General features: G+C 61.8%; 111 protein-coding genes, 1 tRNA gene and 1 pseudogene (2 of these 113 cut by a window edge). 59 read left to right on the plus strand and 54 right to left on the minus strand.

Annotated features, from left to right (window positions below):
• Positions 1-503, plus strand: partial view of a TonB-dependent siderophore receptor gene (locus ASC85_RS25135; protein ID WP_057451816.1) — the final stretch only. It extends 1,603 nt beyond the left edge of the window; 503 of the gene's 2,106 nt are visible here — the last part of the coding sequence; its start codon lies beyond the left edge, outside the window; it ends in the stop codon at positions 501-503.
• A 13-nt stretch (positions 504-516) separates the two neighbouring features.
• Positions 517-1,236 carry a DUF4198 domain-containing protein gene (locus ASC85_RS25140; RefSeq protein WP_057451817.1) on the plus strand — a complete coding sequence of 240 codons (720 nt, stop codon included), beginning with the start codon at positions 517-519 and terminating at the stop codon, positions 1,234-1,236.
• A gap of 63 nt (positions 1,237-1,299) precedes the next feature.
• Here the strand turns inward: ASC85_RS25140 and ASC85_RS25145 are convergent, their stop codons facing one another.
• From ASC85_RS25145 to ASC85_RS25155, 3 genes are read right to left on the minus strand one after another with little or no spacing between them, the layout of a single operon-like run.
• Complete coding sequence (locus ASC85_RS25145) at positions 1,300-1,923, minus strand: SOS response-associated peptidase (protein WP_046063546.1); 624 nt, start codon at positions 1,921-1,923, stop codon at positions 1,300-1,302.
• Positions 1,924-1,962: 39 nt separating this feature from the next.
• On the minus strand, positions 1,963-2,223 hold the full coding sequence (locus ASC85_RS25150) for a putative signal transducing protein (protein WP_057451818.1): 261 nt from the start codon (positions 2,221-2,223) through the stop codon (positions 1,963-1,965).
• 14 nt (positions 2,224-2,237) lie between these two features.
• Positions 2,238-2,420 carry a CPXCG motif-containing cysteine-rich protein gene (locus ASC85_RS25155; protein ID WP_003205483.1) on the minus strand — a complete coding sequence of 61 codons (183 nt, stop codon included), beginning with the start codon at positions 2,418-2,420 and terminating at the stop codon, positions 2,238-2,240.
• Positions 2,421-2,559: 139 nt separating this feature from the next.
• On the opposite strand from ASC85_RS25155, the gene ASC85_RS25160 reads away from it, so the two are divergent.
• Positions 2,560-3,726, plus strand: coding sequence for a 1-acyl-sn-glycerol-3-phosphate acyltransferase (locus tag ASC85_RS25160; RefSeq protein WP_057451819.1), 1,167 nt, complete (start codon positions 2,560-2,562; stop codon positions 3,724-3,726).
• Between the two features lie 217 nt (positions 3,727-3,943).
• Here ASC85_RS25160 and ASC85_RS25165 read toward each other — a convergent pair whose 3' ends face one another.
• A complete protein-coding gene (locus ASC85_RS25165) occupies positions 3,944-4,225 on the minus strand; it encodes a hypothetical protein (protein WP_057451820.1) in 282 nt (93 codons plus the stop codon).
• A 231-nt stretch (positions 4,226-4,456) separates the two neighbouring features.
• On the opposite strand from ASC85_RS25165, the gene ASC85_RS25170 reads away from it, so the two are divergent.
• The gene (locus tag ASC85_RS25170; RefSeq protein ID WP_003185312.1) at positions 4,457-4,663 is read left to right on the plus strand and encodes a hypothetical protein; all 207 of its coding nucleotides are present in this window, start codon (positions 4,457-4,459) and stop codon (positions 4,661-4,663) included.
• Positions 4,664-4,727: 64 nt separating this feature from the next.
• Here the strand turns inward: ASC85_RS25170 and ASC85_RS25175 are convergent, their stop codons facing one another.
• Complete coding sequence (locus tag ASC85_RS25175; RefSeq protein WP_003205489.1) at positions 4,728-5,312, minus strand: YajG family lipoprotein; 585 nt, start codon at positions 5,310-5,312, stop codon at positions 4,728-4,730.
• A 205-nt stretch (positions 5,313-5,517) separates the two neighbouring features.
• Here ASC85_RS25175 and ASC85_RS25180 point away from each other — a divergent pair, with 205 nt between their 5' ends.
• Both ASC85_RS25180 and mqo read left to right on the plus strand, forming a co-directional pair.
• Positions 5,518-5,751 (plus strand): hypothetical protein, encoded by a 234-nt coding sequence (locus ASC85_RS25180; RefSeq protein ID WP_003205490.1) that lies wholly within the window; start codon positions 5,518-5,520, stop codon positions 5,749-5,751.
• A gap of 737 nt (positions 5,752-6,488) precedes the next feature.
• Positions 6,489-7,997 carry a malate dehydrogenase (quinone) gene (gene mqo / locus ASC85_RS25185; RefSeq protein WP_014340172.1) on the plus strand — a complete coding sequence of 503 codons (1,509 nt, stop codon included), beginning with the start codon at positions 6,489-6,491 and terminating at the stop codon, positions 7,995-7,997.
• A 113-nt stretch (positions 7,998-8,110) separates the two neighbouring features.
• On the opposite strand, the gene ASC85_RS25190 is transcribed toward mqo, so the two are convergent.
• Both ASC85_RS25190 and ASC85_RS25195 read right to left on the minus strand, forming a co-directional pair.
• The gene (locus ASC85_RS25190; protein ID WP_057451821.1) at positions 8,111-8,398 is read right to left on the minus strand and encodes a PA4642 family protein; all 288 of its coding nucleotides are present in this window, start codon (positions 8,396-8,398) and stop codon (positions 8,111-8,113) included.
• Positions 8,399-8,459: 61 nt separating this feature from the next.
• On the minus strand, positions 8,460-8,942 hold the full coding sequence (locus ASC85_RS25195; RefSeq protein ID WP_057451822.1) for a hypothetical protein: 483 nt from the start codon (positions 8,940-8,942) through the stop codon (positions 8,460-8,462).
• A gap of 275 nt (positions 8,943-9,217) precedes the next feature.
• Between ASC85_RS25195 and dauA the strand changes: the two genes are divergently transcribed.
• Positions 9,218-10,960 (plus strand): C4-dicarboxylic acid transporter DauA, encoded by a 1,743-nt coding sequence (gene dauA, locus ASC85_RS25200; protein WP_057451823.1) that lies wholly within the window; start codon positions 9,218-9,220, stop codon positions 10,958-10,960.
• Between the two features lie 164 nt (positions 10,961-11,124).
• Here the strand turns inward: dauA and ASC85_RS25205 are convergent, their stop codons facing one another.
• Complete coding sequence (locus ASC85_RS25205) at positions 11,125-11,598, minus strand: WbuC family cupin fold metalloprotein (RefSeq protein ID WP_057451824.1); 474 nt, start codon at positions 11,596-11,598, stop codon at positions 11,125-11,127.
• A gap of 3 nt (positions 11,599-11,601) precedes the next feature.
• The gene (locus ASC85_RS25210; protein WP_057451825.1) at positions 11,602-12,159 is read right to left on the minus strand and encodes a hypoxanthine-guanine phosphoribosyltransferase; all 558 of its coding nucleotides are present in this window, start codon (positions 12,157-12,159) and stop codon (positions 11,602-11,604) included.
• Between the two features lie 162 nt (positions 12,160-12,321).
• On the opposite strand from ASC85_RS25210, the gene upp reads away from it, so the two are divergent.
• Complete coding sequence (gene upp, locus ASC85_RS25215) at positions 12,322-12,960, plus strand: uracil phosphoribosyltransferase (RefSeq protein WP_003185330.1); 639 nt, start codon at positions 12,322-12,324, stop codon at positions 12,958-12,960.
• 2 nt (positions 12,961-12,962) lie between these two features.
• Entirely contained in the window at positions 12,963-14,237 is a 1,275-nt protein-coding gene (locus tag ASC85_RS25220; RefSeq protein ID WP_057451826.1) for a uracil-xanthine permease family protein, read from the plus strand.
• A gap of 124 nt (positions 14,238-14,361) precedes the next feature.
• On the opposite strand, the gene hemH is transcribed toward ASC85_RS25220, so the two are convergent.
• Entirely contained in the window at positions 14,362-15,387 is a 1,026-nt protein-coding gene (gene hemH / locus ASC85_RS25225) for a ferrochelatase (protein WP_057451827.1), read from the minus strand.
• 13 nt (positions 15,388-15,400) lie between these two features.
• Positions 15,401-16,300, minus strand: coding sequence for a TIGR01777 family oxidoreductase (locus tag ASC85_RS25230; protein ID WP_057451828.1), 900 nt, complete (start codon positions 16,298-16,300; stop codon positions 15,401-15,403).
• Between the two features lie 196 nt (positions 16,301-16,496).
• Here ASC85_RS25230 and ASC85_RS25235 point away from each other — a divergent pair, with 196 nt between their 5' ends.
• The 6 genes from ASC85_RS25235 to ASC85_RS25260 all read left to right on the plus strand — a co-directional run bounded on the left by ASC85_RS25235 (position 16,497) and on the right by ASC85_RS25260 (position 22,261).
• Positions 16,497-17,483, plus strand: a complete 987-nt coding sequence (locus ASC85_RS25235; protein ID WP_013694206.1) for an NAD(P)/FAD-dependent oxidoreductase — start codon at positions 16,497-16,499, stop codon at positions 17,481-17,483.
• Between the two features lie 174 nt (positions 17,484-17,657).
• A complete protein-coding gene (locus ASC85_RS25240; protein ID WP_057451829.1) occupies positions 17,658-18,620 on the plus strand; it encodes a YbgA family protein in 963 nt (320 codons plus the stop codon).
• Complete coding sequence (locus ASC85_RS25245) at positions 18,620-19,567, plus strand: MerR family transcriptional regulator (RefSeq protein WP_057451830.1); 948 nt, start codon at positions 18,620-18,622, stop codon at positions 19,565-19,567. The genes ASC85_RS25240 and ASC85_RS25245 overlap by 1 nt, the downstream gene beginning before the upstream one ends.
• A 12-nt stretch (positions 19,568-19,579) precedes the next feature.
• Positions 19,580-21,031 (plus strand): deoxyribodipyrimidine photo-lyase, encoded by a 1,452-nt coding sequence (gene phrB / locus ASC85_RS25250; RefSeq protein ID WP_057451891.1) that lies wholly within the window; start codon positions 19,580-19,582, stop codon positions 21,029-21,031.
• A 123-nt stretch (positions 21,032-21,154) separates the two neighbouring features.
• Positions 21,155-21,928, plus strand: coding sequence for an SDR family NAD(P)-dependent oxidoreductase (locus ASC85_RS25255; protein WP_057451831.1), 774 nt, complete (start codon positions 21,155-21,157; stop codon positions 21,926-21,928).
• 27 nt (positions 21,929-21,955) lie between these two features.
• Complete coding sequence (locus ASC85_RS25260) at positions 21,956-22,261, plus strand: YkgJ family cysteine cluster protein (RefSeq protein WP_003205513.1); 306 nt, start codon at positions 21,956-21,958, stop codon at positions 22,259-22,261.
• 124 nt (positions 22,262-22,385) lie between these two features.
• Here ASC85_RS25260 and ASC85_RS25265 read toward each other — a convergent pair whose 3' ends face one another.
• The 6 genes from ASC85_RS25265 to hemA all read right to left on the minus strand — a co-directional run bounded on the left by ASC85_RS25265 (position 22,386) and on the right by hemA (position 27,764).
• Entirely contained in the window at positions 22,386-22,904 is a 519-nt protein-coding gene (locus ASC85_RS25265) for an acyloxyacyl hydrolase (protein ID WP_003205514.1), read from the minus strand.
• Between the two features lie 113 nt (positions 22,905-23,017).
• Positions 23,018-23,809, minus strand: coding sequence for a glutamate racemase (gene murI, locus ASC85_RS25270; RefSeq protein WP_057451832.1), 792 nt, complete (start codon positions 23,807-23,809; stop codon positions 23,018-23,020).
• Positions 23,802-24,557 (minus strand): molybdopterin-synthase adenylyltransferase MoeB, encoded by a 756-nt coding sequence (locus ASC85_RS25275; protein WP_003205517.1) that lies wholly within the window; start codon positions 24,555-24,557, stop codon positions 23,802-23,804. The genes murI and ASC85_RS25275 overlap by 8 nt, the downstream gene beginning before the upstream one ends.
• Positions 24,551-25,381, minus strand: a complete 831-nt coding sequence (gene prmC / locus ASC85_RS25280; protein ID WP_057451833.1) for a peptide chain release factor N(5)-glutamine methyltransferase — start codon at positions 25,379-25,381, stop codon at positions 24,551-24,553. The genes ASC85_RS25275 and prmC overlap by 7 nt, the downstream gene beginning before the upstream one ends.
• A 14-nt stretch (positions 25,382-25,395) precedes the next feature.
• Positions 25,396-26,478: a peptide chain release factor 1 gene (gene prfA, locus ASC85_RS25285; protein WP_003205519.1), complete on the minus strand. Its 1,083-nt coding sequence runs from the start codon at positions 26,476-26,478 to the stop codon at positions 25,396-25,398.
• Entirely contained in the window at positions 26,475-27,764 is a 1,290-nt protein-coding gene (hemA, locus tag ASC85_RS25290) for a glutamyl-tRNA reductase (RefSeq protein ID WP_057451834.1), read from the minus strand. Before hemA ends, prfA begins: the two co-directional genes overlap by 4 nt.
• 172 nt (positions 27,765-27,936) lie before the next feature.
• Here hemA and ASC85_RS25295 point away from each other — a divergent pair, with 172 nt between their 5' ends.
• The 9 genes from ASC85_RS25295 to ASC85_RS25335 all read left to right on the plus strand — a co-directional run bounded on the left by ASC85_RS25295 (position 27,937) and on the right by ASC85_RS25335 (position 36,728).
• Positions 27,937-29,661: a tetratricopeptide repeat protein gene (locus ASC85_RS25295; protein ID WP_057451835.1), complete on the plus strand. Its 1,725-nt coding sequence runs from the start codon at positions 27,937-27,939 to the stop codon at positions 29,659-29,661.
• 4 nt (positions 29,662-29,665) lie between these two features.
• Entirely contained in the window at positions 29,666-30,283 is a 618-nt protein-coding gene (lolB, locus tag ASC85_RS25300) for a lipoprotein insertase outer membrane protein LolB (protein ID WP_003205525.1), read from the plus strand.
• Between the two features lies 1 nt (position 30,284).
• Positions 30,285-31,136, plus strand: a complete 852-nt coding sequence (gene ispE / locus ASC85_RS25305) for a 4-(cytidine 5'-diphospho)-2-C-methyl-D-erythritol kinase (protein WP_057451836.1) — start codon at positions 30,285-30,287, stop codon at positions 31,134-31,136.
• Between the two features lie 36 nt (positions 31,137-31,172).
• A tRNA-Gln gene (locus ASC85_RS25310) sits at positions 31,173-31,247 on the plus strand.
• 47 nt (positions 31,248-31,294) lie between these two features.
• The gene (locus tag ASC85_RS25315) at positions 31,295-32,236 is read left to right on the plus strand and encodes a ribose-phosphate pyrophosphokinase (protein ID WP_003205529.1); all 942 of its coding nucleotides are present in this window, start codon (positions 31,295-31,297) and stop codon (positions 32,234-32,236) included.
• 143 nt (positions 32,237-32,379) lie between these two features.
• Positions 32,380-32,982: a 50S ribosomal protein L25/general stress protein Ctc gene (locus tag ASC85_RS25320; RefSeq protein ID WP_003205531.1), complete on the plus strand. Its 603-nt coding sequence runs from the start codon at positions 32,380-32,382 to the stop codon at positions 32,980-32,982.
• Between the two features lie 166 nt (positions 32,983-33,148).
• Positions 33,149-33,733 carry an aminoacyl-tRNA hydrolase gene (pth, locus tag ASC85_RS25325; RefSeq protein WP_003185374.1) on the plus strand — a complete coding sequence of 195 codons (585 nt, stop codon included), beginning with the start codon at positions 33,149-33,151 and terminating at the stop codon, positions 33,731-33,733.
• Positions 33,734-33,755: 22 nt separating this feature from the next.
• Positions 33,756-34,856: a redox-regulated ATPase YchF gene (ychF, locus tag ASC85_RS25330; RefSeq protein WP_003205534.1), complete on the plus strand. Its 1,101-nt coding sequence runs from the start codon at positions 33,756-33,758 to the stop codon at positions 34,854-34,856.
• Between the two features lie 939 nt (positions 34,857-35,795).
• Positions 35,796-36,728 carry a S66 peptidase family protein gene (locus ASC85_RS25335; RefSeq protein WP_057451837.1) on the plus strand — a complete coding sequence of 311 codons (933 nt, stop codon included), beginning with the start codon at positions 35,796-35,798 and terminating at the stop codon, positions 36,726-36,728.
• A gap of 130 nt (positions 36,729-36,858) precedes the next feature.
• Here the strand turns inward: ASC85_RS25335 and ASC85_RS25340 are convergent, their stop codons facing one another.
• The 5 genes from ASC85_RS25340 to leuS all read right to left on the minus strand — a co-directional run bounded on the left by ASC85_RS25340 (position 36,859) and on the right by leuS (position 42,976).
• The gene (locus ASC85_RS25340) at positions 36,859-38,181 is read right to left on the minus strand and encodes a lytic murein transglycosylase (RefSeq protein ID WP_057451838.1); all 1,323 of its coding nucleotides are present in this window, start codon (positions 38,179-38,181) and stop codon (positions 36,859-36,861) included.
• Between the two features lie 72 nt (positions 38,182-38,253).
• On the minus strand, positions 38,254-38,418 hold the full coding sequence (arfA, locus tag ASC85_RS25345) for an alternative ribosome rescue factor ArfA (protein WP_003205882.1): 165 nt from the start codon (positions 38,416-38,418) through the stop codon (positions 38,254-38,256).
• 178 nt (positions 38,419-38,596) lie between these two features.
• A complete protein-coding gene (gene holA / locus ASC85_RS25350) occupies positions 38,597-39,634 on the minus strand; it encodes a DNA polymerase III subunit delta (protein ID WP_046065214.1) in 1,038 nt (345 codons plus the stop codon).
• A gap of 39 nt (positions 39,635-39,673) precedes the next feature.
• Entirely contained in the window at positions 39,674-40,279 is a 606-nt protein-coding gene (locus tag ASC85_RS25355) for an LPS-assembly lipoprotein LptE (RefSeq protein ID WP_057451839.1), read from the minus strand.
• A 90-nt stretch (positions 40,280-40,369) separates the two neighbouring features.
• Positions 40,370-42,976 carry a leucine--tRNA ligase gene (gene leuS, locus ASC85_RS25360; protein WP_057451840.1) on the minus strand — a complete coding sequence of 869 codons (2,607 nt, stop codon included), beginning with the start codon at positions 42,974-42,976 and terminating at the stop codon, positions 40,370-40,372.
• A gap of 303 nt (positions 42,977-43,279) precedes the next feature.
• Between leuS and ASC85_RS25365 the strand changes: the two genes are divergently transcribed.
• Both ASC85_RS25365 and ASC85_RS25370 read left to right on the plus strand, forming a co-directional pair.
• Positions 43,280-43,600, plus strand: coding sequence for a hypothetical protein (locus ASC85_RS25365; protein WP_057451841.1), 321 nt, complete (start codon positions 43,280-43,282; stop codon positions 43,598-43,600).
• A 103-nt stretch (positions 43,601-43,703) separates the two neighbouring features.
• Positions 43,704-44,465: a YdcF family protein gene (locus tag ASC85_RS25370; protein ID WP_057451842.1), complete on the plus strand. Its 762-nt coding sequence runs from the start codon at positions 43,704-43,706 to the stop codon at positions 44,463-44,465.
• Between the two features lie 150 nt (positions 44,466-44,615).
• Here the strand turns inward: ASC85_RS25370 and lnt are convergent, their stop codons facing one another.
• The 5 genes from lnt to miaB all read right to left on the minus strand — a co-directional run bounded on the left by lnt (position 44,616) and on the right by miaB (position 50,075).
• On the minus strand, positions 44,616-46,139 hold the full coding sequence (lnt, locus tag ASC85_RS25375) for an apolipoprotein N-acyltransferase (RefSeq protein WP_057451843.1): 1,524 nt from the start codon (positions 46,137-46,139) through the stop codon (positions 44,616-44,618).
• Positions 46,140-46,166: 27 nt separating this feature from the next.
• A complete protein-coding gene (locus ASC85_RS25380; protein ID WP_003205870.1) occupies positions 46,167-47,006 on the minus strand; it encodes an HlyC/CorC family transporter in 840 nt (279 codons plus the stop codon).
• Between the two features lie 40 nt (positions 47,007-47,046).
• The gene (gene ybeY, locus ASC85_RS25385) at positions 47,047-47,505 is read right to left on the minus strand and encodes an rRNA maturation RNase YbeY (protein WP_053125636.1); all 459 of its coding nucleotides are present in this window, start codon (positions 47,503-47,505) and stop codon (positions 47,047-47,049) included.
• Positions 47,498-48,508 (minus strand): PhoH family protein, encoded by a 1,011-nt coding sequence (locus tag ASC85_RS25390; RefSeq protein WP_003205867.1) that lies wholly within the window; start codon positions 48,506-48,508, stop codon positions 47,498-47,500. Before ASC85_RS25390 ends, ybeY begins: the two co-directional genes overlap by 8 nt.
• A 238-nt stretch (positions 48,509-48,746) precedes the next feature.
• Positions 48,747-50,075 (minus strand): tRNA (N6-isopentenyl adenosine(37)-C2)-methylthiotransferase MiaB, encoded by a 1,329-nt coding sequence (miaB, locus tag ASC85_RS25395; RefSeq protein ID WP_003205865.1) that lies wholly within the window; start codon positions 50,073-50,075, stop codon positions 48,747-48,749.
• A 133-nt stretch (positions 50,076-50,208) separates the two neighbouring features.
• On the opposite strand from miaB, the gene ASC85_RS25400 reads away from it, so the two are divergent.
• Complete coding sequence (locus ASC85_RS25400; RefSeq protein ID WP_003185742.1) at positions 50,209-50,538, plus strand: DUF1820 family protein; 330 nt, start codon at positions 50,209-50,211, stop codon at positions 50,536-50,538.
• A gap of 185 nt (positions 50,539-50,723) precedes the next feature.
• Here the strand turns inward: ASC85_RS25400 and ASC85_RS25405 are convergent, their stop codons facing one another.
• The 4 genes from ASC85_RS25405 to ASC85_RS25420 form a co-directional block, all read right to left on the minus strand.
• Entirely contained in the window at positions 50,724-51,278 is a 555-nt protein-coding gene (locus ASC85_RS25405) for a tetratricopeptide repeat protein (protein WP_003205863.1), read from the minus strand.
• Positions 51,279-51,495: 217 nt separating this feature from the next.
• Positions 51,496-52,779, minus strand: a complete 1,284-nt coding sequence (gene hemL, locus ASC85_RS25410) for a glutamate-1-semialdehyde 2,1-aminomutase (protein ID WP_057451845.1) — start codon at positions 52,777-52,779, stop codon at positions 51,496-51,498.
• Positions 52,780-52,808: 29 nt separating this feature from the next.
• Complete coding sequence (thiE, locus tag ASC85_RS25415) at positions 52,809-53,435, minus strand: thiamine phosphate synthase (protein ID WP_057451846.1); 627 nt, start codon at positions 53,433-53,435, stop codon at positions 52,809-52,811.
• Between the two features lie 17 nt (positions 53,436-53,452).
• Positions 53,453-54,250 (minus strand): hydroxymethylpyrimidine/phosphomethylpyrimidine kinase, encoded by a 798-nt coding sequence (locus ASC85_RS25420; protein ID WP_024616125.1) that lies wholly within the window; start codon positions 54,248-54,250, stop codon positions 53,453-53,455.
• Between the two features lie 313 nt (positions 54,251-54,563).
• On the opposite strand from ASC85_RS25420, the gene ASC85_RS25425 reads away from it, so the two are divergent.
• From ASC85_RS25425 to ASC85_RS25440, 4 genes are all read left to right on the plus strand, one after another.
• Positions 54,564-56,948 carry a hybrid sensor histidine kinase/response regulator gene (locus ASC85_RS25425; protein ID WP_057451847.1) on the plus strand — a complete coding sequence of 795 codons (2,385 nt, stop codon included), beginning with the start codon at positions 54,564-54,566 and terminating at the stop codon, positions 56,946-56,948.
• 71 nt (positions 56,949-57,019) lie between these two features.
• On the plus strand, positions 57,020-58,669 hold the full coding sequence (locus ASC85_RS25430; RefSeq protein WP_057451848.1) for an acyl-CoA dehydrogenase family protein: 1,650 nt from the start codon (positions 57,020-57,022) through the stop codon (positions 58,667-58,669).
• A gap of 297 nt (positions 58,670-58,966) precedes the next feature.
• Positions 58,967-60,466, plus strand: a complete 1,500-nt coding sequence (gene amn / locus ASC85_RS25435; protein ID WP_162254893.1) for an AMP nucleosidase — start codon at positions 58,967-58,969, stop codon at positions 60,464-60,466.
• A 151-nt stretch (positions 60,467-60,617) separates the two neighbouring features.
• Entirely contained in the window at positions 60,618-61,184 is a 567-nt protein-coding gene (locus ASC85_RS25440; protein WP_014340352.1) for a pseudouridine synthase, read from the plus strand.
• On the opposite strand, the gene ASC85_RS25445 is transcribed toward ASC85_RS25440, so the two are convergent.
• Both ASC85_RS25445 and ASC85_RS25450 read right to left on the minus strand, forming a co-directional pair.
• Complete coding sequence (locus ASC85_RS25445) at positions 61,179-61,388, minus strand: DUF2788 domain-containing protein (RefSeq protein ID WP_007937369.1); 210 nt, start codon at positions 61,386-61,388, stop codon at positions 61,179-61,181. The genes ASC85_RS25440 and ASC85_RS25445 overlap by 6 nt on opposite strands.
• Before the next feature lie 246 nt (positions 61,389-61,634).
• A complete protein-coding gene (locus ASC85_RS25450; protein ID WP_057451850.1) occupies positions 61,635-62,114 on the minus strand; it encodes an Lrp/AsnC family transcriptional regulator in 480 nt (159 codons plus the stop codon).
• 414 nt (positions 62,115-62,528) lie between these two features.
• On the opposite strand from ASC85_RS25450, the gene ASC85_RS25455 reads away from it, so the two are divergent.
• Positions 62,529-63,539 carry a DUF6515 family protein gene (locus ASC85_RS25455; RefSeq protein ID WP_057451851.1) on the plus strand — a complete coding sequence of 337 codons (1,011 nt, stop codon included), beginning with the start codon at positions 62,529-62,531 and terminating at the stop codon, positions 63,537-63,539.
• Positions 63,540-63,768: 229 nt separating this feature from the next.
• Here ASC85_RS25455 and ASC85_RS25460 read toward each other — a convergent pair whose 3' ends face one another.
• Together ASC85_RS25460 and ASC85_RS25465 are read right to left on the minus strand one after the other, a co-directional pair.
• Positions 63,769-64,662, minus strand: coding sequence for a cation diffusion facilitator family transporter (locus ASC85_RS25460; protein ID WP_057451852.1), 894 nt, complete (start codon positions 64,660-64,662; stop codon positions 63,769-63,771).
• A gap of 28 nt (positions 64,663-64,690) precedes the next feature.
• Positions 64,691-65,110, minus strand: coding sequence for a hypothetical protein (locus ASC85_RS25465; protein WP_057451853.1), 420 nt, complete (start codon positions 65,108-65,110; stop codon positions 64,691-64,693).
• Positions 65,111-65,205: 95 nt separating this feature from the next.
• Between ASC85_RS25465 and hrpB the strand changes: the two genes are divergently transcribed.
• Positions 65,206-67,722, plus strand: a complete 2,517-nt coding sequence (gene hrpB / locus ASC85_RS25470) for an ATP-dependent helicase HrpB (RefSeq protein WP_057451854.1) — start codon at positions 65,206-65,208, stop codon at positions 67,720-67,722.
• A gap of 130 nt (positions 67,723-67,852) precedes the next feature.
• On the opposite strand, the gene ASC85_RS25475 is transcribed toward hrpB, so the two are convergent.
• Positions 67,853-68,932: an endonuclease/exonuclease/phosphatase family protein gene (locus ASC85_RS25475; protein ID WP_057451855.1), complete on the minus strand. Its 1,080-nt coding sequence runs from the start codon at positions 68,930-68,932 to the stop codon at positions 67,853-67,855.
• Positions 68,929-69,588, minus strand: a complete 660-nt coding sequence (locus tag ASC85_RS25480; protein ID WP_057451893.1) for a hypothetical protein — start codon at positions 69,586-69,588, stop codon at positions 68,929-68,931. Before ASC85_RS25480 ends, ASC85_RS25475 begins: the two co-directional genes overlap by 4 nt.
• 175 nt (positions 69,589-69,763) lie before the next feature.
• Between ASC85_RS25480 and ASC85_RS25485 the strand changes: the two genes are divergently transcribed.
• The 3 genes from ASC85_RS25485 (at position 69,764) to ASC85_RS25495 (ending at position 71,769) form a co-directional block, all read left to right on the plus strand.
• A complete protein-coding gene (locus ASC85_RS25485; RefSeq protein WP_057451856.1) occupies positions 69,764-70,528 on the plus strand; it encodes a DUF2076 domain-containing protein in 765 nt (254 codons plus the stop codon).
• Between the two features lie 128 nt (positions 70,529-70,656).
• A complete protein-coding gene (locus ASC85_RS25490) occupies positions 70,657-71,136 on the plus strand; it encodes a LabA-like NYN domain-containing protein (protein WP_053182045.1) in 480 nt (159 codons plus the stop codon).
• Positions 71,137-71,157: 21 nt separating this feature from the next.
• Positions 71,158-71,769: a 3'-5' exonuclease gene (locus ASC85_RS25495; protein WP_057451857.1), complete on the plus strand. Its 612-nt coding sequence runs from the start codon at positions 71,158-71,160 to the stop codon at positions 71,767-71,769.
• 185 nt (positions 71,770-71,954) lie between these two features.
• Here ASC85_RS25495 and ASC85_RS25500 read toward each other — a convergent pair whose 3' ends face one another.
• On the minus strand, positions 71,955-72,407 hold the full coding sequence (locus ASC85_RS25500) for an Lrp/AsnC family transcriptional regulator (RefSeq protein WP_003205835.1): 453 nt from the start codon (positions 72,405-72,407) through the stop codon (positions 71,955-71,957).
• Between the two features lie 161 nt (positions 72,408-72,568).
• Between ASC85_RS25500 and yedA the strand changes: the two genes are divergently transcribed.
• Together yedA and ASC85_RS25510 are read left to right on the plus strand one after the other, a co-directional pair.
• A complete protein-coding gene (gene yedA, locus ASC85_RS25505; RefSeq protein WP_057451858.1) occupies positions 72,569-73,471 on the plus strand; it encodes a drug/metabolite exporter YedA in 903 nt (300 codons plus the stop codon).
• 58 nt (positions 73,472-73,529) lie between these two features.
• On the plus strand, positions 73,530-74,867 hold the full coding sequence (locus tag ASC85_RS25510; RefSeq protein WP_057451859.1) for a DEAD/DEAH box helicase: 1,338 nt from the start codon (positions 73,530-73,532) through the stop codon (positions 74,865-74,867).
• A 121-nt stretch (positions 74,868-74,988) separates the two neighbouring features.
• Here ASC85_RS25510 and ASC85_RS25515 read toward each other — a convergent pair whose 3' ends face one another.
• Positions 74,989-76,224 (minus strand): TIGR03862 family flavoprotein, encoded by a 1,236-nt coding sequence (locus ASC85_RS25515; RefSeq protein WP_057451894.1) that lies wholly within the window; start codon positions 76,222-76,224, stop codon positions 74,989-74,991.
• A gap of 223 nt (positions 76,225-76,447) precedes the next feature.
• Complete coding sequence (locus ASC85_RS25520) at positions 76,448-77,368, minus strand: histone deacetylase family protein (RefSeq protein WP_057451860.1); 921 nt, start codon at positions 77,366-77,368, stop codon at positions 76,448-76,450.
• 73 nt (positions 77,369-77,441) lie between these two features.
• Between ASC85_RS25520 and ASC85_RS25525 the strand changes: the two genes are divergently transcribed.
• The 3 genes from ASC85_RS25525 to ASC85_RS25535 all read left to right on the plus strand — a co-directional run bounded on the left by ASC85_RS25525 (position 77,442) and on the right by ASC85_RS25535 (position 79,575).
• The gene (locus tag ASC85_RS25525) at positions 77,442-78,011 is read left to right on the plus strand and encodes a GNAT family N-acetyltransferase (protein WP_003205825.1); all 570 of its coding nucleotides are present in this window, start codon (positions 77,442-77,444) and stop codon (positions 78,009-78,011) included.
• 104 nt (positions 78,012-78,115) lie between these two features.
• Positions 78,116-78,985, plus strand: a complete 870-nt coding sequence (tesB, locus tag ASC85_RS25530; protein WP_057451861.1) for an acyl-CoA thioesterase II — start codon at positions 78,116-78,118, stop codon at positions 78,983-78,985.
• Positions 78,982-79,575 (plus strand): HAD family hydrolase, encoded by a 594-nt coding sequence (locus tag ASC85_RS25535; protein WP_057451862.1) that lies wholly within the window; start codon positions 78,982-78,984, stop codon positions 79,573-79,575. The genes tesB and ASC85_RS25535 overlap by 4 nt, the downstream gene beginning before the upstream one ends.
• A 143-nt stretch (positions 79,576-79,718) precedes the next feature.
• Here the strand turns inward: ASC85_RS25535 and ASC85_RS25540 are convergent, their stop codons facing one another.
• Positions 79,719-80,666 (minus strand): alpha/beta hydrolase, encoded by a 948-nt coding sequence (locus ASC85_RS25540; protein ID WP_057451863.1) that lies wholly within the window; start codon positions 80,664-80,666, stop codon positions 79,719-79,721.
• Positions 80,667-81,551 (minus strand): KPN_02809 family neutral zinc metallopeptidase, encoded by an 885-nt coding sequence (gene ypfJ, locus ASC85_RS25545; RefSeq protein ID WP_057451864.1) that lies wholly within the window; start codon positions 81,549-81,551, stop codon positions 80,667-80,669.
• A 211-nt stretch (positions 81,552-81,762) separates the two neighbouring features.
• On the opposite strand from ypfJ, the gene ASC85_RS25550 reads away from it, so the two are divergent.
• Positions 81,763-82,539, plus strand: coding sequence for an IclR family transcriptional regulator (locus tag ASC85_RS25550; protein ID WP_057451865.1), 777 nt, complete (start codon positions 81,763-81,765; stop codon positions 82,537-82,539).
• 62 nt (positions 82,540-82,601) lie between these two features.
• Positions 82,602-83,480 (plus strand): DMT family transporter, encoded by an 879-nt coding sequence (locus ASC85_RS25555; RefSeq protein WP_003205814.1) that lies wholly within the window; start codon positions 82,602-82,604, stop codon positions 83,478-83,480.
• A 139-nt stretch (positions 83,481-83,619) separates the two neighbouring features.
• On the opposite strand, the gene ASC85_RS25560 is transcribed toward ASC85_RS25555, so the two are convergent.
• Entirely contained in the window at positions 83,620-84,957 is a 1,338-nt protein-coding gene (locus tag ASC85_RS25560) for an MFS transporter (RefSeq protein ID WP_057451866.1), read from the minus strand.
• Between the two features lie 267 nt (positions 84,958-85,224).
• On the opposite strand from ASC85_RS25560, the gene quiC reads away from it, so the two are divergent.
• Both quiC and ASC85_RS25570 read left to right on the plus strand, forming a co-directional pair.
• Complete coding sequence (gene quiC / locus ASC85_RS25565) at positions 85,225-87,126, plus strand: 3-dehydroshikimate dehydratase QuiC (RefSeq protein ID WP_057451867.1); 1,902 nt, start codon at positions 85,225-85,227, stop codon at positions 87,124-87,126.
• Between the two features lie 103 nt (positions 87,127-87,229).
• Positions 87,230-87,907 (plus strand): TetR/AcrR family transcriptional regulator, encoded by a 678-nt coding sequence (locus tag ASC85_RS25570; protein ID WP_014340322.1) that lies wholly within the window; start codon positions 87,230-87,232, stop codon positions 87,905-87,907.
• A 123-nt stretch (positions 87,908-88,030) separates the two neighbouring features.
• On the opposite strand, the gene ASC85_RS25575 is transcribed toward ASC85_RS25570, so the two are convergent.
• The 4 genes from ASC85_RS25575 to ASC85_RS25590 all read right to left on the minus strand — a co-directional run bounded on the left by ASC85_RS25575 (position 88,031) and on the right by ASC85_RS25590 (position 92,003).
• Positions 88,031-88,882 (minus strand): shikimate dehydrogenase, encoded by an 852-nt coding sequence (locus ASC85_RS25575; protein WP_013694252.1) that lies wholly within the window; start codon positions 88,880-88,882, stop codon positions 88,031-88,033.
• A gap of 5 nt (positions 88,883-88,887) precedes the next feature.
• Entirely contained in the window at positions 88,888-89,328 is a 441-nt protein-coding gene (aroQ, locus tag ASC85_RS25580; protein WP_057451868.1) for a type II 3-dehydroquinate dehydratase, read from the minus strand.
• Positions 89,329-89,631: 303 nt separating this feature from the next.
• Complete coding sequence (gene trmA, locus ASC85_RS25585) at positions 89,632-90,711, minus strand: tRNA (uridine(54)-C5)-methyltransferase TrmA (protein WP_057451869.1); 1,080 nt, start codon at positions 90,709-90,711, stop codon at positions 89,632-89,634.
• Positions 90,708-92,003: an NCS2 family permease gene (locus tag ASC85_RS25590; protein WP_025215596.1), complete on the minus strand. Its 1,296-nt coding sequence runs from the start codon at positions 92,001-92,003 to the stop codon at positions 90,708-90,710. The genes trmA and ASC85_RS25590 overlap by 4 nt, the downstream gene beginning before the upstream one ends.
• Positions 92,004-92,216: 213 nt before the next feature.
• Between ASC85_RS25590 and ASC85_RS25595 the strand changes: the two genes are divergently transcribed.
• Both ASC85_RS25595 and ASC85_RS25600 read left to right on the plus strand, forming a co-directional pair.
• Positions 92,217-92,663 carry a DUF4879 domain-containing protein gene (locus ASC85_RS25595; RefSeq protein ID WP_430458887.1) on the plus strand — a complete coding sequence of 149 codons (447 nt, stop codon included), beginning with the start codon at positions 92,217-92,219 and terminating at the stop codon, positions 92,661-92,663.
• A gap of 159 nt (positions 92,664-92,822) precedes the next feature.
• Positions 92,823-93,389 (plus strand): DJ-1 family glyoxalase III, encoded by a 567-nt coding sequence (locus ASC85_RS25600; RefSeq protein ID WP_057451871.1) that lies wholly within the window; start codon positions 92,823-92,825, stop codon positions 93,387-93,389.
• A gap of 6 nt (positions 93,390-93,395) precedes the next feature.
• Here the strand turns inward: ASC85_RS25600 and ASC85_RS25605 are convergent, their stop codons facing one another.
• Both ASC85_RS25605 and ASC85_RS25610 read right to left on the minus strand, forming a co-directional pair.
• Positions 93,396-93,683, minus strand: coding sequence for a HigA family addiction module antitoxin (locus ASC85_RS25605; protein WP_057451872.1), 288 nt, complete (start codon positions 93,681-93,683; stop codon positions 93,396-93,398).
• Between the two features lie 15 nt (positions 93,684-93,698).
• On the minus strand, positions 93,699-93,977 hold the full coding sequence (locus ASC85_RS25610) for a type II toxin-antitoxin system RelE/ParE family toxin (RefSeq protein WP_057451873.1): 279 nt from the start codon (positions 93,975-93,977) through the stop codon (positions 93,699-93,701).
• Positions 93,978-94,169: 192 nt separating this feature from the next.
• Here ASC85_RS25610 and ASC85_RS25615 point away from each other — a divergent pair, with 192 nt between their 5' ends.
• The 3 genes from ASC85_RS25615 to ASC85_RS25625 are packed head-to-tail and all read left to right on the plus strand — an operon-like array spanning position 94,170 to position 97,893.
• Complete coding sequence (locus tag ASC85_RS25615; RefSeq protein WP_057451874.1) at positions 94,170-94,694, plus strand: (2Fe-2S)-binding protein; 525 nt, start codon at positions 94,170-94,172, stop codon at positions 94,692-94,694.
• A complete protein-coding gene (locus ASC85_RS25620; RefSeq protein ID WP_057451875.1) occupies positions 94,691-95,692 on the plus strand; it encodes an FAD binding domain-containing protein in 1,002 nt (333 codons plus the stop codon). The genes ASC85_RS25615 and ASC85_RS25620 overlap by 4 nt, the downstream gene beginning before the upstream one ends.
• Complete coding sequence (locus ASC85_RS25625) at positions 95,692-97,893, plus strand: xanthine dehydrogenase family protein molybdopterin-binding subunit (RefSeq protein WP_057451876.1); 2,202 nt, start codon at positions 95,692-95,694, stop codon at positions 97,891-97,893. The genes ASC85_RS25620 and ASC85_RS25625 overlap by 1 nt, the downstream gene beginning before the upstream one ends.
• On the opposite strand, the gene ASC85_RS25630 is transcribed toward ASC85_RS25625, so the two are convergent.
• Positions 97,890-99,128, minus strand: coding sequence for an MFS transporter (locus ASC85_RS25630; RefSeq protein WP_057451877.1), 1,239 nt, complete (start codon positions 99,126-99,128; stop codon positions 97,890-97,892). The two genes, ASC85_RS25625 and ASC85_RS25630, sit on opposite strands and share 4 nt — an antisense overlap.
• A gap of 484 nt (positions 99,129-99,612) precedes the next feature.
• On the opposite strand from ASC85_RS25630, the gene ASC85_RS25635 reads away from it, so the two are divergent.
• From ASC85_RS25635 to ASC85_RS31685, 3 genes are read left to right on the plus strand one after another with little or no spacing between them, the layout of a single operon-like run.
• Positions 99,613-101,049, plus strand: coding sequence for a cytochrome ubiquinol oxidase subunit I (locus tag ASC85_RS25635; RefSeq protein WP_057451878.1), 1,437 nt, complete (start codon positions 99,613-99,615; stop codon positions 101,047-101,049).
• Between the two features lie 3 nt (positions 101,050-101,052).
• The gene (gene cydB / locus ASC85_RS25640) at positions 101,053-102,060 is read left to right on the plus strand and encodes a cytochrome d ubiquinol oxidase subunit II (RefSeq protein ID WP_003205787.1); all 1,008 of its coding nucleotides are present in this window, start codon (positions 101,053-101,055) and stop codon (positions 102,058-102,060) included.
• Between the two features lie 11 nt (positions 102,061-102,071).
• On the plus strand, positions 102,072-102,236 hold the full coding sequence (locus ASC85_RS31685; protein WP_082534488.1) for a DUF2474 domain-containing protein: 165 nt from the start codon (positions 102,072-102,074) through the stop codon (positions 102,234-102,236).
• 40 nt (positions 102,237-102,276) lie between these two features.
• Here the strand turns inward: ASC85_RS31685 and ASC85_RS25645 are convergent, their stop codons facing one another.
• Together ASC85_RS25645 and ASC85_RS25650 are read right to left on the minus strand one after the other, a co-directional pair.
• The gene (locus ASC85_RS25645; protein WP_057451879.1) at positions 102,277-103,416 is read right to left on the minus strand and encodes a methyltransferase; all 1,140 of its coding nucleotides are present in this window, start codon (positions 103,414-103,416) and stop codon (positions 102,277-102,279) included.
• Between the two features lie 182 nt (positions 103,417-103,598).
• Positions 103,599-104,312, minus strand: coding sequence for an autoinducer binding domain-containing protein (locus tag ASC85_RS25650; protein ID WP_057451880.1), 714 nt, complete (start codon positions 104,310-104,312; stop codon positions 103,599-103,601).
• Between the two features lie 293 nt (positions 104,313-104,605).
• On the opposite strand from ASC85_RS25650, the gene ASC85_RS25655 reads away from it, so the two are divergent.
• A complete protein-coding gene (locus ASC85_RS25655) occupies positions 104,606-105,382 on the plus strand; it encodes a ferredoxin--NADP reductase (protein ID WP_057451881.1) in 777 nt (258 codons plus the stop codon).
• A 192-nt stretch (positions 105,383-105,574) separates the two neighbouring features.
• On the opposite strand, the gene mscL is transcribed toward ASC85_RS25655, so the two are convergent.
• Positions 105,575-105,988, minus strand: coding sequence for a large-conductance mechanosensitive channel protein MscL (gene mscL, locus ASC85_RS25660; RefSeq protein ID WP_057451882.1), 414 nt, complete (start codon positions 105,986-105,988; stop codon positions 105,575-105,577).
• Between the two features lie 282 nt (positions 105,989-106,270).
• Between mscL and katB the strand changes: the two genes are divergently transcribed.
• From katB to radA, 3 genes are all read left to right on the plus strand, one after another.
• Complete coding sequence (gene katB, locus ASC85_RS25665) at positions 106,271-107,812, plus strand: catalase KatB (protein ID WP_057451883.1); 1,542 nt, start codon at positions 106,271-106,273, stop codon at positions 107,810-107,812.
• 152 nt (positions 107,813-107,964) lie between these two features.
• A complete protein-coding gene (locus ASC85_RS25670) occupies positions 107,965-108,513 on the plus strand; it encodes an ankyrin repeat domain-containing protein (protein ID WP_057451895.1) in 549 nt (182 codons plus the stop codon).
• Positions 108,514-108,709: 196 nt separating this feature from the next.
• The gene (gene radA / locus ASC85_RS25675; RefSeq protein WP_003185644.1) at positions 108,710-110,077 is read left to right on the plus strand and encodes a DNA repair protein RadA; all 1,368 of its coding nucleotides are present in this window, start codon (positions 108,710-108,712) and stop codon (positions 110,075-110,077) included.
• A gap of 143 nt (positions 110,078-110,220) precedes the next feature.
• Here the strand turns inward: radA and ASC85_RS25680 are convergent, their stop codons facing one another.
• Entirely contained in the window at positions 110,221-110,577 is a 357-nt protein-coding gene (locus tag ASC85_RS25680) for a PilZ domain-containing protein (RefSeq protein WP_024616903.1), read from the minus strand.
• Between the two features lie 158 nt (positions 110,578-110,735).
• On the opposite strand from ASC85_RS25680, the pseudogene ASC85_RS25685 reads away from it, so the two are divergent.
• Positions 110,736-111,080, plus strand: a pseudogene (locus ASC85_RS25685) (carbon starvation CstA family protein); the annotation flags it as partial.
• A 5-nt stretch (positions 111,081-111,085) separates the two neighbouring features.
• On the plus strand, positions 111,086-111,857 hold the start of the coding sequence (locus ASC85_RS25690; protein WP_057451896.1) for a carbon starvation CstA family protein. The gene runs 1,178 nt beyond the window's last position; the window shows 772 of its 1,950 coding nt (coding positions 1-772); the start codon lies at positions 111,086-111,088; its stop codon lies beyond the right edge, outside the window.

The raw sequence follows: 111,857 nt of genomic DNA on the forward strand, positions 1-111,857 counted from the left end.
AGGAAAACGTCCTGAGCCCGGTCGCCGGGACCGACTTCAGCCGCGCCGTGGGCAAGGCCCGCAGCCAGGGCATCGACCTGCAAGTCACTGGGCAGGTAACCGACGCCGTGCGGGTGATTGGCGCCTTCGCCTACATCGATGCCGAAGTGACCCAGGGTGATGAGCAAATCCCCACGGGCAGCCGGATCCTTGGCGTTGCCAAACACAGCGGCAGCCTGCTGGGCGTCTACGAATTCCAGGACGGGCACCTGCGCGGTTCGGATGTTGGCGCGGCGTTCACGTACGTCGGCGATCGCTCGGGCGAAGCGGGCAAGGATTTCGAACTGCCGGCCTACCACACCGTGGATCTGCTGGCCCATTACAAGGCCAGCGATGACGTCACCGTGGGGCTGAACCTGAACAACGTCTTCGATGAAAAGTACTACGAGCGCTCCTACAGCAACTACTGGGTCGCCCCCGGCGAGCCGCGCAACTTCACCGTCAGTCTCACCCTCGCTCTGTAAAAGGAAAATCCGCATGAAATACCCCAAGACCTTCGCCCTGCTCGGCCTGCTCCTGGCCACACAGGCCTCGGCCCATGGCCTGTGGACCGAACAGCGTCGCGGCAACATCGAAGTGATCTACGGCCACGGTGCCGAAGACAATGCCTTCAAGGCGCAGAAAATCAGCGGCGCCTGGGCCTATGACCTGGGCGGCAAGATGATCCCCGTCACCGTCGAGCGCCTGCCGGACCACGCCCGCCTGCAACCGCTCAAGCCGCCGGCGGTGCTGGCCGTGGCGCTGGACAACGGCATGTGGTCCCAGACGGCGGACAAGAAGTGGATCAACGAAGGCCGCAGCAAAGTGCCCGGGGCGATCGAATCGACCCACACGTTCAAATACAGCCTGGCGATCTATGAGCCGGGGGCGAAACTGCCGACACTGGCACCGATCAAGTTCGTGATCCTGCCGGAAGTCGACCCACTGACCGTAGGGCCAGGCCAGTCATTGCCGGTACGGGTGCTGCTGGACGGCAAACCGGCAGCGGGTGTGAAACTGGTGGGTGACTACCGCAGCGCGCCGAACACAGTATCGACTGAAACCGACGCAGAAGGTCGGGCCAAGGTGCTGGTGCGCAACGAAGGCTTGAATGTGATCGCGGCGCAGATGGAGATTGCACTCAAGGACAACAAGGACGTGGCCACCCGTGGCGTGTTCACCTCGTTGACCTTCCTGGGTGAACCGCATCACGAGTAACGCCCAAAATCTATTGTGGGAGCGAGCCTGCTCGCGATGAGGCTGGTACAAGCGCCGCAAAGCTCAAGCCGGGGTCAAGCACTCCGGCCCATTGAGCTTCGGATCATTGACCATGTTGGCCAGCACTCGCTCGCGCAGTGGCGCCGGCTCGCTTGCCAGCAGCCCTTGCAAGGCATGCAGCGGTGTCTCGGGGTCGAGCCACAGGCGCTGGCCTTCTTCGTCCAGGATCAACGGCCGGCGCTGACCCGCCGCCGGTTGGGTGATGACCGCCGTGCTCAGCCACACCTGTTCCTGCACTGGATACGCTTCCCAGATCGCGGCAAAAAACAGTGACGAACCCTCCCCCGGCGTCAACCAGTACGGACGCTTGCGCGTACCGCCGCGCCACTCGTAGAAACCATTGGCCGGCAGCAGGCAACGGCGCAGGCGCAAGGCCTCGCGGAACATCGGCTGCTCGGCCACGGTTTCGGCCCGGGCATGGGCCGGGGTGCGGGACAGGTCGGTCAGCCACGGCGGCGTCAGGCCCCAGCGTGCCCGGGCCAATTCGCGCTGGCCCTCGGCGCCGGCCCGCAGGATCAGCACCGAATCGTTGGGCGAAATATTCCATTGGGCCTTCTGATCGGCGGGAAAACCGGGCAGGGCCGCGAAGGTGGGGTTCCAGCGAAACAGGGCATAACGTCCACACATGGGGCAACACGACTCTTGATCGAACAAACGGCCGCCAGCCTAACAGACCAGCGTGCCGGGATAGCTGTCCGGTTCATCGCCGGGCAACGGCAGTGCGGCATTGTACGCGGCGATCAACTCCCGGGCGTATTGCGCCTGCTCGTCCTCCACCGCCAGCCCGAGTAATCCATACATCGGCAATTCCCCCGCGCCACCGACCAGATCGCGCCCCACCAAGTGCGCCGTGATTCCTTCGCTGGCAAGCATCCCTTGCAACAACTCGCCCTCCATCAGGTTTTCCAACTCGTAGATTCGCCGCATCGGTGTTGCCCCCGTCAGTCGTCTTCTCTGAAGACCTCGAGATGCCATTCCTCACCATGGACCTGCAACACAAAGGTGATTGGCCGGCAACACACCTGACAATCCTCGATGTAGGTCTGATCGCCGCCGGACAAGTCCAGGGATGTCTCAACGTCCTCCCCACAATAGGGACATTCATAATGAGCGCTTTCCAGCATCGCGGTCTCCCAGGTGACTTGTGCGTATAATCGCCGGTCTATTTGCAGGGCTATTTTTGTCTGGCTTATCTTCCAGACCGTGCCCTGTCGTTTTTTCGTTCGAACCTTTACTTACCCTAGCCGTTTCCAACAAGAGAGCATGATGGGCGAATTCGATGCCATCCGACCTTACGACGATAGCGAAGTCCCAGCGGTGCTGGCACGACTGCTTGGCGACAAGGCGTTTCTAGATATCCTCACCCACTTCCGCTTCCCACGCCTGGCCGGCGCCTTCGGCTGGATGCTCAAACCTCTTATAGCGCAAAGATTGCGCCGTGAGTTCGCCGGTGTGACATCGGTCGCCACGTTGCAGGACAAGGTGGAGTTCTACGTCGACCACACCATCGAGCGCGCCACCGATGGCGTGACCTATACCGGGGTGGAGCAATTCAAGTCCGGCAGTGCGTACCTGTTCATCGCCAACCACCGCGATATCGTGATGGACCCAGCCTTCGTCAACTATGCCGTGTACCACGCCGGCCTGCCGACCCCGCGCATCGCCATTGGCGACAACCTGCTGCAAAAGCCCTTTGTCAGCGACCTGATGCGCCTGAACAAGAGTTTCATCGTGCACCGCTCCATCACCGGGCGGCGGGAAAAAATGGCGGCGTACCAGTTGTTGTCGGCGTACATCAACCATTCGATCCGCAACGACTGCGCCTCGATCTGGATCGCCCAGGCCGAAGGACGGGCCAAGGACGGTGACGACCGAACCGAATCTGCGATCCTCAAGATGTTCCACATGAGCCGCAAGGACGAGCCGTTTGGCGAGGTGATCCAGTCACTGAACCTTACGCCGGTGTCGATCAGCTACGAATATGACCCGTGCGACCAGGCCAAGGCCCGCGAGCTGTACATCCGCGCCACCACCGGCACCTACACCAAGGCCCCGGGCGAGGACGACGTGAGCATCGCCAAGGGCATCACCGGCTACAAGGGTCGGGTCCACGTGAACTTCGCCGCGCCCATCACCGAGCTGTTCGAGGACACCAAGCAATTGGCCCAGGAGATGGACCGGCAGATTCTCGGCGGCTACCGGCTGTTCCCGGTGCACTACCTGGCTTACGCCCAATGGGCCGACGCCGACCCGCAGTTGCAGGTGCCTACGGCGGCCAAGATGTTCGGTGCCGAAGAGCTGGCCAAGGCCGAGCAGGAATGGCAGCGCCGGCTGGACGCTTGCCCGCCGGAACACCGGCCGTTCCTGGTGCTGCAATACGCAACGCCGGTGCGCAATCAGTATCGGGTCAAGGCTGGGTTGGCGCTTTAAAGCCACGACGAGGGAGCTTGCTCCCGCTGGGTTTGTGTAGGAGCTGCCGAAGGCTGCGATCTTTTGATCTTTTGATCTTTTGATCTTTCGCTTGAGATTCAAGTGTCTGGGAAGAGATCGCAGCCTCGTTGCACTCGACAGCTCCTACACAGCTCCTACGGCGCAGCCCAGCGGGAGCTGCCCAGCGGGAGCAAACGCCCTTTCCACGGCTACTGCGTTAGAACTGCGTACTGATCCACGACACCAGCAACGCCAGCGCCAGGCAACCAAAGCCAAACCGGTAGAAAAACCGGTTCATGCGCTGAGTGGCCAGGTCCAGCAGCGCTTCGAAGCGTTCGTTGCCATCGCGACTGCGCGCTTCAAGGCAGGCCCGCGCCCGTTGTTCACGGCGGCGCGTGGCATGCAGCACCCAGCCGCCCGGGCAGGCAAACAGCAACGCGAGCAGGTTGATCAGTTTGGCGGGGTGGGCGGCGAACAACGAAAACAGATGCGACGACATCACGAACCTCAAGCGAAAAAACGGACAGGGCACGTCCGTGACCTACAAACAGGGCGCGGATTCTACCGAAAGCCTGCCCCCCTGCGCCGCTTTTTCCGACCAGTAACGATCCCTTCGCAACGCTGGGTTCTTTTGTGGCGAGGGAGCAAGCCCAGGGTTAATTTCACCCGTCACGGTTTCGTCATCTGATTAGGCCACTCTGTCGCCCTTCAAACCTGCACGGAACCCGTCATGCTGCACGCCGAAAACCAGGACCGCCTCTATCTCATCAGCCCAAGCGACGAACAGCAGAACCTCGTCGACAGCCTGTCCTTCAACGTGCAGGACCGACATTGGCTGGTGTATTGCGCCCTGGGCGGCCATCAACATGCCGATCTTCCAGAGACAGACCTGCTGACCGGGATCAGTGTGCTGGAGTTCTATTCCCAGGCAGCCTGAGAATCTCGCCCATAAAAAAAACCTGTGGGAGCAAGCTCCCACAGGGTTTATGAGGCCTTGTTACTTACTCAGCCAGCACCTGGCCAATGGTCGGGTCCTTGAACAGCCGGGTCAGGGCATCGCTCAACACATCGCTGACCAGCTTGGTGTTGGTGTCCTGGTTAGGTGCCATGCCGAAGCGCTGGTCCAGGGACGCACCGTAACGGCCGCTGTAGCGACGGTTGGCGTTCTGCACGTCGGAGCGGAAGGTCGCGCCGATGGTCGCTTCGGTCACGTACATGCCTTCCTTGGGCGACTGGTACTTGAGCTCGGCCAGGGTCACCGTCAGTTGCGGTGCATTCAACGCATTGGCGGTCGGCGTGAAGCCCAGCAAACGCACGGCGGCTTCAGCCTGGGCCTGCAGCTTGGGCAGGATCTGCGCGCCCTGCACCGTGATCACACTGGTTTCCGGATACAGCCCGCCACGGGTGCCGAGCGTCGGCGACGGACGACCGTCCACCACCCGCACCACCACCGGCTGGCCACGACCCACAGGCGCCAGCTGGGCGTTGAGCTTGGGCTCCGGGTTAAGTTGTTGCGGGCTGTGGGCGCAGCCGACGAGGGTCAGACTGGTCACAGCGATCAAACCGAACAACAGGCGTTGCAACATGCTCTTCTCTCCAGAATCGGGCACAAACAGGCCGGCAGTATAGCGGTGCGCCATCGCCGTGAACTAGCGTCGCACGATGAATACTGAAATGTCTGACACGGGCCGTGATTGCCGGTTCCTGTCACCCCATTGTCACGGTCCTTACACCGGCATGTCATAGCCCGCTGTCAGGCTTATCCCAAGCTCTCTGACCCGGTATCCGATCATGCGCTTCCTTATTTCCCTGTTCACCCCTCGTCCTCATCACCGCAGCTTCGCCTTGCTCGATCGCGACGGCCGTTGCCAGGCGTTCAAGCAGTGCAGCCTGCAACCCATGGGCGAAGGCTGGGTGGAAATCGAAGAGATCCGTCTCAACTGGCTGCACCAGCCACTGCCCGCCAGCGCCCGCGTGCAAGCGCTTCCTGCTCGCGCACGTAACCGGCAGCTGTTGACCATCTGACCGGACGGCTAATAAAAGTCATTAAACACGACCATTTCCCTGCGTTTCTTCGATACAATCTCCCCCCGATTATAAGGACGTCTCCTGATCGGGCCTCGCAACACCGCTGATGCGCTGGTATTGGCACCCCGCAACGCCCACAGAGAGCCGCCCACACAGATCGAGTGAAGCTGGCGTGCTTGCTGTTCCTCCAGGCAAATCACCACTTTTCGCGAATCTGCAGAGCTGTCATTACGCTCGGTCACTGAGCTGTCTGCCTGTTTTGCCTGTCATGTATTACATGAGGCAACCAAACCAGGCGCAGTGCCAGGCTGGGACAGCCCTTTTTTGAGGTTCACGTCTTCAAAAGAGCGTGAAAAAACGGGTTTTCACAACTTCACGAGAGTGTGGCGAGCAAATGAATAGTTTTGCGTCTGAACAAGCACCATTAGCGTCTGAAACAGCCCAACGACACAGGACCGGATATCGCTCAAGAACCGGCGCCTGAAGCCTGTCCGCTACGGATTTGGTTGCACGAACGGATGTCTCGGCCATAAGTCGAATTGCCTGCCCGGCGCTTAAATGAGTTCATATGACTCTTGAGGCCAGGCTGCATGCATCCGCAGTAGGTGCGAAAAATTGCGAAGATTCGGACATGGCGATCCTGGCCATGGATAACTGGGGCGCAACTGACCTGCCCCGCCACTCCTGGCCGCTATGCCGACAATTTGGTGCTGCAGATTTTGGAGACGCGTTAAATGGCGCATAACGAAGCAGTCGATGTAGTTCTGGTAGGGGCCGGCATCATGAGTGCCACCCTGGCCGTACTGCTCAAGGAGCTCGACCCCGCGATCTCGCTGGAAGTCGTCGAGCTGATGGACTCCGGTGCCGCGGAGAGTTCCAACCCGTGGAACAACGCCGGTACCGGCCATGCCGGGCTGTGTGAGCTCAACTACACGCCCCAGGCGGCCGACGGCAATGTCGACATCAAGAAAGCCGTGCATATCAACACCCAGTTCGAGGTGTCGAAGCAGTTCTGGACGTACCTGACCAAAAAAGGCACGTTCGGCTCCTCCAAGTCCTTCATCGCCCCGGTGCCACACCTGAGCTTCGTGCAAGGCGAGAAAGGCGTGTCGTTCCTGAAGAAGCGCTTCGAACTGATGCACCAGCATCACGCCTTCGCCGACATGGAATACACCGAGGACAAGGCGCGGATGGCCGAGTGGATGCCGCTGATGATGCCTGGCCGGCCGGCCGATGAGGTCATCGCCGCCACCCGCGTCATGAACGGTACCGACGTCAACTTCGGCGCCCTGACCAACCAGTTGCTCAAGCACCTGACCAGCGCCCCGGACACTCAGGTCAAATACTGCAAGCGCGTTACCGGCCTCAAGCGCAACGGCAGTGGCTGGACCGTGAGCATCAAGGACGTCAATTCCGGCAGCAGCCGCGATGTCGACGCCAAGTTCGTGTTCCTGGGTGCCGGCGGTGCGGCGTTGCCGTTGCTGCAAGCCTCGGGCATCGAGGAAAGCAAGGGCTTCGGCGGCTTCCCGGTCAGTGGTCAGTGGCTGCGTTGCGACAACCCGGAAGTGGTCAAGCACCACCAGGCCAAGGTCTACAGCCAGGCCGCCGTGGGCTCGCCGCCGATGTCGGTGCCGCACCTGGACACCCGTGTGGTCGATGGCAAGAAATCCCTGCTGTTCGGGCCGTACGCCGGTTTCACCACCAAGTTCCTCAAACATGGCTCGATCATGGACCTGCCGCTGTCGGTACGTGCCGGCAACATCGGCCCGATGCTGGCCGTGGCCCGGGACAACATGGACCTGACCAAGTACCTGATCAGCGAAGTGATGCAGTCCATGGAGCAGCGCCTGGAATCCCTGCGTCGCTTCTACCCCGAGGCGAAAGCCGAGGACTGGCGCCTGGAAGTGGCCGGCCAGCGGGTGCAGATCATCAAGAAAGACCCGAAGAAAGGTGGCGTCCTGCAGTTCGGCACCGAACTGGTGGCGGCCAAGGACGGCAGCCTCGCCGCCCTGCTCGGCGCATCGCCGGGTGCTTCGGTGACCGTGTCGATCATGCTGGAACTGATCGAGCGCTGCTTCCCGGACAAAGCCAAGGGCGAGTGGGCTACCAAGCTCGCAGAGATCTTCCCGGCCCGGGAAAAAGTGCTGGAAACCGACGCGGCGCTGTATCGCAAGATCAATGCGCAGAACAACATCGCGCTGGAGCTGGTTGAAGAAAGCAGCGAGACCCAAAGCTACGCTTGATTTGATCGCATAAAAAAACGCCCCGTTCTCCATGAGAGCGGGGCGTTTTTGTTTAAAGGATCGCAGGCTTCGCGATCTCCTGCAGGAGCTGGCGAAGCCTGCGATCTTTTGATCTAACCGCGAGCCTTGTTGACCAGCTCGATGTAATCCTCGGCATTACGCTGGTCGCGAACCAGCGCGACGAAATCGTTGCCGTGCTCATCCTTGCCATTGAGGTCATGGCCGGCCTCGACGAAGAACGTCAGGAAACGCTCGAAATCGTCGACCCGCAGGCCACGGTAGGCCTTGATCAATTTGTGCAGCGACGGCGACGTGGCATCGACCGGTTCGAAATTGAGGAACAGCTTGATCTGTTCATCGCCAATCTCGTCGCCAATCACTTGTTTCTTGTCTTTACGCATTGCCGGCTCCAGCTCGCACAGTTCACGGGGCGGGCAGTTTACCCCCGGCAGGCCCCGGGGCTCAACGCAGGCGTTCGGCAGCGGTGTGCAGGTCGGCCCAGATATGGCCGTTGGCGTAAGTGAGAAACTGAACATAGACCGTGTTGTTGCGCAGCAGATCGATGACCACCCGGTACTGGGCCTGTGGATAAGACAGCGTCAAGGTCTTGCTTGCCTCGTCGAAGACCGGTTTCTTCAGGCTTTTGCTTTCGCCGTCGAAGTTAAGGATCACCTGGCTGAGGGTCGCACCCTTGTTCATCGGCTTGCCCTTGAGGCGGACCAGCAGCGGCGAAGTGACCGGAATCGGTTGCTGGTTGGACTGACGCTGGTTACCCAGCACCACCGAATACTCGGTCACTTGCAGCAACTGCTGCTGTTCAGGCTGCTCCTGGTGCGCCACCAGGTCATCAGGCGGCAGGAACTGGCTGTGCATCGGCGCAGCCAAGGCCGCCAAGGACAGGCTGGAGATCAACAGCAAAGTGGCGCAGCGGATCAATACACGCATGACAAGCTCCAGGGTCTTGGCCGGGCACTCTAGCATGAGCCCAAGCGGTAAAAATAACGATCCAGATCAATACATCCGCGCAACGAGCACGGCATACTCAAAGAGCCATCAGCCCCGGTCTACCGACGCATGATCGTTCCCACGCTCCTGCGTGGGAATGCATCCAGTGACGCTCCGCGTCACATGGGACGCGAAGCGTCCAGGGCGGCATTCCCACGCGGAGCGTGGGAACGATCTGTACAGGGCCAGTGCAGCCCCCCTTGCGAGGAGTATTCATGTCATTCTCCGCCCCACCGTTGTTTGCCGCCTGGCGTCAGGCCTGGCGCGCCGGTTACACCCTTGAACGCCTGCGTGGCGACCTGGTGGCCGGGCTGACCGTCGGCATCATCGCCATCCCACTGGCCATGGCCTTGGCGATTGCCGTTGGCGTGCCACCGCAACATGGCTTGTACACGGTGCTGGTGGCCGCCCCCTTGATCGCCCTCACCGGCGGCTCGCGCTTCAACGTCAGCGGGCCGACCGCGGCGTTCGTGGTGATCCTGCTGCCCATCACCCAACAGTACGGCCTGGGCGGCCTGTTGTTGTGCACCATGCTCGCTGGTCTGATCTTGATCACCCTGGGCCTGATGCGCGCCGGACGGCTGATCCAATACATCCCCTACCCGGTGATCCTCGGCTTTACCGCCGGGATCGGCGTGGTCATCGCCACCTTGCAACTCAAGGATCTGCTGGGGCTGACCACCATCGGGCAAGCCAAGCACTACATCGAACAGTTGGGCGAACTGATCGTGGCACTGCCCAGTGCCCGACTCGGCGATGGCATCATCGGCGTCACGTGCCTGGCGGTGTTGATTGCCTGGCCACGCTGGGTACCGCGGGTTCCCGGACATTTGGTTGCCTTGCTGGTCGGGGCGCTATTGGGACTGGCGCTGGAGCGCGGCGGTTGGCCGGTGGCGACATTGGGTGAGCGTTTCAGCTACGTGGTCGATGGCATCAGCCACCCCGGTATCCCGCCGTTTTTACCGAGCTTTGAGTGGCCATGGAACCTGCCAGATGGCCAGGGGCATCCCTTGACGCTTTCCTATGACCTGATCCGCCAATTGCTGGGCCCGGCCTTCGCCATCGCCATGCTTGGCGCCATCGAATCACTGCTGTGCGCCGTGGTGGCGGATGGCATGACCGGCAGCAAGCACGACCCCAACGCCGAGCTGATCGGCCAAGGACTGGGCAACGTCGTGGCGCCGCTGTTCGGCGGTATCACCGCCACGGCGGCCATCGCCCGCAGCGCGACCAATGTGCGCAGCGGCGCCTCTTCGCCGCTGGCCGCGATCATTCACAGCCTTGTGGTGCTGCTGGCGATGGTGCTGCTGGCGCCCTTGTTCAGCTACCTGCCCATGGCTGCCCTGGCGGCGCTACTGGTGATAGTGGCCTGGAACATGAGCGAAGCCGGACACGTACTGCATACCTTGCGCATCGCCCCGCGCAGCGACGTACTGGTGCTGCTGACCTGCCTTAGCCTGACCGTCCTGTTCGACATGGTCATGGCCGTCGCCGTCGGCCTGCTGCTGGCCGCCGGGCTGTTCATCAAGCGCATGAGCGAACTGACCGACAGCGCCGAACTGCCGCGCCACTTCCACCAGGCCCTGCTGGACATGCCAGAGCATGTGCGCTGCTACGCAATTCGCGGGCCGCTGTTCTTCGGTGCGGCAGAAAAAGCCCTGGACGTGCTGCGCAAGTTCGATCCGGGGGTGCGCGTGGTGGTGGTGGAAATGAGTGCCGTACCCATGCTGGACATGACCGCGCTGGCTGCGTTTGAAAACGTCCTGAAGGATTACCGCAAACAGGGCATCGGCCTGATCCTGGTCGCGACGGCGCCAAGGGTGCGCCTGAAGCTGCGCCGTGCCGGTATTCATCGCGAGCAGCGGCAATTGGCGTATGTGCAGACCCTGGAGCAGGCGCGGGTCAAGAGCGAGCAATGGCTGGCTGCTGGAGGCACAGCTCGTTCCAGCCTTGCCTGATCTTCGGCCAGAGATTGTTCCCGCTTGGCTCTGTAGGAGCTGGCGAAGCCTGCGATCTTTTGATCTTTCGCTTGAGACTCAAGTGGCTGTGGAGAGATCGCAGCCTCGTTGCACTCGACAGCTCCTACAGACCCAGCACGAGCCAGCTCCCGCGCTACGGAGTACTAGTCGAACTGGGCGCGCATCCAGGCGTGGTATTGCGCCACGCCGGCCTCGCCTTCACGGGGCGCCCAGTGGGCCAGTTCGCCCTCGCCCACGGGCCGGTAGGGGCCGGCCTTGCATTCGAACATCAGGCTGTCGGCTTCCAGCACCACCAAACCGTGATACACGCCGGCCGGCAGGTCGACGCCGAGGCTATCGCCACCGGCCTGCAGGATGCGCTTGTCCACCACCGCACCGGCCTCATCGAAAATCAACACCCCCAACCGGCCCTTGAGCACCAGCAAGGTTTCCGCCTTGTCGGCGCTCAGGTGGCGGTGCGGCGGGATATAGGTCGAAGGCTGCAAGCCCACCGCCATGCGGTGGCACGGCTCATCCATCCCGTGGAAGTTATGGTGCTGCCGCCCACGAGGACTGGCCGCAGCTTTTTCGGCCAATTCATCGAACAGTGCATGATCCAGAAAGCTTGGCCGGGTCATCGATTACATTCCCTTGACGGCGAAAATGCCATTGGCGTTGCGCCAGTAACCTTTGTAGTCCATGCCATAGCCAAAGATGTAGCGGTCGATGCACGGCAGCCCGACGAAATCGGCTTTCAAGTCAGGACGGGCCTTGCGGTCATGGTCCTTGTCGATCAGCACGGCGGTGTGCACGGCGCGGGCACCGGCGTGTTTGCAGAAGTCGATGATCGCGCCCAGGGTGTGACCTTCGTCGAGGATGTCGTCGATGATCAGCACGTCGCGGTCGATGAACGAGACTTCCGGCTTGGCTTTCCAGAACAGATCGCCGCCGCTGGTTTCGTTGCGATAACGGGTCGCGTGCAGGTAGGACGCTTCGAGGGGGAAGTTCAGGCAGGTCAGCAGCTTGCCGGAGAAAATCAGCCCGCCGTTCATGACGCAGAACACCACCGGATTGGCATCGGCCAGTTGCTCGTTGATTTGCGCACCGACACGGGCGATGGCCGCTTCGACTTCGGCTTCAGTGTACAGGCAGTCAGCCTCTCGCATGATTTGACGGATATGCTCGAGATCAGCGGACATGTCGCTCTCCAGGGGTAGCGGATCGGAAAAACCGGCAAAGGTACGCACCCCGCCCGGCCAGATCAAGCGTTTGTGGACTAACGTTCTGTATTGTCTATAGGACAACACCCTCGGATAGATTAATCTAGGCCGGTTTTTTTGCCCGCCGCCGGAGCCTTCCCCATGCCCATCCTCGAGATCCGCCACCCGCTGATCAGACACAAACTCGGCCTGATGCGCCGCGCCGACATTAGCACGAAGAACTTCCGTGAACTCGCCCAGGAAGTCGGTGCCCTGCTCACTTACGAGGCCACCAAGGACCTGCCGCTGGAGTCCTATGAGATCGACGGCTGGGCCGGTACGGTCCAGGTGGAGAAAATCGCCGGCAAGAAGATCACCGTGGTGCCGATCCTGCGCGCCGGCATCGGCATGCTCGAGGGCGTGCTGAGCCTGATCCCGGGGGCCAAGGTCAGCGCCGTGGGCGTGGCTCGCAACGAGCAGACCCTGCAGGCGCACACCTACCTGGAAAAACTGGTGCCGGAAATCGACGAGCGCCTGGCGATGATCATCGACCCGATGCTCGCCACCGGCAGCTCCATGGTCGCCACCATCGACCTGTTGAAAAAAGCCGGTTGCCGGGACATCCGCGCCATGGTCCTGGTCGCCGCTCCCGAAGGCATCAAGGCCGTGCAGGATGCCCACCCGGACGTGACCATCTACACCGCGTCCATCGATCAGAAACTCAACGAACACGGCTACATCATCCCGGGCCTGGGCGATGCCGGCGACAAGATCTTCGGCACCAAGCAGAAGGACGCTTGAGCATGCAGGATGAGTTCAACGATCCGCTCTGGCGCCAAGTGCTGTCCGGCGCGCAGATGCTGTTCGTCGCCTTCGGCGCGCTGGTACTGATGCCGCTGATCACCGGGCTGGACCCTAACGTGGCGCTGTTCACGGCCGGCCTGGGAACGATCCTGTTCCAAATCGTCACCGGACGCCAGGTGCCGGTGTTCCTGGCCTCGAGCTTTGCCTTCATCACTCCGATCATCCTCGCCAAGGGCCAGTTCGGCCTGGCCGCGACCATGGGCGGCGTGATGGCGGCAGGTTTCGTCTACACCTTTCTTGGCCTGGCGGTGAAGATCAAGGGCACCGGGTTCATCGACCGACTGCTGCCACCGGTGGTGATTGGTCCGGTGATCATCTCCATCGGCCTGGCCATGGCGCCGATTGCCGCCAACATGGCGATGGGCAAGGCCGGCGACGGTACCGAGCTGATTCATTATCAAACCGCGATGCTGATTTCGATGCCGGCCCTGCTCACCACCCTGATCGTGGCGGTGTTCGGCAAAGGCATTTTCCGCCTGGTGCCGATCATTTCCGGGGTGTTGGTTGGCTTTGCCATGGCATTTTTCTTCGGCGTCGTGGACACCGCGAAAATCGCCGCCGCACCTTGGTTCGCCCTGCCGGCCTTCACCGCACCGGAGTTCAACTGGCAGGCGATCCTGTTCATCGTGCCGGTCGCCCTGGCGCCGGCCATCGAGCACATCGGCGGCGTGATTGCCGTGGGTAGCGTGACCGGTCGCGACTACCTGAAAAAACCCGGTCTGCACCGCACATTGCTCGGTGACGGCATTGCCACCACCGCCGCCGGCCTGTTCGGCGGCCCGCCCAACACCACCTACGCCGAGGTGACCGGCGCGGTGATGCTGACCAAGAACTACAACCCGAAGATCATGACCTGGGCGGCGATCTTTGCCATCAGCCTGGCATTCATCGGCAAGTTCGGTGCGCTGCTGCAAAGCATCCCGGTGCCGGTGATGGGCGGGATCCTGTGCCTGTTGTTCGGTTCGATTGCGGCGGTGGGCATGAACACGCTGATCCGCCACAAGATCGACCTGGGCGAGGCGCGCAACCTGGTGATCGTTTCGGTCACGCTGGTGTTCGGCATCGGCGGTGTACTGGTGGGCACCGGCACTGGGCCGGACGACTTCGGCCTCAAAGGCATCGCGCTGTGCGCAGTGGTGGCGATCGCGTTGAACCTGCTGCTGCCGGGCAATGACGGCTGGAAGCAGAAGCAGGCGGATGAGCCGCTGCTGTAGATTCACCGCCTGCACTATTGTCATCGCGGGCAAGCCTTGCTCCCACAGGTTTTGAGTGGACCATACTTGAATGGTCAAGACAAAATCTGTGGGAGCAAGGCTTGCACGCGATGCTTTTCGAGGTTTACAGAGCTATCGGCGCCCGTTCGCAAAGGGTACTCAACGCCTGCGCCCACTGCGCCTCATCATTGAGGCAAGGCACCAGCACCAACTCTTCTCCCCCCGCCTCGCGGAACTGCTCGCGGCCGCGATCGCCGATTTCCTCCAGGGTTTCAATGCAGTCGGCCACGAACGCCGGGCACATCACCAAGATTTTCTTCACACCGCTTTTAGCCAGCTCTTCCAAGCGCGCCTCGGTATAGGGCTCGATCCACTTGGCCCGCCCCAGTCGCGACTGGAACGACACCGACCACTGGCCGTCCTTGAGTCCCATGCGTTGGGCGAACAGCTCGGCAGTGCGGATGCATTGCGCGCGGTAACAGGTCGCCATGACTTCCGGCGGCGCGTTCTTGCAGCAGTCGGCATCCTTGAAGCAATGAAACCCAGTAGGGTCGAGCTTGGTCAGGTGTCGCTCCGGCAAGCCGTGGAAACTCAACAACAGATGATCGTGCTCCTGCATCAGGTACGGCTTGGCGCTGGCCACCAGGGCGTCGACGTATTCGGGTTGATCGTAGAATGGCTGGAGAATCGAGAACTGCACATCGAGCTTCTTTTCCCGCACGACCCGCTTGGCCTCCTCGATCACCGTGGTCACGGTGCTGTCGGCGAACTGCGGGTACAACGGTGCCAACGTGATCTTCTTGTGACCCTGGCTCGCCAGCCGCACCAATGCCGATTCAATGGACGGCTCGCCATAACGCATTGCCAGCTCTACCGGGCCCCGGGTCCACTGCGCGGTCATGGCCTGTTGCAGCCGGCGGCTGAGCACCACCAACGGCGAACCCTCCTCCCACCAGATCGAGGCGTAGGCATGGGCCGACTGCTCGGGGCGCTTGATCAGGATCAGCGACACCAGCAAGCGCCGCACCGGCCATGGCAGGTCGATGACATACGGATCCATCAGGAATTGATTGAGGTAGCGGCGCACATCGGCCACCGAAGTGGAGGCAGGCGAACCCAGATTCACCAGAAGCAACGCGTGATCGGTCATGCAACGTCCTATTTCAAAGGCGGCTGGACAAGTCTTCCAGGGCCGCAGGCAAATCAGTGAAGCGGAATGTGAAACCCGCCGCCTGCAATCGGGCCGGCGTGGCGCGCTGGCCGCCGAGCAACAGCAATGACAACTCCCCCAGCGCGACTTTCAACGCAAGTTCCGGCATCGGCACCACGGCTGGCCGATGCAATACATGCCCCAGGGCCTTGGCAAAATCGCGGTTGCGCACTGGGTTCGGAGCGCACGCATTATAAGGACCGCTGGCATCAAAGCGGTGCAGAAGAAAATCAATCAGGGCGATTTGATCGTCAATATGAATCCACGGCATCCACTGCCGACCATTGCCGATACGCCCGCCCAGCGCCAGTTTGAACGGCAGCAGCAGCCGCGACAAAAAGCCGCCCTCGGCAGACAGGACCAGGCCGGTACGAACCAGCACCACGCGTATGCCCAACGCCTCGGCCCGTTGCGCGGTTTCTTCCCAGGCGATACACAACTGGCTGGCGAAATCTTCACTCACCGGCCCCGACTCCTCGGTCAACTCACGCTCGCCACCGTCGCCATACCAGCCCACCGCGGAACCGGAAATCAATACCTGCGGTTTCTGCTCGCAACGCTCCAGCCACGCCAGCAAAACTTCCGTCAACGTGATGCGACTACTCCACAACAACATCTTGCGCTTGTGGCTCCAGGGGCGGTCGGCAATCGGCGCTCCCGCGAGGTTGACCACCGCGTCCACCGGTTCGACAATTTCATCGAGCCTGGCAACGCCTCGCACATCTGCGCCACAGATTTTCGTCACCTCTTCGGGTCGGCGACTCCATACCGTCAAGCGATGTCCCTGCCCCAACCAGAGGCGGCAGAGCTGACGTCCGATCAAACCAGTACCGCCGGTCAGCAATATGTGCATGAGATGTTCCTCGAATCGCGTTTTACCCGGCCCATTAGTCTATTTTTATAAGCAGGGATTTTTCGTATCGGACAGGGTCTGTGTTTAACAATAGGACAACCTGTCCAAACGCGAACGGTAAAACTTATACCAAAAACCCGAATTGTACAGGTTTAAACGACGGCGTAGTCTGTACAGAAAGGTAAACGAGGCCCTCATGACTGTACCTATCGCAATCATCGGCACCGGCATCGCCGGACTTTCAGCCGCCCAGGCCCTGACGGAGGCCGGGCATATCGTTCAACTCTTCGATAAAAGCCACGGCAGCGGCGGACGCATGTCGAGCAAACGCAGCGACGCCGGCGCATTGGACATGGGCGCGCAATACTTCACCGCCCGCGATCGCCGCTTTGTCACCGAAGTCCAGCGCTGGCAAACCAACGGCTGGGCGGCGGAATGGAACCCGCAACTCTACAACTTCCAGAACGGACAACTGAGCCCATCGCCGGACGAACAGACCCGCTGGGTCGGCACGCCGCGGATGAGCGCTATCACCCGTGCCCTGCTCGACAAGTTGCAGGTGCAGTTTTCCTGCCGGATCACCGAGGTGTACCGCGGCCAGGAACACTGGCACTTGCAGGACGCGGAAGGTTTCACCCACGGCCCCTTCGGCCAGGTGGTGATCGCCACGCCCGCGCCCCAGGCCACCGCATTGCTGGCGGCCGTACCGAAGCTGGCCGCAGTGGCCGCTGGCGTGAAGATGGACCCGACCTGGGCCGTGGCGCTGGCCTTCGAAACACCGCTGGATACGCCCATGGAAGGCTGCTTCCTACAGGACAGCCCCCTGGACTGGCTGGCGCGCAACCGCAGCAAGCCGGGACGCGACAACACGCTCGACACCTGGATACTGCACGCCACCAGCGACTGGAGCCGGCAACACATCGATCTGTCCAAGGAAGCCGTGATCGAACACCTGCACGGCGCCTTCGCCGAACTGCTGCACAGCGCGATGCCCGCACCGAGCTTCAGCGTGGCCCATCGCTGGCTCTACGCCCGCCCCGCCGGCAACCACGAATGGGGCGCCTTGGCCGATGCCGACCTGGGCCTGTACGTGTGCGGCGACTGGTGCCTGTCCGGCCGGGTCGAAGGCGCATGGCTCAGCGGCCAGGAGGCTGCACGCCGCCTGCATGCAAGCCTGCAGTAAAGCGCGTCATCCATCGCTATCCGCTGCTGTCGAAAGAGACAGCAGCCTGCCTGCGACACAGATTGACGTCGCCTCGCCACACAAATCCGGTTGACTTGTGCACGTTCGGACCTATGATGAAAATATTGTACAGAAATACAAAACTGTACAAGATTTAGCAATCAGAGGTCGCCTATGCCCAGCTCAGCCATCGCCAAACCCAGAATCGCCATCAGCGCCTGCCTGATGGGTGCTGAAGTTCGCTTTAATGGCGGGCATAAGCAATCGCAATTGTGCAGCCGCACCCTCGTCGACTATTTCGATTTCGTGCCGGTGTGCCCCGAAGTCGCCATCGGCCTGGGTATCCCCCGGGAGCCGATTCGCCTGGTGGGCGACCCCGAACATCCCGAGGCGCTCGGCACTGTGAATCGCGACCTCAACGTGACCCGACCACTGGCCGACTACGGGCGGCAAATGGCCGGGGAACTGGATGACATCTGCGGCTACATCTTCATGCAGAAATCGCCGTCCTGCGGACTGGAGCGGGTCAAGGTCTACGACCACAACGGCGTGACCCAGGACAGCGGCGGCCGCGGCATCTATGCCCAGGCCTTTTGCGAACGCCATCCCGACCTGCCGGTGGAGGAAGACGGGCGTCTCAACGACCCGGTGCTGCGCGAGAACTTCCTGACCCGGGTATTTGCCTATGCCGCCTGGCAATCCTTGCGTCGCCAAGGCTTGACCCGTCGTGACCTGATCGAATTCCACTCGCGCTACAAATATCTGCTGATGGCCCACAACCCGCTGCAATACAAGGCCCTGGGCAATTTGCTGGGCAACATGGGCAAGGCCGACCCCAATGAGTTGGGCCCACGCTACTTCAGCGCATTGATGGCCGCCTTGAAGAAATGCGCCACCCGCCGCACCCACACCAACGTGCTGCAACACCTGAGCGGTTACCTCAAGCGCGCCATCGACGCCGAGGACAAACAGGAAGTACAGCATCTGATCGGGCAATATCGCCTCGGCATCGTGCCCCTGGTGGTGCCACTGACACTGCTCAAGCATCACTTGCGCCAGCATCCCGATCCTTACCTGGCGCAGCAGGTCTACCTGCAACCGCACCCGGAAAACCTCAGCTTGCGAAACGCTATTTGATGAAGAGCGAACCCGACTCCAGCGCCAGCGAAGACCTGGGGGCCGACTTTGCCAAGGCCTTGGCGCAAGGCTGGCTGCCCATACGCGAGGTCGCCCGGCAAACCGGTGTCAACGCCGTCACGTTGCGAGCCTGGGAGCGCCGTTACGGCCTGATCGTGCCGCACCGCACGCCCAAGGGGCACCGGCTGTTCAATGCCGAGCATGTGCAACGGATCCTCAGCATTCTCACCTGGATCGACCGTGGCGTTGCGGTGAGCAAGATCAAGCCTTTGCTGGACACACCGCAGCCACCGACCGAACCCACGCAGGTGCCGGAGAATGACTGGCAGCGTCAGCGCCACGCCCTGGTGCTGGCGGTGACGCAACTGGCCGAGCGCCAGATCGATGACCTGGTCAACCAGGCGATGGCGCTGTACCCACCCTGGACCGTGTGCGAGCAGTTGCTCTTGCCGTTGCTGGCCGAGCTGCACCAGCGCTGGCAAGGCCAGTTCGGCGCGCAGCTGGAACGGGTCTTCCTGTACTCGTGGCTGCGCAGCAAGTTCGGCAGCCGGATCTACCACAACAACCGTCAGTTGCGCGGCGCGCCACTGTTGCTGGTCAATCATTCGGACTCGCCCCAGGAGCCGCACCTGTGGCTCACCGCCTGGCTGGCCAGCAGCGCCGACTGCCCGGTGGAAGTGTTCGACAGCCCGCTACCGGCCGGCGAACTGGCCCTGGCGGTCGAGCGCCTCAAGGCCCGTGGCATCCTGCTGTATTCCAGTCACGCCCTCAACCTGTCCCAACTGCCCAGGCTGCTGGGTGGAATCGATTGCCCGATCGTCATTGCCGGCCCGGCCGCGTCGATCCACCACGCCAGGTTATCCACGGGCGTGTCGATGATTGACGTGTCCTGGGCCGAAGACCCGTTATCGGCTCACCGCGAACTGAGTCGCCGAGAACTCCTTTAGATGGAAGACAGCATGCAACTGATCTGGCTGCGCAGCGACTTGCGCCTGCACGACAACACCGCCCTCGCGGCGGCCGCAGCCCAAGGCCCCTGCGTGGCGGTGTACCTGACCAGCCCCGAACAATGGCGCGCCCATGACGACGCACCGTGCAAGATCGATTTCTGGCTGCGCAACCTCAGCGCGTTGAGTGCGGCCCTGGCCGAATTGAACATCCCACTGCTGATCCGCGCCGCTGCGCATTGGCACCAGGCCCCGCAGGTACTGCTCAAGCTGTGTCGCGAACTGAACGTCGGTGCCGTGCATGTCAACGAAGAGTACGGCCTGAATGAAACGCGACGCGACGCCGAAGTCGCCCGCGCGTTGAGTGACCAGCGCATCGAATTTCACAGCCACCTCGATCAATTGCTGTTCAGGCCCGGCAGCGTGCTGACCAAGACCGGCAATTATTTCCAAGTGTTCAGTCAGTTCCGCAAGGTCTGCTACAGCCGCCTGCACTTTTCATTGCCGAGCCTGGTCGCCACACCGGCCCGGCAGGCCCCCACCGGCATAGCCCGCGACCCGGTGCCGACACAAATCGATGGATTCGCCCCGCCCAGCGAAGCGCTACGCGCCCTCTGGCCTGCCGGGGAAACCGAAGCCCGTCGGCGCCTGGACACCTTTGTCGACCAGCACATCGACGACTACCAAGGCGAACGGGACTTTCCCGCCAGGCCCGGCACCAGCCAGCTCTCGGCCTATCTGGTGGCTGGGGTGGTGTCACCGCGTCAGTGCCTGCACGCCGCGCTGCAAGCCAACCAAGGTGAATTCGAAAGCGGAAGTGCCGGCGTTGTGACCTGGATCAATGAATTGCTCTGGCGTGAGTTCTATAAACATATTCTAGTGGGCTATCCACGCGTGTCGCGCCATCGTGCGTTTCGCCCAGAAACCGAGGCGCTGCCATGGCGCAAGGCCCCCGCAGAATTGGAAGCCTGGAAGCAAGCACGCACCGGCCTGCCGATTATCGATGCAGCCATGCGTCAATTACTGGAGACCGGTTGGATGCACAACCGCTTGCGGATGGTCGTAGCCATGTTCCTGACCAAGAACCTGTTGATCGATTGGCGCGAAGGCGAGCGCTTTTTCATGCAGCACCTGATCGATGGCGACCTGGCCGCCAACAATGGCGGCTGGCAGTGGAGCGCCTCCACCGGCACCGACTCCGCCCCCTGGTTCCGCATCTTCAACCCGTTGAGCCAGTCGGAAAAATTCGACCGCGAGGGCCTGTTCATCAAACGCTGGTTACCTGAACTGAACGATCTGGAGAAGCAACAGGTCCATAGCCCAAATACCCAGGGCGGCTTGTTTGGCGCCGCGGATTATCCGGCACCGATTGTCGACTTGAAGCAATCCAGGGCGCGTGCGCTGGCAGCGTTCAGAAACCTGCCAGCGCGACAGGGCGCAGCCGTTGAAGGAATGGGCGATTAGCGAACATGAAATTACCAGCCCGCGGGATGCATTGTTTATCCGATAACATATAGTCTTACTAGTCGTACGGACTCTACTGAAAAGCTACGTATCAGTGCGCTGTCCAATCGAAAGGAGTAGGGAATGGGTCTAAGACTGCCACGGCGCTATTGGCTCACCGGGGCTGGCAACGGAATCGGCGCTTCGTTGGCTGAAGCGATACTGCAGACAGGTGCATACCTGGCCGTCAGTTCGCGCTCGACCCGATCATGCGAAACCCTTTCGGTACGTTATCCAGGACAAGTGCTGAGCGTGCCCGGCAATTTGACCGACAGCCAGGCCGTGCGCGAGATTGGCGAACAGATCGCCCGGCAATGGGGCGCCCTGGATCAGGTGATCGTCAATGCCGGGACGGCTGAGTACGTTGACGGGCAGCCGACTGATCACACATTGATCGAGCATATCGTGCGCAGCAATCTGCTGGCCGCCAGTTTCTGCCTCGAAGTGGCCATGCCCTTGTTGCGCGCCGGGACCGAAGCTCACCTGGTGGGTATTGCCAGCCCGGCGACTTACCTGCCGCCTTCGCAAACCGAAGCGGGTGGCGGCGGGATGCGTCATCTGTTCGAATCGGCTCGGGCAGACTTGGCGTGCGCGGGTGTCGATGTGACGTTGGTACACCCAGGCTTCGACGGCCCATTGCTGGGGCCTGACGATTGCGTCCAAACCCCGATTCACTGGTCGGCGGACGAAACAGCGCGGCATGTACTGGATCAGTTGGTCGAGCGTCCGCGGGAAGTCGCGCTTCCCATTGCGTCCATGACCGCACTCTGGCCTTTGCCTTCGTCGACCGAAAGCCTGCCAACCGGTATCGGCTCATGCCAGGCGAAAAACGGCTATCCGATCAAGGGACAACCCTGAGCCGCCGATTGCCTTACACTGCGCGCCATGAAAACTATCCCCGTCCATGAAATCCCGGCACCGGCCGTCACGTGTTCGACGTGCGCGGCGTGCTGCTGCCAGTTGGAAGTGATGCTGATCACCGACACCGGGGTCCCGGAGCGCTTTATCGACACGGACGACTGGGGGGGAGAGGTGATGCTGCGGCTGGATGACGGTTGGTGCGCGGCCCTGGATCGCGACAGCATGATGTGCACCATCTACGAAAAGCGTCCACTGATCTGCCGGGAGTTCGAGATGGGCGCACCGGAGTGCCTGGAAGAACGCCAAGGGATTGCGACGGCGTATCGATAAAGGAATGGTCTGATCTACTGTGGGAGCGAGCTTGCTCGCGATAGCGGTGAGTCAGACAACTTTATCTTGGCTGGTCTATCGCTATCGCGAGCAAGCTCGCTCCCACTGTTCTCAAACTGTTTTGTTACAGCGGCATCGTGTAGTGCAGCGAGTAGCTTTCTACACCGTCGTTGGTCGACTTGATGCCAGCGTTGGAGTAATGAGTGGCGCGAATGCCCACTTCATGTCCACCGTTGAAGCGCAGGCCGAAGCCGATACGATCTTCAAATTGGAAAGCCGTACCGAGCTTGTTGTCTTCCACTTCGGTATTGGCAAACAACGCCACACCGACACCCGCCTCGATGTAAGGCTTCACGTTCTGACCGGAAAATTCATACACAAACACAGGCGAAAACGACAGGCTGTGATTGCTGGATGTCTCGTCCCCCTCCCAATAGGTGTAGGCGCCGCTCCAATAGCCGGTCAGGCGACCGACATCACTTTGCAGCCAACTCTTGTCCCAGTCGAACTGCATGCCCAGGCGATAGGTCATGGTCGAGTCACTGGTCTGGCCAACCCCAAATTCCACACCCGCTGCTTGTGCAGTGTAAGTGTGCCCCAACAATGCGGCCGCAAGCGCGGAAAAGCAGAATAAGCGCTTCATTAGAAACATCCTTTTCGAACAGACTAGTTGATTTTGTTACAAACACCCAAAGCTATAGAAATCCGCGCTAAAACAGAAGTTCAGCCCGTTTCACACGGTTTTCACATTCTTTTTTATAGATCGAAGCTTCGCACAACGCCGGACGAATGCCATAGCGTCGGTAGGATTTTTCTTAAATGTATCGGGTCTGCACTCGTCCAGAAATACGTTTCGCCGGCAGGCCCCTCAGCCAGCAGCCCTCGCTCGGCCAAGAGGCGCTGAAGTTGCCGGGCCACGGCGGCACCGGTATCGATCAGGCTGATGTGTTGCGGAATCATCCGCGCGAGCAACGGTTTGAGGAACGGATAGTGCGTGCACCCCAGGATCAACGTATCGCAGCCGGCTGCCAGCAAGGGGTCGACGTAATGCTGCAGCAATTGATACAAGGCTGGACTGTGCAAATCACCCGTTTCGATCAGTTCAACCAGTCCCGGGCACGGTTGCGTGATGACTCGCACATCGGTGGCGAAGCGGTCGAGCAAAGCGGCGAACTTGGCGCTCTGCAAGGTGCCGGTGGTGGCGAGCACGCCGACGATACCGCTGCGGGTCGCGGCAGCCGCCGGCTTGACCGCCGGCTCCATCCCGACGATGGGCCAATGGGGAAAATCACGGCGTAGATCGGCAACGGCAGCAACCGTTGCGGTGTTGCAAGCGACAACCAGCGCCTTGGCGCCCTGGCCCAGGAGAAAGTCGGCAATGATCGAGCAGCGTTGTCGGATGTATTCCGGGGTCTTCTCGCCGTAAGGAATATGCCCACAGTCGGCGACATACAACAGCGACTCATTGGGCAGCAGCTGGCGAATTTCCCCCAGCACCGACAACCCGCCGACACCCGAGTCAAGCACACCGACCGGTGCTTCACTCATGCTGGCCACCGCAGACGCTGCAACCTGGGTCGCGCTTGACCCGCAGTTCACGGAAACGCGTGCCCAGGGCATCGATCAACAGCAGGCGCCCCACCAGCGGCTCACCGAAACCGGCCAGCAACTTCAGGGCTTCAAGGGCTTGCAGGCTGCCCACCAATCCCACCAGCGGTCCGATCACACCGGCCTCGCTGCAGGTCAGCTCGGCTTCGCTGCCGTGGCCATAAAGGCAGTGGTAGCAAGGGCTTTCGGGACGGCGTGGGTCGAACACCGACAACTGCCCTTCCAGGCGAATCGCCGCGCCGCTGACCAGCGGTTTACCCGCCGCGACACAGGCCGCGTTCACCGCCTCGCGGGTCGAGAAATTGTCGGAGCAGTCGAGCACCACATCCACCGCTGCGACTGCCGCGGCCAGGCTGTCTTCGTCCATGGCCGCCCGGTGAGGCACCAGCCGAACCTCGGGGTTGATCGCCCCAAGGCGTCGCATCGCCGAATCGACCTTGCTCAGGCCGACGCTGTCGGTGTCATGGATGATCTGGCGTTGCAGGTTGGTCAGGTCGACGGTGTCGAAATCCGCCAGGTGCATCTCACCCACGCCAGCGGCGGCCAAGTACAACGCCACCGGGGCCCCAAGACCGCCAAGGCCGATGATCAGCACGCGGCTTTGCTTGAGACGCAATTGGCCGTCGATGTCGACGTGCTGCAACAGAATCTGCCGGCTGTAGCGCAACAATTCCTGATCGTTCAGCACGGCAGGCACCCCAGGCTGATGCGCTCATGACCGCCCAAGTCCTTGCGGCTGTGGACTTCGACAAAGCCTTGGGTGCGCAGCAAATCGCGCACCGCTTCGGCCTGATCGTAACCGTGCTCGAGCATCAGCCAACCACCCGGTTCGAGGTGAGTCGGTGCCTGGGCAATGATCTGGCGCAAATCATCGAGCCCGTCCGGCCCGGCAACCAGGGCACTGGCTGGCTCGAAGCGCACGTCGCCCTCGATCAGGTGCGGATCGCTGGCCGCAATGTACGGCGGGTTGCTGATGATCAACTCGAAACGCGTGTCTTGCAGCGCACTGAACCAATGGCTGCTCAGCACCGTGACGTTGTGCAGGTCCAGGCGCTGGCGATTGCGTTCGGCCAGGGCCACGGCCTCCAGCACCCGGTCGACCGCCGTGACTTTCCAGGCCGGGCGCTCGCTGGCCAGTGCCAGGGCAATCGCGCCGCTGCCGGTGCCCAGGTCCAGGACCCGGGCCGGTGTGGCCGGCAACAAAGCCAGCGCGGTTTCCACCAGTAGCTCGGTGTCGGGACGCGGGATCAAGGTATGGGGCGCGACTTCCAGGTCGAGTTTCCAGAAGCCCTGTTGTCCGAGGATGTACGCCACCGGCTCGCCGGAGCGACGACGCCGCAGGTATTCGGAGAACAGCAACGCTGCCTCACTGGGTACGATCCGCTCGGGCCAGGTGTGCAGGAAGCTGCGGGACTTGCCCAAGGCTGCGGCCAGCAACAACTCGGCGTCCAGCCGTGCCGTGGGCGAATCCGGCAACTCGGCCGCGCGTAACAGACTGGCGATGATGGTCATTTTTTCACCTGTGCTTACTCGCCAATCGCAGCCAACTGGTCGGCCTGGTATTCGGCCAGCAACGGCTCAATCACCGCATCGACACCACCGGCAAGGATCTCGTCCAGGGAATACAGGGTCAGGTTGACGCGATGGTCGGTGACCCGGCCCTGGGCGAAGTTGTAGGTACGGATCCGCTCGGAACGATCACCCGAGCCCACCAGCAATTTGCGTTCGCTGGCGATGGCATTGGCGGCGGCGCTGGTCTGCTGGTCGTTGAGCTTGGCCGACAACCAGGCCATGGCCCGCGCGCGGTTCTTGTGCTGGGAACGCTCTTCCTGGCACTCGACCACGATGCCCGAGGGCAAGTGCGTGATGCGGATCGCCGAGTCAGTCTTGTTGACGTGCTGGCCGCCCGCGCCGGAGGAACGATAAGTGTCGACCCGCAGGTCCGCCGGATTGATCTCGATGGCTTCCTGCTCGTCCGGCTCGGGCAATACCGCCACGGTGCAGGCCGAGGTGTGGATGCGCCCTTGGGATTCGGTGGCCGGCACGCGTTGCACGCGATGGGCGCCGGATTCGAATTTCAGCTTGCCGTAGACATTATCGCCTTCGACCCGGGCGATGACTTCTTTATAGCCGCCGTGTTCGCCTTCGTTCTCCGAGAGGATCTCCACTCGCCAACCACGACGTTCGGCGTAACGCGAATACATGCGAAACAGGTCGCCGGAAAAAATCGCCGCCTCATCGCCGCCGGTACCGGCACGGATCTCAAGAAACACATTGCGCCCGTCATTCGGGTCCTTGGGCAGCAGCATGCGTTGCAGGCTGCTTTCCAGTTCAACCAGTTGATCCTTGGCTTCGCGGACTTCCTCCACGGCCATTTCGCGCATGTCCGGGTCGCTGTCCTTGAGCAGCGCCTGGGCGCCTTCAAGGTCGCCCTGCACTTTTAGCAACTGTTTATAGGTGGCGACAATCGGCTCGACTTCCGCGTATTCCTTGGAATAGGTGCGGAATTTGTTCTGGTCGGAAATGACTTCGCCGTCGCCCAGCAAGGCGGTCAGTTCTTCGAAACGGTCCTGGAGGATGTCCAGCTTGTTGAGCAGTGACGCTTTCATTGCGGTTTTTTATCCGAAAAGCTATCCGGTGAGCCCTCACCGAGGGCGAAGAGTTCCTGGGCCATGGCCAGCGCATCGAGGCGGCCTTCGGCGGTCAGCTTCTTGAGCTGGACACTGGGGGCATGGAGCAATTTGTTGGTCAGGCCGCGGGCCAGTTGTACCAGCACCTCTTCGGCATTGCCGCCGTTGGCCAGCAGGCGCTGGGCCTTTTGCAGCTCCTCGTCGCGCAGGCGTTCGCTCTGCTGACGATACGCCTTGAGCACATCCACCGCCGCCAGCTCGCGCAGGCGCACCATGAAGTCGTCGGCGCCGACGCTAATCATCTCTTCGGCCGCCTGGGCCGCGCCCTGTCGGCTCTTGAGATTCTCGGCGACCACCTCGTGCAGATCGTCGACGCTGTAGAGATACACGTCATCCAGCTCGCCGACTTCTGGCTCGATGTCCCGGGGAACAGCAATGTCCACCATGAAAATCGGCTTGTGCTTGCGCAGCTTCAGGGCACTTTCCACGGCGCCCTTGCCAAGGATCGGCAACTGGCTGGCGGTGGAACTGATGACGATGTCGCTGTGCACCAGTTCCGCGGGAATGTCCGACAGCAGCACCGCATGGGCGCCGAACTGCTCGGCCAGGGTACTGGCCCGCTCCAGGGTCCGGTTGGCGACGACTATGCGCTTGACCCCCAAGTCGTGGAGATGGCGGGCGACCAGGGTGATGGTCTCGCCAGCGCCGATCAGCAGTGCCTGGCTGCGTTGCAAATCACTGAAAATCTGTTTCGCCAGGCTGACAGCGGCAAACGCCACGGACACCGGGTTCTCGCCGATAGCCGTGTCGGTGCGAACCTGCTTGGCGGCGTTGAACGTCGCCTGGAACAGACGCCCCAGCAGCGGGCCGACGGTGCCGGCCTCGCGGGCCACGGCGTAGGCCGACTTCATCTGGCCGAGAATCTGCGGCTCGCCCAACACCAGCGAATCGAGCCCCGAGGCGACACGCATCATGTGACGAACGGCCGCATCGTCTTCGTGCACATAGGCACTGGCGCGCAGCTCTTCAAGGCTCAGGTTGTGATAGTCGGCCAGCCAGCGCAGGACTGAATCGGCCGAAACGTGATCCTGTTCTATATAAAGCTCGCTGCGATTGCAGGTGGAGAGGATCGCAGCTTCGCGGCTGTCGGTAAGTCGGCAGAGCTGCTGCAAGGCCTCAACCAGCTGCTCAGGCGTAAAGGCCACGCGCTCGCGGACGTCTACTGACGCAGTCTTGTGGTTAATACCGAGTGCAAGGAAGGCCATTCAAGGTCGCTGATAGTGACGTGAAGCCGGCAATTGTCCTACTTCGTCAGATTCAGAACAACCACTCGATCTCTATCGCCCTGCCCGGGGTTGTAAATCGACGGGGCGGTTATGTTTGACCGAAGGCTTGTGTCATGATGATCTGACCGCAGGTTAGTCGTCCTCTTCCTATATGAATAGATCTTCCGCGTTGCTCCTCGCTCTTGCCTTGCTCAGCGGCTGCCAGTCCATGGCCCCCGTTTCGACGGACGGTACGCCGCCGGTCGAAGACAGCGCGCAGGTACCTGAAAAACCCAAGGTCTACGGCTCGTTCAGCGAAGAAACCATCTTCAGCCTGTTGAGCGCCGAACTGGCAGGCCAGCGCAATCGCTTCGACATTGCGCTGGACAACTACGTGACCCAGGCCATCAATACCCAGGACCCGGGGATCTCCGAGCGGGCATTTCGCATCGCCGAATACCTGGGCGCCGACCAGCCGGCGCTGGATACCGCGCTGATCTGGGCCAAGAATGCCCCGGACGACCTCGAAGCACAGCGCGCCGCCGCCGTGCAACTGGCCCGGGCCGGGCGCTACGACGACTCCATGATGTATATGGAGAAGGTCCTGCTGGGCAAAGGCGACACCCATTTCGACTTCCTGGCCCTGTCCGCCGCCGATACCGACCAGGAAACCCGCAACGGCCTGATGAAAAGCTTCGATCGTCTGTTGCAACGCCACCCGAACAACGGCCAGCTGATTTTCGGCAAGGCCCTGCTGCTGCAACAGGATGGTGACACCCAGGGCGCCCTCACCCTTCTGGAAGACAACCCGCCGGAAGCCGGCGAAGTGGCGCCGATCCTGCTGCGCGCACGCCTGCTGCAAGGCTTGAACCGCGGCGACGAAGCGCTGCCGCTGCTGGAAAAAAGCATCAAGAAGTACCCGGACGACAAACGCCTGCGCCTCACCTACGCCCGCATGCTGGTGGAAAACAACCGCATGGACGACGCCAAGGTGGAGTTCTCCAGCCTGGTCCAGCAATACCCGGAAGACGACGAGTTGCGCTATTCCCTGGCGCTGGTCTGCCTGGAAGCCAAGGCCTGGGAAGAGGCCAAGGGTTACCTGGAAGACCTGATCGCCAGGGAAAGCCACGTCGACTCGGCCCACCTGAACCTGGGTCGCATCGCCGAAGAACGCAACGACCCCGAGAGCGCACTGATCGAGTACGCCCAGGTCGGCCCGGGCAACGATTATCTGCCGGCGCAGTTGCGCCAGGCCGATATCCTGATGAGCAATGGCAAGACCGCCGATGCCCAGAGCCGCCTCGCCGTACAACGCGACTCCCAACCGGACTACGGCATCCAGCTGTACCTGATCGAAGCCGAAACCCTGGCGGCCAACAATCAGGGCGACAAGGCCTGGAACGTGCTGCAACAAGCCTTGAAGCAGTACCCGGATGACCTGAACCTGCTTTACACCCGTGCCATGCTGGCGGAGAAACGCAATGACCTGGCCCAGATGGAAAAAGACCTGCGCCTGATCATCCAGCGTGACCCGGACAACGCCATGGCCCTCAACGCCCTGGGCTATACGTTGTCGGATCGCACCACCCGTTATGACGAAGCCAAGCTGCTGATCGAACAGGCCCACCAGATCAATCCGGAAGACCCGGCGGTGCTCGACAGTCTTGGCTGGGTGAATTACCGCCTGGGCAATCTCGACGAAGCCGAACGCCTGTTACGCCAGGCCCTGGAGCGCTTTCCCGACCAGGAAGTCGCCGCTCACCTGGGCGAGGTCCTGTGGGCCAATGGCAAACAACGCGAAGCCCGGCAGATCTGGAGCCGATTCCTCAAGGATCAGCCTGACAGCCCAATCTTGCGCAGCACCATCAAACGCCTGACCGGATCCGAGACTCTTTAAGATTATGTTTTTGCGCCATCTCATCGTTTTCAGCTTCATTGCCCTGCTCGCCGGCTGCGCGGGCTTCGGCGCCCGTGAATCCGTCCAGGGCCAGGGCAACCAGGCCCAATGGCGCGAGCACAAGCAACAACTGAGCGGCCTCGACGGCTGGCAGATCGACGGCAAGATCGGTATCCGCGCCCCGAAAGACTCGGGCAGTGGCACGCTGTTCTGGCTGCAACGCCAGGACTACTACGACATTCGCCTGTCGGGCCCATTGGGTCGCGGTGCGGCCCGCCTGACCGGCCGGCCGGGCCAGGTGTCGCTGGAAGTCGCCAACCAGGGACGCTACGAGGCGCCCACGCCCGAAGCGCTTTTGGAAGAACAACTGGGCTGGAAGCTGCCGGTTTCCCACCTGACCTGGTGGGTTCGCGGGCTGCCGGCACCGGACAGTAAAAGCCGCCTGACCCTCGACGCCGACAGCCGCCTGTCCAACCTGGAACAGGATGACTGGCAGATCGAATACCTCAGCTATGCCCAGCAGAACGGCTATTGGCTGCCCGAACGCATCAAGCTGCATGGCAGCAACCTCGACGTCACGCTGGTGATCAAGCAATGGCAGCCGCGCAAGCTGGGGCAATGACATGAGCGCTGCACGCCTGACCCTGCCCTCCCCGGCCAAGCTCAACCTGATGCTGCACATCCTCGGTCGTCGCCCGGACGGCTACCACGAGTTGCAGACGATTTTTCAGTTCCTGGACTACGGCGACGAAATCACCTTTGCCGTGCGCGACGACGGCGTGATTCGCCTGCACACCGAATTCGAAGGCGTTCCCCACGACAGCAACCTGATCGTCAAGGCCGCGAAAAAACTCCAGGCACAATCCGGTTGTGCGCTGGGCATCGATATCTGGATCGACAAGATCCTGCCCATGGGTGGCGGCATCGGTGGCGGCAGCTCGAATGCGGCCACCACGCTGCTGGGTCTAAACCACTTGTGGCAGCTGGGCTGGGACGCGGATCGCCTGGCCGCCCTGGGCCTGACACTGGGCGCCGACGTGCCGGTTTTCGTGCGTGGCCACGCCGCTTTCGCCGAGGGCGTAGGGGAAAAACTCACCCCGGTGGACCCCGAAGAACCCTGGTACTTGGTGCTGGTGCCGCAAGTCTCTGTAAGTACAGCAGAAATTTTTTCAGATCCACTGTTGACACGTAACTCTCCTCCCATTAAAGTGCGCCCCGTTCCCAAGGGAAACAGTCGAAATGACTGCTTACCGGTGGTAGCAAGGCGTTATCCAGATGTTCGTAACGCTTTGAATTTGTTAGGTAAATTTACCGAAGCAAAACTCACCGGAACTGGAAGTTGTGTGTTTGGGGGCTTCCCAAGCAAAGCTGAAGCTGATAAAGTCTCGGCCCTTCTGACAGAGACCCTTACAGGGTTTGTAGCAAAAGGAAGCAACGTTTCGATGTTGCATCGCAAGCTGCAAGACCTGCTCTAAAGGAATCGAGTGCTGGGCACTCGCAGCAACAGATACAGGGGCGTCGCCAAGCGGTAAGGCAGCAGGTTTTGATCCTGCCATGCGTTGGTTCGAATCCAGCCGCCCCTGCCATTTTCCTATACTCATCCAGGTATACCCTCAGCCTTCAGGTACTGCGCGTGTCCAAGATGATGGTCTTTACGGGGAACGCCAACCCCGATCTGGCTCGGCGTGTCGTACGTCAGCTGCATATCCCTCTCGGTGACATTTCTGTCGGTAAGTTTTCCGACGGCGAAATCACTGCGGAGATCAATGAAAACGTTCGCGGTAAAGACGTCTTCATTATTCAGCCGACTTGCGCTCCGACCAACGATAACCTGATGGAACTCGTCGTGATGGCTGATGCCTTCCGTCGCTCCTCGGCTACTCGTATCACTGCTGTTATTCCTTACTTTGGTTATGCCCGTCAGGATCGCCGTCCGCGTTCCGCACGTGTGGCAATCAGCGCGAAAGTCGTGGCTGATATGCTGACCGTAGTCGGCATCGACCGTGTCCTCACGGTTGATCTGCATGCTGACCAGATTCAGGGTTTCTTCGATATTCCCGTGGATAACATCTACGGCTCCCCGGTCCTGGTGGATGATATTGAAGATCAGCGCTTCGAAAACCTTATGATCGTGTCCCCGGACATTGGCGGCGTCGTGCGTGCACGGGCGGTTGCCAAATCCCTGGGCGTGGATCTGGGTATCATCGACAAACGCCGTGAGAAAGCCAATCACTCCGAAGTGATGCATATCATCGGCGACGTCGAAGGGCGTACCTGTATTCTGGTCGATGACATGGTCGATACCGCCGGCACCCTGTGCCACGCGGCCAAGGCCCTGAAAGAGCATGGCGCTGCCAAGGTCTTTGCCTACTGCACACACCCTGTGCTGTCGGGTCGAGCGATCGAGAACATTGAAAATTCCGTGCTGGACGAGCTGGTGGTGACCAACACCATCCCGCTGTCCGCTGCAGCACAAGCCTGTGTGCGTATCCGCCAACTGGATATCGCACCGGTTGTTGCCGAAGCGGTTCGCCGCATCAGCAACGAAGAATCGATCAGTGCGATGTTCCGCTAAGGGCCCTGCCCTTCCCAGGACATCTCGTTGACGAAAAGCGCCCCGCCCCGGCATTACCTGTCGGGGCGGGGCTTTTTTGCCCATATCGCCTTAAGCGCTGGTCGCAAGCGCTGGGGTGAATGTGGTTACTTTGGAGATACAACATGAACGAATTTACTCTGAATGCTGAAGTGCGTTCCGACCTGGGGAAAGGTGCGAGCCGCCGCCTGCGTCGTCTCGCAAGCCTGGTTCCAGCTGTAGTCTACGGTGGCGAGAAAGCCCCTGAGTCCATCAGCATGCTGGCCAAAGAAGTTGCCAAACTGCTCGAAAACGAAGCGGCTTACAGCCACATCATCGAGCTGAACATTGGCGGCACCAAGCAAAACGTCGTGATCAAGGCCCTGCAGCGTCACCCGGCCAAAGGCCACGTGATGCACGCCGACTTCGTACGCGTAGTAGCTGGCCAGAAACTGACCGCTATCGTGCCTGTACACTTCGTTGGCGAAGCTGCTCCGATCAAGAAAGGCGGCGAAATTTCGCACGTTGTTTCGGAAATCGAAGTGACCTGCCTGCCGAAAGACCTGCCTGAATTCATCGAAGTCGATCTGGCTGACGCCGAAGTCGGCACGATCATTCACCTGTCCGACCTCAAGGCTCCTAAAGGCGTTGAGTTTGTTGCTCTGGCACACGGCGATGACAAGGCAGTTGCCAACGTCCACGCTCCACGTGTTGCTCCAGAAGCCACTGAAGAAGGCGCTGCAGAGTAATTTCACTCTGTCGCCGGAGTGACCGGAAACATCGCGGACTGGAACGTAGCGAGACAGCGGGCGAGAACGCGAAGTTTACTTAACGGTAAATCCGCCATTATCGTCCACTGTCGCAACACCGCCTGATTGCGACATCGTTATCCACACTCCAGGAAGGGCCCCTATCGTGACTGCCATTAAACTGATCGTTGGCCTGGGAAATCCAGGCGCTGAATACGAACAGACCCGGCATAACGCAGGGGCCCTTTTTGTTGAGCGCATCGCGCACGCACAAGGCGTCAGCCTGGCAGCCGATCGCAAGTATTTCGGCCTGACCGGTCGCTTCTCGCACCAGGGTCAGGATGTTCGCCTGTTGATTCCCACCACCTACATGAACCGCAGCGGCCAGGCCGTGGCGGCATTGGCCGGTTTCTTTCGCATCAAGCCTGAAGAAATCCTGGTGGCCCACGACGAACTCGACCTGCCTCCAGGCGTTGCCAAGCTCAAGCAAGGCGGCGGCCATGGCGGTCACAACGGGTTGCGCGACATCATCGCGCAACTGGGTAATCAGAATACCTTTCACCGCCTGCGGCTCGGCATCGGCCACCCGGGCGTTGCCAGTATGGTTTCAAACTTTGTCCTGGGTCGTGCGCCTCGCGCCGAACAGGAAAAACTCGATGCCAGCATCGACTTTGCCCTCGGCGTGCTGCCGGATATCCTCGCCGGGGAATGGAACCGCGCGATGAAAAACCTGCACAGCCAGAAGGCCTGACACTTATCCGAGGGGAAACACCATGGGATTCAATTGCGGCATCGTCGGCCTGCCTAACGTCGGCAAGTCCACCCTGTTCAACGCCCTGACCAAATCCGGTATCGCGGCTGAGAACTTCCCCTTCTGCACCATCGAGCCGAACACCGGCATCGTGCCGATGCCCGATCCGCGCCTGGAAGCCCTGGCGGCCATCGTGATCCCGGAGCGCGTTCTGCCGACCACCATGGAGTTCGTCGACATCGCCGGCCTGGTGGCCGGGGCCTCGAAAGGTGAAGGCCTGGGCAACAAGTTCCTGGCCAACATCCGCGAAACCGATGCCATCGCCCACGTGGTCCGCTGCTTCGAAGACGAGAACGTGATTCACGTCTCCAACAGCGTCGACCCGAAACGCGATATCGAAATCATCGACCTGGAACTGATCTTCGCCGACCTCGACAGCTGCGAGAAGCAACTGCAGAAAGTCGCTCGCAATGCCAAGGGTGGCGACAAAGACGCCGTCGCCCAGAAAGCCCTGCTCGAGCAGTTGATCGCCCACTTCACCTTGGGCAAGCCGGCACGCAGCCTGATCAAGAACATGGGTGCCGATGAGAAGCAGATCGTTCGTGGCTTCCACCTGCTGACCACCAAGCCGGTCATGTACATTGCCAACGTTGCCGAAGACGGCTTCGAGAACAACCCGCTGCTGGACGTGGTAAAAGCTATCGCCGAAGAAGAAGGCGCGATCGTGGTACCGGTCTGCAACAAGATCGAAGCGGAAATCGCCGAGCTTGAAGACGGCGAAGAGAAGGACATGTTCCTGGAGGCCCTGGGCCTGGAAGAGCCTGGCCTGAATCGCGTGATCCGCGCGGGCTATGAAATGCTCAACCTGCAGACGTACTTCACCGCTGGCGTAAAAGAAGTCCGCGCCTGGACCGTTCGCGTCGGGGCTACCGCGCCACAAGCCGCGGCCGTGATCCATACCGACTTCGAAAAAGGCTTCATCCGCGCCGAAGTCATCGCCTATGACGATTTCATCCAGTACAAGGGTGAAGCCGGTGCCAAGGAAGCCGGTAAATGGCGTCTGGAAGGCAAGGAATACATCGTCAAGGACGGTGATGTGATGCACTTCCGCTTTAACGTCTAAATTGTCGCTGGTGTTGCGGGTGATTGCTTAGGGGTGGTGTGCATATCCATTGCTGCGGTAACGGCCACTTACGGTTCCGCCCTGACGGCGGCTCACTTTTGAGAAGCGCAAAAGTAAGCAAAACGCTCTTGCCCCACCACTYGGTGCCTCGCCTAGGCTCGGCATGCCTGAACGAAGGCATCGCTCCGTGGGCCGCCGCGAAGGGCCATCCATGGCCCAGCGCGGCTAACCCGGCATCCATGCCGGGTTGCCCACTGCGCAATACCTTCGTTCAGCCAKCGTGGTTAACGGGGCGCCCCAGATCAAGATCAAAAGCCAAAGCGAGGCGGCCTTAGAGCCGACCTGGTTCTTGGTGAGACCGCGTTTCCCCTGTGGGAGCGGGCTTGCTCGCGAAAGCGGTGTGTCAGTTTGCGGTGATGTTGGATGTGCCGGCCCCATCGCGAGCCTGCTCGCGAAGGCGATGTCACAGTCGATGAGGATGTTGGATGTGCTGGCCTCATCGCGAGCAGGCTCGCTCCCACAAGGGGTAGTGGTGTACATGAGTTTTGTGGCTGCTGCAGATCCAATGTGGGAGCGAGCTTGCTCGCGATAGCGGTGGCGCAGCTACGTAAATGCTGGATGCGCCGCGCTTTGCTTTGCTTTGCTTTGCTTTGCTTTGCTTTGCTTTGCTTTGCTTTGCTTTGCTTTGCTTTGGCTTTTGATCTTGGGCGCCCCGTTAAACCACGCTGGCCGAACGCAGGCATTGCGCAGTGGGCATCCCGGCATGGATGCCGGGATAGCCGCGCTGGGCCATGGATGGCCCTTCGCGGCGGGCCCACGGAGCAATGCCGGAGTGAGGGTTTGGCGCTTTTCCAAAAGTGACCCGCTGTAAGAGCGGAACCATAAGCCGCCGTTACAAAAAAAACGGATATACACACGATCAAAAAAACCGGGAACCCCATGGCCCTAACCCCCCACCACCCCGTCCCAGCCCTCCCTCAAGAAGGCCTGATCGCCGTGATCGCCCCCGCCGGCCCCGCCCCCCTGGACACGGAAAAAGCCATCCAATGGATGCGCGCAAGGGGCCATGAGCTGCGAATATTCCCCGGCGTCTACGAAAAGAACGATTACCTGGCCGGCACCGACGAGACAAGGCTCAACGACCTGCACACCGCCTTCGCCGACCCGGAAGTCAAAGCCATCATCTGCCTGCGCGGCGGCTACGGCACGCCCCGTCTCCTCGATCGCATCGACTTCGACCTCCTACGCCGCAACCCCAAACCCTTCGTAGGCTACAGCGACATCACCGCCCTGCACCTGGCCATCAGCCGTTACGCAGGCTTCGTGACCTTCCACGGGCCACTGCTCAACGCCGATCTGCTGGGCGACAAGGAACCCCCAACCGTCACCTCGTTCTTCAGCCTGCTGCGTGGACAGTTGAAGGCCGGCAGCACGCTGAACCATCCCGCCGCCTACCCGTTGACTACCGTTGAGCCGGGCATCGCCCACGGACGTCTGCTGGGCGGCAATCTGTCAATGATTGCCGCGACCATGGGCACGCCTTATCAGATCGACGCCGAAGGGGTGATCCTGTTCATCGAAGACGTCAACGAGCCGCTGTACCGCATCGACCGACTGCTGACGCAGCTACGGTTGGCTGGCACGTTGCACCAGCTACGCGGCGTTTTGGTGGGGGATGTGGCCGGGGTCGACGTCGGGGCGTTGAACCGCTTGCTCAAGCAGACCTTCGAGCCATTGCGCATCCCGGTGCTGTCCGGCTGGCGCAGCGGGCACTGCGATCCGAACCTGACCTTGCCCATGGGGGCGTTGGTGACGCTGGATGCGGGGGAGAAGAGGTTGGTGTTGGAGCAGGATGTGGTGGTCAGCTGCTAGATTACTTGTCGCTTGAAAGTCAGCCATCGCGAGCAGGCTCGCTCCCACATTCGACCGTGTTTCCCTGGCGGAATTCAGCCACTGTGGGAGCGAGCCTGCTCGCGATAGCGGTAGCCGCCATACGGCTGACTCAGCGGCTACGCAACGCCTCCAGCAACTGCTGCGTCGGATACCCATCCGCCGGCCAGCCGAACGACTGCTGGGCGCTGCGGATGGCCTTGCGGGTGTTGGCGCCGATGATGCCGTCGGGGTTGCCCGCGTCGTAGTTGTGCTTGCCCAGCAGGGTTTGCAGCTCGATGCGTTCGCTGCGGCTCAGGGGCAGGTCCTCCTTGGGCCACTGGCCGTAGATCAGTCCGCCGTCGGTAAAGCGCTTTGACAACAATCCGACCGCCAAGGCATAGGACGACGAGTTGTTGTACTTGAGGATGGCGCGGAAGTTATCGAAGATCAGGAACGCCGGGCCGCGATGGCCGGCCGGCAGGAGCAGGGACGCCGACAGCTGTTTGTCATCCGGGGTTATTGGCAGGCCACCATATTCTGAAACACCCAGTCGCTCCCATTCAGCAACAGGCTTGCGGATCGTGCCATCGGCCAGCGTGTAGTCGAAGCCCTCTGGGAGATCGACTTCGAACCCCCACGGCTGGCCACGTTGCCAGCCGGAGCTTTGCAGGTAGTGGGCGGTCGAGGCCAGGGCGTCGGTGGAGCTGCCCCAGATGTCGCGGCGACCGTCGCCGTCGAAATCCACCGCATGGGTGTTGTACGTGGTGGGAATGAACTGGGTCTGACCCATGGCGCCGGCCCAGGAGCCGAGCATTTTTTCCGGTGTGATGTCGCCCTGTTGCAGGATTTGCAGCGCGGCGATCAGTTGCGCATGGGCAAAGCCCGGGCGCCGTCCTTCGTAGGCGAGGGTCGCCAGTGAGTTGATCACCGACTTGCTGCCCTGGAACTGGCCGAAGTTGCTCTCCATGCCCCACACCGCCACCAGCGCCTCGCGATCGACGCCATAACGCTGCTCGATGCTTTGCAGGACCTGGGCGTTCTGCTGGATCAGGCTCTTGCCTTTGTTGACCCGCAGTGGCGACAGCGCGCCATCGAGGTATTCCCACACGGGACGGGTGAATTCCGGCTGGCTGCGATCGGCCTTGATCACGCTCATGTCCGGGCTGACGCCGATGAACGCACGGTCGAACAGGTCGCCACGGATCCCGGCGGCCAGGGCCTCTTTGCGAAACCCGGCCTGCCATTGCGCGAAGGTCTGGGTGGGCGCAATGGCCAGGTCTTCACCGGTCGGCACCAGAGGCGGCACGATGGCCGGAGCGGTCACGGCGGGGGCTGTCTGGAGCGGTTGGGCGTCGGCGGCAGTAGGTTTTTCGGCGCAGGCGACAAGCAGGGCAACGCTTGCGGCAACAATCATTTGGCGCAGTGGCCAACGATGGGAAAGACAGAAGGGCATGCACGGGTCCAGAAATACAAATCAGGTGCTGACCTTAACATGCGAAAGGGGCGTAGGGCTTGTCCTGGTGTTTCAAGCGGCCAGAAAGCAAGAAGCCTCCCAGTTGTCAGACTGGAAGGCTTCGCGGCGGTAGCTGCCTTTGCCCTTGGCGGGTCGTTCCTGGCGGCTGCGGAACAGGGGCTGGGCGACGATGGACTTGGCCTTGTTGGGGCCATGCTTGGATGGCTTTTTGCTCATGATGGGTACTCTCGTAGGGTGGGTTTTGCGGGGTAAATCATGGGACAGCGCTGGGGCGTTGTCCATAGGGTAAATGGAGGCAATATTTGTAGGATCAAGAGCGGAAAAGATCGCAGCCTTCGGCAGCTCCTACAATGGAATGCATATCTCTGTAGGAGCTGCCGAAGGCTGCGATCTTTTATTCAGCTGGCAGAGTCAACCGCTGTCCAGCCATCAACAGCGACAAGCGACTGAGGCTCATCCACGGCGAGCCGGCGGCCTGGCCCTTGATCTGCGCATCGATGCGCTGGGCCTCGAGCAGCAATTGCGCCCAGCGTGACGCGGAATAGCGTTGCAGGGCCTTGCTCATCAGCGGTTTGCGCTTGTCCCAGACGGGCGGGCGAGCCTGGCTGAAGGCTTTGTCCAGCGGTACGCCCTGGCTGTATTGCAGGGACAGGTTGGCCAGCAGGCGCAATTCCCGGGCCAGGGCCCAGAGGATCACCGGCGGTTCGACGCCTTCGCCCCGCAGGCCTTCAAGCATGCGCAGGGCATGGGCGGCTTCACCGTTGAGGATCGCATCGGTCAGCCCGAAGACATCGAAGCGCGCACTGTCGGCCACGGCAGCCTGCACCGTTTCCACGGTGATCTGCCCACCTTCGGCCATCAGCTTGAGCTTTTCGATTTCCTGGGCGGCGGCCAGCAGGTTGCCTTCGACCCGGGCGGCAATCAGCTCCACTGCGTCCTGGCTGGCCGATAGACCGGCTTGGGACAGGCGCTGGCGGATCCAGCTAGGCAACTGGCTGACATCCACCGGCCAGATCTGCACGAACTGGGTCTGCTGGCCTTCGACCAGGGCCTTGCCCCATTTGGTCTTCTGCGCGCTGCCGTCGAGTTTCGGCAGGCTGATGAGCAGTACCGTGTCCTCGGCCGGGCGTGAGCAATATTCGATCAGCGCAGCGGCGCCCTTGTCCCCAGGTTTGCCAGACGGCAAACGCAGCTCCAGCAGGCGTTTTTCGGCGAACAACGACATGCTCGCTCCGGCCTGCAGCAGCGTACCCCAGTCGAAACTGGCGTCGGCGGCGAAGACTTGGCGCTCGTCGAAGCCTTGCTGGCGGGCGGCGGAGCGGATGGCGTCGGCGGCTTCCTGGCACAGCAGTGGGTCATCGCCACTGATGATGTAGACCGGCGCGAGGGCGCCTTGCAGGTGTTTGCCGAGTTGGGCGGGCGCGAGCTTCATAAGAAGAGGCGAGCGGGGCGCCGGAGCGCCCCGCAAGGCTTATTCAGCCGGGATCTGCATCGGCGACTGCTGCGGGGTTTCCGCTTCAGCCTTGCGTGCCGCTTCCAGCGCATCGGCTTCGGCCTTGGCACGGGCGTTGGCGGTCTGTTGCAGCTGTTCCAGCTGGGTCGGGCTCAGCTGTTGCAGGCGCAGCATCATGCGCTGTACGAGGTCGCGCCGCATTTCGCCACGCACTTCGGTGGACTCCTGGTCGGAACCGGTGATGTTGTTGCCATCGTGCAGGTAGACCTTCTGCACCTGGAGCTTGTCGTCCAGCAGCAACAGGTCGTTCTGGCCGCGGATCTCATAGCTCAGCACGTTGTTCAGTTCGTACTCGGCGGAACGACCGGCACCGGCATAGCTCAGGCTGCGCTGGCTTTGCTGTTCACGGGTCAGTACCAGCTTGTATGGGGCCCCGGTGTAGACTTTCACACCGCTGTTTTCCAGGGTGTCGCGCAGCGCCTTGACGGTGTCGCCAAAGGCGTCCCGCGCGCTGAGGTCCAGTTCCTTGATCGCCAGCTCGGTGGTGCCGGTGCCGCGCAGTTGGAAGCCGCAGGCGCTCAACAGGACCGCCAGGCCCACTACCAGCAGATTACGTTTGATCATCTTGTTGCTCCCCTTGAACCCTATGGGGGTCGACGATGCGACCCCGCAGGTTGTATTCGGCGCCAGGCTCAAGCCTCGCGCCCGATCCAATTAGCTTGCGACGATGTTGACCAGCTTGCCGGGCACGACGATCACTTTGCGAATCGTCAGGCCATCGACAAAGCGCAGCACGTTTTCGTTGGCCCGCGCAGCGGCTTCGACTTCTTCGCGAGTGGCGGCAGCCGGCATTTCGATCTGGCCACGCAGCTTGCCGTTGACCTGGATGACCAGGGTCAGGCTGTCCTGCACCAGCGCGGTTTCGTCCACCACCGGCCAGCGTGCGTCAATCACCGGATCGGCGTGACCCAGTTGATTCCACAGCTCGTGGCTGATGTGTGGGGTGATCGGCGCGAGCAGCAACGTCACGGCTTCCAGGCCTTCGTGAACCAGAGCGCGATCCTGTTCGGTGCCTTGCGCGGCTTTTTCCAGCACGTTCATCAGCGTCATCACCTGGGCGATGGCGGTGTTGAATTTGTGGTTCTGGCCGACGTCATGGCTGGCTTGCTTGATGGCCAGGTGGATCGAGCGGCGAATGGCTTTCTGCTCGTCGTTCAGGCTGGCGACGTCCAGTTTGCCCGGCAGGCCCTGGGTGACGTGGGCTTGCGCCAGGCGCCAGACGCGCTTGAGGAAGCGGTGCGAACCCTCGACGCCCGAATCGGACCACTCTGCGCTCATGTCAGGTGGCGAGGCGAACATCATGAACAGGCGGCAGGTGTCTGCGCCGAACTGGTCGATCATCGACTGTGGGTCGACGCCGTTGTTCTTCGACTTGGCCATTTTCTCGGTGCCGCCGATTTCCACCGGCAGGCCGTCGGCGATCAGCTTGGCGCTGATGACCTTGGCTTTGCTGTCGCGTTCGAGTTCGACGTCGCTCGGGTTGAACCAGGTGTAAGCGCCGTTGGCTTCGCGACGATAGTAAGTCTCGGCGATCACCATGCCTTGGGTCAGCAGGTTCTTGAACGGCTCGTTGGAACTCACCAGGCCTTCGTCACGCATCAGCTTGTGGAAGAAACGCGCGTAGAGCAGGTGAAGAATGGCGTGTTCGATGCCACCGATGTACTGGTCCACTGGCAACCAGTGGTCAGCCGCGGATTTTTCCACCAGGCCGCCTTGATAGTGCGGCGAGGCGTAGCGCGCGTAGTACCAGGACGACTCGACGAAGGTGTCCATGGTGTCGGTTTCACGCTTGGCCGGTGCGCCGCATTTCGGGCAGCTGCACTCATAGAACTCGGGCATGCGCGCCAGGGGCGAACCGGCGCCGTCGGGTACGACGTCTTCCGGCAGGACCACGGGCAGTTGATCTTCCGGCACCGGTACGTCGCCGCAGGTATCGCAATGCACGATCGGGATCGGGCAGCCCCAGTAGCGCTGGCGGCTGATGCCCCAGTCCCGCAGGCGGAACTGGGTGCGCGAGGCACCGAGGTTTTTCTTGATCAGGGCGACTTCGATGGCATCGAACGCGCCAGGGAAATCCAGGCCGTTGAACTCACCGGAGTTGATCAGCTCGCCATGTTCGCCATAGGCGTCCTGCCAAGGTTCCGGGGTCTGGTCGCCGGCGCTGGTGCGCACCACGGCTTTGACCGGCAGGTTGTACTTGTGGGCGAATTCGAAATCGCGCTCGTCGTGGGCGGGGACTGCCATCACCGCGCCGTCGCCATAGTGCATCAGCACGTAGTTGGCGACCCACACCGGCAGTTTCTCGCCGGTGAGCGGGTGCTCGACGAACAACGAAGTCGGCAGGCCTTTCTTCTCTTGAGTGGCGACATCGGCTTCGGCGACGCTGCCGCCCTTGCATTCGGCGATGAACGCCTGCAGCTCAGGATTGTTCTGTGCCGCCAGGGTGGCCAGCGGATGCTCGGCGGCCACGGCCACATACGTGGCGCCCATCAGGGTGTCCGGACGGGTGGTGAAGACTTTCAGGGTGCCGGCTTCGCCAATGGAGGCGACGTCGTACGGGAACTGCACTTCCATGCCCCGGGACTTGCCGATCCAGTTGCGCTGCATGGTCTTGACCTGCTCGGGCCAGCCGGTCAGTTCGTCGAGACTCTCCAGGAGTTCATCCGCGTAGGCGGTGATCTTGAAGTAGTACATCGGGATCTCGCGCTTTTCGATCAGCGCGCCGGAGCGCCAGCCGCGACCGTCGATCACTTGCTCGTTGGCCAGTACGGTCTGGTCCACCGGGTCCCAGTTCACGGTGCCGTTCTTGCGGTAGATCACGCCTTTTTCGAACAGGCGGGTGAACAGCCATTGTTCCCAGCGGTAGTAGTCGGGCTTGCAGGTGGTGACCTCGCGGGACCAGTCCACCGCCAGGCCCAGGCTGCGCAGCTGGGTCTTCATGTAGGCGATGTTTTCGTAGGTCCACTTGGCGGGGGCCACGTTGTTCTTCATCGCGGCGTTTTCCGCCGGCATGCCGAAGGCGTCCCAACCCATGGGTTGCAGGACGTTCTTGCCTTGCATGCGCTGGTAGCGGGAGATCACGTCGCCGATGGTGTAGTTGCGCACGTGCCCCATGTGTAGCTTGCCGCTGGGGTAAGGGAACATCGACAGGCAGTAGTACGTCTCCTTGCCTGGCTGTTCACTGACTTCAAAGGACTTTTGCTCGTCCCAGAACGACTGGGCGGCGGCTTCGATTTCACGGGGCTGGTAGTGTTCGTGCATGGCTACTTTTGTACTGAATGGGGTGGCCCAATCCTCTTCGTTGCCATGCTGGACGCAGACGACGCCGAATGCGGCGTTTTCGATGCCCAGCCAAGCTGGAAGTGGAGTTACAGGAAGCGCCGTAGCATACATGACCGCGCTCTGCCGAGGGAAACCCTGATTGCTGCCAAACCACCGCCGAGCCATTGCCGATCATCGGCGATGACCCGTGTTCAGGGCCGTTGGTCGCGGCGCCCTGCCGGTTTGCCCAGCGAAGCTAAGCTTCTCAATGGGGAGTGAGTCTTATCTTCAATGAGGTGAGGGATGGTTGAATCACAACGAAAAGTCGCTACACCTGAGTTGTACGAAAAACTGATCGATCGTCTCGGGGTGGCCCTGGACGCTGCAAGAACCGCCGGTCGCTTGCGTGATGAGCGCCCGGTAGAGCTGGAACTGCGAGGCTTGAGCCCCGCGGAGTTCGAACTGGTCGAGGCTTACCTCGAACAGGTCGGACATCAAACCTCCATCAGTGAGGCCCAGGTACTCAAGCGTCTCGATGCGCCCCGTTCGGCCAAGGTTGTGTGGCTCAAGGACCGGACGCCTGATAAGGATGCTGTAAAGATCCGGTCGCTGCAGTTCAAGTAAAGCCGGATTCACGCGTGTCGCTTTTTTTGGTTCAAGGCTTTTTCGAATCTGTTGTCGCTTTGCGTCAACCCACTTAGGCTTCGGGCATCTATGGAGATGCCCGATGCCGTTTCGCTATTTCATCAAACAACTTTTATTGCCGCCCGGCATTTTTTTGCTGCTGTTGGCGCTCGCCTGGTGGTGGCGCCATTCTCGGCCGCGCCTGGCCCGGCTGTGTTTCGCCGTGGGCCTGGGCGGTTTCTGGTTGATGAGCCTGCCGGTGGTGGTGCAGTGGAGCGCCAAGGCATTGGAGCGTGAGCCGCCGCTGCTGCGCAGTGAATGGGCGACCCTGGCCCAGCGTGCCGACGCCATCGTGGTGCTGGGTTCCGGTCGCGAGCGCGGCGACCTGGCCTGGGGCGCCGACCAGCCTACTGGTGTCGGCCTGGAGCGCCAGCGTTATGCGGCGCGGCTGGCCAAGGCGTCGGGCTTGCCCGTGCTGACCACCGGCGGCTTGCACTACGACACCCCGCCCAGCGAGGCCAAGTTGATGGCCGACTCGATGCTGGAGGATTTCGGCGTCAACGTGCGCTGGCAGGAAGGACGTAGCCGCACCACTTGGGAAAACGCCCAGATGAGCGCCGAGATCCTGCTGCCGGAAGGCATCAAGCGGGTCGTGGTGGTGACCCAGGCCTGGCACATGCCGCGGGCGGTCTGGAGTTTCGAACGCGCGGGATTTGAAGTGGTGCCGGCGCCGGTGGGTTTCCTGGGGCAGGACAATGCCCGGCCACTGGGCGGCTGGATGCCGGAGTTCAAGTCGATCTGGCAATCCGGGCAGTTGATCAATGAGGCGGTGGGGCAGGTGGGGTATGCGTTGTTCTACCGCTAAGTATTGAGGATGTGGGAGAGCTGTGGGAGCAAGGCTTGCCCGCGATGAAGTCGACGCGGTCCTGCCTTGGGAATCAGGGCGCCTGCATCGCGGGCAAGCCTTGCTCCCACAAGAAGCTCTTTGGCCCCAAGGTAGTTCATCGCCGAGGGATCAAACCGTCTTGGCCATCCGGCTCGCCATCAACGCCCAGCCCAGCAGTAACACGCACAAGATGATCAGCGGCCACGAGCGCCATTGCAGGTAGGGCGTCAGGTCGTGCATCGGCACCACTTCGCCGTAGAGAATGCCGCGCTCGAATTGCGGGATCTGTGCGGTGATCTGGCCGAAGGGGTTGATCAGGCCGGTCACGCCGTTGTTGGTGGCGCGGATCATCCAGCGGCCGGCTTCCAGGGCGCGCATCTGGGCCATTTGCAGGTGTTGCAGTGGGCCGATCGAGGTGCCGAACCAGGTGTCGTTGCTGATGGTCAGCAACAGGTCGCTGCGCGCTGACAGGCTGGCGGCAAATTCCGGGTAGACCACTTCATAGCAGATGAACGGCGCGATCTGGTAACCCTTGGCTTGCAGCAACGGCTGGTCGGCCGGACCCCGGGCGAAGTCCGACATGGGCAGGTCGAAGAAGGCGATCAGGCCGCGCAGGATGTCCTGCAGCGGTACGTACTCGCCGAACGGCACGAGTTTTTGCTTCAAGTAAGTACCGTCACCTTCGCCGGTCACGGTGATGCCGTTGTAGTAACGCTTCTCTTGGCGCACCAGTTGGCGAATCGGCACGCCAGTGATCAGCGCCGACTGCCGCTCGGCGGCGAAGCTGCCCATCATGTCCAGGTAACCCTGGGCAGATTCCTTGAGCACCGGTACCGCGGTTTCCGGCCAGATCAACAGGTCGACGCGCTTGGACGCAAAGCTCATGTCGCGGTACAGCGCCAGCTGCGCGTTGAGCTGCTCGGGGTCCCACTTCATGCTTTGTTCGATGTTGCCCTGGATCGCCGCAACGCTCAGCGGGTCCCCCGAAGGGCTGGTCCAAGCGTGGCCCTTGAGTGCCAGGCCGGCCACCCACGGGCCGATCAACAGCACCACGCCCGCGGCGATAAAGCCCTTGCGCCCGGTGCGGATCAACCGGGGCGCGTTGTACAGCAGCGCGGCGGTCAAGGCCAGGGTGAAGGAAATCAGCCACATCCCGCCCAGCGGCGCGAGGCCGGCCAGCGGGCCGTCGAGTTGGCTGTAACCGGAATACAGCCAGGGGAACCCGGTGAGGAACCAGCCGCGGAAGGCTTCCTGGCCCAACCACAGGGCGGCGAACGCCAGGGCATCGGCCAGCGGCGCTTCGTTGCGGCGCAGCCAGCGCGCCCAGAGCCAGGCGGGCAGGGCGAAGAACCAGGCGATGGCGGCGATGAACAGCAGCATTAACAACCCGGCGAGCAGCACCGAGGCGCCACCGAAGTTATGGATGCTGACGTAGATCCAACTGGTGCCGGCACCAAACAGGCCAAAACCGAAACACCAGCCTCGGCCCAGGGCCTGGCGTGGCGAGAGTTCGCGCAGCCCGGCGTAGAACAAGCCAACCGCCAGCAATGCCAGCGGCCAGAGGTCGAACGGCGCCAGGGCCAGGGTGGTGATCGCACCGGCCGCCATGGCCAGCAGGTTACCGGGCCAGCCGGGGCGGGTTATCCAGCGCATTTTTGTCCTTAGCGGGTCTCGCAGGGGTTATCGGCCAATGGGGGACAGGCGCAGCAAGTGAATCCGACGACTGTCGGCATTCAGGATGCGGAAGCGCCAGGAGCCGATTTCCGTGGTTTCGTTGCGCTTGGGCAGGTGCCCGAAAGCACTCATCACCAGGCCGCCGACGGTGTCGAACTCATCGTCGGAGAATTGGCTGTCGAAGAATTCGTTGAAGTTCTCGATCGGCGTCAGGGCCTTGATCAGGAAGTCGCCGCTGGGCAGGGGTTTGATGTAGCTGTCTTCCTCGACGTCGTGCTCGTCCTCGATGTCGCCGACGATCTGCTCGAGCACATCTTCGATGGTCACCAGGCCGGCCACGCCGCCGTATTCGTCGATGACGATGGCCATGTGGTTGTGGTTGGCGCGGAATTCACGCAGCAGCACGTTCAGGCGCTTGGACTCGGGCACGAAGGTGGCCGGGCGCAACAGGTCCTTGATGTTGAAGCTGTCGCCGTTTTCCTGAAGGATCAGCGGTAGCAGGTCCTTGGCCAGCAGCACGCCCATGACGTCGTCATGGCTTTCGCCGACGACCGGGTAGCGCGAGTGAGCGGAGTCGACCACGGCGGGCAAGAATTCGCGAGGGGTCTGGGTCGCCTTGATGCTGACCATCTGCGAGCGCGGGACCATGATGTCCCGGACTTGCAGGTCAGCGACCTGGATGGCGCCTTCGACGATGGCCAGCGCTTCGCTGTCCAGCAGTTTGTTCTGGTGTGCATCGCGCAGCAGCTCCAGCAGCTCCTGGCGGTTTTTCGGCTCATGGGCAAAAGCCTGGGTGAGCTTGCCCAGCCATGACTTCTGCCCGTTGCTCGATCGATCTTCGCTCATAGCGATTACTCTGAATCCTTTGTCGTTACAGGTTGATGTATCAGTGTTCGTCGCCGGCGTAGGGGTCGGGATGACCCAGCTCTGCAAGCAACGTTCGTTCCAGTGCTTCCATTTCTTCGGCTTCGTCATCTTCTATATGGTCGTAACCCAGTAGATGCAAGCAGCCGTGAATAACCAGATGAGCCCAGTGGGCCTCAGGGGGCTTGTCTTGTTCCGCCGCTTCACGCTCCACCACCGGGACGCAGATCACCAGGTCGCCCAGTAGCGGGATGTCGAGCAGTTCGTCGGGTACGTCGGCGGGGAACGACAGCACGTTGGTGGCGTAGTCTTTCTGCCGCCAGGTGTGGTTCAGTTCACGGCCTTCGGGTTCGTCCACCAGGCGGATCGTCAGCTCCGAGTCGGCGCTGCGCTGGCGCAGGGCCAGTTCGCACCATTGGCGGAACTGGGCTTCGCTGGGGGCGGCGTGTTCGCAGGCCACTTGCAGGTCGAGTTCAAGCATTGTGGCGATTGCCTTTGCTTTCGGCCGAGTCTTCATCGGCGCGATTCTCGAAACGCTCGTAGGCTTCGACAATGCGTTGCACCAACGGATGGCGCACGACGTCCTTGGGCATGAAGTGCGTGAAGCTGATGCCCGGCACGTCCTTGAGGACCTGGATCACATGGTTCAGCCCGGACTTGGTGCCGCGGGGCAGGTCGACCTGGGTGATGTCCCCGGTGATGACGGCGGTGGAGCCGAAGCCGATGCGGGTCAGGAACATTTTCATCTGCTCGACCGTGGTGTTCTGGCTTTCGTCGAGGATGATGAAGCTGTTGTTCAACGTCCGACCACGCATGTAGGCCAGCGGCGCGACCTCGATGACCTGGCGCTCGATCAGCTTGGCGACGTATTCGAAGCCGAGCATTTCATACAGCGCGTCATAGAGCGGGCGCAGGTACGGGTCGATCTTCTGGGCCAGGTCGCCGGGCAGGAAGCCGAGTTTTTCACCCGCTTCGACCGCCGGTCGCACCAGCAGGATGCGCCGCACCTGTTCACGTTCCAGCGCATCGACGGCGCAGGCCACGGCCAGGTAGGTCTTGCCGGTACCGGCCGGGCCGATGCCGAAGTTGATGTCGTTGCCCAGGATTTCCTTCACGTAGCGCTGCTGATTCAAGCCGCGAGGGCGAATCATGCCTTTTTTCGTGCGCAGGGCCACGGCAGGTTCCGACGGGGCGTGGTTGTCGAGTTCTTCGACAGCCGACTCCTGCAGGAACAGGTGGACCGTATCCGGCGACAGCTCGCTCCCCTTGGTTTCCCGGTAGAGACGGCGCAGCAGGTTTTCCGCGGAGGTGGTGTGCTTGGGTTCGCCGATCAGTTCGAACTGGTTTCCGCGGTTGCGGATCTCGATGGCCAGGCGCTGTTCGATCAAGCGCAGGTGCTCGTCGAATTGCCCGCACAGATTGGCGAAGCGGCGAGCCTCAAAGGGCTCGAGAATAAAGCGATGTGGTTCGATGGGTGCGTTCAAGGTCGTTTTTAGCCGCCCGGGGGCAATTAAGGTGAAATCAAGGATAACGCCAGTAGGCTGGGTGCGAAAGCTCTTAAACAGGCGAATCTGATCACAGGGCTTGGCACGGCCACTGTGGGAGCAAGACTTGCCCGCGATCAAGGCGCCGCGGTCTTCAGTGAGATTGCGGTGCTTCTATCGCGGGCAAGCCTTGCTCCCACAGGTCTTGCTTGCACAGGCAATAGGGTTTTTGAGCAGGTTACTGGATCAACGAACCGCGCAGGGAGTGCGGTTGCGCGGCGTCGATGTGCACGTCGGCGAACTGGCCGATCAGGGCCGGGGTGTCGCAGCGGAAGTTGACGATGCGATTGTTTTCGGTCCGCCCTTGCAACTCGCCCGGGTCCTTTTTCGAGTAATCGGTCACCAGAATCCGCTGGACGGAGCCGACCATTTGTCGGCTGATCTCGAAACCTTGCTGGTTGAGGCGATGTTGCAAGGCGTTGAGCCGTTCTTTTTTCAGTTCTTCGGGGGTGTCGTCCGCGAGATCAGCCGCTGGGGTGCCAGGACGCTGGCTATAGACGAAGGAATAGGAGAAGTCGAAGCCCACGTCTTCGATCAGCTTCATGGTCTGCTGGAAGTCTTTCTCGGTTTCGCCTGGGAAACCGACGATAAAGTCCGAACTGATACAGATCCCCGGCACTGCCGCACGCAACTTGCGCAGCTTGGATTTGTACTCCAGTGCCGTGTGGTTGCGTTTCATGGCCGCAAGGATCCGGTCGGAGCCCGATTGCACCGGCAGGTGCAGGTGCTTGACCAGTTCGGGGACTTCGGCGTGGGCCTGGATCAGGCTGTCGGAGAACTCCAGCGGATGGGACGTGGTGTAGCGGATGCGGTCGATGCCATCCACTGCCGCCACGACGCGGATCAGTTCGGCGAGGTCCGCCAGGCGCCCGTCATGGGTCAGGCCACGATAGCCGTTGACGTTCTGCCCCAGCAGGGTCACTTCGCGCACGCCGTGTTCCGCCAGGTGGATGATCTCGGCGATCACGTCGTCGAACGGCCGGCTGACTTCTTCGCCGCGGGTGTAGGGCACCACGCAGAACGTGCAGTACTTGCTGCAACCTTCCATCACCGACACGTAGGCACTTGGGCCGTCGATGCGCGGTTCGGGCAGGTGGTCGAATTTTTCGATTTCCGGGAACGAGACGTCCACTTGCGGCAGCTTGGTGCTGCGGGCGGCGTCGATCATCTCCGGCAGGCGGTGCAAGGTCTGCGGGCCAAAGACCACGTCCACGTACGGCGCGCGATCACGAATGGCCGCGCCTTCCTGGCTGGCCACGCAACCGCCCACGGCGATGACCATTTCCGGGTTGGCCAACTTCAGTTCGCGCCAGCGGCCGAGCTGGGAATACACCCGGTCCTGGGCGCGTTCGCGAATCGAGCAGGTGTTAAGCAGGATCACGTCGGCGTCTTCAGCGCGGGCGGTGACTTCCAGGGCCTGGTGTTCACCCAGCAGATCGACCATGCGCGAGCTGTCGTACTCGTTCATCTGGCAACCGTGGGTTTCGATGTAAAGCTTCTTGGCCATGGACGGGATCATCACGTGATTCAAAGAACCGCGCATTATAGGGAACAAGTCCCTGGGTTCCTACCGCTGTGCGAGCAGTGGCTATGCTATAGTTCGCGCCCTCATTTTTACCCGCCGATGTGTTTCGCCAGCCATGACCAAACGTGAAGCTCCAATCTACAAGGTGATTTTCCTCAACCAGGGCCAGGTGTTCGAAATGTACGCCAAGCAGATCTATCAAAGTGATCTGTGGGGTTTCCTGGAAGTGGAAGAATTCGTCTTTGGCGAGCGCACGCAAGTGGTCGTCGATCCGAGCGAGGAAAAGCTCAAGGCGCAGTTCGAAGGCGTGGTGCGCAGCTTCGTGCCGATGCATTCGATCGTGCGCATCGACGAAGTCGAACGCCTGGGCACCCCGAAAATCAGCGAAGCCCGCGGCGCGGTCGGCAATGTGATGCCGTTTCCGATGCCGATGCCTGAGAAGTAGGAAATATTTTTTGTTCCTGCGCCAAGCCCTGTAGGAGCTGGCGAAGCCTGCGATCTTTTGATCTGGATCTGGATCTGGATCTGGATCTTTCGCTCTCGACTCAACTGTCAGTGGAAAGATCGCAGCCTCGTTGCACTCGACAGCTCCTACGCTCCTACGCTCCTACAGGGGGTAGGCTGTGCGATTCAGGGCAGAGGTGAGAAGGGCGTACGCCCATCGGCGTTCTGCAATTCCATCAGGTATTTGCGAAAGATCTGCCCCAGCACCTGGGTTGCCACTTCCAATTCGTCACGGGGCATCTGCTCGGCGACTTCGTCGGCGGTGTCCAGGGCTTCTTCGGCGCCGTTGACCGCGGCCATCTTCAGGACGATATAGGCCTGGACATTGTTGGCCGGCACGCCTTCGCCATGGAAGAACATGCCGCCGAGCTTGAATTGCGCCTGGGCATGGCCTTGCAGTGAGGCTTTTTCGAAGTAGTCGAGGGCTTTTTTGAGGTCGCGCGGCGCAGCCTTGCCTTCGTAGTAGAACTCGCCCAACTCGTATTGTGCTTGTGCATCACCTGCGTCCGCCGCTTTTTGACAGGCGTCGAGTGCCGGTGCGAGATCTTGTGGCTGGGTATTGAGCGTGCAACGGCCCAGCGCCGGGATCAACAACGAGTTACCGCCTGCCTGTGCATTCGCGAGCAGGGGTTGAAGGAGCAACAGGCAGCCCAAGGCAAGGGTGCGGCCGGTGCGGTTCATGGGAATCGACTTACCTCTGAGGGGCGCGCGGACCCTCCGGGGGATCCAATAAGCGCGCATTATGAAATAAGCAGGGCCATCCTTACAAAGTCTTTACTCGTTTTTCTGCTGCGCGGGAATACTAATAGCTGCTTCGGGCATAAATACGTAGGAAAAAGGCGGGAGGTTGTCGGCAATAACTGACGCCAGCTTCAGCCGGCGTCAGTTATCCACAGGCTTATTTCAACGCAGCAAAGGCCCGTTCGGCCGCATCGAGGGTGATCTTCAGCTCGGTCTCGCCATGGGCGATGGAAGTGAAGCCAGCTTCGAATGCGCTCGGCGCCAGGTACACGCCGCCGTCGAGCATCAGGTGGAAGAAGCGCTTGAAGCGGTCGGCGTCGCTGGCCATCACGTCTTCGAAGGTGACGATGTCATCGGCGCCACTGAAATACAGGCCGAACATGCCGCCGGCCTGGGTGGTCACGAACGGAATGCCTGCCGCGTCGGCACGAACCTGCAAGCCGTCGAGCAGGCGGGTGGTGTAGTCGCTCAGTTCGGCGTGGAAGCCCGGGCGGCTGATCAGGCGCAGCGTGGTCAGGCCGGCGGCCATGGCCAGTGGGTTGCCCGACAAGGTGCCGGCCTGGTAGACCGGGCCCAGCGGCGCGATGCACTCCATGATCTTGCGCTTGCCGCCGAAGCAGCCCACCGGCATGCCGCCACCGATGATCTTGCCGAAGGTGCTCAGGTCCGGCGTGACGCCGTAATGGGCCTGGGCGCCGCCGAGGGCTACACGGAAACCGGTCATCACTTCATCGAAAATCAACACCACGCCATGCTGGTCGCACAGGCTGCGCAGGCCCTCGAGGAAACCCGGTGCCGGCGGCACGCAGTTCATGTTGCCGGCCACTGGCTCGACGATGATGCACGCCACTTCCTGGCCGACTTCGCCGAGCAGCTTCTCGACTTCTTCAAGGTCGTTGAACGGCAGGGTCAGGGTGTGTTTGGCGAACGCTGCCGGTACCCCGGCCGAGCTCGGCACGCCCTGGGTCAGTGCGCCGGAGCCGGCCTTGACCAGCAGGCTGTCGGAGTGGCCGTGGTAGCAGCCTTCGAACTTGATGATGCTGTCGCGGCCGGTAAAACCCCGCGCCAGGCGGATCGCGCTCATGGTCGCCTCGGTGCCGGAGCTGACCATGCGCACCATTTCCATCGACGGCACGATCGAGCAGACCAGGTCGGCCATCTCGGTTTCCATCGCGGTCGGAGCGCCGTAGGACAGGCCGTGTACCAGTTGCTTGCGCACCGCATCCAGCACGTCCGGATGGCTGTGGCCGAGGATCATCGGGCCCCAGGAACCGACGTAATCCACATAGCGCTTGTCGTCTTCGTCGGTGACGTACGCGCCTTCGGCGTGCTTGAAGAACAGCGGGGTGCCGCCGACGCTCTTGAACGCACGAACGGGCGAGTTCACGCCGCCGGGGATGTGTTTCTGGGCATTGGCAAACAGGGTTTCGGAACGGGACATGGTTGGGCTCTCGAAAACGGAAAAATGGACTATTTGATCTGCAGCAGCTCGTTGAAGGCGCGGGCGCGGCGCGTCACTTCAGTGGTGCTGTCGGCGCCGAACAGGCCGTGGACCACCGCCAGCAGGTCGACCCCGTGGGCCACCAGCGGGGCGGCGTTGTCCAGGGTGATGCCGCCAATGGCGCACACCGGGATATGCAGTTTGAGGTGCGCCTGTTCGAGCAGTTCAAGGTGTGCGCTGGGGGCGCCGGGCTTGGTGTTGGAATTGAAGAAGCGCCCGAATGCGACATAACTGGCGCCTTCGCTGGCGGCCTGTTCGGCCAGTGCCAGGCTGGCGTGGCAGGTGGCACCGACGATCGCCTTGTGCCCGAGCAGTGCCCGCACTGGCGCCAACGGGCCATCGGTCTGGCCCAGGTGCACACCGACGCCCAGGCGTGCGGCCAGTTCGGCGTCGTCGTTGATGATCAACTGGGTCTTGTAGCGCTCGCACAGGTTGCGCAGTGCTTCGGCTTCCCGCAGGCGGCGGGCCTCGTCGCTGCTTTTATCACGGTATTGCAGCAGGGTGACGCCACCTTCCAGCGCCGCTTCGACATAAGCGAGGAACTTGCCGGCCAGCAATTGGCTATCGGTGATGGCGTAAAGGCCACGTAATTTCATTCCACAGGCCTCCGGTGCTACGAGCAGAAATCCAGCGGCAGGCGACGCGGTACGAACTGGCCTTTGCCCAGTTGTTCGGCATCGCGCAAGGTGCGCCAGGTGTAATCCAGTGCCGTCTTGACGGCGCTGGCGAGCTGTTCGCCCTGGGCCAGCCGACCAGCCAGGGCGCTGGCCAGGGTGCAGCCGGAACCGTGGTAACTGCCGGGCAGGCGCTGGCAGGTAAAGGTTTCGCGCCGGCCATCGCGGCTGTACAGGCGATTATGGACTTCATGTTCGTCGCCGTGACCACCGGTGATCAACAGGTGTTTGACGAAGGGCAGCAGTTTTTCCGCGCACTCGTCGGCGCTGCCCTCGGGCAGTTCGGCGAGGATGCGCGCTTCCGGCAGGTTGGGGGTGGCGATGATTGCCAGGGGCAGCAGGCGCTCGCGCATGGCGTAGCCGACCTCATCCTTGCCCAGGCGCCCGCCACCGCCGGCGCGCAGCACCGGGTCGCAGACCATGGGCAGGTGCGGGTGCGCCTGGAGCAGTTCGACCACCGTGTCGACCATTTCCAGTGAGCCAAGCATCCCCAGCTTGACCGCCGCCACCTGGGCGTCGTTGAGCACGGCATTGGCTTGTGCCAGCACCCACTCTCGGTCGAGCACTCGGAAATCGCTGACGTTGACGGTGTCTTGCACGGTCAATGCGGTAACGGCAGGGGCGGCATGACAACCCTGGGCAAGCAGGGCTTCGATATCTGCCTGCAAACCGGCGCCACCACTGGGGTCGTGGCCGGAGAGACAGAGGACAACGGGGCGAGAGCTGTAGATATTCATGGTGCGCGAGCTTACCACCAAACCTCTTTTATCGGTGGTCGGACTCAGAGGGTTTTATGTTGAGTCGCTTGCGGGTGGATGCTTTTTTGCCCCGTCATTTGCCGACCTGAACAAGGTAACGGCTCTATCTCAATGCTTTGCTCTGAAACGCCCGTTCTAGAGCCTTTGGTAGGAAAAATTTCAATGGTGCAAATTGGCCATCAGCGGCTATGCTAGGGATGGATCCAACTCATAACAGGTAATGCCGGTTTTACGTCTACTCAGGGAATGGGGGGCTTCCTGACTCAACCGGACAGGCCGCGCTGGGGCTTAAATGCGCTATTTGCTAATGTTGTTGCTGTGCTTGTCCCCTTTGGCAAGTGCTCTCGAATTCGATGAATTCACCCAAAACCTGCCCTTGGGCCATGCCCTGCAGGTGTTCGAAGATGCGGGCGGCACGGCCACCATTGACGATGTCCTGGCCCAGGCTGCCGCCGGTGCTTTCAAACCCCACGACCAAGCCACCCTGAACGCCGGTTACTCGCGATCAGCCTTCTGGTTGAAAATCGACCTGCAGTACCGTCCCGGCAATCCGGACGCCCAGCGCACCTGGCTGCTGGAGCTGGCGTACCCGCCGCTGGACCACCTCGATTTGTATTTGCCCGATGCGGCAGGGGCCTATCGCCTGGTTCGCCAGACCGGTGATGCGTTGCCGTTCGCCAGCCGCGAGATCCGCCAGAACAACTACCTGTTCAGCCTGGCTTTCAAGCCCGAACAACAGCAGACCCTCTACCTGCGCCTGCAAAGCCAGGGTTCGATCCAGGCGCCGCTGACGCTGTGGTCGAGCACCGCTTACCTCGAACAACAGCCGGTGCGCTTGTATGTACTGGGGATCATCTATGGCGTGCTGCTGGGGATGCTGGTCTACAACCTGTTCATCTACCTGAGCGTGCGCGATACCAGCTATCTCTATTACATCTTCTACATTGCCTCGTTCGGCCTGTACCAGTTGTCGGTCAACGGTGCCGCCGTGGAGTACTTCTGGCCGGACAACCCCTGGTGGGCCAACGCTGCGACGCCGTTCTTCATCGGCTGCGCGGGCCTGTTTGGCAGCCAGTTCGCCCGCAGTTTCCTGCAGACCGCCCAGCATAGCCGTTGGCTGGACCGCTTGCTGCTGGCGCTGATCGCCTACAGCGCCGTGGTGGTTGGCCTGTCGCTGATGACCAGTTATGCCCTGGCGCTGCGCCTGGCGACGGTGTTGGCGCTGCTGTTCACGGTGGCGATCTTTGCCGCCGGGTTGTTTGCCTGGTGGCGTGGCTTGCGGGTGGCGCGTTATTTCATCATTGCCTGGTCGGCGTTTCTGCTGGGGGGCATCGTCAACACGTTGATGGTGCTCGGTTACCTGCCAAACGTCTTCCTGACCATGTACGCCAGCCAGATCGGCTCGGCCATCGAAGTGGCGCTGTTGTCCCTGGCCCTGGCCGACCGCATCAATGCGATGCGCGAGCAGCAGGCCCAGACCCTGTTGGATGCCGGGCAGAAACTCGAAGTGCTCAACCAGCAACTGGCCCACGGCAACAAGCTCAAGGATGAATTCCTCGCTACCCTGACCCATGAGCTGCGCACGCCGATGAATGGCGTGATCGGTTCTCTGGAGTTGATGGAAACCGTCGAGATGGACGAGGAACTGACCCAGTATCAACAGACCGCCGCCGGTTCGGCGCGGGACATGATGCGCATGGTCAACGGCATCCTCACCCTGACCGAGTTGCAGGCCGGCAAGCTCAAGGTCTATCCGGCACCGTTCAGCCTGCGTGGGGTGGTCGATGCGCTGCAGGTGCAGTTCGGCGCCAATGCGGCGGCCAAGGGCCTGGACTTCAAGGTCGACGTGGCGCCGGGCCTGGCGGACCGCTTGCTCGGCGACAGCGGCAAACTGGCCCAGAGCCTGGAATGCCTGCTGGACAACGCCATCAAGTTCACCCGGGTTGGCGGCCTGGCCCTGCGAGTCAGCGGCAGGCCGACGGCGCTTGATCGGCTGGTGCTGTCCTTTGCCGTCATCGACACCGGAATCGGCTTTACCGACCTGGGGGAAGCGACCTTGTACCAGCGCTTCTTCCAACTCGACGGCTCGATGACCCGCGAATACGGCGGCCTCGGCGTGGGCCTGGCCATCTGCCGGCAACTGGTGGAGCTGCTGGGCGGACGCCTGACCCACACCTCCGAGCCCGGTCGTGGCAGCCGTTTCCAGTTGGACGTGGAGTTTGATGTAGCCTTGCCAGCGGCGGTCCCGACGCCGTTTTCCTTCGGTGGTCGCCAAGGCTCGCGCCTGCCGCAGGATTGCACGGTGCTATTGGCCGATGACAACAGCATCGATCAGTTGGTCATGCGCGGCATGTTGCTCAAGCTCGGTTATCGGGTGCGCACCGCCGACAGTGGCCGCGCCGCGCTGGATCTGCTGCACGGCGAGCGCTTTGATGCGGTGCTGCTCGATTGCCAGTTGCCGCCGCTGGACGGCGTGTCGCTCTGCTGCCAGATCCACACCTTGTCCGGCTGCGAGGAACTGCCGGTGCTGGTGGTCAGCCCGAACGCGGGCCAGGAGTGCTGCCCCTCGGGCGCATTGATCGATTACCTGAGCAAACCGGTGAAATTCGAGGCATTGCAAACGATGCTCCAGCGCCGGGTGCTTTGCCCAAGACAGGGTGAAAGCGCCGACATTTAGGCGCATATGACACTTTGTTCGGCCTGGAGGCGGTGCTTAACTGAATCCCTGGCCGATCGAGGAGCCCTGTCATGAACCTGCACCAGTTCGCTGAAACCCACGACGTCACTAATCAGCCGCCGTCCTTGGATGGCGCCAACCTGTACCGCATCGACCTGCCGCTGCAGCAGTGGTCGCAGCGCTTTGGGGCGGGCTGGGCACAGGCGCGGATCGATGCGTATGGGGCGCTGGCCGGCGGGCCGTTGATGGAAGCGGGCTTCCTGGCCAACCAGAACAAACCGGTGTTCTCCAGCCATGACCGTTACGGCCATCGCATCGACCTGGTGGAATTCCATCCGGCTTATCACCAGTTGATGCGCACTGCCGTCGAGCACGGCCTGCCCAGTTTGCCCTGGGCGCATCCGCAACCCGGCGCGCATGTCGCCCGGGCGTCGATGACCTATCTGCATAGCCAGGCCGAAGCCGGCACCGGCTGCCCCCTGACCATGACTTTCGCCAGCGTGCCGGCGCTGCGCTTGCAGCCGGACCTGGCCGAGCACTGGGTGCCCAAGGTGCTGGCCACCGAGTACGACCCGTGCAACGTCGGCATGGCCCACAAGGCCGGGGTGACCCTGGGCATGGCGATGACCGAAAAGCAGGGCGGCACCGATGTGCGGGCCAACACCACCAAGGCCTATCCAGTGGGCGCCAGCGGCCCGGGCCAGGCCTATGAGCTGGTGGGGCACAAATGGTTCTGTTCGGCGCCGATGTGCGATGCCTTCCTCACCTTGGCCCAGACCGACAAGGGCCTGACCTGTTTCCTGCTGCCGCGCCATCGCCCCGACGACACCCGCAATCAGTTCTACATCCAGCGGTTGAAGAACAAGCTGGGCAACTGTTCCAACGCCTCCAGCGAAGTCGAGTTCCGTGGCGCACTGGCCTGGATGGTCGGTGAGGAAGGGCGGGGCGTGCCGACGATCATCGAGATGGTCGCCATGACCCGTTTCGATTGCATGGTCGGCTCCAGTGCCCTGATGCGCCAGGCGCTGACCCAGGCCAGCCATCACTGCGCGCACCGCAAGGTCGGTGGCAAGTTGTTGAGTGAACAGCCGCTGATGCAAAACGTCCTGGCTGACCTGGCGCTGGAAAGCGAGTCCGCACTGGCCTTGAGCCTGCGCATGGGCCGGGCGCTGGATCACTTGAATGACGAGCATGAGGCCAAGTTCGCCCGGTTGGTGACGGCGGTGGGTAAGTACTGGATCTGCAAGCGCGCCCCCGCGATGATCAATGAAGCCGCCGAATGCATGGGCGGTGCCGGCTACGTCGAAGACAGCATCCTGCCGCGCCTGTACCGCGAAGCGCCGGTCAATTCGACGTGGGAAGGCTCCGGTAACGTGCAATGCCTGGATGTGCTGCGCGCCTTGTCCAAGGAGCCCGGCATGCTGGAGGTATTGTTCAGCGAATTGGGTGATGGCCACGGCGACAAGCGCCTGGCTGGCCACATCCACCAATTGCACGCCGCGTTCAAGGACACCGACGACATCCAGTACCGCGCCCGGCAATTGACCGAAGACATCGCCGTGGGCCTGCAGGCCAAGCTGTTGCTCGAAGCGGGGAACAGCGAGGTCAGCGATGCCTTCGTCGCCAGTCGCCTGGGTTCGGCCGGCCGGGTGTACGGAGCCTTGCCTCGGGGCTTGAATGTCGAGGCGATCGTGACGCGCTCCACCCCACACGGCTTTTAGACACAACACGTACCCCTGTGGGAGCGAGCTTGCTCGCGAATGCATCAGCACATCCAACATTTGTGGTAGCTGACACACCGCTATCGCGAGCAGGCTCGCTCCCACAGTGGATCTGCGGTGAATGAAGATTTTGCGGTCCCCGGCGATCAAGGGTGGGAGCGAGCTTGCTCGCGAATGCATCAGCACATCCAACATTTGTGGTAGCTGACACACCGCTATCGCGAGCAAGCTCGCTCCCACAGGGAATTGATCGAGTCCACTACGCCACTGTTCCCGTCGGGCGGCGATGCAGGCAAGATGAAGGCCTGCAAGTCAGAACACAGGAAGCTGATCGTGACCGAAGCGTTTATTGTCGTTCAAACCGCCGAACAAGCCGTGGATCGTCTGGCGGCCCTGCACGAGCGTGCGACCACCGCGTTGAACCAGGCGCTGATGCGTTATCTCAAGGACCGCGTCGAGCCGGATGCCGAACAGCGTGCGTTGTTTCGCTATCCGGCCTTGCGGCTGACTTATCACTGCCACGGCGAAGTCCCGCAAACCACGCGTGCCTATGCCAAGGTCCAGTTGCCCGGCACCTACAGCGTCACCGTCACCCATCCCGCCGCCTTCCGTAAATACCTGCTGGAACAGCTGGTTCCATTGATGCACGACTTTACCGTCACCGTGGAAGTGGGCGTCAGCGAGCAGAACATTCCGTACCCGTACGTGGTGGAGCAGGGCGACGAACTGGCCGGCTCCGGCGTGACCGCCGCCGTGCTGGCGCGGGTGTTCCCCAGCACCGACCTGTCGGCGGCCACCGATGGCATTGCCGACGGCCTCTATGACTGGGAAAACACCGACCCGCTGCCCCTGGCGCTGTTCGACGCCGCGCGGGTGGATTTTTCCCTGCGCCGGCTGGTGCACTACACCGGCAGCGACTGGCGCCATGTGCAGCCGTGGATCCTGCTGACCAACTACCATCGTTATGTCGACCAGTTCATTGTCCATGGCCTGGAGCAACTGCGCAGCGACCCGCGCTTTGTGCGCATGGTCCTGCCGGGCAACGTGATCATCGACAAGAACATGGAGCACAGCGAAGCATCGGCCATTGCCGCCGGTGTGGTCTGGCACCGCTACCAGATGCCGGCCTATCACCTGCAGACCAATGATGGCCATGGCGTGACCCTGGTGAACATCGGTGTCGGCCCGTCCAACGCCAAGAACATCACCGATCACCTGGCCGTGCTGCGCCCGCATTGCTGGATGATGATCGGCCACTGCGGCGGGCTGCGGCAGTCCCAGACCATTGGCGACTACGTGCTGGCCCACGCCTACATGCGCCGCGATGGCATTCTCGACCGGGTGGTACCGCCGAACATTCCGATTCCGGCCCTGGCCGAAGTGCAGATGGCGCTTCAACAGGCCGCGGCGAACATCACCGGCGAAAAGGGCGATGAGCTGAAAAAGCGCCTGCGCACCGGCACCGTGCTGACTTACGACGACCGCAACTGGGAACTGCGCTGGGCCCAGGAACGTCCGCTGATCAACCTGTCCCGCGCGGTGGCGGTGGACATGGAAAGCGGCACCATCGCTGCCCAGGGTTATCGCCTGCGGGTGCCTTACGGCACGTTGCTTTGTGTTTCGGACAAACCGTTGCACAGCGAAATCAAGCTGCCGGGCTCGGCCAACGCGTTCTATGAGCGAGCGGTCAACCAGCACCTGAAGATCGGCATCGAGGCGTTGGATCTGTTGCGCACCGAACTCAACTCGTTGCATTCGCGCAAGCTGCGCAGCTTCGACGAGCCGCCGTTCCGCTGATGCCCCGTTGAAGGGGATGGTGGTTATTTAACGGTCGGGCCACTAGCATGGTCGGCCCTGACCGTTAGATGTTGTAGTCGCCATGCCCCGTCCTTCACGCCCTGCTTCCCGTCGCCCTGGCGCGAAGCTTCCAGCCTCCGCCCCGCGCCGTGTGGCCAAGGCCCCGCCGGCCGAGCCGAAGCTGATCCTGTTCAACAAACCCTTCGATGTGCTGACGCAATTCAGTGACGGGGAAGGGCGGGCGACGCTCAAGGATTTTATCGACGTACCGGGCATCTACCCGGCCGGACGGCTGGACCGCGACAGCGAAGGCTTGCTGTTGCTGACCAACGATGGGCAGTTGCAGGCGCGTATCGCCGACCCCAAGCACAAGCTGGCCAAGACCTATTGGGTGCAGGTGGAGGGCGAGCCAAGCGCTGAACAGTTGCAGCGTTTGCGCGACGGCGTGGAGTTGAACGACGGCATGACGTTGCCCGCCGAGGCGCGCCAATTGGAAGAACCGCAACTGTGGCCGCGCAACCCGCCGGTGCGTTTTCGTAAAAGCGTGCCCACGAGTTGGCTGGAGCTGGTGATACGCGAGGGGCGCAACCGCCAGGTACGACGCATGACCGCCGCGGTAGGTTTGCCGACCTTGCGCCTGGTGCGGGTCAGGATCGGCGACTGGACGATCGAGGGGCTCGATCAGGGCCAGTGGAAAGAAGTGCCGGCGCGCTTATAACGTCCCGGATTCGATCAGGCCGATCACCACGCTCTTGATGACGAACGCGGCCACACCAAGGCCCAGCACGAAAAACAGGATGAACGAGCCAAAACGTCCTGCCTTGGATTTTTTCGCCAGGTCCCAGACGATGAAACCCATGAAAATGATCAGGATGCTGACCAGGCCGGTCATCATCCACTCTTCGAAAACAGCAGGATCCATCAGGACACTCCGGCGTGGGCGGGGTTGAAAAGGCGCGGCGAGTATAAGGCATGGGGGGCGGGCGCGGGATTGGCCTGCGGCGGTGTGTCGCAGCTATTCATCGCCTCAAGTTCACTGTTGATCGTTCCCACGCTCTGCGTGGGAATGCAGCCCGGGACGCTCTGCGTCCCTCCAAGAGCCGAACGCAGAGCGTCCGGAGAGGCGTTCCCACGCAGAGCGTGGGAACGATCAATGCCACAAAAGCGGTCAGCTGCGCAGATGAGTCAACGGCAGTTCGGTGCTGTTAAGCACCTGGTTCAGCACAAAACTCGAACGCACGCTGGTAACGCCATCAATACGAGTCAGGTGCCCCAGCAGCAGTTTCTGGTAATGGTCCATGTCCGGCACCACGACCTTGAGCTGGTAGTCGGCGTCCATGCCGGTGACCAGGCTGCACTCCAACACTTGCGGCAGGTTGCGGATGGCGGCTTCGAAGTTTTCGAAACGCTCGGGGGTGTGGCGGTCCATGCCGATCAGCACGTAGGCCGTCAGGCTCAGGCCCAGCAGCTTGCGGTCGAGCAGGGCGACCTGGCGGCTGATGTAGCCGTCATCCTCCAACTGCTTGACCCGTCGCGAGCAGGGGGAGGGCGACAGGCCGATGCGTTCGGCCAGTTCCTGGTTGGAGATGCGCGCGTCGCGCTGCAATTCCGCCAGAATGCTCAGGTCGTAACGGTCGAGTTTGCTCATCGGTCGGGCCTTTATCTTGATAATTGCGGCAGATTATCTATCCGAGGTTAAAAATTGCGCAAGTGGTGTTTATTTACGCAATCTTCGCAATCATCTGTCGGCACCTCGGGTTTACTCTTATCACCAAGATCACTGCTCGGACAAACAGTCCAGTGCAGCCCGCCCGATCAGGCCGGCTGCGGTCGCAGTACCCACCGGTACTGGCAGACCCCCGAGCTGCACACTGTCCAGAAGACGGCGTGAGGTGAGCCGACGTCATAAGCGTCGAGCACGGACGAAATTCTCAAGGGGAGGCCGACGGGCCTCCCTTTTTTAATGCCTGCGAAATAAACCCCGTGGCTGATAACCTATCGCAGAACCGGCCTGGGCTTTTCCAGTCTTATTTTCAGGCCCTGAACCGTTGTGAGGAATTTCATGAAGTCGCGCATCTGGCGTTTGGCAGGTGTTGGTCTGTTGTGGGCAAGTGTCAGTGCGCAGGGAATGGCCGACGATCAGCAAAACCGTGGCGGCCCGGACGGCGGTCGTGGGCAGGACGGGCGCGGCGGCGACGGCCAGGGTTACTCGGGCCAGCCGCGGGCGCAGAGCAACGAAATCATTCGGGGCGACAACAGTCGTCAATTCGAGGTCAAGCCACAGCCGCAATACCAGGGCGGCCAGCGCTATGATCGTGGCCCTCAAGACCCCAACGGCCATGGTCAGCCGCAGCCGCAGCCCGGCAACAACCTGCCGATCCAGGGCCGGCCCGACAGCGTGACCCAGACCCGCGAACCGCAACCGGGGTATTACCGCGATGTCCCGCGTCGCAACGACGGTTATCCAAACGGCGGTCCCCGTCCAGGCCATGACAACCGTCCCGAGCAGCATTGGCCCGGTCGGCCGGACGGCCATGGCAACGGCTGGGGCCCGGGGCCGCAGTATCGCCCCGGTTACGTGATCGACCGTTTCCCGGATCGCAACTACCGCGTGCCCTATCGCGGCCAGGATTATTTCTACTCGGGCGGCTACTGGTATCGCCCTCAAGGGCCGCGTTACATCGTGGTCGAGCCACCGCGGGGCATCCGCACCCGTTACCTGCCCGATTACGCCAGGGAAGTGTGGATCGGCAGCTCGCTGTTCTTTCTCGCTGCCGGCGCCTATTACATCTATGAAGCCAATACTCAGGATTACGTTGTGGTCGAGCCGCCCGTGGCCAATCCGCAACCTCAACCCCAGGGCAACAGCTTTGACGTGGTGGCCTATCCGGTCAACGGCCAGTCGCCCGAGCAGGTCAACCAGGATGGCTACGACTGCTATCGCTGGGCCGTGCAGCAGAGCGGTTTCGATCCACGCAACTACACCTACCCTCCGGCACCGGAAGTGGTGCAGACCTATCGCCAGGCCCAGGGCAGTTGCTTGAGCAGTCGTGGATATCAGGTGACGTACTGAGACGCGGTAAAGATCGTGCGGACGCTGCTTTTTGTGGCGAGGGGATTTAGCGAAACGTCGTACCGCCCCGCTGGACTCTGTAGGAGCTGGCGAAGCCTGCGATCTTTTGATCTTGCTCTTTCGCTTTCGCTTTCGATTCAATAGCCAGGGACAAGATCGCAGCCTCGTTGCACTCGACAGCTCCTACAGGGCTCCTCGCCACAAGTTTTGTGTTCGAACCTCGGGGGTATCAGGCGCTGGCCCGCTGCACCACTTCCGACGGATCGGCATGCACCAGCACTTCGGCCTTCGGATAGGCATGGTGGATCGCATCGGCAGCCTGGTCGCTGATGCCGTGGGCCACTGACAGGGTCAGTTCCCCCGGCAACTCCAGGTGCAGTTGCACGAACCAGTGGTTGCCGGAAATCCGCGTACGCAGGTCATGGGCACCGAGCACGCCGGGCACGGCGCAGGCCAGTTCCAGCATGTGCTGGCTGACGTCGGGCGGCAGTTCCTGATCCATCAGCACGGCAAAGCTTTCCCGGGCGATCTGGACGGCGCTCCACAGAATGTAAATGGCGATCCCCAGGCCGAACCAGGCGTCGAGCTGATACCAGCCGAATCCGGCCAGGACCAGTGCCACCAGGATGCTGCCGTTGAGCAACAAGTCGGAGCGATAGTGCAGCGAGTCGGCGCGCACGGCGTTGGAGCCGGTGGCGCGGATGACCCGATGCTGCAACGCCAGCAACGCCAGGGTCAGCCCCAGGGAAAACACGATCACGCCGACACTGAGCCAGGGTGCCTCCACCGGCACCGGGTTTTTCAGCCGCTCGAAAGCCTGCAAGGCAATCAATACCGCACTGCCGCCGATAAACAGCGCCTGGGCCATGCCGGCCAGGGATTCGGCCTTGCCATGACCGTAGCGATGGTCATCGTCGGCGGGGCGCAGCGCGTAGTGCACCGCCAGCAGATTGAGCAGCGAGGTGACGCCGTCCAGTGCCGAGTCGGTCAGGCCGGCAAGCATGCTCACCGAGCCGCTCAGCCACCAGGCCAGGGCCTTGGCGACGACCAGGGTAAGCGCCACGGCCACCGACGCCCGGGTGGCCAGGCGCAGCAGGCGGGCGTGTTCGGTGCTGGTGGTCATGGTGCGGTCGTTCCTTGGGTGGCGTCTGTCATGCGGCGGGCTTGAGGCCGAGGGCAGCCAGTTGTTGCGCGCTGCCCTTGTGCTGGATCAGCCGAGGATCGTCCAGCGGGAAGCTGCGGCCGAGTTCGCGTTCCAGGATCGCCTGCAATACGTGGTTATTGACGGTGCCGTCGGGGTTGATGGCCGGCTTGAGTTTCTCTGGCTCGATCTGGACGCTTTTGCCCGGCTCAAAGTAAATGGCGCCGGTGGCGAAGTCCACGGCGAACGCGATCAGGCCGGGGATGATGTAGAACAGCAGGCCGACGGCGTCGAGCGCGGCAATCGCCGGGTCGATCTTGCCATCGATCTGACCGCGACGGTCCGGGTAGAAGATCGAGCCGCAAGCGCTGAGCTGGGTCAGCAGGGTGGCGACCAGGACGCCACCGATCACGCGAGAGGGAATACGCATAACAATCTCCTGAGCAGATAAGGGCGTTGCTGGTTGGAGTCCAGACCACGCTAAACAGTTCGCCGTTATACTCGGCCCTCTGTTTTGGAGCCAGCATGATTTCTTTGCCGATTGATGAAGTTTTACCCGCCCTGCGTCAAGCCCTGGCGTCGCGCCACGAAGCGGTGCTCGAAGCACCGCCTGGTGCCGGTAAAACCACCCGCGTTCCCTTGGCCTTGCTGCACGAGCCCTGGCTGGCCGGGCAGACCATCCTGATGCTCGAACCCCGGCGCCTGGCGGCACGGGCGGCGGCCGAGCGACTGGCCAGTGAACTGGGGGAAAAGGTCGGTGAAACCGTCGGCTACCGGATTCGCCTCGACAGCAAGGTCGGCCCCAAGACCCGCATTGAAGTGGTCACCGAAGGCATCCTCACCCGGCGCTTGCAGGACGATCCGGCGCTGGAAGGCGTGGGGCTGCTGATTTTCGATGAATTCCATGAGCGCAGTCTTGACGCCGACCTGGCCCTGGCCTTGAGCCTCAACGGTCGGGAGCTGTTTCGCGAAGACCAGCCACTGAAGATCCTGCTGATGTCCGCCACCCTGGAAGGCGAGCGCCTGGCCGGGTTGCTGGACGACGCGCCGATCCTGCGCAGCGAAGGCCGCATGTTCCCGGTGACGGTGCGCTGGGGCCGGCCGTTCCAGCCCGGCGAGTTCATCGAGCCGCGGTTGGTGCAGACCGTATTAGATGCACTGCATGATGAAACCGGCAGCGTCTTGGTGTTCTTGCCCGGGCAGGCCGAGATCCGCCGGGTCCATCAGCAACTGGCCGAGGCCTTGGGCGAGGGTGGCAATGTGTTGCTCTGTCCGCTGCACGGGGAGCTGGACCTCGCTGCCCAGCGCGCCGCCATCGACCCCGCGCCGCCCGGCCAGCGCAAAGTGGTGCTGGCCACCAACATCGCCGAAACCAGCCTGACCATCAACGGTGTACGAGTGGTGATCGACGCCGGACTGGCCCGGGTGCCGCGTTTCGACCCTGGCAGCGGCATGACCCGGCTCGACACCCAGCGCATTTCCCGAGCCAGCGCCACCCAGCGGGCCGGTCGGGCCGGGCGCCTGGAGCCTGGTGTCTGCTACCGGTTGTGGTCCGAAGACCAGCATGAACAATTGGCCGCGTACGGCAGCGCGGAGATTCTGTCGGCGGACCTGGCTGGATTGGCCCTGCAGTTGGGACGCTGGGGCGTGACGCCGCAGCAATTGGTCTGGCTCGACATTCCGCCCACCGCCGCATATGCCCAGGCCCAGGATCTGCTGCAACGCCTGGGCGCGTTGGAGGGCGAGCAACTGACCCGCCACGGCCAGGCCATGGCCGAATTGCCGGCCCACCCGCGTATCGCTCATCTGCTGCTGCGCGGTCAGGCGCTGGGGCTGGCGGACATGGCCTGCAACGTCGCCGCTCTGTTGGGCGAGCGCGATATTCTGCGTGGCGCCGGCGCGGATCTGCACAGTCGCCTGGCCTTGCTGTCCGGCGAAGAACGCGCAGCGCGTGGCGCCCAGGGTGGGGTGCAGCGGGCGCGACAACTGGCTCGGCAATATCGCGGTTACCTGCGGGGCAAGGCCGAAGAAGCGGTGGCCGACCCCGATCATCCGCGCTGGCTCGGTGCGTTGCTGGCGCTGGCCTACCCCGACCGCGTCGCCCAGCAACGCCGGCCCGGCGGCGCCGAATACCGTTTGGCCAATGGCCGTGCGGCGCTGTTTGCCGAGGCTGACAGCCTGATGAAACAAGCGTGGCTGGTGATCGCCGACCTGGGCAGCCGCCAGGGCCAGCGCGAAGAGCGGATCTACCTGGCGACGGAGTTCGACCCGGCGCTGTTCGATTCGGTATTGGCCGAACAAGTGCGCACGGTGGATCAACTGGATTGGGACGAGCGCGAAGGCGTGCTGCGGGCCGAGCGCCAGCGCAAGGTCGGCGAACTGGTGCTCAGCCGCGAACCGTTGACCGGTCTGGATGAGTCAGCCCGTAGCCAGGCCTTGGTGAACCTAGTGCGGCGCAAGGGCCTGGAGTTGTTGCCCTGGACCCCGGAACTGCGGCAATGGCAGGCGCGGGTGGCGCTGCTGCGGCGCCTGGACCTGGACGCCAAGGGCGAGAGCGAGTGGCCGGACGTCAGCGATGGCGCATTGCTGGGCAGCCTAGAGCATTGGTTGATGCCGTATCTGGGCCGCGTCTCGCGCCTGAGCCATTTTGCCAACCTGGATTTGTCGAGCATCGTTCACAACCTATTGCCCTGGCCATTGCCGCAACGCTTGGATGAACTGGCGCCGCACCATTTGAGCGTGCCTTCCGGGTCGTCGATCCGCCTGGACTACAGCGAGCATCCGCCGATCCTGGCAGTGCGCTTGCAGGAACTCTTCGGCCTGGCCGACACCCCGCGCATCGCTGGCGGGCGGCAGGTGGTCAAGCTGCACCTGCTGTCGCCGGCGCGCCGACCGGTGCAGGTCACCCAGGACCTGGCGAACTTCTGGCGCAGCACCTATGCCGAGGTGAAGAAGGACCTCAAGGGGCGCTATCCCAAGCATTACTGGCCGGACGACCCGCTGGTGGCGGAGGCGACGGCGCGGGTCAAGCCGCGTAAGTGAGCTGAGGAAAACTCAGGATATGAAATACATACCCTGTGGGAGCCGAGCTTGCTCGCGATTGCGGTGGATCAGCAGCACGGTCATTGACTGACACACCGCTATCGCGAGCAAGCTCGGCTCCCACAAAGGGCTAAGGCGCTGCCGGCAACAGGAACCGCGCAATCACCGGCAAATGATCGGAGATGCGCAAGGTGTCGTCCTGCCTTACCTGGGCTTCGACCCGTTTGAGGCGCGGACTGTAGAAGAGGTAGTCGACGGTGCGGTCGGGGCCGTTGAGGCCGGGGTCGTTCGGGTAGTGGGTCAGCCAGTGTTCGCGGTCGATGCCGCTGGCCTCGTTGTTGGTGGGGATCATCGGGTATTTGTCCCACAGCAGATGCAGGGGGCTGTCGGCGGAGTAGGGCGTGCGTTGCTCGGTCGGCAGGCGTCGGTACTGGCCCAGGGGCAGCAGGTTGAAGTCGCCGCCGATCAGCCAGGGTGTGCCAGCGGATTCGAATTTATCCAGGGCCTTGGCCACGGCGGTGATTTGTCTGGGCAGGGTTTCGTCCGGCTCGGTGGCCCGTTCCAGGTGGGTGTTGAGCACCGCCAGTTGGCCGCCGCCGCTCAGCGGCAGATAGCTCACCAACAAGGCATTTTTCGGCTGGAACTGACGGCTGATGATATTGGTATCGGCCACCGGCAGTTGTACCCGCTCGGCATGGTCGATGCGGTAGCGACTCAGGGTCGCCAGTTGCCGGCCGACGCTGCCGAATATGTGTGGATCGGGGACGAAATCGGCCTTCCAGTCGAAGGCACTGGTGCCGCACGGATAGAGGTCGGCCAGGCGTTCCTGCAACAGTTTGAGCTGGTCCTGGTAATCGCTGGCCTTGGCGCCCTTGTCCAGTTCCTGGAGCAGCACGACGTCCGGTTGCTCGTCGCGGATGACCCGTGCCACTTCGTCGAGGCTGAAGGCCATGTCTTCCAGGGTCGGGCTTTCATCGTTGCCCTGGGCCAGGTCGTTCCAGAACACGTAGCGTTTGCCGGCGAGGAACTGGACGTTCCAGGTCATCACCTTCAAGGCCTGGCCGGGCACCAGCGGTGCTGCGTTGGCGGTGCAACTGACCGGCAAGGTTTCCCGAGGCTGCGGCCGCCAGGTCAGGCCGTAGATCGACAGGGCGGCCAGGCTGAGGATCAACAGCAGGCCCAGCAAGGTGTAGCGCAGTAGGCGGGTCATGGCTCAGGTTTTTCTGCAATCAGCATGAACATTCGGAACAGCACGACAGTGGTGAACAATTGCAGAAAACTGTGGATGCTGTCGATCAGCAAGCTGACCAAAGGATTTTGCGGCGGCGGATACACCGAGACGCTGGCGCCCTTGAGCAGCCAAAGCGGGACCATCACGGACAGGATGCACAACAGGATTCGCCAGAAATGACCGCGACTCATGCGCAGGCTTTCCTTCATCGCGGCCAGTGGCGCCAAGCCCTTCAATACCAGCAGGTACTCACCGAAAGCCAGGACGACCATCAGCCATAGCCCTGGCAGGAAATACAACGAGATGCCGATCAGGATCAGCAGAGTATTGAGCGCGGTCAGCAAGGCAAAGCGTGGCCACTGGAGGAGGGCGGCGGCGAGCAAATCGCGGGCGCGGGGGGCTTCGCCACGACTGCGGGCATCGAGAAACAGGATCAACGCCGCGGTGTACAGCGGGTACACCAATAGCCCGACGATCACGCTGTAGCCGGAAAAGCCGTCGGCCCCGACGGCGCTGTCCACCCCCTGCTGCAGCACCGCTTCGAGTATCACCAGCGGCAAGCACAACTGGGCGATCCGGCCCAGATGGCGCTTGAAAAAATACAAAGAGTCACGCAGTACTTCTAACGGATTCATGGGTCGGTATCGCAGTTCGAAAAAGCGGTCCGACACTTTACCCATCAGGTGACCGCAGAAACAAACGTAAACATCAGGTAAAGACCATTGAAAGCTTTTCGACGAGCCCCATTACTGGTGGGCACCGGTCTTCAGGACCGGAATGGTTTCTACCCGGCAATCTAATGAGGTCGCCATGAACAGCGAAGAACAAACCCTGATCGATGGACTGTTTTCACGGCTGCAACAGGCCGAAAAGGATTCAGCCCCGCGCGACGTCCAGGCCGAGGCGCGGATCAAGGAACACCTGGCCAGCCAGTCAGCGGCGGGCTATTTCATGACCCAGGCGATCCTGGTGCAGGAGGCCGCGATCAAGCGCCTCGATGAACAGAACAAGCAACTCACCCAGCAAGTCGAGCAATTGCAGGCCGAGCTGCAACGGGCCCGCACCCAGCCATCGGCACCCAGCGGTGGCGGAGGCTTTCTCTCAAGTATTTTTGGTGGCAGTGCCCGGGATTCACGCCCGGCAAGCGCACCGACGTCCAGTGGGGGAGGCTGGCGCGAACCGGCACAGCCGTCCTTCAATGCCCAGCCCCAGCCCCAACAGGGCTTCGGCGCGCCGCCCGGCAATTATGGCGCACCGCAACAGCAGGCCCCGGCAGCGGGCAGCTTCCTCGGCGGCGCCCTGAAAACCGCAGCAGGCGTGGCCGGCGGCGTGATGCTGGCCCAAGGCATCAGCAGCCTGTTCCACAGTAACCAGCAACCCCAGGAAATTGTCGAGGTCATCAAGGAAGAGCCGGCCCAACCGGTCAACGACACCGCCAACAGCGGCGGCAACGGTTGGGGCGATGACCAACGGGTGGCCGATAACGACGGCTATGGTAATGACCCGGGCGGTTTCAGCGACGCGGACTACAGCGACGATTCATCTTCCTTCGGCGACGACGACTCCTTCGTCTGACCTGCCATTCGTCCGGGGCGCCCTGGCGCCTCGGGCCGATTATTCGCGGAACAATCCTTCGGGCTGGCATACTGGGCGACTTTTCGGCCCAGGTGGCCTGTGTGCGTGTGCATCCAAGAGGAAACGCGGTGAAAAAAATTGCAGTGTTCGCCGATGTCCAGAACCTCTACTACACCGTGCGCCAGGCCTACGGTTGCCATTTCAACTACGCCGCGCTGTGGGCTGATGTCAGCAAGCAGGGGCAGATCGTCGAGGCCTATGCCTACGCGATCGATCGCGGTGACAGCAAGCAGCAGCAATTCCAGCAGATCCTGCGCAACCTGGGCTTTGTCGTGAAGCTCAAGCCCTACATCCAGCGCAGCGACGGCTCGGCCAAGGGCGACTGGGACGTGGGCATCACGCTGGACATCATGGACGCCGCCGACCACGTCGACGAAGTGGTGCTGGCCTCCGGCGATGGCGATTTCGACATGTTGCTCGAACGCATTATTCAAAAACACGGCGTACAGGCCGTGGCCTATGGTGTGCCGGGGTTGACCGCCAACTCGCTGATCCGCGCTGCCAGTCGCTATGTGCCCATCGAAGGCGCGTTGTTGCTCAAGAATTGATTTTCACGGAGTTCAAAAGGTTTGGAACGCATCGCAGTCATCGACTTTGAAACCACCGGGATCACCCCGAGCAGTAGTTGCCGGGCCACTGAAATCGCGGTGGTGATGCTCGAGCAAGGCCGGATCGTCGACCGCTACCAGAGCCTGATGAATGCCGGTGTGCGCGTCCCTGCGTTTATCGAGCAACTGACCGGCATCAGCAACGCCATGCTGCGCAGCGCCCCGTCGGCGGAAAAAGTGATGAACGAGGTCAACGAGTTCGTCGGCATCACGCCGCTGCTGGCGCACAACGCTGCGTTCGACCAGAAGTTCTGGGACTTCGAACTGGGGCGAATCAAGCGCACCCGCCTGCAGAATTTTGCCTGCTCACTGTTGCTGGCCCGGCGCCTGATGCCGGCGGCGCCGAACCACAAGCTCGGCACGCTCAACGCTTTCGCCGGCCTGCCCCATACCGGCCAGGCTCACCGGGCCATGGCCGACGCCGAAATGGCCGCCAACCTCACCGCGCACCTGGCCTCGCAATTGCGGCAAAAGCATGGGCTGCGGGAGTTGTCCCATGATCTGCTGTGCAGTTTGCAGAAAGTGCCTGCGGCGAAGATCAATGAGCACCTCAAGCGGCATCGCGGGTTCTAAACACACCGTCGAACCAAAACTGTGGGAGCGAGCTTACTCGCGATAGCGGTGCGTTCGATCGTTCCCATGCTCCGCGTGGGAATGCCTCATCGGACGCTCCGCGTCCGGCTTCGAAGGGACGCGGAGCGTCCCCAGCTGCGTTCCCACGCAGAGCGTGGGAACGATCAAACTGTGGGCGATCAGTGTTATTTCCCGTTGCCTTCCAACTGCCCCAACGGCACGCGCTTTTCAATGGCGCTGGACAGCACGATCGAGGTCTTGCTGAAGCCGAACTTGGCGATGCGGTTGATCAGCTCTTCCAGCTCGGGCATCGAACCGACCGCCGCTTGCATGATCACGCACGGGTCGCCGGTGACCCGGTGGCATTCGGTCAGTTGTGGGATCTTGCACAGTTCGTCGTAGGTCTTCTGGTTGCCGTGCTGGTTCATCCGCAGTTCGATGACGCACTGCACCGGCAGACCGATCTTTGCCATGTCGACTTTGGCTTGATAACCGGTGATGACGCCGCTGGCTTCCAGTTTGCTGACCCGCTCGGCCACGGCGGGGGCTGACAGGTTCACTTTGCGGGCCAGTTCAGCGTAGGACGCACGACCGTTTTCCAACAGGGCGCTGAGCAGCATGCGGTCGTATTTGTCCACGGTTTGGCTTCCTGTTGGCGTGACTTTCGAAAACACGATTTATAGCGCTGATCTCCGTGTTTTGAAAAGTGTATGGCTCGGATAAACAGGTTTTGTAACTTATTTTCCGTCTGCCGCCTTTCTAGAATAACGTCTCTCATTGTCCTGACTTCGAGCCGACCATGCCTGGCCCACGCCGTTTTCCCTTGCCATTGATTGCTGCCTTTTTTGCCTTGTACGTCATCTGGGGTTCGACCTACCTGGTGATTCGCATCGGTGTGGAGCATTGGCCGCCGCTGTTGCTGGCCGGGATTCGTTTTGTGCTGGCCGGTTCGCTGATGTATGGCTTCCTGCGCTGGCGCGGGGCACCGGCGCCGACCTGGGCGCAATGGAAGGCCGGGGCCATCATCGGCGTGCTGTTGCTCAGTTTTGGTAACGGCGCGGTCAGTGTGGCCGAGCACACCGGCGTGGCGTCCGGGGTGGCGGCGTTGGCGGTGGCGACAGTGCCTTTGTTTACCTTGCTCTGCGGATATTTCTGGGGCGCGCGTAATACTCGTCTGGAATGGGCGGGGATTGTGCTGGGGTTGATTGGCATCGCGATGCTCAACCTGGGCTCCAACCTGCAGTCCAGCCCGTTGGGTGCGACCTTGCTGGTCTTCGCGGCGGCGTCCTGGGCCTTCGGTTCGGTGCTGAGCAAACACGTGCCGTTGCCGGCAGGGGCGATGGCCAGTGCCGTGGAAATGCTGGTGGGCGGCGTGGTGCTGTTGATCGGTAGCGTGGCCAGCGGCGAGCACCTGGACAGCATGCCGCCGCTGGAGGGTTGGTTCGCCTTGGCTTATCTGACCTGCTTCGGTTCGATCGTCGCCTTCAACGCCTACATGTATCTGCTCAAGCATGTGCGCCCGGCGGCGGCCACCAGTTATGCCTACGTCAACCCAGCCGTGGCGGTATTGCTGGGGATCGTGTTCGCGGGTGAAACCATTGGCGCTGAAGAAAGTGTGGCAATGTTGGTGATCATCAGTGCCGTGGTGTTGATCGGGTTGCCGCAGTGGCGCAAACCCAAGCCTGCGCCGGCCGCTTCCTGATTTAGGGTAAACTGCCGCGCATTGCACATCTTGCGCTGATTTTTCCTACGGTACTTCCATGACTTTCGCCACCCTTGGCCTGATCGAACCCTTGCTGCGCGCCCTCGAGACGCTCGGCTACCAGACCCCGACCCCGGTGCAGGCCCAAGCCATGCCGGCGGTGCTGGCCGGTCGCGACCTGATGGCCGCGGCCCAGACCGGCACTGGCAAGACCGCCGGTTTCGCCGTGCCGCTGTTGCAGTTGCTGACCACCGAAGGGCCGAAGGTCGCGGCCAACTCGGTGCGAGCGCTGATCCTGGTGCCGACCCGCGAACTGGCTGAGCAGGTCCATGAAAGCGTGCGTCAGTACGCGCAAAACCTGCCGCTGAGCACCTACGCCGTGTACGGCGGTGTCAGCATCAACCCGCAGATGATGAAATTGCGCAAAGGTGTCGACTTGTTGGTCGCCACGCCTGGGCGTCTGCTCGATCTGTTCCGCCAGAACGCGCTGAAGTTCAACCAGTTGCAGACCCTGGTGCTGGACGAAGCCGACCGCATGCTCGACCTGGGCTTCTCCGAGGAACTGGCGAATATCTACAAGGCGCTGCCGAAGAAGCGTCAGACGTTGCTGTTCTCGGCGACCTTCTCCGACGCGATCCGCCTGCTGGCCGGGCAGATGCTCAACGATCCACTGAGCATTGAAGTGAGCCCGCGCAACGTCGCCGCCAACACCGTCAAGCAATGGGTGGTGACGGTGGACAAGAAGCGCAAGCCGGAATTGTTCGTGCACTTGATGCGCAAGAACAAGTGGAAGCAGGTGCTGGTCTTTGCCAAGACTCGCAATGGCGTTGATGCGTTGGTGGAAAAACTCCAGGGCCTGGGCGTCAACGCCGACGGCATCCACGGTGACAAACCCCAAGCCACCCGCCAGCGCGCACTGGATCGCTTCAAGGCCAGCGAAGTGCAGATCCTGGTGGCGACCGATGTCGCTGCTCGTGGCTTGGATATCGAGGACTTGCCGTTGGTGGTGAACTTCGACCTGCCGATTGTCGCCGAGGACTACATCCATCGCATCGGCCGTACCGGTCGGGCGGGTTCGACCGGGGAAGCGATTTCCCTGGTCTGCGCCGACGAAGTGAACCTGCTGTCGGCCATCGAGATGCTGACGCGCCAGACGCTGACTCGTCAGATGGAACAGGATTTCGAGCCTGAGCATCGGGTCCCGGACACCGACGCCAGCGGCCAGGTGATCAAGAAACCGAAAAAGCCGAAGAAACCGAAAACCTCCGGTGGCGGCGGCAAGCGCAACCTGGGCAAGTGGGTGGACAGCGGCGACGCCTCGCCTGTGGAACCTTCGGTCAAGCCTGTGCGCAAAGTACCGGTGTTCAATACCGGGCCGCGTAAGAAAAAACCCTGATATTAAGGCATCAGTGATCGTTCCCACGCTCTGCGTGGGAATGCCGCCCGGGACGCTCTGCGTCCCAAAAGCCGAACGCGGAGCGTCCGCAGAAGCATTCCCACGCAGAGCATGGGAACGATCACTGCCTCAAGAATTCCAGCATGCCTAGGCCCGCCGCCCTGCCACTGGCAAAGCACGCCGTGAGCAGATAGCCGCCGGTGGGTGCTTCCCAATCGAGCATTTCCCCGGCGCAGAAAACGCCGGGTAATTGCTTGAGCATCAGGCGTTCATCCAAGGCCTCGAAGGTCACGCCGCCAGCGCTGCTGATAGCTTCGTCCAAGGGGCGGGTCTTCACCAGGGTGAGCGGCAGGGCCTTGATCGCCTGGGCCAGCCGCGCCGGGTCAGTGAAACATTCGGCCGGCGTGAGCTCGCGCAACAGCGCAGCCTTGACGCCGTCGATCCCCAGCTGGCTGTGCAAGTGCTTGGCCATCGAGCGAGAGCCGCGTGGCTTGCTCAGGGCTTGCTGGATCTTATCCACAGGCCGGCCCGGCAGCAGATCCAGATGGATCGTCGCGCTGCCGTGTTGGTTGATGGCTTCGCGAACCGGCGCCGACAGGGCGTAGACCAGGCTGCCTTCGATACCGGTGGCGGTGATCACGCATTCGCCGAGGCGCGGTACATCGTCGTTCAGGCCGATGGCGATGTTCTTCAGCGGGGCGCCAGCGAATTTGCTGATCATCAGGTCGCTCCAGGCCTCTACCTCGAACCCACAGTTGCTCGGTTGCAATGGCGCCAGGGCCACGCCGCGCTGTTCCAGCGGTAGCATCCAGGCGCCGTCAGAGCCCAGGCGCGACCAACTGCCGCCGCCCAGGGCCAGCAGTGTCGCGTCGGGGCGTAGCGTTTTCTCACCTTCCGGACTCGCTATGCGCATGCTGCCATCGGGGTTCCAGCCGAGCCAGCGGTGGCGCGTGTGGATCGCCACGCCGGCATCGCGCAGGCGCTTGAGCCAGGCGCGCAGCAGTGGCGCGGCTTTCATGTCGGTAGGAAATACCCGCCCGGAGCTGCCGACAAAAGTGTCGATGCCCAGCCCGTGAATCCATTCGCACAATTGCTCGGCGCCGAATGCCCGCAGCAGCGGGGCAATGTTCGGCGCACGTTCGCCGTAGCGGGAAAGGAAGGCCGGGAAGGCTTCGGAGTGGGTGATGTTCATGCCGCCCACGCCGGCCAGCAGGAATTTGCGGCCCACCGAGGGCATGCCATCGTACAGGTCGACCCGCAGGCCCGCCTGGCTCAACACCTCGGCCGCCATCAGGCCGGCGGGGCCGCCGCCGATGATGGCGATGTTTGGAGTGTGGGGGAGGGGGGCTTGGGTCATGGTGAGCGATGTCTGGCGGATCAAGGAGGGCATTCTATCAGCTCGGCCCACATGATCTGAGGCCGGAATCCGTGTAGGAGCTGTCGAGCGAAGCGAGGCTGCGATCTTGTCCCGGACAATTGAGTCGCGAGCGAAAGATCAAGATCAAAAGTTCGCAGCCTTCGGCAGCTCCTACGGGTTATCCACAGGCCGCTCCACAGGCATTGTGGGTAAAGCCCAGGTTTCAGTGACAACCTGATGACGTCCAGACCCTTTGTGCGCTGTGGTGCAGGATTGCGTGGCGGCGGGCCAGGGCCTGGCGGTCCTTGCTGTAGCCGCCACCGATCACGCCGACCACCGGGATGTCGCGTCCCAGGCAATGGCGCATGACGCTCTCGTCCCGGGCGGCGAGGCCTTCGTCGGTCAGTTTCAGGTAGCCGAGGGCGTCATCCTTGTGTACGTCGACGCCGGCGTCATACAGCACCAGGTCCGGCTGATAGAGCGGCAGCAAGTAGTTGAGCGCATCGTCCACCACCTTCAAATAAGCGGCGTCTTCCATGCCCATCGGCAGGGGGATGTCCCAGTCGCTTTGCGCCTTGCGTGCAGGAAAATTCTTTTCGCAGTGCAAGGAAACTGTCACGGCGTCCGGGGTGTCATGGAGTATTCGGGCGGTGCCGTCGCCCTGGTGCACATCACAGTCGAAAATCAGCACCCGTGAAACTCGGCCGCTGGCCAGGAAATATCGACTGATCACCGCCAGGTCGTTGAAGATGCAGAACCCGGCCGGGTGGTCGTAGTGGGCGTGATGGGTGCCGCCGGCCAAGTGACAGGCCAGCCCGTGTTCGAGGGCTTGTTCGGCGGCCAGGAGCGAGCCGCCCACGGCGCGCACCGTTCGGCGGGCCAGGGCTTCGCTCCAGGGCAGGCCAAGTCGCCGTTGGTCTTCACGGGACAACTCGCCGCCCATGTAGCGTTCGATATACGCACGATCGTGGGCCAGGGCGAGAATGTCCGGCGGACACAGCGACGGGCGCAGCAGGTCGGCGTCGCGGGTCAGCCCGCTGTCCACCAGGTGATCGCGCAACAGGCGAAACTTGTCCATGGGGAAACGGTGTTCCGCCGGGAAGTCAGGGCTGTAGTCTTCGTGATAGATAAGCGGCAGCGACATGGTGTTTTCAGTAGTGATTGAGTGACGGATCCTACCAGCGATGTAGACTCTGGGGCATGGAAAGGGAGTGAAGATGGAGCCGATACTGGAACTGGAAAGCGCGCGGCTGCTATTGCGGCAGTGGCACGATGATGACTTGCCGGAATTTGCCGCCATGTGCGCAGACCCGCAGGTGATGCGTTATTTCCCGGCGCGCCTGAGCCGCCTGGAAAGCGCTGCCCTGATCGGTCGCGTGCGGGGGCATTTCGCCGAGCATGGTTTTGGTTTGTGGGCCCTGGAACGCAAGGACACTGGCGCCTTCATTGGCTTTACCGGGCTGGGTGTGGTCGGGTTCGATGCGCCATTCACGCCGGCCATCGAGATCGGTTGGCGCCTGGCCCGGGAGCACTGGGGCCTGGGGTATGCCAGCGAAGCGGCGTGGACCGCCTTGCGTTGTGCTTTCGACCAGTTGACGCTGGACGAAGTGGTGGCGTTCACCGCCGTCGACAACCTGCCATCGCAAAAGGTCATGCAGGCCATTGGCATGCAGCATGACCCGGCTGACGACTTTGAACACCCGACACTCGCCGTCGGTCATCCATTGCGTCACCATGTGCTCTATCGCATCAATCGTGAGCAGTGGTTGCAGACCCTGCACGGTTAGCCGACACGGACGTTTACAATGCCCGCCAAAATGGCCCGGGCCACTATCGATCCGCCGCCGCAGCATAGACTGCGCGGTTTTTGCGCTGTGTGAGGAAAGTCTGAATGAGCCACGTGTTGGAAGATCTGGTCGACCTGCTGACCCTGGAACCGATCGAAGAGAACCTGTTTCGCGGGCGTAGCCAGGACCTGGGGTTTCGCCAGTTGTTCGGCGGCCAGGTACTGGGCCAGTCGTTGTCGGCGGCCAGCCAGACCGTGGAAGAGGCGCGCCATGTGCATTCGATGCACGGTTACTTCCTGCGTCCGGGCGACGCCGCGCTGCCGGTGGTCTACCAGGTGGACCGGGTGCGTGACGGTGGCAGCTTCAGCACTCGCCGGGTGACGGCGATCCAGAAGGGCAACCCGATTTTCACTTGCAGTGCGTCGTTCCAGTACGACGAAGAGGGCTTTGAGCACCAGAGCAGCATGCCGCAAGTCGTCGGGCCGGAGAATCTGCCGTCCGAGCTGGAATTGACTCAGCAGCGCGCGCACCTGCTGCCGGAGCACATGCGCGAAAAACTGCTGTGCCCCAAGCCGATCGAGGTGCGCCCGGTCACCGAAAAAGACCCTTACAACCCGCAACCGGCGGACCCGGTCAAATACGTGTGGTTCCGTGCCGATGGCGCCCTGGCGGATTCGCCGGCCCTGCACAAATACCTGCTGGCCTACGCGTCGGACTTCGGCCTGTTGACCACTTCGTTGCTGCCCCACGGTAAATCGGTCTGGCAGAAAGACATGCAGGTCGCCAGCCTCGATCACGCCTTGTGGTTCCATGCCGACCTGCGCGCCGATGACTGGTTGCTCTACGCCATGGACAGCCCGTGGGCCGGCAACTCCCGTGGGTTTTCCCGTGGCAGCGTGTTCAACCGCGCCGGACAACTGGTGGCCTCGGTGACCCAGGAAGGCCTGATTCGCCATCGCAAGGACTGGGCATGAGCCTGGCCGAGGTCCGTCATTGGGTATTCGACATGGATGGCACGCTGACGATCGCCGTGCATGACTTCGCGGCGATTCGCGTGGCCCTGGCGATTCCGGCCGAAGACGACATCCTCACCCACCTGGCCGCGTTGCCGGCGGATCAGGCCGCGGCCAAGCATGCCTGGCTGCTGGAGCATGAACGGGACCTGGCGCTGGGATCCAGGCCCGCGCCGGGGGCGGTTGAACTGGTGCGAGAGCTGGCCGGGCGCGGTTATCGCCTGGGCATCCTCACCCGCAACGCCCGCGAGTTGGCCCACGTCACCCTCGAAGCCATCGGCCTGGCGGACTGCTTCGCCGTGGAGGATGTGCTGGGCCGCGACGAAGCACCGCCCAAGCCCCACCCCGGTGGCCTGTTGAAGTTGGCCGAGGCCTGGAACGTGGCGCCCGAGGCGATGGTGATGGTGGGCGATTACCGCTTTGACCTGGACTGCGGGCGTGCGGCGGGCGCACGGACGGTGTTGGTGAACCTGCCGGACAATCCGTGGCCGGAGCTGACGGATTGGCATGCGCGCGATTGTGGGGAGTTGCGGCGGATGCTTTCGGCTTGAGATAGGTGGTGACAGACCCGCCGCCTTCGCGAGCAGGCTCGCTCCCACAGGGGCTCTGGTATGGGCAAAAAAACTGCGATCAACAGAGGTCTCCTGTGGGAGCGAGCCTGCTCGCGAAGAGGCCCTTTCGACCGCTACAAAACTCACTGACCAAACAACACCTTCAGCCCCTCAGGCGAAGTCAACATCCCATCCCCGTTATGCCCTACCCCGGGCACTTCGATCAGCCGCTGGTTCAACCCCTCGGGATGACGCCGGGTCAGGTAGTCGAAAAAGAAATGCCCGCGCAATAATCGATACGGCCCCTGGGTTTGTGCTTCGCAGCCTTTATCCAGCGCCGGATGTTCCGGGTCGGTGTCTTGTTGCCCGAGCAAATAGACGATGTCGCGCTTGGCGTAGTTATCTTCCAGTTGCGCAGGTGTTTGCCCCGCCGCGTAGGCTGGCAAGTTCTGCAGGCCGTACTTCCAATGATTGAAGCCAGGGCAACTGACCGGGTCGAAAGCCATGGGCCGTTGCGCATCGAAGTAGGCATAGGACGACGGGTTGGCGATGACAAAGCGTGGGCGGATCCGGTATTGGCCGTGGGCGAGCAGGGCATAGCGCTGCACGACCTGGGCGCCGCCGGAATGGCCGGCGATGACGATCTCTTTCACTTCGGGAAACTGTTGCCGGTCACTGACTCGCGCAACGATGTCGTCGAGTACCTGGTAGGAACTGACCGGGTTCGGCCCTGTGGATAAACCACCGGCCATCCAGTCGTTGCCTTGCCAGCGCAGGATGTCATTGGGCAATTGATGGCGCGCCACGTCCTGCTCGTTGAGAAACTGCGGGGCGATGATCAGGGTGGTGCCCAGTTGCCCGGCCTGCCCGGCAGCCTTTTCGGCGCTGTGCAGGTAGGTGTCGGCATTGCGCAGCCGCCCGTGGAGGATGATCAGCACGCGCTGGATGGACGCCGGTGGAGGGCTTACGCCAACGGCCATGGCACCGCCCTTGAACTGCAGTCGCCCTTGGGCGACCACGTTGACGCCGTGTTCCTCGGCCTGGGCAACGGTGCAGCACAGCACCAGCCCGATCAACGCCCCCCACTTCATCTACAGGGTTTTCGCCGCGAACGTGTCACACTGGCTGACCTGGCCCTGGGCGAACCCGGTCTTGAACCAACGCACGCGCTGCGCCGACGTGCCGTGGGTGAAGGAGTCCGGCACCACGCGGCCCTGGCCCTGTTGCTGCAAGCGGTCATCGCCGATGGCATTGGCGGCGTTCAAGGCCTCTTCGATGTCTCCCGGCTCCAGCCAGTTCAGGCGTTTTTGCGCATGGTTGGCCCACACCCCCGCCAGGCAATCGGCCTGCAACTCCTGGCGTACCAACAAGCCGCCATCGCCCTCCATCTGCCGCCCTTGCTGGCGTGCTTCCTGGACTTTCGCCGACACGCCGAGCAGCGTCTGCACATGGTGTCCGACTTCATGGGCAATGACGTAGGCCTGGGCGAAGTCCCCGGCGGCAGCGAAGCGTTGGGACATTTCCTTGAAGAAGCTCATGTCCAGGTAGACCTGACGGTCTGCCGGGCAATAGAACGGACCGGTCGCCGACGAGGCAAGGCCGCAGGCCGAGTTGACCCGGCCGCTGAACAACACCAGTTTCGGTTGCTGGTATTGGCGTCCGGCCTGCTGGAATACCTGGCCCCAGGTGTCTTCGGTATCGCCGAGGATCGAGCGCACGAACTCGGCCTGTTCATCGTTGGCCGGCGGTGCCTGGCGGGTTTGTGAAGTGGCGGGGGCGGATTGATCCATCTGCCCGGCCAGTTGCCCGAGAATCTGCATCGGGTCCTGGCCGGTGATCCAGCCGATGCCGACGATCAGGAGGACGGCCGTCAGGCTCAAGCCCTTGCCGCCGCCGAAACGCATTCCGCCGCCGCCCCCACCGTCACCGCGAGCGTCCACCACGTTGTCACTGCGGCGACCTTTTTTCCATAACATGTGGGCGTTCCTCTGATTGGCCGGGGTGTCACTGTACTGCCGTTGCGGTGAGTCTAGCTTTTGGGGCGTCAGGATGCGCGTGATGCCTGAGCTTTCAGGCAACCGGCGCGGGGTTTGGTTCATCAGGGCATGAATGAATGGCGCACCGGTTCCAGAATTTGCATTACACTTTGCATATTTTAGAATCGACGAATTTATCTTTGGATCGCTCATGGCCGGCAGTCAAATCGAACGGGTTTTCAATGTGCTGGAAAGCCTCGCCAGCGACCCTCGCGGCTGGCCGCTACTAGGCTTGGCCGAACAGTTGCAGATTCCCAAGAGCGCCACCCACCGTTTGCTCGCCGAACTGATGCGCCTGGGCTATGTGCGCCAGAATCCCGAGAACCTGCGTTATCACTTGTCGACCCGCCTGGTCGCCATGGGCTTTCGTTACCTGTCGCGAAGCGGTGCCGACATCGTCCAGCCAGTGCTCGATCGCCTGGCACAGGAAACGGGTGAACTGGTGCGCCTGGGTGTCATCGAAGGGGAGTGCCAGACCTGGATCGCCAAATCTCAGGGGGCCCGTTCCGGCTTGCGCTACGACCCGGACATGGGGCGTGAGACGCCGTTGTCCTATACCGCGTCGGGCCATGCCTGGCTGGCTTGCATGAGTGACGCCGAGGCGTTGGCGCTGGTGGCGCGCCAGGCCGTGCAAGTGCCGGCGGACGCCGGGCCAAACGCGCCACGCAGCCCGGCTGAACTGCTCCAGTACCTGCACCAGGCCCGCGAACAAGGCTATGCCTGTGTCGAGCAAAGCTCGGCGATCGGCACGTCGGCCATTGCCGCTGTGGTCCGTCATCCATTGGATGGCCGGGTCATCGGTGTGTTGAGTGTTGCCGGCCCCAGCGCACGGATGACGCGGGCGCGGTTGCATGAGCTGGCACCGACCTTGCTGGCGTTTGCCGAGGAGTTATCGCAAGCCAGTCAGGCCTCGGAATTGTTCAGCTGAATGCGGTCTCATCCGTCACAGGCAAGCCTTGCTCCCTACATCACGCAACGCAGGATTCCTACATGACCGTCAGCACTCCGCTTTCCGGCGTCAATCAGGCTTTCAAGGGCATCCTGCTTATTCTGGTGGCGACGTTTCTGTTCTCCAGTCATGACGCCTTGTCGAAATATCTCTCGGGTTTCTACCCGATCATCATGGTGGTCTGGGCACGTTACGTGGTGCACACGTTGTTGATGGCGGGTATTTTCCTGCCCCGCTCGGGGCTGCGGGTGCTGCGGACCAAGCGTCCTTTGTGGCAACTGGCCCGGGCGCTGTGCCTGCTGGGCACCAGCCTGTTCTTCACCACGGCGCTGTTGTATATCCCGCTGGCCGAGGCGACGGCGGTCAACTTTCTCGCGCCCGTGCTGGTCACCGCCTTGTCGGTGCCATTGCTGGGCGAACACGTGACACGCGGCCAATGGATCGCGGTGATCTTCGGCTTTATCGGGGTGCTGATCATCGTCCATCCGGGCGGGGATCTGTTCACCCCGGCGGTGATATTGCCGTTCTGTTCGGCGCTGTTCTTCTGTTTCTACCAACTGCTCACGCGCAAGCTCAGCGAGATCGACAGCCCGACCACCAGCAACTTCTTCGCCGGCCTGTGCAATACCTTGGTGATGAGCGCGCTGGTGCCGTTCTTCTGGCAAGTGCCGAGCCTGTTGCACGGTGCGATGATGCTGGCGCTGGGCGCCTGCGGGATGACGGCGCACCTGATGCTGACCCAGGCCTTCCGCTTTGCCGCCCCGGCGCTGCTCGCGCCGTTCGGGTACTGCCAGATCGTATTTGCCGGGCTGCTGGGCTGGTTGTTGTTCAACCACACGCCGACGCTGACCACCGTGGTGGGCATCACCTTGATCTGCTTGAGTGGGTTGGCGGCGGCGTGGCAACAGCGGCGGGCTTAACACCGATTGTGAAGGGGCCAATTGTGGGAGCAAGGCTTGCCCGCGATGAAGACGATGCGGTCCTGAGTGAACCGAGGCGCCTTCATCGCGGGCAAGCCTTGCTCCCACAGTGGGATAAATAATCCCGGGCTCACTGGAATCAGTTTTCCAGCGTAGGCACCTTGCGCGGTGCCATGAAGTACAGCCAGGTCAGGGCAATGAAGTACATCGCCGGGATCAGGGTGAACAGCACGGTGTAGTTGTTGTTGGTGACCGTGAGGATGTGACCCACCAGTTGAGTCATGAACATCCCGCCGATGGCCGCGCACATGCCACCGAAGCCGAACACCGTACTCATCATGTGCTTGGGCGTGTAGTCCATGACCAGGCTCCAGATGTTGGCGGTCCAGGCCTGGTGCGCGCCGATGGCCAGGGAAATGGCGAACACCGCCATCCACAGGCTGCTGGAACCCGCGGCCATGATCACGCCGATGATGCAGCAGGCGAACAGCAGCATGGACACCAGTCGCGCCTTGATCGGATTGAGGCCACGGCCGATCAGGAACGAAGACAAGATGCCGCCGCCCACGCTGCCGAAGTCGGCGGTGAGGTAGATGATGATCAGCGGGATGCCCATCTGGGTCACGTTGATGCCCAGGTTGTACTGCTGGTTCAGGAACGGCGGCAGCCAATAGAGGTAGAACCAGAACACCGGGGCGGTGATCGAGTAGGCCAGGGCGAACGCCCAGGTGCCGCGCATGCGCAGGATGCGTGAGAACGGCACGCGGACCTGGTCCGGTTCGTCCTGGGCCTGGATGTAGTCCAGTTCCGACTGTTTGACGCTGGGATGGTCTTCGGGGTTGAAGTATTTCAGGCCCCAGAACAACAGCCAGATCCCGCCCAGCGCGGCCATGCACAGGAACGCGGCCTGCCAGCCCCACACGTGCAGGACCAGCGGCAGCAGCATCGGGGTGAACATCGCGCCGACGTTGGTCCCGGCGTTGAAAATGCCAGTCGCCACGGCCCGTTCACCGGCCGGGAACCACAGCCGCGTGGTCTTCACGCAGGCCGGGTAGTTCGCGGCTTCGGTGAGACCGAGGATGAAGCGGCAGACCATGAAGCCCACCGCCGAGGTGGCCAGGCCGTGGGCGCCGGTCGCCAGGCTCCAGAGCAGCACGGCGCAGAAGAACACGCGCTTGACGCCGATCCGGTCGATCAGCCGCCCTTGCAACACGAAGCCGACGGCATAACCGACCTGGAACCAGAAGTTGATGTTGGCGTAGTCCATCGCCGTCCAGTTCATTTCCTTGGCCAGGATCGGCTGCATGACGCCCAGGGCGGCGCGGTCGATGTAGTTCAGGGTCGTGGCGAAAAACACCAGGGCGAGCATGCCCCAACGGGTCTTGCCCACGGCCATGGCGCCGCGGATCTTGTCACCGATGCTGCCGGTGGAGACTCCCAGGGCGGGGGCCAGGCGGGAACTTTGGGAAGGAATCATAACGTGTACCCGTTTTTGAAATTCTTATGGTTGGTCTGGGTCTGTCCATCGAGGTCGGCAGGGCCGGCATCAATGTGGGAGCGATGGTGCGCAGTGAGCAAAAAATCGTCAATTCAGCTATGGGCATTTTGTTCGATAATCGCCCAAAAAACTAACTGGATGGTACATATTAAATTGCTGAAAGAAACCGGCAGCTCAATAATCGGCTGACTCTTTAAAAAAGCGGCGCACCTTTTGTAGCCGATGCCTGTCCCGGGAGCCGAAGTCATGCAGCGTTCCATTGCCACCGTGTCCTTGAGCGGTACCTTGCCGGAAAAACTCGAAGCCATTGCCGCCGCCGGTTTTGACGGGGTGGAAATTTTCGAGAACGACCTTCTCTACTACGATGGCAGCCCTCGGGAAATCAGGCAGATGTGCGCCGACCTGGGCATCGCCATCACCTTATTCCAACCGTTTCGCGACTTCGAAGGCTGCCGCCGCGATCGCCTGTCGCGCAACCTGGAGCGGGCCGAGCGCAAGTTCGACCTGATGCAGGAACTGGGCACCGACCTGGTGCTGGTGTGCAGCAACGCCTCGGCCGACAGCGTCGGCGATGAACAGATTCTCGTCGATGACCTGCGCCTGCTGGCCGAACGCGCCGGTGCGCGGGGCTTGCGGATCGGTTATGAAGCGCTGGCCTGGGGTCGGCACGTGAATACTTATCAACAGGTCTGGAACATCGTGCGCCAAGCCGATCACCCCAGCCTCGGCGTGTTGCTCGACAGCTTTCATACCTTGTCCCTCAAGGGCGATCCGAGCGCGATCGCCGAGATTCCCGGCGACAAGATCTTCTTCGTGCAAATGGCCGACGCGCCGATCCTGGCCATGGATGTCCTGGAATGGAGCCGGCATTTCCGTTGTTTCCCGGGGCAGGGCGAGTTTGACTTGCCGGGTTTCCTGGCGCCGATCATCAAGAGTGGCTACACCGGACCACTGTCGCTGGAAATTTTCAACGACGGTTTCCGCGCCGCGCCGCCACGGGCCAATGCCGCCGACGGCCTGCGCTCGCTGCTGTACCTGGAAGAAAAAACCCGTCAGCGTCTGGCTGAAGAAGCGCCCTCCATGGGCAATGCCGACATCCTGTTCGCCACGCCGCCGGCCAGCGAATACAACGGCATCGAATTCCTCGAGTTCGCCGTGGACGATAACCTCGGCGCCAAGCTGTCCCATTGGCTGGAACGGCTGGGGTTCGTCAAGGCTGGCCAGCATCGCTCGAAGAATGTGAGCTTGCTGCGCCAGGGCGATATCAACCTGATCCTCAACAGCGAACCGTACTCGTTCGCCCACAGTTTTTTCGAAGCCCACGGACCTTCGTTGTGCGCCACCGCCGTGCGCGTGAAAAACAGTGCCAGCGCCCTGGAGCGGGCCGTTACCTACAAAGGCCAGCCCTATCGTGGGTTGGTGGGCCCCAATGAACTGGAGCTGGCGGCGGTGCGCGCACCGGACGGTAGCCTGATTTACCTGGTGGACCAGCAGGCCGATGTCTATGGCACTGACTTCAATCTGCAGCCGGGTGCGGTCATTGGGGCCGGGCTCAAGCGCATTGACCACATGGCGATGGCGCTGCCGGCCGACAGCCTCGACAGTTGGGTGCTGTTCTACAAGAGCCTGCTGGATTTCGAGGCCGACGACGAAGTGGTCTTGCCCGACCCTTATGGTCTGGTAAAAAGCCGTGCGCTGCGCAGCCGTTGCAGTTCGATCCGCTTGCCGCTGAACATTTCCGAGAACCGCAACACCGCGATCTCACACGCGCTGTCGAGTTATCGCGGCTCCGGCGTGCATCACATCGCCTTCGACTGCGACGACATCTTCGCCCAGGTCAGTCGTGCCAAGGAGGCGGGTGTGCCGTTGCTGGACATCCCGCTCAATTACTACGACGACCTGGCGGCGCGTTTCGATTTCGACGACGAGTTCCTCAGCGAACTGGCCTACTTCAACGTGTTGTACGACCGTGACGCCCAGGGTGGCGAGCTGTTCCACGTCTACACCGAGCCGTTCGAAGGGCGGTTTTTCTTCGAGATCATCCAGCGCAAGAACGGTTATGCCGGTTATGGTGCCGCCAATGTCGCGGTGCGCCTGGCGGCCATGGCCAAGTCCCGCAGCGGTGGTTTGCGGCACGCCAAGTTGTAGGGAAATCGTAAACGTGGCGGTAATGGGCCGTGTCCTGGCTTCCTTCAGTGCACGGTGCGGCCCATAATCGCCAGCCTGTGCAGTGATGGCCGTGAGCCCCGCAATGACTATGAATCCAGAGCTTTCCGCAGCGCTCGACGAACCTGTCGCCACGCCGCGCAAGAGTCGCAAGAACAACCCGGAGAAGACCCGGGAAAACATTCTTCAGGAAGCCATCGTCGAGTTCGTCCAGCAAGGCCTGGCCGGTGCCCGGGTCGACGCCATCGCCGAGCGCATCCACACCTCCAAGCGCATGATCTACTACTACTTCGGCAGCAAGGAGCAGTTGTACGTCGAGGTGCTGGAAAAACTCTACGGTGATATTCGCACCACCGAGAGCCGCCTGCACCTGGCGGAACTGGCCCCGGTCGATGCGATCCGGCGCCTGGTGGAGTTCACGTTCGACCACCACGATCGCAATGTGGATTTCGTGCGCATCGTCTGCATCGAGAACATCCACAACGCCGAGTACGTGAAGCAGTCAGGCGCGATCAAGGCGATGACCAATACCATCCTCGATTCCCTGGGCGTGATCCTGCGGCGCGGCGCTGAAGAGGGCGTGTTCCGTGCCGGCCTCGAGCCGCTGGATGTGCATCTGCTGATCAGTTCGTTCTGTTTTTACCGGGTGTCCAATCGCCAGACGTTCGGTGAGATCTTTCAGATCGACCTGTCGGATGAAGCCGTCAAGCAGAGGCATCGTGAGATGGTCTGTGAATCGGTGTTGCGCTATCTGCAAGCCTGACACCTGAACCTGTGCATACCCTGTGGGAGCGAGCCTGCTCGCGATGCGGTGGATCAGCCAGTATTGATTTGACTGACACACCGTTATCGCGAGCAAGCTCCCACAAGGGCTTATCACCAGGCTTTAGTGGTTCATGCTTTGGAAATGCGCGAGCATCCGCTGCGCATCTGGTGCCACGCCGCTGAACAGTTCGAACGCCTTCACCGCCTGGAACACGGCCATGTTGCCGCCATCCAGTGTGCGGCAGCCGACCGCCCGGGCATTGCGCAGCAGTTCGGTTTCCAGTGGGAAGTAGACGATTTCCGCGACCCACAACGTGCCGCGCAACAGCTCGACCGGCACCGGCATGCCCGGTAGTTTTGCCATGCCCATGGGCGTGGTGTTCACCAGGCCGTCGGCCTCGGCCATGGCGGTGGGCAGGTCATGCCCGGCGCGGGCGCGGCCAGCGCCGAAGTGTTGATTCAAGTTGTTGGCCAGTGCCTCGGCACGGCTGACCTCGACGTCAAAAATGCTCAGGGTTTCTACGCCTTCCATCAACAGCGCGTGGGCCACCGCCGCGCCAGCGCCACCGGCGCCCATCTGGACCACGCGCTTGCGCGCCACATCCCCCAGGCCGCGACGAAAACCTTCGGCGAACCCCAGGCAGTCGGTGTTGTGGCCGATGCGCTTGCCGTCCTTGAGCACCACGGTATTGACCGCGCCGATACCACGGGCCTCGGGTGACAACTCATCGAGCAGCGGGATGATCGCCTGCTTGCAGGGGAAGGTGATGTTCAGGCCGGTGAAGTCCATGCGTTCGGCGGCCACCAGTAGATCGGCCAGGGCGCCGCTGTCGAGTTTCAGCGCATCGAGGTCGATCAGCCGATAGAGGTAACGCATGCCTTGGGCATCGCCCTCATGTTCATGCAGCGCAGGCGTGCGAGAGGCTTGGATGCCCGCGCCGATCAGGCCGGCCAGCACAGTGATATTCGACATGCTCATCAACCCTTCAACCGCTGACTGAAATGTTCAAGGGCCAGGCGATAACCATGGCTGCCAAACCCGCACATCACGCCAATGGCGACGGATGAGACGAAGGAGTGATGACGGAAGGTTTCACGGGCGTGGACGTTGGACAGGTGGACTTCGATGACCGGTACTTCGCTGGCCACCAGGGCATCGCGGATCGCCACGGAGGTGTGGGTCCAGGCCGCCGGGTTGATGACGATACCGGCGCAGCGGCCACGGGCGCCGTGAACCCAGTCCAGCAATTCGCCTTCCTGGTTGGTCTGGCGAAACTCCACCGCCAGGCCGAACTCTTCAGCGGCGCGGCCGCACAGTGCCGAGATGTCAGCCAGGGTTTCATGGCCATAGGTCGCCGGCTCGCGGGTGCCGAGCATGTTCAGGTTCGGGCCGTTGAGCACCAGAACGATCGGAGGCATCGCAATTTCTCCACATTTTTATTGTTGGTGTCGGCCAGGTTTCAGCCGGTGGAGATAAATTGTACTAGATGGTTAATTTGGTCAAATAAAGCAGTCGAGATCGGGCAATAAGTGTTCGATGATCGAACATGGCTTTTGTCGGGAGAGGAGGGCTCTTGTGGCGAGGGCATTTATTTGTGGGAGCAAGGCTTGCCCGCGAAGCAGGCACATCGATTTCTGAAAGACCGAATTGCCTTGCTCCCACAAAGCCTTGCTCCCACAGAGCTTTGCCCAGTCCAGCCCAGTGGGAGATCGCCCCAGCGTTTAGCGCCGAGTCAACAACACCCCGGACTCCATGTGATGGGTCCAGGGAAATTGATCGAACAACGCACAGCGCGTGATGCGGTGGGTGTCGTGCAGTTGCGCGATATTCGCGGCGAGGGTGTCAGGGTTGCAGGAGATGTACAGGATGTTGTCGAAGCGCCGGGTCAGCTCGCAGGTGTCCGGATCCATGCCAGCGCGAGGCGGGTCGACGAAGACGCTGCCGAATTCGTAGCTTTTCAGGTCGATGCCATGCAGACGACGGAACGGCCGGACTTCGTTCAGGGCTTCGGTCAGCTCTTCGGCGGACAGGCGCACCAGCGTGACGTTATCCACCGCGTTTTCGCTGAGGTTGCTCAGCGCGGCGTTCACCGAGGTCTTGCTGATTTCGGTGGCCAGCACTTTGCGCACGCGGGTGGCCAGGGGCAGGGTGAAGTTGCCGTTGCCGCAGTACAACTCCAGCAGATCGTCGCTGCGATCGCCCAGCGCGTCATAAGCCCAGTTGAGCATCTTCTGGTTCACCGTGCCGTTGGGCTGGGTGAAGGCGCCTTCAGGCTGGCGATAGCTGAAGGTGCGAGCGCCCACTTCGAGCTTCTCCACCACGTAGTCATGGCCGATCACTTCGCGCTTGCCCTTGGAGCGGCCAATGATGCTCACGCCCAGGTCAGCCGCCAGCTTCGAGGCGGCAGCGTGCCAGTGCTCGTCCAGCGGGCGGTGATAACACAGGGTGATCATCGCATCGCCCGCCAGGGTGGTCAGGAACTCCACCTGGAACAGCTTGTGGCTCAGGGGCGCGCTGGCTTGCCAGGCGGACTTGAGTTGCGGCATCAACTGGTTGATGCGCAGGCTGGCGATGGGAAATTCCTCGATGAGGATCGGTGTGCGCTTGTCGTCCTGGGAGAACATTGCGTAGTGCCGTTCGCCGGCCTCGCGCCACAGACGGAACTCGGCGCGCAGGCGGAAGTTCTTCAGCGGCGAATCGAACACCGCAGGTTCTGGTGCATCGAACGGCGCCAGCAGGTCACGCAAGCGGGTGACCTTGTCCTGGAGTTGAGCGGCGTAGGCTTGGGAATCAAAAATCATGCGTTGAACCAACCCAACTTGATCACGAACAGGATCGACAGAATGACGAGCGCCGGGTTCAGCTCACGGCCTCGGCCAGACACCAGTTTAATGGCGGTCCAGGCGATGAAACCGAAAGCGATGCCGTTGGCAATGGAATAGGTGAACGGCATTGCCAGGGCGGTCACCACCACTGGTGCGGCGACGGTGATATCGTCCCAGTCGATTTCCGCCAGGCCCGAGGTCATCAGTACGGCGACGAACAACAGGGCTGGAGCGGTGGCGAAGGGCGGGACGCTGGCGGCCAGTGGCGAGAAGAACAGCGCCAGCAGGAACAGGATCGCCACCACGATGGCGGTCAGGCCGGTGCGGCCGCCGGCACTGACGCCCGCCGCCGATTCGATGTAGCTGGTGGTGGTGGAGGTGCCCAGCAGCGAACCGGCCATGGCGGCGGTGCTGTCGGCGATCAGCGCACGGCCCATCTTCGGCATATGGCCGTCCTTGCCCATCAGCCCGGCGCGCTTGGCGACGCCGATCAGGGTGCCGGAGTTGTCGAACAGGTCGACGAACAGGAAGGCGAAGATCACGCTCACCAGGCCGATGTCCAGGGCGCCCTTGATGTCCAGTTGCAGGAAGGTCGGGGCCAGGGACGGCGGCATGGACATCACGCCGCCGAACGGCGTGAAGCCCATCAGGATCGAGACGAGGGTGACCGCCAGGATGCCGATCAGCACCGCGCCGCGTACTTTCAAGGCTTCAAGGGCGACGATCAGGACAAAGCCGAGGGTCGCGAGGATCGGCGCCGGTTGTTTCAAGTCGCCGAGGCCGACCATGGTCGCCGGGTTTTTCACCACGATGCCGGCGTTATTCAGGGCGATCAGCGCCAGGAACAGGCCGATACCGGCGGCAATGGCCGAGCGCAGCGGCAGCGGGATGCTGTTGATGATCCATTCGCGGATGCGAAAGATCGACAACATGAAGAACAGTACGGCGGAGATGAACACCGCGCCCAGCGCCACCTGCCAGGTGTGGCCCATGTGCAGGACCACGGTGTAGGTAAAGAAGGCATTCAGGCCCATGCCCGGTGCGAGGGCGATCGGGTAGTTGGCGATCAGGCCCATGACCGTGGAGCCAATGGCCGCTGCCAGGCAGGTGGCGACGAACACCGCGCCCTTGTCCATGCCGGTTTCGCCGAGGATGCTCGGGTTGACGAACAGAATGTAGGCCATGGCCAGGAACGTTGTGACGCCCGCCAGGATCTCGGTCCGCACGTTGGTGTTATGTGCCTTGAGTTGAAACAGCCTTTCCAGCATGTCTGCTCCCCGTGGCGCGCCCGGCGCCGTGAATGTATCGACCTCAACAGCAAAGCACAGGTCGCCAGCGGCGCCCGGGAATTTTCTGTGGGTCGGAAAAAGCCGCGCATCATACCAGCAGCGTAGCGTTGTGGCTGCGATCGTCGTCGATGTTTTGCCAACGCGCCAAGTGGGCCATACTGCGCGCGGTTCCCGGAGGTCTCTATGTATTGCATGAATAAAAAGCTGCTGGCGGCGGTGAGCTGCGTGCTGGGCTGGTGGTTGTCCGGCCAGGCCGCCAATGCCGCGTCGGCACCGCCCTTGAGCGAGGTCAAGGTGCTCAAGGTCGAGTCGCCGGCCTGTGGCTTCGAGGACATCGTCCCGGGGCAGGCGCAGACGCGTTGCGATCACAGCGGCCCGAATATCAAGGTCTACGTGCTGGAGGTCGGTTATGGCCGCCAGCCCCATGTCACCCTGGACGGCTTTGAAGTCGACGGCACCCGCTCGCCCGTGTGTGCGTACAGTAACGGCAACCTTAATGACTGCTCCGTGCGGACCAAAGTCGTTGGCTATTTGTACGTCTTCGACCTGAAGGGCAAGCAAGAGGGCACCTTCAGCTTCAGCAACATCTCGATCAACGCACCGGGCAATCGGATGTCGACCCAGCTGTATATCAAGTAGCCCGCCTCCAGCGTGGGAATTGCATAAACGCTGTGTAGGAGCTGCCGAGCGCAGCGAGGCTGCGATCTTTCCCCTGGCGCTTGAGTCTCCAGGGCACATCAAAAGATCGCAGCCTTCGGCAGCTCCTACACTACAAGCATCACCCAGCGGAGAGCGCCCATGATTCCTGGAACCAAGATCCCCCGAGCCCTGATAGCCGTCGCCGAGGGTGTCGACGACTTGCAGACGGTCACCCTGATCGATGTGCTGCGTCGAGCGCAGATCGAAACCGTGGTGGCGAGCATCGAAGGGCGGCGGATGCTCACCTGCGCCCGCGGCACGCGCCTGACGGCCGATGGCATGCTGGTGGACGTGCTCGTGCAGGACTTCGACCTGATCGTCTTGCCCGGCGGCATCATCGGCGCCCAACACCTGGCGGCCCATCAGCCGCTGCAACAACTGATCAAGGGCCAGGCCGCCACCGGACGGTTTTTCGCCGCCATCGCCGAAGCCCCGGCCCTGGCGCTACAGGCATTCGGTGTTCTGCGCCAACGGCGCATGACCTGCCTGCCCGCCGTGAGCCAGCAACTGTCCGGTTGCAGCTTCGTCGATCAACCCGTGGTGGTGGATGGCAATTGCATCACCGCCCAGGGTTCGGCCGCCGCCCTGGCGTTTGCCTTGGCGTTGGTGGAGCAACTCAGTGGCAAGGGCGTGAGGAGCGTGGTGGCGGCGGAGTTGCTGGCCTGACAGACATCAAGCGTGTTGTGGGAAAGGTTCAATCACAGGCTGTACGCGCTGCTCGGCGTGCCACAAATCGTAATCGGTCTGGACGCCCAGCCAGACCCTGGCCTTGCCGATCCCTGCACGCTCCAGACGCACGGCCAGGTCGGGGCTGATGGGTGCATGACCATGCAAGACCCGGGAAAGATGGGGCCGGGCGAAACCCAGGTGTCGCGCCAGTTCGGTGACCGTGATACCCAAGTCGGGCAGCACGTCCATCCGCAAGGTTTCGCCAGGGTGTGGCGGATTGTGCATGGGCATGTTCCAGCCTCCTGATCAGTGGTAGTCCAGATAATCGACCAGTTCGATATCGGACCCGATGAAACGAAAAATAACCCGCCAGTTTCCCGAAACCCCAAGCGACCAGTATCCATCCAGCTCACCCTTGAGCGGATGCAATCGCCATCCGGGGATATCCAAGTCGTTGGCGACCTGAGCCCTGTCCAGAAACTGGAGCATGCGGGCCAGGCGTTTCCCGTGGTCCGCCCGGATACCACGGGTCGACCCCGTCTCATAAAAGAGCCTGAGGCCTTTGTGCTGGAAAGATTTAATCATGGAATGGAGTGTAAGGCGATACGTTACACTCGGGACGGTACATATATACCGCACAACCCCGTTAAAACCGTGCTTCTTGCATTGCCACGGCAGCGCAAATTGCCTTGAACGCTTCGCCTCACCCTGAAGTCGTACCCCTTATGACGGCGGTTTCCCAAAACGCCGCGAGTACGACCAACCGTGAGGTGTTCCATGAGCGCGACCCTGTCCGAAGCGACGCCGGCGTCCTTCGTCCGTCATCCGATCCGCCTGACACTCAATGGCCAGGTGCGTGAGTTGCAAGTGCTGGCCTGGACCACGTTGCTGGACCTGCTGCGTGAGCAACTGGACCTGGTGGGCAGCAAGAAAGGCTGCGACCACGGCCAGTGCGGCGCCTGTACGGTGCTGCGCGATGGCAAGCGGATCAATGCCTGCCTGACCCTGGCGGTGATGTGCGACGGCGCCGAATTGACCACCATCGAAGGCCTGGCGGGCGATGACGCATTGCATCCCATGCAGCAGGCATTCATCACCCATGACGCGTTCCAGTGCGGTTACTGCACGCCGGGGCAGATCTGTTCAGCGGTGGGGCTGGCCAACGAGGGCAGGGCGCAGACCCGCGCGCAAATCAGTGAGCTGATGAGCGGCAACCTGTGCCGCTGCGGGGCCTATACCCACATTTGTGATGCCATCGAAGAGGCATTGCCGCTCTGCCGGCAACCGGGAGGTGATCAATGAATCCCTTCCAGTACAGCAAGCCCGTCACCGTGCAGGCGGCCGTCGATTTGTCGAGCCCGGTTTCACGCTTCATCGCCGGTGGCACCAACCTGCTGGACCTGATGAAAGAGAACCTGACCCGCCCCGAGCACCTGATCGACATTACCGGCTTGCCCCTGGCGGACCTCAGTGAAACGCCGTCCGGTGGGGTGATGATCGGGGCTTTGGTGAGCAATGCCGACCTGGCCTGGCACCCGTGGATCGAGCGCCGCTATCCGCTGCTGGCCCAGGCCATCCTGGCGGGCGCCTCGCCGCAACTGCGCAACATGGCCAGTACCGGTGGCAACCTGCTGCAACGCACACGCTGCTATTACTTCTATGACGCGAGCGTACCGTGCAACAAACGCCGGCCTGGCAGCGGTTGCCCAGCCCGGAACGGTTTGAACCGGATCCATGCGATTTTCGGTGCCAGCGATCAATGTGTCGCCACTCATCCCTCCGACATGTGCGTGGCCTTGGCCGCTCTGGAGGCGGTGGTCCATGTCCTGGGGCGGGGCGGGGCGCGGACCATCGAGTTCGCCGACTTTCATCGTCTGCCCGGCGATGCTCCGGAGCGCGATAACCAACTGGCCGACGATGAGCTGATCATCGCCATCGAATTGCCTGCCTCCGGTTTTGCCGAGCATAGCCACTACCTGAAGATCCGTGACCGCGCCTCCTACGCGTTTGCACTGGTCTCGGTGGCGGCGGCGCTGGAGCTGGATGGGCCGGTGATTCGCCAGGCGCGCCTGGCCCTCGGTGGCGTGGCGCACAAACCGTGGCGCGACCGGGCCGTGGAGAGCTGGCTGGTCGGACAGACCGTCAGCCGTGAAACCTTCACCGCCGCCGCCGATGCACTGCTGCAAGACGCCGAGCCGTTGGCGCACAACGGCTTCAAGATCCGCTTGGCGCGCCGGGCAATTGTCCGCGCCTTGAGCGATGCCGCGTTGGGTTGCGCACCGCAGGGAGGACAAGCCTGATGAACGCTCCGAGCAAATCCATAGGGCAACCTCTCGACCGAGTCGATGGCCTGCTCAAGGTGACGGGCCAGGCCCGTTATGCTGGCGAATACCCCGAGGACGGCTTGCTGCACGGCAGTGTCGTGTCCGGGGCGGTCGCCCGTGGTCGCGTGCTGCGCATTGATGCTTCCCGCGCCCTTGCGCTGCCTGGCGTGGTCGCGGTGATCGACCATACCAACCGGCCAAGGATCGCCAGCTACGACGAACCCTACCAGGATGCCGATGCGGCGGACGGCTCGCCGTTCCGGCCGCTGTACAACGACGAGGTGCTCTACAGCGGCCAGCCCCTGGCCCTGGTAGTGGCGGAAAGTCTTGAATTGGCCCGGTATGCCGGTTCGCTGATAGACATCGAATACGCGGCCGAGGAGCATCAGACCGATCTGATAACCCTGCAAAACGACGCCCATCCAGCACCGGCTGAATTACCCAAGCCCCGTGGGAACTTTCAGGGCGAGTACGCCAGCTCCGCGCTCAGCGTGGATGCGTCCTACAGCACGCCGATTGAACACCACAATCCCATGGAGCCACATGCCTCCACCGTGCTGTATCAGCCTGATGGCAGCCTGCACATCCACGACAAGACCCAAGGCACGCAAAACGGTCAGGCCTATGTGCAAAAAGTCTTCGGGCTCGAGAAAGAGCAAGTGCGAGTGTTTGCCGCGTTTGTCGGCGGCGCCTTCGGTTCCGGGCTGCGCCCGCAATATCAACTGCCGTTGGCCGTGATGGCGGCACTGGCACTCAAGCGTTCCGTGCGGGTCAGCCTGACGCGCCAGCAAATGTTTACCTTTGGCTATCGGCCACGAACCCTCCAGCGCGTGCAACTGGGGGCGGCGGCCAACGGTCGCTTGCTGGCCGTGGCGCACACCGCCGTCGGCCAGACCTCGCGCTTCGAGGATTTCACCGAGCATGTGGTGGAGTGGAGCGGCATGCTCTATCACTGCGACAACGTCGAGTTGACTTACAAACTGGTACCGCTGGACGTCTACACGCCTTTGGACATGCGCGCACCCGGTGCGGCTCTCGGCTTGATTGGCCTGGAGTGCGCCATGGATGAACTGGCCTGTGCCCTGGCGATCGATCCGGTCCAGTTGCGGTTGATCAACTACGCCGAACGTAACGAGAACGAAGGCAAGCCGTATTCCAGCAAGGAACTGCGTGAGTGCTATGCCCAAGGCGCCCGTCGTTTCGGCTGGGACAAGCGCAACCCGGAACCGCGCAGCATGCGTGAAGGCCGGCAACTGGTGGGCTGGGGCATGGCCGGTGGTGTGTGGGAGGCCATGCAGCAGAAGGCCAGCGCCCAGGCGTCGCTGGATACCAATGGCAAGTTGACCGTCAGCAGCGCCACCACTGACATCGGCACCGGGACCTACACGGTCATGACCCAGATCGCCGCCGAGGCGTCAGGCGTTTCCCTTGAGGACATCACGTTTGTCCTGGGGGATTCATCGCTGCCCACCGCGCCGCTGCAGGGCGGCTCGTTCACCGTATCGTCGGTAGGCACCGCTGTGCAGCAGGCCTGTGAAGCACTGAAGGAAAAACTCCTGGCCGTGGCCCGCCAGGCGTGTCCGGCCTTCAGCGGCGCGACCCTTGAGCAAGTGACGTTTGTCGATGGTCAGCTGCGACTGGGCGAAGCGAGCGTTGCGCTCGCGGAGCTGGCGCAGAAAAGCGGCGAGACGCCGTTGCAGGCCCAGGTCACTGCCGAGCCGGATGCAAAACGCCAGGCCTACGCCACGGCCACTCACTCGGCGGTGTTCGTCGAAGTGCTGGTGGACGAAGACCTGGGGACGGTGAAGGTCAATCGCGTGGTCAGTGCCATCGCCGCCGGCCGAGTCGTCAACCCGAAAACCGCCCGCAGCCAGATTTTCGGTGGCGTGGTGTGGGGCGTCGGCATGGCCTTGCACGAAGAAACCCTGACGGACCACGCCCTGGGTCGCCACATGAACCACAACCTGGCCGAGTATCACCTGCCGGTCAACGCCGACATCGGCGACATTGAGGTGATTTTCGTCGAGGAACACGACGAGATCGTCAATGCGCTCGGGTCCAAGGGCGTGGGCGAAATCGGCATCGTCGGGGTGGCAGCGGCGGTGGCCAATGCGATTTACCATGCCACCGGCAAGCGGGTGCGGGACTTCCCCATCACCCTCGACAAGCTGCTCTAGGCTTTTGCTTCATCCACCGGTTCGTGCATCCGGTCACGGTTGGCCAGGGTCGGGAACAGTTTGATCCAGGTTCCGGTGACCAGCAGCGTGCCGACACCGCCCATGACCACCGCCGGCACGGTGCCGAACCAGTGGGCGGTGAGGCCGGACTCGAACTCGCCCAACTGGTTCGAGGCGCCGATGAACAACCCGTTCACCGCGCTGACCCGGCCGCGCATTTCATCCGGTGTTTCCAGTTGTACGAAGGAGGCGCGGATCACCATGCTGATCATGTCCGCCGCGCCCAGCACCACCAGCACCGCCAGGGAAAACCAGAACGAGGTGGAGAGGCCGAATGCAATGGTGGCAACGCCGAACACGCCCACCGCCGTGAACATAACCCGGCCGACCTTGCGCTCCACGGCAAACCGCGCCAGCCACAGCGACATCAGCAAGGCCCCGACCGCCGGTGCCGACCGCAACAGGCCCAGGCCCCAGGGGCCGGTGAGCAGGATGTCCTTGGCAAACACCGGCAGCAGCGCCGTCGCGCCGCCGAGCAACACCGCGAACAGGTCCAGGGAAATCGCCCCGAGAATGTCCGGGCGACTGCGAATGAAGCGAATCCCGGCCAGCAACGAATCCAGCGTCGCCTTGCCTTTGTTCAGCGGCGTCTGCCGGGCAGGCAGGTTGAGCATCAGGCCGCAGGCGATGAGGTAAAGCAGCACCGTCGGCCCGTAGACCCAGACACTGCCAAAGGCGTAGAGCAAGCCGCCGAGCGCCGGGGCGACGATGGTGGCCGACTGCTGGGCCGATTGCGCGGCGGCCACGGCACGGGGAAACAGCGCAGCCGGCACAATGCTCGGCAGCAGCGCCTGGGTGGTCGGCATTTCGAAGGAGCGGGCGGCGCCCAGCAGGAAGGCGAGGATGAAGATCATCTCCCGCGTGACGTTGTCAGTGGCGCTGCCGATTGCCAGCGCCAGGGCAATCATCGCCTGCAATGACTGGCAGATGGCCGCCACCTTGCGCCGGTCATAGCGGTCGGCCACATGCCCGGTGTGGAGCATGAACAGCACGCGCGGGGCAAACTCGACCAACCCCACCAGGCCGAGGTCCAGGACGTTGCCGGTCAGTTGATAGAGGTTCCAGCCGATAGCCACGGTGAGCATCTGGAAGCCGCTGGCGGTGAATATCCGGGCCAGCCAGAACGCGATGAAGGGACGATGGTGACGGAGCAGCAGCGGCGCTTGGCTGGGCATCTATGACGGGTCCGGTGATGAAGGCATCGAGATTATCACCGAGCTGTAACTGGAAGTTGCGGTGGCGGAAAAAATAGTTAGCCAAGCATCGATCTTCCACATCGCCCCGTTTTTTTGTGGCGAGGGGTTTATCTGTGGGAGCAAGGCTTGCCCGCGATGGACGCGACTCGATTTCTGAAAGACCGCATCGCCTTCATCGCGGGCAAGCCTTGCTCCCACATATCCCCGCGCCTCAGTCAGCACTGAGACAACCTGTCACGCGACAAACGACCACGCCGTTCATCGACGAGAATGCGGCTACTCTTTGATCATTGCTTGATCCAGATCAATACCTTTCGGGGTGTTGGGCTGGCGGCCATCCGGCCAGAGTCCTGCGTTGTGACGGTTATAAAAAGAACGATTTGAAAAGCATCGCACTCCATATCCCTGGGGATTGTGATGCAGGCCCCGCCCGCAGCCGGTTTTACCTGACAGAGGAAGACTTATGTTCGGTTTGGAGGCGCTTGATCTCGCCCGAATCCAATTCGCGTTCACCATCTCGTTTCACATCCTGTTTCCGGCCATCACCATTGGCCTGGCGAGTTACCTGGCGGTACTTGAAGGCTTGTGGCTCAAGACCCGCGATGACACCTACCGCGACCTGTATCACTTCTGGTCGAAGATCTTTGCCGTCAACTTCGGCATGGGGGTGGTGTCCGGGTTGGTCATGGCCTATCAATTCGGGACCAACTGGAGCCGTTTCTCGGACTTCGCCGGTGCGGTGACCGGGCCGTTGCTGACCTACGAGGTGCTCACGGCGTTTTTCCTCGAGGCGGGTTTCCTGGGCGTGATGTTGTTTGGCTGGAATCGCGTCGGCCGCGGCCTGCATTTCTTTTCCACGGTCATGGTGGCGATCGGCACCCTGATCTCGACCTTCTGGATCCTGTCCTCCAACAGCTGGATGCAGACCCCACAGGGTTACGAAATCATCGACGGCCGGGTGATCCCGGTGGACTGGCTGGCGGTGGTGTTCAACCCCTCGTTCCCTTATCGATTGCTGCACATGTCCACCGCAGCGTTTGTCGCCACGGCGTTCTTCGTCGGCTCGTCGGCGGCCTGGCATTTGCTGCGCGGCCGTGACAACCCAGCCATCCGCCGGATGCTGTCGATGGCGATGTGGATGGCCTTGCTGGTGGCGCCGATACAGGCGGTCATCGGCGACTTCCATGGCCTGAACACCCTCAAGCATCAACCGGCGAAAATCGCCGCCATCGAGGGCCACTGGGAAAACGTCGGCAATGAACCGACCCCGCTGATCCTGTTCGGCTGGCCCGACATGCAGGCGGAAAAAACCAAATATGCCGTGGAAATTCCTTACCTGGGCAGCCTGATCCTGACCCACAGCCTGGACAAGCAGGTGCCGGCCCTCAAGGAGTTCCCACCTGAGGACCGACCGAATTCGACCATCGTGTTCTGGTCGTTCCGGGTCATGGTCGGCCTCGGGCTGCTGATGATTTTCACTGGGCTGTGCAGCCTGTGGCTGCGCCGCAACGATCGGATCTATCAATCCCGGCCGTTCCTCTACATGGTGCTGTGGATGGGGCCGTCCGGCCTGGTCGCGATCCTGGCCGGCTGGTTTACCACGGAGATCGGCCGCCAGCCGTGGGTGGTCTATGGCTTGATGCGCACGGCCGATGCGTCGTCCGGCCACAGCTTCGCCCAGATGAGCATCACCCTGGTGCTGTTCGTCGTGGTGTATTTCGCGCTGTTCGGCGCCGGCCTGAGCTACATGATGCGCCTGGTGCGCAAGGGGCCGGAGGCCCACGAAGCCGAGCCGAGCGACGGTGGCCCTGGCCAGAAACGTACGCCGGCCCGGCCATTGTCGGCCGCCGATGACGGCGACGACATGGACCATAACGAACGCTCGAACAAGGGGAATTGAATCATGGGTATTGATCTTCCGCTGATCTGGGCCGTGGTCATCATCTTCGGCATCATGATGTACGTGGTCATGGACGGCTTCGACCTGGGGATCGGCATTCTCTTCCCCTTCGTCAAGGGCGAGCGCGACCGCGACGTGATGATGAACACTGTGGCACCGGTCTGGGACGGTAACGAAACCTGGCTGGTGCTGGGCGGTGCCGGGCTGTTCGGGGCGTTTCCGCTGGCTTATTCGGTGGTGCTTTCGGCGCTGTACCTGCCATTGATCCTGATGCTCATCGGCTTGATCTTCCGCGGCGTGGCCTTCGAGTTCCGCTTCAAGGCCAAGGCTGAGAAGCGCCACCTCTGGGACAAGGCATTCATTGGTGGTTCGCTGACGGCCACCTTCTTCCAGGGTGTGGCGCTGGGGGCGTTCATCGATGGCTTCGAGGTGGTCAATCGCCAGTTCGCCGGCGGCTCCCTGGACTGGTTCACACCGTTCACGATGTTCTGTGGCCTGGCGTTGATCGCGGCCTACGCGTTGCTCGGCTGCACTTGGCTGATCATGAAGACCGAGGGCAAGTTGCAAGAGCAGATGCATGACCTGGCCCGGCCACTGGCGTTCGTGGTGCTGGCGGTGATCGGCATTGTCAGCATCTGGACCCCGCTGGCCCATGCGGACATCGCGGCCCGCTGGTTCACCTTGCCGAACCTGTTCTGGTTCCTGCCGGTGCCGATCCTGGTGCTGGTGACCATGTACGGATTGTTCCGCGCGGTGGCGCGCAACGCCAACTACACGCCCTTCATCCTGACCCTGGTGCTGATCTTCCTCGGCTACAGCGGCTTGGGCATCAGCCTGTGGCCAAACATCGTGCCGCCGTCCATCTCGATCTGGGACGCCTCGTCACCGCCCCAGAGCCAGGGCTTCATGTTGGTTGGCACGTTGTTCATCATTCCGTTGATCCTGGTGTACACCTTCTGGAGCTACTACGTGTTCCGCGGCAAGGTGACCCACGACGACGGCTACCATTGAGGGCGTCGAGCATGGCCAGACCTGACTTGAAAGACATCGAGGCTGCCGAACGCAAGCCACTCTGGCAGCGGCTCGGCTGGCTGGCGCTGATCTGGGCCGGCAGTGTGCTGGCGCTGTTCATTGTTGCCAGCCTGATGCGGATGTTCATGAATGCCGCAGGGCTGACCACCCACTGATTTCTCTGTGGGGGCAAGCTTTGCTCCCACAGGGGACGATTTATTTGCGGGCTTTGAGGATCACGAATTTCGGCGTGGCGGCCACTTGCTCGACACCGCGGAACAACCGCGCCAGTTTGCTGTGGTAGCCCAGGTGCCGGTTGCCGACGATGTACAGCGCGCCGCCCACCACCAACGCTTCGCGAGCCTGCTGAAACATCCGCCAGGCGAGGAAATCGCCCACCACTTGCTGCTGGTGGAAGGGCGGATTGCACAGCACCACGTCCAGTGACTGCGCCTCTTGTCCGGCCAGGCCATCACCGGCCCGCAGGGTCACTTCGCGTTCGCCCAGGGCCGCACGCCAATTCTCGGCTGCCGATTGCACGGCCATATACGACTCGTCCACCAGGGTGTAGTGGGCCTCGGGGTTTTGCAGGGCGCTGGCGATGGCCAGCACGCCGTTGCCGCACCCCAGGTCCGCGACCCGTGCCGTCCCGAGGTTTTTCGGCAAATGTGGGAGGAACGCGCGGGTGCCGATGTCCAGGCCTTCGCGGCAGAACACATTGGCGTGGTTGAGCAGCTCGATCTTCGGCTCGTCCAGCCAGTAACGCGTGGGGTAGGGCGATACGATCGGCGCACTGCCTTGTGAAGCGCCAGGTTGTGGCGTGGCAATCAACAGCCGTGCTTTTTTCACCGCCAGGGAGGCCTGCACCGGGCCGATATACCGCTCCAGCAAATCGCCAGCGGCCCGGGGCAGGTGCTTGATCATGGCCCCGGCAATCACCTGGGCGCCTGGCGCGAGTTGGCCTTGCAGGCGAATCAGTTGCTCCTCCAGCAAGGCCAGGGTTTTCGGTACTTTGATCAGGACGCGATCGAACGGGCCGGTCAGTGGCTCGCTGGCAGGTAGCGTCGGCACCGCATCGAAGGGGCGGCCGTTGCGCACCAGGTTTTTCTCCAGCGCCTGCAATGCCAGGAAGGAGTCACCGCTGCTGGTCACCAGGACGTTGCCCGCCAGGCTGGCGGCCAGGGCGCCGAAGCTGTCATTGAGTACCAGGACCCCAGTCTGCGCGCTCGGCTGTTGTTCGGCCAGGTACGCGAGCAGGTATTCATCAGCCGCATCGAAGGCTTGCAGCGGTTCGTTCTGCTGTTCGGGTTGGCGGATCAGGTCGAGTTGGGCGAAGGGGCTGTCGAGCAGGGGCATGGCTGGGGACTCTGGAGATCAACGAATGTCCCGCTGCCTGGAGATAGGTGTCTGTGCGGGACCGCCTGAATGAACTGCGTCGCGTGCAAGAAGCGGCATCATCCAAGTGGAACCGTAAATGGTACGTTTTTTTGTTGCACATTACTCGCGGGTTTTTCAGCCCGGCGCTGTCACTTCACTGTTCAGATCACATGGATCTGGGCGGCTTTTGCCACCGCTGAAATTTTATTGCTGACGTTCAGTTTTCGCATGCAACTGCACACATGGAAATTCACGGTCCGTTCGGAAAGACAGAGAATCCTGCCCACTTCCGACGCCGTCTTGCCTTCGGCAGACCACCTCAACACTTCGATCTCTCTGGGTGACAGGTGGCATTTGGGCTGGACTTCGAAGGCGTCAGACAATTTTTTGCCGGCGAGTGCATGCAGCCTTTGACTGGCGAAGATGGCGTAGCCGAGATTTGCATAGTGCTCCTCGATATCGATGGGACAGTGGCTCCGTGCGAGGCTGAACAGGCTGCAATGTGCGCCCTGTTCATCATGAACGGACTGGGTCCAGCCGTACTTGAGTCCTTGTCGATTAAGTTCTCGCCATAACTTGGGGGCTTGAGAAAAAACAGTCTCATCCCACAAGATGGGGAGTGGGGATTGATTGCAATGTGCTACTAATGGGTCGTTCGACGCATAGCCATTTTGTTCATAAAGTCTGTCCCATCCATAAGGGTAGTTATTCAGGTTCACCTTGCTGGTGTGTTTGTCGGGGCTTCCTAGATAGGCTGCATATGCGCAATATTCAAATCCCTGATTGTTAAAGAAATTCAGGACCAGACGATAGGCCGTCTGCAGGTCCTTTTCGCAGGATAGCTTCCTCAATAACAAGTCCTTCCACTTGTCCATCGCTCTCTCCTGGGTTTGATTCGTCCATGCGGATCCAATCCATGATGCGGAATTTGAGTGTAGGACTATTCTTAATTTGTAGTGAGTTTTTTTTAGTTTGCTTACATTTTGAGATGTTTAAGAAACTAAACTTTTTAGTTGATTGTTTTTACAGTTTTGTGGGGTTTGTATAAGTCAGGTAAAAGATTTTGTTGGGCAGACGTTGTTTCTGGCTAAAGTGCCATTACTCGTCATCGGTGGTGAAGACGCTCGCTTTGCGGGACACTGCAAGTCTCGTCCCATTGGAGTGGCTCATGACCGACAGCGCAGAGAAGTTCAGCCGCCAAACCCTGCTCGATGTCCAACCGTTGACGCCTCATTTGTTTACTTTGCGCACGACCCGGGATCGCGGCTTTCGCTTTCGGGCGGGTCAGTTTGCTCGGCTGGGGGTCGTCAAGGCGGACGGGACCGCCGTCTGGCGGGCGTATTCCATGGTGTCTTCGCCGTTCGACGAGTTCCTCGAGTTCTTTTCCATCGTGGTTCCCGATGGCGAGTTCACCAGTGAGCTTAGCCGCCTGCGGCCGGGTGACGAACTGTTGGTGGATCGCCAGGCTTTCGGCTATCTGACGCTGGATCGCTTTGTCGATGGTCGGGATTTGTGGCTGTTGTCCACCGGGACAGGGGTGGCGCCGTTTCTTTCTATCCTCCAGGATTTCGAGGCCTGGGAAAAATTCGAGCGGATCATCCTGGTGTACAGCGTGCGCGAGGCGCAGGAGCTGGCGTATCAGGCGCTGATCAAGGAACTGCCCCAGCGCGACTACCTGGCCGAGTACGCCCATAAGTTTCGTTTCATTGCGACCGTCACCCGTGAACAGTATCCGGGGGCGCTCAGTGGGCGGATCACCACGCTGATCGAAAATGGCGAGCTGGAGCGGGCGGCCGGCGTAGCGCTGACGCCGGAGCATTCGCGAGTGATGCTGTGCGGCAATCCGCAAATGATCGATGACACGCGCAAGCTGCTCAAGGCCAGGGGGCTGCAACTGAGCCTGACCCGTCGGCCGGGACAGGTGGCGGTGGAAAACTACTGGTAGGAAACCCACGCATGTAGGAGCTGTGTAGGAGCTGTCGAGTGCAACGAGGCTGCGATCTTTCCCCTGGCGCTTGAATCTCAAGCGAAAGATCAAGATCAAGATCAAGATCAAAAGATCGCAGGCTTCGCCAGCTCCTACAAAACCCAGCGGGAGCAAGCTCCCTCGCCACAGGTGCTATCGATGGAGGGAGGTTCAGGGCCGCTCGTTCTGAGCCTTGAGCAGGTCGCGAATCTCACTCAGCAGCAGTTCTTCCTTGGTCGGAACAGGCGGCGCGCTGGGGGCTACGGCCTCTTCGCGCTTGAGGCGGTTGATCGCCTTGACGCCCATGAAAATGGCGAATGCCACGATGATGAAGTCGATGGTGCTCTGGATGAATTTACCGTAGGCCAGCATAACGGCAGGCGCATCACCCTGGGCGGCCTTGAGGGTGATGGCCAGGTCACTGAAGTCCACTCCACCAATCAGCAGGCCGATGGGAGGCATGACCACGTCGCCAACGAATGACGAAACGATTTTGCCGAAAGCGGCACCGATGATGATCCCGACGGCCATGTCGACGACATTGCCTTTGACCGCGAAGGCCTTGAACTCGCTTAGCACGCCCATGAGTTATTCCTTGTGACAGATTAAAGATGAGTGGCAGTGTAAGTCAGCCCAACGAGTCTTGCTCGAAACGCCTGCTTACAAAGCTTCAGTTATCGACCCGGTCCTGGGTGAAAAGTTTTCAAAGTGCCATCAATCGCGCGTGATACGCGGTTTCAGCCTGGCGCCCCACAACGTTTTTTCTATCGACACGGTACGGCATTTCTATTTAGGTTTTCCTTTTCCGAGCACTAGCCTCTGGATGGCGCACATGGATGCGCTCTATAACATCAGAGGAACACGCCTATGAACACTTCCCTTGGCCACGGGGCTTATTCCCATCGCCGCGCTTTTTTTGTGCTGACCGCGAGCCTTTTGTCCTTGTCTGTCAACGCGGCCACTCTGACCCGGGACAACGGTGCGGCTGTCGGCGACAACCAGAACTCGCAAACGGCAGGCCCCAACGGCCCGACCTTGTTGCAAGACGTGCAGTTGATCCAGAAACTCCAGCGCTTTGACCGTGAACGCATCCCCGAGCGCGTGGTGCATGCACGCGGGACCGGTGCCCACGGCACCTTCACGGTTTCCGACGATCTCAGCGACCTGACCAAGGCCAAAGTCTTTGCCGCAGGCCAGGTCACGCCAGTGTTCGTGCGTTTTTCTGCCGTGGTGCACGGCAATCATTCGCCGGAAACCCTGCGCGACCCCCGTGGTTTCGCCACGAAGTTCTACACCGCCGACGGTAACTGGGACTTGGTGGGTAACAACTTCCCGACCTTCTTCATCCGCGATGCCATCAAGTTTCCGGACATGGTCCACGCCTTCAAACCCGACCCGCGCACCAACCTGGACGATGATTCACGCCGCTTCGATTTCTTCTCCCATGTTCCAGAATCGACCCGCACCCTGACCGAGTTGTATTCCAACTCCGGGACACCGGCCAGTTACCGCGAAATGGACGGCAACGGTGTACATGCCTACAAACTGGTTAACGCCAAGGGTGAAGTTCATTACGTGAAGTTTCATTGGAAAAGTTTGCAGGGCTTGAAAAATCTCGATCCGAAAGAAGTTGTGAAAGTTCAGGGTCAAGATTACAGCCATATGACAAATGATCTGGTGACTCATATTAATAAGGGCGACTTCCCGAAGTGGGACTTGTACGTCCAAGTGCTCAATCCACAGGACCTTGCCAAGTTTGACTTCGACCCACTGGATGCGACCAAGATCTGGCCGGGCGTGCCTGAGCGCAAAGTCGGGCAAATGGTCTTGAATCGCAATCCGGCGAATGTCTTCCAGGAAACCGAGCAAGTGGCCATGGCGCCGGCCAATCTTGTACCGGGTATCGAACCTTCCGAGGATCGTTTGCTCCAGGGGCGAGTATTTTCCTACGCCGACACGCAGATGTACCGGATAGGCGCCAATGCCCTGCAATTGCCGATCAACGCCCCCAAGGTGGCGGTGAACAACGGTAACCAGGACGGTGCGATGAACCCAGGCAGCACCAGCACCGGGGTGAATTATCAGCCGAGCCGCCTGACGCCGCGTGAAGAACCGCAAGCGGCACGCTATAGCCAGACTGCGCTGAGCGGCAGTACCCAGCAGGCGAAGATCCAGCGCGAGCAGAACTTCAAGCAGGCCGGTGATTTGTATCGATCGTTCAGCAAGAAAGAGCGTGATGACCTGATCGACAGCTTTGGCGGCTCTTTGGCGACCACCGATGACGAGAGCAAGCACATCATCCTGTCGTTCCTCTACAAGGCTGACCCTGAGTACGGCACTGGCGTGGCTCGTGTCGCCAAAGGCGATCTGGCCCGGGTCAAGGCCCTGGCGGAAAAACTGACTGACTGATCCACAGCCAGGCAGGTGCATGGCCTGTGGGAGCAAAGCTTGCTCGCGAAACAGGCGCAGGGGTCTGAAACCAGGCCGAGTTGCCTGCATCGCGGGCAAGCCTTGCTCCCACAACCATGCCCCCACAGTCATCTGCCAGAGGAGACGTCATGATGCGCAGATTTCTTTTATCGATGCTTGCGACCTGGTCACTGAGCGTACTGGCCGATCAGCCGATACCCACCGAACCGGCTGCGGTCCAGGAACAGTTGCAAAACTATTATTTCGACGCCGCTCGCCGCGGCGATGTGCCGATGCTCGAGACTTTTATCGAGGCCGGTTACTCGCTCAATACCCAGGATGAAAAGGGCTACACCGCGCTGATTCTGGCGGCTTATCACGGTCACGGCCCGGCGGTGGAGCGGCTGCTGGCCGCTGGCGCCGATGCCTGTGCCCAGGACAAACGCGGTAACACGGCGCTGATGGGCGCGATTTTCAAGGGCGAAGTGCAAATCGCGCGTCGCTTGCTGTCCACCGATTGCAGCCCGGACCAACGCAACGGCGCCGGGCAGACCGCGGCGATGTATGCCGGCCTGTTCAAACGTGCCGAGTTGCTCGACGCCTTGCAGGCCAAGGGCGCCGATCTGCAGGCCCAGGACCCGTTGGGCAACACCGCAGTGGATCTGGCGAGGGGGGAAATCAGAATGCCGGCCCCGCGCTAGTGGCCTGTGTGGCCAGTTCTGTCAGCCCAACTTCGGCGCCAGAAGCCCATATCCTGCGTTGCTGTTCCTCGCCATAGCGGGCTATGACTCGTCACAGCGCCTTGGCTATGAACTTCTGGCATCCGAATTTGAGCTAACGAACTGGCCGTACAGGCCACCGACTGGGCTATCATCGCGGTTTTTACCCGGAGTTCAGATGGCCAAGGCAAAGCGCATGTACGGCTGCACCGAGTGCGGCTCGACCTTTCCCAAATGGGCCGGCCAGTGCAGCGAATGCGGGGCCTGGAACACCCTGACTGAAACCATGGTGGAAAGCGGCGGTGCGGCGGCACCCACCGGTCGTACGGGCTGGGCCGGTCAGCAGGCGCAGATCAAGACCCTGGCCGAAGTCAGTGTCGAAGAAATCCCGCGTTTCTCCACCGCATCCGGTGAACTGGACCGCGTGCTCGGCGGCGGCCTGGTGGACGGTTCGGTGGTGCTGATCGGCGGCGATCCGGGCATCGGCAAATCCACCATCTTGTTGCAAACCTTGTGCAACCTCGCCACCCGCATGCCGGCGCTGTACGTCACTGGCGAAGAATCCCAGCAGCAGGTCGCCATGCGCGCCCGGCGCCTGGGCTTGCCCCAGGACCAGTTGCGGGTCATGACCGAAACCTGCATCGAGACCATCATCGCCACGGCGCGCCTGGAAAAACCCAAGGTGATGGTGATCGACTCGATCCAGACGATTTTCACCGAACAGCTGCAATCGGCCCCGGGCGGCGTGTCCCAGGTGCGCGAAAGTGCGGCGTTGCTGGTGCGCTACGCCAAGCAGAGCGGCACGGCGATTTTCCTGGTGGGCCACGTCACCAAGGAAGGCGCACTGGCGGGGCCGCGTGTGCTGGAGCACATGGTCGATACCGTGTTGTATTTCGAAGGCGAATCCGACGGGCGCCTGCGTTTGCTGCGGGCGGTGAAGAACCGCTTTGGCGCTGTCAACGAACTGGGTGTGTTCGGCATGACCGACAGAGGCCTGAAAGAAGTCTCAAACCCTTCGGCGATCTTTCTGACGCGTGCCCAGGAAGAAGTCCCCGGTAGCGTGGTCATGGCAACGTGGGAAGGCACCCGGCCGATGCTGGTCGAAGTGCAAGCGCTGGTGGATGACAGCCACCTGGCGAACCCGCGCCGGGTCACCCTGGGCCTGGATCAGAATCGGTTGGCCATGTTGCTGGCGGTGTTGCATCGACACGGCGGGATTCCGACTCACGACCAGGACGTGTTCCTCAACGTCGTGGGTGGGGTCAAGGTGCTGGAAACCGCGTCCGACCTGGCGTTGATGGCCGCAGTCATGTCCAGCCTGCGCAACCGGCCGCTGCCCCACGACCTGTTGGTGTTCGGCGAAGTGGGGCTGTCGGGCGAAGTGCGGCCGGTGCCCAGTGGCCAGGAGCGACTCAAGGAAGCGGCCAAGCACGGCTTCAAACGCGCCATCGTGCCCAAGGGCAACGCGCCGAAGGAAGCCCCGCCGGGGTTGCAGATCATTGCGGTGACACGTCTGGAACAGGCGTTGGATGCATTGTTCGAATAGCACTGGCAATTGCGCAAGGAAGGCATGTGGGAGCAAAGCTTGCTCGCGATGCAGACGACTCGATTTTGAAGGGCCGCATCGCCGCCATCGCGGGCAAGCCTTGCTCCCACAGAATCCCCTCGCCACAGGGGGCACCGCTGGATTCAAATCTGGATCAACGCCGCCAACTCCCGCTCCAGCTCGTCATGGTCGCCCACGTTCAGCTCTACCAGCCGGCGTAGGTGTGCGATGGAGTCCAGGTCTATGTGCTCGCAGGCGAAGCCCAGGTGACCGTGGTCATCATGGGCCAAACGAACTTCCATTTTGATCTCAGCATCAGGGCTCAAATGAATATCGGCCATGAAGGGTCGTTCGATATCGCCAAGCCAGGGTTCGGGTTTCTTGATCAGCAATCCCTTGAGGGACAGATCCAGCAACTCTACCGGCCAGATGAACGGACCCTGGCTCAGCTCGGTCCTGGCATGGAAGTCAACTCGTACGAAGCGGCGACGTTCGCTCATTACGCATTCCCTCTGGAGATTCATTGACTATAGACCCAACTGACGGGGCATCGTCACCGTTCGGCCGCTGACAAACGAACGTCGAGTATGGCCTTTGCCCGGGTTAGCGCTAAACTCCTGTGGCTATCTTTCTTGTCCACCCTGGCTGGAATATAAAAATGAAAAACAATAATAGCCTGCTGCGCCATCTACCCTGGCTACTGCTGGCCGTCGTAGGAGCGTGCGCCTTGGGCGTCGTGGCATTGCGTCGAGGCGAGGCGATCAACGCCTTATGGATCGTCGTCGCAGCCGTGGCCATCTACCTGGTCGCCTACCGCTACTACAGCCTCTTCATCGCCAACAACGTGATGCAACTCGATGCGCGCCGGGCCACCCCCGCCGTGCTCAACAACGATGGCCTGGACTACGTCCCGACCAACAAACACATTCTGTTCGGCCACCACTTCGCGGCCATTGCTGGTGCGGGGCCGCTGGTCGGGCCGGTGCTGGCGGCGCAGATGGGCTCTGGATCGTCGTCGCAGCCGTGGCCATCTACCTGGTCGCCTACCGCTACTACAGCCTCTTCATCGCCAACAACGTGATGCAACTCGATGCGCGCCGGGCCACCCCCGCCGTGCTCAACAACGATGGCCTGGACTATGTCCCGACCAACAAACACATTCTGTTCGGCCACCACTTCGCGGCCATTGCTGGTGCGGGGCCGCTGGTCGGGCCGGTGCTGGCGGCGCAGATGGGCTACCTGCCCGGCACGCTCTGGCTGATCGCCGGCGTGGTGCTGGCCGGTGCGGTGCAGGACTTCATGGTCCTGTTCCTGTCCACCCGCCGCAAYGGGCGCTCCCTGGGTGACATGGTGCGCGAGGAAATGGGCCGCATCCCTGGCACCATCGCGCTGTTCGGCTGCTTCCTGATCATGATCATCATCCTCGCGGTGCTGGCGCTGATCGTGGTCAAGGCCCTGGCCGAGAGCCCGTGGGGSATCTTCACGGTGATGGCGACCATCCCGATCGCGATGTTCATGGGCATCTACATGCGCTACATCCGCCCGGGCCGCATCGGTGAAATCTCGMTCATCGGCGTGCTGTTGCTGCTGGGTTCGATCTGGCTGGGCGGGCARATYGCTGCCGATCCGGTCTGGGCCAAGGCCTTYWCCTTCACCGGGATCCAGATYACCTGGATGCTGATCGGCTACGGCTTTGTCGCGGCGGTGCTGCCGGTGTGGCTGATCCTGGCGCCGCGGGACTACCTGTCCACATTCCTCAAGATCGGYACCATCGTCGCCC

The organism is Pseudomonas sp. Root401, assembly GCF_001425105.1.
Taxonomy (GTDB): Bacteria; Pseudomonadota; Gammaproteobacteria; order Pseudomonadales; family Pseudomonadaceae; genus Aquipseudomonas; species Aquipseudomonas brassicacearum.

Bases quoted from the DNA above. Each gene is read 5' to 3' on its own strand.
- ASC85_RS25140 (WP_057451817.1), top strand. From the start codon at position 517: ATGAAATACCCCAAGACCTTCGCCCTGCTCGGCCTGCTCCTGGCCACA.
- ASC85_RS25145 (WP_046063546.1), bottom strand. From the start codon at position 1,923: ATGTGTGGACGTTATGCCCTGTTTCGCTGGAACCCCACCTTCGCGGCC.
- ASC85_RS25150 (WP_057451818.1), bottom strand. From the start codon at position 2,223: ATGCGGCGAATCTACGAGTTGGAAAACCTGATGGAGGGCGAGTTGTTG.
- ASC85_RS25155 (WP_003205483.1), bottom strand. From the start codon at position 2,420: ATGCTGGAAAGCGCTCATTATGAATGTCCCTATTGTGGGGAGGACGTT.
- ASC85_RS25160 (WP_057451819.1), top strand. From the start codon at position 2,560: ATGATGGGCGAATTCGATGCCATCCGACCTTACGACGATAGCGAAGTC.
- ASC85_RS25165 (WP_057451820.1), bottom strand. From the start codon at position 4,225: ATGTCGTCGCATCTGTTTTCGTTGTTCGCCGCCCACCCCGCCAAACTG.
- ASC85_RS25170 (WP_003185312.1), top strand. From the start codon at position 4,457: ATGCTGCACGCCGAAAACCAGGACCGCCTCTATCTCATCAGCCCAAGC.
- ASC85_RS25175 (WP_003205489.1), bottom strand. From the start codon at position 5,312: ATGTTGCAACGCCTGTTGTTCGGTTTGATCGCTGTGACCAGTCTGACC.
- ASC85_RS25180 (WP_003205490.1), top strand. From the start codon at position 5,518: ATGCGCTTCCTTATTTCCCTGTTCACCCCTCGTCCTCATCACCGCAGC.
- mqo (WP_014340172.1), top strand. From the start codon at position 6,489: ATGGCGCATAACGAAGCAGTCGATGTAGTTCTGGTAGGGGCCGGCATC.
- ASC85_RS25190 (WP_057451821.1), bottom strand. From the start codon at position 8,398: ATGCGTAAAGACAAGAAACAAGTGATTGGCGACGAGATTGGCGATGAA.
- ASC85_RS25195 (WP_057451822.1), bottom strand. From the start codon at position 8,942: ATGCGTGTATTGATCCGCTGCGCCACTTTGCTGTTGATCTCCAGCCTG.
- dauA (WP_057451823.1), top strand. From the start codon at position 9,218: ATGTCATTCTCCGCCCCACCGTTGTTTGCCGCCTGGCGTCAGGCCTGG.
- ASC85_RS25205 (WP_057451824.1), bottom strand. From the start codon at position 11,598: ATGACCCGGCCAAGCTTTCTGGATCATGCACTGTTCGATGAATTGGCC.
- ASC85_RS25210 (WP_057451825.1), bottom strand. From the start codon at position 12,159: ATGTCCGCTGATCTCGAGCATATCCGTCAAATCATGCGAGAGGCTGAC.
- upp (WP_003185330.1), top strand. From the start codon at position 12,322: ATGCCCATCCTCGAGATCCGCCACCCGCTGATCAGACACAAACTCGGC.
- ASC85_RS25220 (WP_057451826.1), top strand. From the start codon at position 12,963: ATGCAGGATGAGTTCAACGATCCGCTCTGGCGCCAAGTGCTGTCCGGC.
- hemH (WP_057451827.1), bottom strand. From the start codon at position 15,387: ATGACCGATCACGCGTTGCTTCTGGTGAATCTGGGTTCGCCTGCCTCC.
- ASC85_RS25230 (WP_057451828.1), bottom strand. From the start codon at position 16,300: ATGCACATATTGCTGACCGGCGGTACTGGTTTGATCGGACGTCAGCTC.
- ASC85_RS25235 (WP_013694206.1), top strand. From the start codon at position 16,497: ATGACTGTACCTATCGCAATCATCGGCACCGGCATCGCCGGACTTTCA.
- ASC85_RS25240 (WP_057451829.1), top strand. From the start codon at position 17,658: ATGCCCAGCTCAGCCATCGCCAAACCCAGAATCGCCATCAGCGCCTGC.
- ASC85_RS25245 (WP_057451830.1), top strand. From the start codon at position 18,620: ATGAAGAGCGAACCCGACTCCAGCGCCAGCGAAGACCTGGGGGCCGAC.
- phrB (WP_057451891.1), top strand. From the start codon at position 19,580: ATGCAACTGATCTGGCTGCGCAGCGACTTGCGCCTGCACGACAACACC.
- ASC85_RS25255 (WP_057451831.1), top strand. From the start codon at position 21,155: ATGGGTCTAAGACTGCCACGGCGCTATTGGCTCACCGGGGCTGGCAAC.
- ASC85_RS25260 (WP_003205513.1), top strand. From the start codon at position 21,956: ATGAAAACTATCCCCGTCCATGAAATCCCGGCACCGGCCGTCACGTGT.
- ASC85_RS25265 (WP_003205514.1), bottom strand. From the start codon at position 22,904: ATGAAGCGCTTATTCTGCTTTTCCGCGCTTGCGGCCGCATTGTTGGGG.
- murI (WP_057451832.1), bottom strand. From the start codon at position 23,809: ATGAGTGAAGCACCGGTCGGTGTGCTTGACTCGGGTGTCGGCGGGTTG.
- prmC (WP_057451833.1), bottom strand. From the start codon at position 25,381: ATGACCATCATCGCCAGTCTGTTACGCGCGGCCGAGTTGCCGGATTCG.
- prfA (WP_003205519.1), bottom strand. From the start codon at position 26,478: ATGAAAGCGTCACTGCTCAACAAGCTGGACATCCTCCAGGACCGTTTC.
- hemA (WP_057451834.1), bottom strand. From the start codon at position 27,764: ATGGCCTTCCTTGCACTCGGTATTAACCACAAGACTGCGTCAGTAGAC.
- ASC85_RS25295 (WP_057451835.1), top strand. From the start codon at position 27,937: ATGAATAGATCTTCCGCGTTGCTCCTCGCTCTTGCCTTGCTCAGCGGC.
- lolB (WP_003205525.1), top strand. From the start codon at position 29,666: ATGTTTTTGCGCCATCTCATCGTTTTCAGCTTCATTGCCCTGCTCGCC.
- ispE (WP_057451836.1), top strand. From the start codon at position 30,285: ATGAGCGCTGCACGCCTGACCCTGCCCTCCCCGGCCAAGCTCAACCTG.
- ASC85_RS25320 (WP_003205531.1), top strand. From the start codon at position 32,380: ATGAACGAATTTACTCTGAATGCTGAAGTGCGTTCCGACCTGGGGAAA.
- ychF (WP_003205534.1), top strand. From the start codon at position 33,756: ATGGGATTCAATTGCGGCATCGTCGGCCTGCCTAACGTCGGCAAGTCC.
- ASC85_RS25335 (WP_057451837.1), top strand. From the start codon at position 35,796: ATGGCCCTAACCCCCCACCACCCCGTCCCAGCCCTCCCTCAAGAAGGC.
- ASC85_RS25340 (WP_057451838.1), bottom strand. From the start codon at position 38,181: ATGCCCTTCTGTCTTTCCCATCGTTGGCCACTGCGCCAAATGATTGTT.
- arfA (WP_003205882.1), bottom strand. From the start codon at position 38,418: ATGAGCAAAAAGCCATCCAAGCATGGCCCCAACAAGGCCAAGTCCATC.
- holA (WP_046065214.1), bottom strand. From the start codon at position 39,634: ATGAAGCTCGCGCCCGCCCAACTCGGCAAACACCTGCAAGGCGCCCTC.
- ASC85_RS25355 (WP_057451839.1), bottom strand. From the start codon at position 40,279: ATGATCAAACGTAATCTGCTGGTAGTGGGCCTGGCGGTCCTGTTGAGC.
- leuS (WP_057451840.1), bottom strand. From the start codon at position 42,976: ATGCACGAACACTACCAGCCCCGTGAAATCGAAGCCGCCGCCCAGTCG.
- ASC85_RS25365 (WP_057451841.1), top strand. From the start codon at position 43,280: ATGGTTGAATCACAACGAAAAGTCGCTACACCTGAGTTGTACGAAAAA.
- ASC85_RS25370 (WP_057451842.1), top strand. From the start codon at position 43,704: ATGCCGTTTCGCTATTTCATCAAACAACTTTTATTGCCGCCCGGCATT.
- lnt (WP_057451843.1), bottom strand. From the start codon at position 46,139: ATGCGCTGGATAACCCGCCCCGGCTGGCCCGGTAACCTGCTGGCCATG.
- ASC85_RS25380 (WP_003205870.1), bottom strand. From the start codon at position 47,006: ATGAGCGAAGATCGATCGAGCAACGGGCAGAAGTCATGGCTGGGCAAG.
- ybeY (WP_053125636.1), bottom strand. From the start codon at position 47,505: ATGCTTGAACTCGACCTGCAAGTGGCCTGCGAACACGCCGCCCCCAGC.
- miaB (WP_003205865.1), bottom strand. From the start codon at position 50,075: ATGGCCAAGAAGCTTTACATCGAAACCCACGGTTGCCAGATGAACGAG.
- ASC85_RS25400 (WP_003185742.1), top strand. From the start codon at position 50,209: ATGACCAAACGTGAAGCTCCAATCTACAAGGTGATTTTCCTCAACCAG.
- ASC85_RS25405 (WP_003205863.1), bottom strand. From the start codon at position 51,278: ATGAACCGCACCGGCCGCACCCTTGCCTTGGGCTGCCTGTTGCTCCTT.
- hemL (WP_057451845.1), bottom strand. From the start codon at position 52,779: ATGTCCCGTTCCGAAACCCTGTTTGCCAATGCCCAGAAACACATCCCC.
- thiE (WP_057451846.1), bottom strand. From the start codon at position 53,435: ATGAAATTACGTGGCCTTTACGCCATCACCGATAGCCAATTGCTGGCC.
- ASC85_RS25420 (WP_024616125.1), bottom strand. From the start codon at position 54,250: ATGAATATCTACAGCTCTCGCCCCGTTGTCCTCTGTCTCTCCGGCCAC.
- ASC85_RS25425 (WP_057451847.1), top strand. From the start codon at position 54,564: ATGCGCTATTTGCTAATGTTGTTGCTGTGCTTGTCCCCTTTGGCAAGT.
- ASC85_RS25430 (WP_057451848.1), top strand. From the start codon at position 57,020: ATGAACCTGCACCAGTTCGCTGAAACCCACGACGTCACTAATCAGCCG.
- amn (WP_162254893.1), top strand. From the start codon at position 58,967: ATGAAGGCCTGCAAGTCAGAACACAGGAAGCTGATCGTGACCGAAGCG.
- ASC85_RS25445 (WP_007937369.1), bottom strand. From the start codon at position 61,388: ATGGATCCTGCTGTTTTCGAAGAGTGGATGATGACCGGCCTGGTCAGC.
- ASC85_RS25450 (WP_057451850.1), bottom strand. From the start codon at position 62,114: ATGAGCAAACTCGACCGTTACGACCTGAGCATTCTGGCGGAATTGCAG.
- ASC85_RS25455 (WP_057451851.1), top strand. From the start codon at position 62,529: ATGAAGTCGCGCATCTGGCGTTTGGCAGGTGTTGGTCTGTTGTGGGCA.
- ASC85_RS25460 (WP_057451852.1), bottom strand. From the start codon at position 64,662: ATGACCACCAGCACCGAACACGCCCGCCTGCTGCGCCTGGCCACCCGG.
- ASC85_RS25465 (WP_057451853.1), bottom strand. From the start codon at position 65,110: ATGCGTATTCCCTCTCGCGTGATCGGTGGCGTCCTGGTCGCCACCCTG.
- hrpB (WP_057451854.1), top strand. From the start codon at position 65,206: ATGATTTCTTTGCCGATTGATGAAGTTTTACCCGCCCTGCGTCAAGCC.
- ASC85_RS25475 (WP_057451855.1), bottom strand. From the start codon at position 68,932: ATGACCCGCCTACTGCGCTACACCTTGCTGGGCCTGCTGTTGATCCTC.
- ASC85_RS25480 (WP_057451893.1), bottom strand. From the start codon at position 69,588: ATGAATCCGTTAGAAGTACTGCGTGACTCTTTGTATTTTTTCAAGCGC.
- ASC85_RS25485 (WP_057451856.1), top strand. From the start codon at position 69,764: ATGAACAGCGAAGAACAAACCCTGATCGATGGACTGTTTTCACGGCTG.
- yedA (WP_057451858.1), top strand. From the start codon at position 72,569: ATGCCTGGCCCACGCCGTTTTCCCTTGCCATTGATTGCTGCCTTTTTT.
- ASC85_RS25510 (WP_057451859.1), top strand. From the start codon at position 73,530: ATGACTTTCGCCACCCTTGGCCTGATCGAACCCTTGCTGCGCGCCCTC.
- ASC85_RS25515 (WP_057451894.1), bottom strand. From the start codon at position 76,224: ATGACCCAAGCCCCCCTCCCCCACACTCCAAACATCGCCATCATCGGC.
- ASC85_RS25520 (WP_057451860.1), bottom strand. From the start codon at position 77,368: ATGTCGCTGCCGCTTATCTATCACGAAGACTACAGCCCTGACTTCCCG.
- ASC85_RS25525 (WP_003205825.1), top strand. From the start codon at position 77,442: ATGGAGCCGATACTGGAACTGGAAAGCGCGCGGCTGCTATTGCGGCAG.
- tesB (WP_057451861.1), top strand. From the start codon at position 78,116: ATGAGCCACGTGTTGGAAGATCTGGTCGACCTGCTGACCCTGGAACCG.
- ASC85_RS25535 (WP_057451862.1), top strand. From the start codon at position 78,982: ATGAGCCTGGCCGAGGTCCGTCATTGGGTATTCGACATGGATGGCACG.
- ASC85_RS25540 (WP_057451863.1), bottom strand. From the start codon at position 80,666: ATGAAGTGGGGGGCGTTGATCGGGCTGGTGCTGTGCTGCACCGTTGCC.
- ypfJ (WP_057451864.1), bottom strand. From the start codon at position 81,551: ATGTTATGGAAAAAAGGTCGCCGCAGTGACAACGTGGTGGACGCTCGC.
- ASC85_RS25550 (WP_057451865.1), top strand. From the start codon at position 81,763: ATGGCCGGCAGTCAAATCGAACGGGTTTTCAATGTGCTGGAAAGCCTC.
- ASC85_RS25555 (WP_003205814.1), top strand. From the start codon at position 82,602: ATGACCGTCAGCACTCCGCTTTCCGGCGTCAATCAGGCTTTCAAGGGC.
- ASC85_RS25560 (WP_057451866.1), bottom strand. From the start codon at position 84,957: ATGATTCCTTCCCAAAGTTCCCGCCTGGCCCCCGCCCTGGGAGTCTCC.
- quiC (WP_057451867.1), top strand. From the start codon at position 85,225: ATGCAGCGTTCCATTGCCACCGTGTCCTTGAGCGGTACCTTGCCGGAA.
- ASC85_RS25570 (WP_014340322.1), top strand. From the start codon at position 87,230: ATGACTATGAATCCAGAGCTTTCCGCAGCGCTCGACGAACCTGTCGCC.
- ASC85_RS25575 (WP_013694252.1), bottom strand. From the start codon at position 88,882: ATGTCGAATATCACTGTGCTGGCCGGCCTGATCGGCGCGGGCATCCAA.
- aroQ (WP_057451868.1), bottom strand. From the start codon at position 89,328: ATGCCTCCGATCGTTCTGGTGCTCAACGGCCCGAACCTGAACATGCTC.
- trmA (WP_057451869.1), bottom strand. From the start codon at position 90,711: ATGATTTTTGATTCCCAAGCCTACGCCGCTCAACTCCAGGACAAGGTC.
- ASC85_RS25590 (WP_025215596.1), bottom strand. From the start codon at position 92,003: ATGCTGGAAAGGCTGTTTCAACTCAAGGCACATAACACCAACGTGCGG.
- ASC85_RS25595 (WP_430458887.1), top strand. From the start codon at position 92,217: ATGAATAAAAAGCTGCTGGCGGCGGTGAGCTGCGTGCTGGGCTGGTGG.
- ASC85_RS25600 (WP_057451871.1), top strand. From the start codon at position 92,823: ATGATTCCTGGAACCAAGATCCCCCGAGCCCTGATAGCCGTCGCCGAG.
- ASC85_RS25605 (WP_057451872.1), bottom strand. From the start codon at position 93,683: ATGCCCATGCACAATCCGCCACACCCTGGCGAAACCTTGCGGATGGAC.
- ASC85_RS25610 (WP_057451873.1), bottom strand. From the start codon at position 93,977: ATGATTAAATCTTTCCAGCACAAAGGCCTCAGGCTCTTTTATGAGACG.
- ASC85_RS25615 (WP_057451874.1), top strand. From the start codon at position 94,170: ATGAGCGCGACCCTGTCCGAAGCGACGCCGGCGTCCTTCGTCCGTCAT.
- ASC85_RS25620 (WP_057451875.1), top strand. From the start codon at position 94,691: ATGAATCCCTTCCAGTACAGCAAGCCCGTCACCGTGCAGGCGGCCGTC.
- ASC85_RS25625 (WP_057451876.1), top strand. From the start codon at position 95,692: ATGAACGCTCCGAGCAAATCCATAGGGCAACCTCTCGACCGAGTCGAT.
- ASC85_RS25630 (WP_057451877.1), bottom strand. From the start codon at position 99,128: ATGCCCAGCCAAGCGCCGCTGCTGCTCCGTCACCATCGTCCCTTCATC.
- ASC85_RS25635 (WP_057451878.1), top strand. From the start codon at position 99,613: ATGTTCGGTTTGGAGGCGCTTGATCTCGCCCGAATCCAATTCGCGTTC.
- cydB (WP_003205787.1), top strand. From the start codon at position 101,053: ATGGGTATTGATCTTCCGCTGATCTGGGCCGTGGTCATCATCTTCGGC.
- ASC85_RS31685 (WP_082534488.1), top strand. From the start codon at position 102,072: ATGGCCAGACCTGACTTGAAAGACATCGAGGCTGCCGAACGCAAGCCA.
- ASC85_RS25645 (WP_057451879.1), bottom strand. From the start codon at position 103,416: ATGCCCCTGCTCGACAGCCCCTTCGCCCAACTCGACCTGATCCGCCAA.
- ASC85_RS25650 (WP_057451880.1), bottom strand. From the start codon at position 104,312: ATGGACAAGTGGAAGGACTTGTTATTGAGGAAGCTATCCTGCGAAAAG.
- ASC85_RS25655 (WP_057451881.1), top strand. From the start codon at position 104,606: ATGACCGACAGCGCAGAGAAGTTCAGCCGCCAAACCCTGCTCGATGTC.
- mscL (WP_057451882.1), bottom strand. From the start codon at position 105,988: ATGGGCGTGCTAAGCGAGTTCAAGGCCTTCGCGGTCAAAGGCAATGTC.
- katB (WP_057451883.1), top strand. From the start codon at position 106,271: ATGAACACTTCCCTTGGCCACGGGGCTTATTCCCATCGCCGCGCTTTT.
- ASC85_RS25670 (WP_057451895.1), top strand. From the start codon at position 107,965: ATGCGCAGATTTCTTTTATCGATGCTTGCGACCTGGTCACTGAGCGTA.
- radA (WP_003185644.1), top strand. From the start codon at position 108,710: ATGGCCAAGGCAAAGCGCATGTACGGCTGCACCGAGTGCGGCTCGACC.
- ASC85_RS25680 (WP_024616903.1), bottom strand. From the start codon at position 110,577: ATGAGCGAACGTCGCCGCTTCGTACGAGTTGACTTCCATGCCAGGACC.